103 protein-coding genes (2 of these 103 cut by a window edge) are annotated in these 115,343 nt (G+C 60.8%); 37 read left to right on the plus strand and 66 right to left on the minus strand.

All coding sequences use genetic code 11. From position 1 onward, the window contains the following. From PR017_RS16250 to PR017_RS16290, 9 genes are all read right to left on the minus strand, one after another. Nucleotides 1–1,047: the 5' portion of an adenine deaminase gene (locus PR017_RS16250; RefSeq protein ID WP_111215919.1), read on the minus strand. Its footprint begins 732 nt before the window's first position; 1,047 of the gene's 1,779 nt are visible here — the first part of the coding sequence; the start codon lies at nt 1,045–1,047; the stop codon falls past the left edge of the window. Then, nucleotides 1,044–1,967, minus strand: coding sequence for a nucleoside hydrolase (locus PR017_RS16255; RefSeq protein WP_111215922.1), 924 nt, complete (start codon nt 1,965–1,967; stop codon nt 1,044–1,046). Before PR017_RS16255 ends, PR017_RS16250 begins: the two co-directional genes overlap by 4 nt. Nucleotides 1,968–1,970: 3 nt before the next feature. Then, entirely contained in the window at nt 1,971–2,999 is a 1,029-nt protein-coding gene (locus PR017_RS16260; RefSeq protein ID WP_111215924.1) for an ABC transporter ATP-binding protein, read from the minus strand. Continuing rightward, nucleotides 2,992–3,771 carry an ABC transporter permease gene (locus PR017_RS16265; protein ID WP_111215926.1) on the minus strand — a complete coding sequence of 260 codons (780 nt, stop codon included), beginning with the start codon at nt 3,769–3,771 and terminating at the stop codon, nt 2,992–2,994. Before PR017_RS16265 ends, PR017_RS16260 begins: the two co-directional genes overlap by 8 nt. After that, complete coding sequence (locus tag PR017_RS16270) at nt 3,768–4,598, minus strand: ABC transporter permease (RefSeq protein WP_111215928.1); 831 nt, start codon at nt 4,596–4,598, stop codon at nt 3,768–3,770. Before PR017_RS16270 ends, PR017_RS16265 begins: the two co-directional genes overlap by 4 nt. Nucleotides 4,599–4,672: 74 nt before the next feature. Continuing rightward, a complete protein-coding gene (locus PR017_RS16275; RefSeq protein WP_111215932.1) occupies nt 4,673–5,695 on the minus strand; it encodes an ABC transporter substrate-binding protein in 1,023 nt (340 codons plus the stop codon). Further along, nucleotides 5,692–6,759, minus strand: a complete 1,068-nt coding sequence (locus tag PR017_RS16280) for a LacI family DNA-binding transcriptional regulator (protein WP_206423106.1) — start codon at nt 6,757–6,759, stop codon at nt 5,692–5,694. Before PR017_RS16280 ends, PR017_RS16275 begins: the two co-directional genes overlap by 4 nt. 160 nt (nt 6,760–6,919) lie before the next feature. After that, nucleotides 6,920–8,308: a M20/M25/M40 family metallo-hydrolase gene (locus tag PR017_RS16285; protein WP_111215935.1), complete on the minus strand. Its 1,389-nt coding sequence runs from the start codon at nt 8,306–8,308 to the stop codon at nt 6,920–6,922. A 119-nt stretch (nt 8,309–8,427) separates the two neighbouring features. Continuing rightward, nucleotides 8,428–8,859, minus strand: a complete 432-nt coding sequence (locus PR017_RS16290; RefSeq protein WP_111215937.1) for a MarR family winged helix-turn-helix transcriptional regulator — start codon at nt 8,857–8,859, stop codon at nt 8,428–8,430. 398 nt (nt 8,860–9,257) lie between these two features. On the opposite strand from PR017_RS16290, the gene polA reads away from it, so the two are divergent. Next, the gene (polA, locus tag PR017_RS16295) at nt 9,258–12,251 is read left to right on the plus strand and encodes a DNA polymerase I (protein WP_111216881.1); all 2,994 of its coding nucleotides are present in this window, start codon (nt 9,258–9,260) and stop codon (nt 12,249–12,251) included. A gap of 17 nt (nt 12,252–12,268) precedes the next feature. Here the strand turns inward: polA and phnN are convergent, their stop codons facing one another. The 14 genes from phnN to phnG all read right to left on the minus strand — a co-directional run bounded on the left by phnN (nt 12,269) and on the right by phnG (nt 24,575). Beyond that, entirely contained in the window at nt 12,269–12,871 is a 603-nt protein-coding gene (gene phnN, locus PR017_RS16300; RefSeq protein WP_240538818.1) for a phosphonate metabolism protein/1,5-bisphosphokinase (PRPP-forming) PhnN, read from the minus strand. Continuing rightward, complete coding sequence (locus PR017_RS16305; RefSeq protein WP_111215939.1) at nt 12,871–14,010, minus strand: alpha-D-ribose 1-methylphosphonate 5-triphosphate diphosphatase; 1,140 nt, start codon at nt 14,008–14,010, stop codon at nt 12,871–12,873. Before PR017_RS16305 ends, phnN begins: the two co-directional genes overlap by 1 nt. A gap of 13 nt (nt 14,011–14,023) precedes the next feature. Further along, entirely contained in the window at nt 14,024–14,719 is a 696-nt protein-coding gene (locus PR017_RS16310) for a DUF1045 domain-containing protein (protein ID WP_111215941.1), read from the minus strand. A gap of 122 nt (nt 14,720–14,841) precedes the next feature. Further along, nucleotides 14,842–16,185, minus strand: coding sequence for a phosphonate ABC transporter, permease protein PhnE (gene phnE / locus PR017_RS16315; RefSeq protein ID WP_111215943.1), 1,344 nt, complete (start codon nt 16,183–16,185; stop codon nt 14,842–14,844). A gap of 7 nt (nt 16,186–16,192) precedes the next feature. Beyond that, the gene (gene phnE, locus PR017_RS16320) at nt 16,193–17,158 is read right to left on the minus strand and encodes a phosphonate ABC transporter, permease protein PhnE (RefSeq protein ID WP_111216885.1); all 966 of its coding nucleotides are present in this window, start codon (nt 17,156–17,158) and stop codon (nt 16,193–16,195) included. Between the two features lie 80 nt (nt 17,159–17,238). Then, nucleotides 17,239–18,147, minus strand: coding sequence for a phosphonate ABC transporter substrate-binding protein (gene phnD, locus PR017_RS16325; protein WP_111215945.1), 909 nt, complete (start codon nt 18,145–18,147; stop codon nt 17,239–17,241). An 89-nt stretch (nt 18,148–18,236) separates the two neighbouring features. Beyond that, nucleotides 18,237–19,091, minus strand: coding sequence for a phosphonate ABC transporter ATP-binding protein (gene phnC, locus PR017_RS16330; protein ID WP_111215946.1), 855 nt, complete (start codon nt 19,089–19,091; stop codon nt 18,237–18,239). Between the two features lie 157 nt (nt 19,092–19,248). Beyond that, nucleotides 19,249–19,866, minus strand: a complete 618-nt coding sequence (locus PR017_RS16335; RefSeq protein WP_111215947.1) for a DapH/DapD/GlmU-related protein — start codon at nt 19,864–19,866, stop codon at nt 19,249–19,251. 78 nt (nt 19,867–19,944) lie between these two features. Continuing rightward, nucleotides 19,945–20,664, minus strand: a complete 720-nt coding sequence (gene phnL, locus PR017_RS16340) for a phosphonate C-P lyase system protein PhnL (protein WP_111215948.1) — start codon at nt 20,662–20,664, stop codon at nt 19,945–19,947. A gap of 12 nt (nt 20,665–20,676) precedes the next feature. Continuing rightward, nucleotides 20,677–21,453, minus strand: coding sequence for a phosphonate C-P lyase system protein PhnK (gene phnK / locus PR017_RS16345; protein WP_111215949.1), 777 nt, complete (start codon nt 21,451–21,453; stop codon nt 20,677–20,679). 49 nt (nt 21,454–21,502) lie between these two features. Continuing rightward, nucleotides 21,503–22,384, minus strand: coding sequence for an alpha-D-ribose 1-methylphosphonate 5-phosphate C-P-lyase PhnJ (locus tag PR017_RS16350; RefSeq protein WP_111215950.1), 882 nt, complete (start codon nt 22,382–22,384; stop codon nt 21,503–21,505). Then, nucleotides 22,381–23,490, minus strand: coding sequence for a carbon-phosphorus lyase complex subunit (locus PR017_RS16355; protein WP_111215951.1), 1,110 nt, complete (start codon nt 23,488–23,490; stop codon nt 22,381–22,383). The genes PR017_RS16350 and PR017_RS16355 overlap by 4 nt, the downstream gene beginning before the upstream one ends. 3 nt (nt 23,491–23,493) lie before the next feature. Beyond that, nucleotides 23,494–24,099, minus strand: coding sequence for a phosphonate C-P lyase system protein PhnH (gene phnH / locus PR017_RS16360; protein WP_111215952.1), 606 nt, complete (start codon nt 24,097–24,099; stop codon nt 23,494–23,496). Continuing rightward, the gene (phnG, locus tag PR017_RS16365; protein ID WP_111215953.1) at nt 24,096–24,575 is read right to left on the minus strand and encodes a phosphonate C-P lyase system protein PhnG; all 480 of its coding nucleotides are present in this window, start codon (nt 24,573–24,575) and stop codon (nt 24,096–24,098) included. The genes phnH and phnG overlap by 4 nt, the downstream gene beginning before the upstream one ends. Before the next feature lie 96 nt (nt 24,576–24,671). Here phnG and phnF point away from each other — a divergent pair, with 96 nt between their 5' ends. Further along, entirely contained in the window at nt 24,672–25,409 is a 738-nt protein-coding gene (gene phnF, locus PR017_RS16370) for a phosphonate metabolism transcriptional regulator PhnF (RefSeq protein WP_111215954.1), read from the plus strand. Nucleotides 25,410–25,475: 66 nt separating this feature from the next. On the opposite strand, the gene PR017_RS16375 is transcribed toward phnF, so the two are convergent. From PR017_RS16375 to mepA, 6 genes are all read right to left on the minus strand, one after another. After that, the gene (locus PR017_RS16375) at nt 25,476–26,111 is read right to left on the minus strand and encodes a 2,3-bisphosphoglycerate-dependent phosphoglycerate mutase (protein ID WP_111215955.1); all 636 of its coding nucleotides are present in this window, start codon (nt 26,109–26,111) and stop codon (nt 25,476–25,478) included. A 22-nt stretch (nt 26,112–26,133) separates the two neighbouring features. Then, complete coding sequence (dapB, locus tag PR017_RS16380; RefSeq protein WP_111215956.1) at nt 26,134–26,958, minus strand: 4-hydroxy-tetrahydrodipicolinate reductase; 825 nt, start codon at nt 26,956–26,958, stop codon at nt 26,134–26,136. Then, a complete protein-coding gene (locus tag PR017_RS16385) occupies nt 26,955–28,781 on the minus strand; it encodes an ABC transporter ATP-binding protein (protein ID WP_111215957.1) in 1,827 nt (608 codons plus the stop codon). Before PR017_RS16385 ends, dapB begins: the two co-directional genes overlap by 4 nt. A 90-nt stretch (nt 28,782–28,871) precedes the next feature. Beyond that, the gene (locus PR017_RS16390; protein ID WP_111215959.1) at nt 28,872–29,897 is read right to left on the minus strand and encodes a glucokinase; all 1,026 of its coding nucleotides are present in this window, start codon (nt 29,895–29,897) and stop codon (nt 28,872–28,874) included. Between the two features lie 38 nt (nt 29,898–29,935). Beyond that, entirely contained in the window at nt 29,936–30,310 is a 375-nt protein-coding gene (locus PR017_RS16395; protein WP_111215961.1) for a methylglyoxal synthase, read from the minus strand. Nucleotides 30,311–30,416: 106 nt separating this feature from the next. Next, entirely contained in the window at nt 30,417–31,421 is a 1,005-nt protein-coding gene (gene mepA, locus PR017_RS16400; protein WP_111215962.1) for a penicillin-insensitive murein endopeptidase, read from the minus strand. A 227-nt stretch (nt 31,422–31,648) separates the two neighbouring features. Here mepA and PR017_RS16405 point away from each other — a divergent pair, with 227 nt between their 5' ends. The 8 genes from PR017_RS16405 (at nt 31,649) to pncB (ending at nt 40,284) form a co-directional block, all read left to right on the plus strand. After that, a complete protein-coding gene (locus PR017_RS16405) occupies nt 31,649–33,487 on the plus strand; it encodes an extracellular solute-binding protein (protein WP_111215964.1) in 1,839 nt (612 codons plus the stop codon). 181 nt (nt 33,488–33,668) lie between these two features. Next, nucleotides 33,669–34,760, plus strand: coding sequence for a microcin C ABC transporter permease YejB (locus tag PR017_RS16410; protein WP_111215967.1), 1,092 nt, complete (start codon nt 33,669–33,671; stop codon nt 34,758–34,760). A gap of 1 nt (nt 34,761) precedes the next feature. Beyond that, the gene (locus PR017_RS16415; protein WP_111215969.1) at nt 34,762–35,910 is read left to right on the plus strand and encodes an ABC transporter permease; all 1,149 of its coding nucleotides are present in this window, start codon (nt 34,762–34,764) and stop codon (nt 35,908–35,910) included. A gap of 70 nt (nt 35,911–35,980) precedes the next feature. After that, on the plus strand, nt 35,981–36,274 hold the full coding sequence (locus tag PR017_RS16420; RefSeq protein WP_111215970.1) for a hypothetical protein: 294 nt from the start codon (nt 35,981–35,983) through the stop codon (nt 36,272–36,274). Next, complete coding sequence (locus tag PR017_RS28430) at nt 36,271–36,774, plus strand: type II toxin-antitoxin system VapC family toxin (protein WP_111215972.1); 504 nt, start codon at nt 36,271–36,273, stop codon at nt 36,772–36,774. Before PR017_RS16420 ends, PR017_RS28430 begins: the two co-directional genes overlap by 4 nt. Beyond that, the gene (locus PR017_RS16425; RefSeq protein WP_111215973.1) at nt 36,771–38,399 is read left to right on the plus strand and encodes an ABC transporter ATP-binding protein; all 1,629 of its coding nucleotides are present in this window, start codon (nt 36,771–36,773) and stop codon (nt 38,397–38,399) included. The genes PR017_RS28430 and PR017_RS16425 overlap by 4 nt, the downstream gene beginning before the upstream one ends. 105 nt (nt 38,400–38,504) lie before the next feature. Then, entirely contained in the window at nt 38,505–38,759 is a 255-nt protein-coding gene (locus PR017_RS16430) for a hypothetical protein (protein ID WP_133255535.1), read from the plus strand. Between the two features lie 220 nt (nt 38,760–38,979). Next, nucleotides 38,980–40,284 (plus strand): nicotinate phosphoribosyltransferase, encoded by a 1,305-nt coding sequence (gene pncB / locus PR017_RS16435; RefSeq protein ID WP_111215975.1) that lies wholly within the window; start codon nt 38,980–38,982, stop codon nt 40,282–40,284. A gap of 2 nt (nt 40,285–40,286) precedes the next feature. On the opposite strand, the gene PR017_RS16440 is transcribed toward pncB, so the two are convergent. After that, nucleotides 40,287–41,054 (minus strand): SDR family NAD(P)-dependent oxidoreductase, encoded by a 768-nt coding sequence (locus PR017_RS16440; RefSeq protein ID WP_111215977.1) that lies wholly within the window; start codon nt 41,052–41,054, stop codon nt 40,287–40,289. A gap of 393 nt (nt 41,055–41,447) precedes the next feature. Further along, entirely contained in the window at nt 41,448–41,624 is a 177-nt protein-coding gene (locus tag PR017_RS16445) for a hypothetical protein (RefSeq protein ID WP_154677451.1), read from the minus strand. 258 nt (nt 41,625–41,882) lie between these two features. On the opposite strand from PR017_RS16445, the gene treZ reads away from it, so the two are divergent. Then, nucleotides 41,883–43,664, plus strand: coding sequence for a malto-oligosyltrehalose trehalohydrolase (gene treZ / locus PR017_RS16450; RefSeq protein WP_111215978.1), 1,782 nt, complete (start codon nt 41,883–41,885; stop codon nt 43,662–43,664). Here treZ and PR017_RS16455 read toward each other — a convergent pair. The 5 genes from PR017_RS16455 to PR017_RS16475 form a co-directional block, all read right to left on the minus strand. Continuing rightward, nucleotides 43,661–46,780: an efflux RND transporter permease subunit gene (locus PR017_RS16455; RefSeq protein WP_111215980.1), complete on the minus strand. Its 3,120-nt coding sequence runs from the start codon at nt 46,778–46,780 to the stop codon at nt 43,661–43,663. The genes treZ and PR017_RS16455 overlap by 4 nt on opposite strands. Beyond that, nucleotides 46,777–49,893: an efflux RND transporter permease subunit gene (locus PR017_RS16460; RefSeq protein ID WP_111215982.1), complete on the minus strand. Its 3,117-nt coding sequence runs from the start codon at nt 49,891–49,893 to the stop codon at nt 46,777–46,779. Before PR017_RS16460 ends, PR017_RS16455 begins: the two co-directional genes overlap by 4 nt. After that, nucleotides 49,890–51,221, minus strand: coding sequence for an efflux RND transporter periplasmic adaptor subunit (locus PR017_RS16465; RefSeq protein ID WP_111215983.1), 1,332 nt, complete (start codon nt 51,219–51,221; stop codon nt 49,890–49,892). The genes PR017_RS16460 and PR017_RS16465 overlap by 4 nt, the downstream gene beginning before the upstream one ends. A 134-nt stretch (nt 51,222–51,355) precedes the next feature. Continuing rightward, nucleotides 51,356–52,111: a transporter substrate-binding domain-containing protein gene (locus PR017_RS16470; protein ID WP_111215985.1), complete on the minus strand. Its 756-nt coding sequence runs from the start codon at nt 52,109–52,111 to the stop codon at nt 51,356–51,358. An 18-nt stretch (nt 52,112–52,129) separates the two neighbouring features. After that, on the minus strand, nt 52,130–53,011 hold the full coding sequence (locus tag PR017_RS16475; RefSeq protein WP_111215986.1) for a hypothetical protein: 882 nt from the start codon (nt 53,009–53,011) through the stop codon (nt 52,130–52,132). A 176-nt stretch (nt 53,012–53,187) separates the two neighbouring features. Between PR017_RS16475 and PR017_RS16480 the strand changes: the two genes are divergently transcribed. Further along, nucleotides 53,188–53,445, plus strand: a complete 258-nt coding sequence (locus tag PR017_RS16480) for a DUF2171 domain-containing protein (protein ID WP_206423100.1) — start codon at nt 53,188–53,190, stop codon at nt 53,443–53,445. Nucleotides 53,446–53,519: 74 nt separating this feature from the next. On the opposite strand, the gene ggt is transcribed toward PR017_RS16480, so the two are convergent. From ggt to PR017_RS16510, 6 genes are all read right to left on the minus strand, one after another. Beyond that, nucleotides 53,520–55,109, minus strand: coding sequence for a gamma-glutamyltransferase (gene ggt / locus PR017_RS16485; protein WP_111215988.1), 1,590 nt, complete (start codon nt 55,107–55,109; stop codon nt 53,520–53,522). A gap of 72 nt (nt 55,110–55,181) precedes the next feature. Beyond that, a complete protein-coding gene (locus PR017_RS16490) occupies nt 55,182–56,561 on the minus strand; it encodes a dipeptidase (RefSeq protein ID WP_111215990.1) in 1,380 nt (459 codons plus the stop codon). Further along, complete coding sequence (locus PR017_RS16495) at nt 56,558–57,313, minus strand: SDR family NAD(P)-dependent oxidoreductase (RefSeq protein ID WP_111215991.1); 756 nt, start codon at nt 57,311–57,313, stop codon at nt 56,558–56,560. Before PR017_RS16495 ends, PR017_RS16490 begins: the two co-directional genes overlap by 4 nt. Next, nucleotides 57,310–58,326 carry a ketopantoate reductase family protein gene (locus PR017_RS16500; RefSeq protein ID WP_111215993.1) on the minus strand — a complete coding sequence of 339 codons (1,017 nt, stop codon included), beginning with the start codon at nt 58,324–58,326 and terminating at the stop codon, nt 57,310–57,312. The genes PR017_RS16495 and PR017_RS16500 overlap by 4 nt, the downstream gene beginning before the upstream one ends. Continuing rightward, nucleotides 58,323–59,024: a creatininase family protein gene (locus tag PR017_RS16505; RefSeq protein WP_111215995.1), complete on the minus strand. Its 702-nt coding sequence runs from the start codon at nt 59,022–59,024 to the stop codon at nt 58,323–58,325. Before PR017_RS16505 ends, PR017_RS16500 begins: the two co-directional genes overlap by 4 nt. Nucleotides 59,025–59,035: 11 nt before the next feature. Next, nucleotides 59,036–60,058: a GntR family transcriptional regulator gene (locus tag PR017_RS16510; protein WP_111215997.1), complete on the minus strand. Its 1,023-nt coding sequence runs from the start codon at nt 60,056–60,058 to the stop codon at nt 59,036–59,038. A 187-nt stretch (nt 60,059–60,245) separates the two neighbouring features. Between PR017_RS16510 and PR017_RS16515 the strand changes: the two genes are divergently transcribed. From PR017_RS16515 to PR017_RS16540, 6 genes are all read left to right on the plus strand, one after another. Beyond that, nucleotides 60,246–61,823: an ABC transporter substrate-binding protein gene (locus PR017_RS16515; RefSeq protein ID WP_111215999.1), complete on the plus strand. Its 1,578-nt coding sequence runs from the start codon at nt 60,246–60,248 to the stop codon at nt 61,821–61,823. Nucleotides 61,824–61,896: 73 nt separating this feature from the next. Further along, nucleotides 61,897–62,835: an ABC transporter permease gene (locus PR017_RS16520; RefSeq protein ID WP_111216000.1), complete on the plus strand. Its 939-nt coding sequence runs from the start codon at nt 61,897–61,899 to the stop codon at nt 62,833–62,835. Next, nucleotides 62,832–63,683, plus strand: coding sequence for an ABC transporter permease (locus PR017_RS16525; RefSeq protein WP_111216002.1), 852 nt, complete (start codon nt 62,832–62,834; stop codon nt 63,681–63,683). Before PR017_RS16520 ends, PR017_RS16525 begins: the two co-directional genes overlap by 4 nt. Further along, nucleotides 63,683–64,681 (plus strand): ABC transporter ATP-binding protein, encoded by a 999-nt coding sequence (locus tag PR017_RS16530; protein ID WP_111216889.1) that lies wholly within the window; start codon nt 63,683–63,685, stop codon nt 64,679–64,681. Before PR017_RS16525 ends, PR017_RS16530 begins: the two co-directional genes overlap by 1 nt. Then, nucleotides 64,678–65,694 carry an ABC transporter ATP-binding protein gene (locus PR017_RS16535; protein ID WP_111216004.1) on the plus strand — a complete coding sequence of 339 codons (1,017 nt, stop codon included), beginning with the start codon at nt 64,678–64,680 and terminating at the stop codon, nt 65,692–65,694. The genes PR017_RS16530 and PR017_RS16535 overlap by 4 nt, the downstream gene beginning before the upstream one ends. A 12-nt stretch (nt 65,695–65,706) precedes the next feature. Beyond that, the gene (locus tag PR017_RS16540; RefSeq protein WP_111216005.1) at nt 65,707–67,221 is read left to right on the plus strand and encodes a carboxypeptidase M32; all 1,515 of its coding nucleotides are present in this window, start codon (nt 65,707–65,709) and stop codon (nt 67,219–67,221) included. A gap of 20 nt (nt 67,222–67,241) precedes the next feature. On the opposite strand, the gene PR017_RS16545 is transcribed toward PR017_RS16540, so the two are convergent. Further along, nucleotides 67,242–67,793: a glutathione peroxidase gene (locus tag PR017_RS16545; RefSeq protein WP_111216891.1), complete on the minus strand. Its 552-nt coding sequence runs from the start codon at nt 67,791–67,793 to the stop codon at nt 67,242–67,244. A gap of 332 nt (nt 67,794–68,125) precedes the next feature. Between PR017_RS16545 and PR017_RS16550 the strand changes: the two genes are divergently transcribed. From PR017_RS16550 to PR017_RS16560, 3 genes are all read left to right on the plus strand, one after another. Beyond that, entirely contained in the window at nt 68,126–69,619 is a 1,494-nt protein-coding gene (locus PR017_RS16550; protein ID WP_111216893.1) for an MDR family MFS transporter, read from the plus strand. Nucleotides 69,620–69,646: 27 nt separating this feature from the next. Next, the gene (locus PR017_RS16555; protein WP_111216007.1) at nt 69,647–71,095 is read left to right on the plus strand and encodes a DHA2 family efflux MFS transporter permease subunit; all 1,449 of its coding nucleotides are present in this window, start codon (nt 69,647–69,649) and stop codon (nt 71,093–71,095) included. Nucleotides 71,096–71,237: 142 nt separating this feature from the next. Continuing rightward, a complete protein-coding gene (locus tag PR017_RS16560; RefSeq protein ID WP_111216008.1) occupies nt 71,238–71,561 on the plus strand; it encodes a hypothetical protein in 324 nt (107 codons plus the stop codon). 27 nt (nt 71,562–71,588) lie between these two features. Here PR017_RS16560 and PR017_RS16565 read toward each other — a convergent pair whose 3' ends face one another. The 7 genes from PR017_RS16565 to PR017_RS16595 all read right to left on the minus strand — a co-directional run bounded on the left by PR017_RS16565 (nt 71,589) and on the right by PR017_RS16595 (nt 78,839). After that, entirely contained in the window at nt 71,589–73,106 is a 1,518-nt protein-coding gene (locus PR017_RS16565; protein ID WP_111216010.1) for a sensor histidine kinase, read from the minus strand. A gap of 128 nt (nt 73,107–73,234) precedes the next feature. Then, nucleotides 73,235–73,486 (minus strand): hypothetical protein, encoded by a 252-nt coding sequence (locus PR017_RS16570; protein ID WP_111216011.1) that lies wholly within the window; start codon nt 73,484–73,486, stop codon nt 73,235–73,237. Nucleotides 73,487–73,680: 194 nt separating this feature from the next. Next, the gene (locus PR017_RS16575; RefSeq protein WP_111216013.1) at nt 73,681–75,018 is read right to left on the minus strand and encodes an NAD(P)-binding domain-containing protein; all 1,338 of its coding nucleotides are present in this window, start codon (nt 75,016–75,018) and stop codon (nt 73,681–73,683) included. Nucleotides 75,019–75,063: 45 nt separating this feature from the next. Beyond that, nucleotides 75,064–76,104, minus strand: coding sequence for a heme-dependent oxidative N-demethylase family protein (locus tag PR017_RS16580; protein WP_111216015.1), 1,041 nt, complete (start codon nt 76,102–76,104; stop codon nt 75,064–75,066). 21 nt (nt 76,105–76,125) lie between these two features. Next, on the minus strand, nt 76,126–77,091 hold the full coding sequence (locus tag PR017_RS16585) for a PDR/VanB family oxidoreductase (RefSeq protein ID WP_111216016.1): 966 nt from the start codon (nt 77,089–77,091) through the stop codon (nt 76,126–76,128). Then, nucleotides 77,088–77,693, minus strand: a complete 606-nt coding sequence (locus tag PR017_RS16590) for a dimethylamine monooxygenase subunit DmmA family protein (protein WP_111216018.1) — start codon at nt 77,691–77,693, stop codon at nt 77,088–77,090. The genes PR017_RS16585 and PR017_RS16590 overlap by 4 nt, the downstream gene beginning before the upstream one ends. Before the next feature lie 12 nt (nt 77,694–77,705). Next, complete coding sequence (locus PR017_RS16595; protein ID WP_111216020.1) at nt 77,706–78,839, minus strand: aminomethyl transferase family protein; 1,134 nt, start codon at nt 78,837–78,839, stop codon at nt 77,706–77,708. Nucleotides 78,840–79,062: 223 nt separating this feature from the next. Here PR017_RS16595 and PR017_RS16600 point away from each other — a divergent pair, with 223 nt between their 5' ends. The 4 genes from PR017_RS16600 to PR017_RS16615 all read left to right on the plus strand — a co-directional run bounded on the left by PR017_RS16600 (nt 79,063) and on the right by PR017_RS16615 (nt 84,422). Next, nucleotides 79,063–79,971 carry a LysR substrate-binding domain-containing protein gene (locus tag PR017_RS16600; RefSeq protein WP_111216895.1) on the plus strand — a complete coding sequence of 303 codons (909 nt, stop codon included), beginning with the start codon at nt 79,063–79,065 and terminating at the stop codon, nt 79,969–79,971. 135 nt (nt 79,972–80,106) lie between these two features. Beyond that, the gene (locus tag PR017_RS16605; protein ID WP_111216897.1) at nt 80,107–81,531 is read left to right on the plus strand and encodes an aldehyde dehydrogenase family protein; all 1,425 of its coding nucleotides are present in this window, start codon (nt 80,107–80,109) and stop codon (nt 81,529–81,531) included. Nucleotides 81,532–81,569: 38 nt separating this feature from the next. Continuing rightward, nucleotides 81,570–82,787, plus strand: a complete 1,218-nt coding sequence (locus PR017_RS16610; RefSeq protein ID WP_111216022.1) for a mandelate racemase/muconate lactonizing enzyme family protein — start codon at nt 81,570–81,572, stop codon at nt 82,785–82,787. 18 nt (nt 82,788–82,805) lie between these two features. Then, nucleotides 82,806–84,422, plus strand: coding sequence for a GMC family oxidoreductase (locus PR017_RS16615; protein ID WP_111216024.1), 1,617 nt, complete (start codon nt 82,806–82,808; stop codon nt 84,420–84,422). Here PR017_RS16615 and PR017_RS16620 read toward each other — a convergent pair. The 6 genes from PR017_RS16620 to PR017_RS16645 form a co-directional block, all read right to left on the minus strand. Beyond that, entirely contained in the window at nt 84,419–85,648 is a 1,230-nt protein-coding gene (locus PR017_RS16620) for an adenylate/guanylate cyclase domain-containing protein (RefSeq protein WP_111216899.1), read from the minus strand. The two genes, PR017_RS16615 and PR017_RS16620, sit on opposite strands and share 4 nt — an antisense overlap. Nucleotides 85,649–85,765: 117 nt before the next feature. Next, nucleotides 85,766–87,136: an amidase gene (locus PR017_RS16625; RefSeq protein ID WP_111216025.1), complete on the minus strand. Its 1,371-nt coding sequence runs from the start codon at nt 87,134–87,136 to the stop codon at nt 85,766–85,768. 65 nt (nt 87,137–87,201) lie between these two features. Continuing rightward, nucleotides 87,202–88,005, minus strand: a complete 804-nt coding sequence (locus PR017_RS16630; protein ID WP_111216027.1) for an SHOCT domain-containing protein — start codon at nt 88,003–88,005, stop codon at nt 87,202–87,204. A gap of 13 nt (nt 88,006–88,018) precedes the next feature. Next, nucleotides 88,019–89,080 (minus strand): LLM class flavin-dependent oxidoreductase, encoded by a 1,062-nt coding sequence (locus PR017_RS16635; RefSeq protein WP_111216029.1) that lies wholly within the window; start codon nt 89,078–89,080, stop codon nt 88,019–88,021. 156 nt (nt 89,081–89,236) lie between these two features. Beyond that, nucleotides 89,237–89,800, minus strand: coding sequence for an acyltransferase (locus PR017_RS16640; protein WP_111216030.1), 564 nt, complete (start codon nt 89,798–89,800; stop codon nt 89,237–89,239). 134 nt (nt 89,801–89,934) lie between these two features. After that, complete coding sequence (locus tag PR017_RS16645) at nt 89,935–90,900, minus strand: fatty acid desaturase (protein ID WP_240538820.1); 966 nt, start codon at nt 90,898–90,900, stop codon at nt 89,935–89,937. A 211-nt stretch (nt 90,901–91,111) separates the two neighbouring features. On the opposite strand from PR017_RS16645, the gene PR017_RS16650 reads away from it, so the two are divergent. The 7 genes from PR017_RS16650 (at nt 91,112) to PR017_RS16680 (ending at nt 98,079) form a co-directional block, all read left to right on the plus strand. Beyond that, nucleotides 91,112–91,945: a helix-turn-helix domain-containing protein gene (locus PR017_RS16650; RefSeq protein WP_111216903.1), complete on the plus strand. Its 834-nt coding sequence runs from the start codon at nt 91,112–91,114 to the stop codon at nt 91,943–91,945. 123 nt (nt 91,946–92,068) lie between these two features. Next, on the plus strand, nt 92,069–93,169 hold the full coding sequence (locus tag PR017_RS16655) for an ROK family protein (RefSeq protein WP_111216032.1): 1,101 nt from the start codon (nt 92,069–92,071) through the stop codon (nt 93,167–93,169). A gap of 72 nt (nt 93,170–93,241) precedes the next feature. Beyond that, nucleotides 93,242–94,201, plus strand: a complete 960-nt coding sequence (locus PR017_RS16660) for a cation diffusion facilitator family transporter (protein ID WP_111216034.1) — start codon at nt 93,242–93,244, stop codon at nt 94,199–94,201. Nucleotides 94,202–94,521: 320 nt separating this feature from the next. Next, nucleotides 94,522–94,797: a 30S ribosomal protein S21 gene (gene rpsU, locus PR017_RS16665; RefSeq protein WP_111216035.1), complete on the plus strand. Its 276-nt coding sequence runs from the start codon at nt 94,522–94,524 to the stop codon at nt 94,795–94,797. A gap of 335 nt (nt 94,798–95,132) precedes the next feature. Next, on the plus strand, nt 95,133–95,273 hold the full coding sequence (locus PR017_RS16670) for a hypothetical protein (RefSeq protein ID WP_164498221.1): 141 nt from the start codon (nt 95,133–95,135) through the stop codon (nt 95,271–95,273). 278 nt (nt 95,274–95,551) lie between these two features. Further along, nucleotides 95,552–96,163, plus strand: coding sequence for an NAD(P)H-dependent oxidoreductase (locus PR017_RS16675; protein ID WP_111216037.1), 612 nt, complete (start codon nt 95,552–95,554; stop codon nt 96,161–96,163). Beyond that, complete coding sequence (locus tag PR017_RS16680) at nt 96,160–98,079, plus strand: monovalent cation:proton antiporter-2 (CPA2) family protein (RefSeq protein ID WP_111216038.1); 1,920 nt, start codon at nt 96,160–96,162, stop codon at nt 98,077–98,079. Before PR017_RS16675 ends, PR017_RS16680 begins: the two co-directional genes overlap by 4 nt. A gap of 13 nt (nt 98,080–98,092) precedes the next feature. Here PR017_RS16680 and PR017_RS16685 read toward each other — a convergent pair whose 3' ends face one another. The 5 genes from PR017_RS16685 to PR017_RS16705 form a co-directional block, all read right to left on the minus strand. Continuing rightward, nucleotides 98,093–98,746, minus strand: a complete 654-nt coding sequence (locus PR017_RS16685; protein ID WP_111216040.1) for a methionine ABC transporter permease — start codon at nt 98,744–98,746, stop codon at nt 98,093–98,095. Continuing rightward, the gene (locus PR017_RS16690) at nt 98,727–99,806 is read right to left on the minus strand and encodes a methionine ABC transporter ATP-binding protein (RefSeq protein WP_111216041.1); all 1,080 of its coding nucleotides are present in this window, start codon (nt 99,804–99,806) and stop codon (nt 98,727–98,729) included. Before PR017_RS16690 ends, PR017_RS16685 begins: the two co-directional genes overlap by 20 nt. 82 nt (nt 99,807–99,888) lie before the next feature. After that, entirely contained in the window at nt 99,889–100,737 is an 849-nt protein-coding gene (locus PR017_RS16695; protein WP_111216043.1) for a MetQ/NlpA family lipoprotein, read from the minus strand. Between the two features lie 198 nt (nt 100,738–100,935). Then, the gene (locus PR017_RS16700; protein ID WP_111216045.1) at nt 100,936–102,294 is read right to left on the minus strand and encodes an FAD/NAD(P)-binding protein; all 1,359 of its coding nucleotides are present in this window, start codon (nt 102,292–102,294) and stop codon (nt 100,936–100,938) included. Nucleotides 102,295–102,480: 186 nt separating this feature from the next. Next, the gene (locus PR017_RS16705) at nt 102,481–103,392 is read right to left on the minus strand and encodes a glycosyltransferase family 92 protein (protein WP_111216047.1); all 912 of its coding nucleotides are present in this window, start codon (nt 103,390–103,392) and stop codon (nt 102,481–102,483) included. Between the two features lie 309 nt (nt 103,393–103,701). On the opposite strand from PR017_RS16705, the gene PR017_RS16710 reads away from it, so the two are divergent. From PR017_RS16710 to PR017_RS16725, 4 genes are read left to right on the plus strand one after another with little or no spacing between them, the layout of a single operon-like run. Beyond that, the gene (locus PR017_RS16710) at nt 103,702–104,388 is read left to right on the plus strand and encodes a glycosyltransferase (protein WP_161959271.1); all 687 of its coding nucleotides are present in this window, start codon (nt 103,702–103,704) and stop codon (nt 104,386–104,388) included. Between the two features lie 6 nt (nt 104,389–104,394). Next, complete coding sequence (locus PR017_RS16715; RefSeq protein ID WP_161959272.1) at nt 104,395–105,255, plus strand: 3-deoxy-manno-octulosonate cytidylyltransferase; 861 nt, start codon at nt 104,395–104,397, stop codon at nt 105,253–105,255. A 28-nt stretch (nt 105,256–105,283) separates the two neighbouring features. After that, nucleotides 105,284–106,051 (plus strand): membrane-anchored protein, encoded by a 768-nt coding sequence (locus PR017_RS16720; RefSeq protein ID WP_111216049.1) that lies wholly within the window; start codon nt 105,284–105,286, stop codon nt 106,049–106,051. Continuing rightward, complete coding sequence (locus PR017_RS16725) at nt 106,051–106,176, plus strand: hypothetical protein (RefSeq protein WP_275113003.1); 126 nt, start codon at nt 106,051–106,053, stop codon at nt 106,174–106,176. The genes PR017_RS16720 and PR017_RS16725 overlap by 1 nt, the downstream gene beginning before the upstream one ends. Before the next feature lie 99 nt (nt 106,177–106,275). On the opposite strand, the gene PR017_RS16730 is transcribed toward PR017_RS16725, so the two are convergent. Next, nucleotides 106,276–108,636: a trimethylamine N-oxide demethylase gene (locus PR017_RS16730; protein WP_111216050.1), complete on the minus strand. Its 2,361-nt coding sequence runs from the start codon at nt 108,634–108,636 to the stop codon at nt 106,276–106,278. A 257-nt stretch (nt 108,637–108,893) separates the two neighbouring features. On the opposite strand from PR017_RS16730, the gene PR017_RS16735 reads away from it, so the two are divergent. Then, the gene (locus PR017_RS16735) at nt 108,894–110,681 is read left to right on the plus strand and encodes a trimethylamine N-oxide permease (protein ID WP_111216052.1); all 1,788 of its coding nucleotides are present in this window, start codon (nt 108,894–108,896) and stop codon (nt 110,679–110,681) included. 186 nt (nt 110,682–110,867) lie between these two features. On the opposite strand, the gene PR017_RS16740 is transcribed toward PR017_RS16735, so the two are convergent. From PR017_RS16740 to PR017_RS16755, 4 genes are all read right to left on the minus strand, one after another. Next, complete coding sequence (locus tag PR017_RS16740; protein ID WP_206423103.1) at nt 110,868–111,110, minus strand: DUF982 domain-containing protein; 243 nt, start codon at nt 111,108–111,110, stop codon at nt 110,868–110,870. Between the two features lie 106 nt (nt 111,111–111,216). Next, nucleotides 111,217–112,224, minus strand: a complete 1,008-nt coding sequence (locus tag PR017_RS16745; protein WP_111216055.1) for a P1 family peptidase — start codon at nt 112,222–112,224, stop codon at nt 111,217–111,219. Between the two features lie 137 nt (nt 112,225–112,361). Beyond that, complete coding sequence (locus PR017_RS16750; RefSeq protein ID WP_111216056.1) at nt 112,362–112,556, minus strand: hypothetical protein; 195 nt, start codon at nt 112,554–112,556, stop codon at nt 112,362–112,364. Nucleotides 112,557–113,037: 481 nt separating this feature from the next. Further along, nucleotides 113,038–115,343 carry the 3' portion of an aminotransferase gene (locus PR017_RS16755; RefSeq protein WP_111216058.1) on the minus strand. The gene runs 649 nt beyond the window's last position, so only the last 2,306 of its 2,955 coding nucleotides appear in the window; its start codon lies off the right edge, out of view; its stop codon occupies nt 113,038–113,040.

The following is a 115,343-nucleotide window of genomic DNA, read 5'->3' on the forward strand; positions in this document are numbered from 1 at the left end:
AAACAGCACGATGTCGGCCCTCCGACCGGCGGCAATCAGTCCGAGGTCAGGCCGGTTCAAGCGCATAGCGGCATTCAGGGTCGCTGCGCGCAAAGCCCACTCTGGACGCAGGCCATCGCGCACCAGCCGCCGCACGACATCGTCAAGACCGCCATCCCGATAGAGTTCGTCGGGAAAGACATCGTCGGTGCACAGCGTGATGGTCTGCGGCATATGGCCGAGCTTTTTGATTTCGTCCACGAATTGCGTCAGCAGGTGATCATGCGAGCCGCGCAGTTCGATGGTCAGTCCGGCCGAGAGTTTTGCCAGAAAGTCGGCGCCGGAGGTCAACTCATGGTCCGATGTCACGCCAGCCGCCATAAAGGCGTTGAGATCGGCTCCCTCCAGACCCCGCGCGTGGCCTGCTACGATCTTGCCTGAAGCAAGGCCGGCGTTGACGATGCCGGTCATGCGCGGATCGCCATCGATGACCCCGCGCATATTCATCACTTCGGCAACGCCGCCGATCTCGGGCCAGGACAGGATCTCGGCAATCACAGCCGCATCGAAATCCGCGCCGGCCCGTTCCAGTCCCGGTGCCGAGGGAACGCTGGAAGGCGCAAGGGTGATCACTCGCAAAGGCAGGGACCGCGTGGCCTCCACAGCCCAGCGCACGGCGGGCAACCCGTGGACATTGCCGAACTCGTGTGGATCCCAGACGATCGTCGTAACGCCGCGCGGTATGACGCATTCCGCATAGGCCGCAGGCGTTATCATCGAGCTTTCGATGTGCATATGCGTGTCGATAAGCCCCGGCGACACGAATGCGCCGGCTGCATCGATGATTTCGCTGGCGTCAGTTCGGCTGCCGGCCGGATGCACGCTGGCAATCAGGGCTCCCGTCAGTCCGATATCGCAGTTGTCGATTTGCCCTGTGACCATGTTGACGAGTCGACCGCCGGTGATCATCACATCAAACGGTGTATCTCCCCGTGCTGCGGAACAGGCCCGCGCCCTGAGAGCCGGATCGTTGAGATCCGAAGGATCTCGAGAGACGGTATCGGTCATCGGCTGGCCTCGTCGACGAGGGCACGCATGACGATGACGCGAGCCCTGGCTGCATCGATCCCGGCGGCATAGTGCGCGTTGAAAATGCCATGCGAGGCGCGCGTTTCCACGACCGTCCGTCCCCGCGTGTGGCGTCCCTGCAACTCCACATCGATGCGCGCAGGCTGAAAGTCGGCGATGTCGGGCGCAACGAAGATGGCAGCGGCAGTCGGATCGTAAAGCGCCATGCCCGCACGACCGCGACTGGTTCCAATCGCCACGTATCCGCCCAGAAGATCGGCCAGCAACGCGGCTCTTTCGCCGGATGCCAGGCGGAGAGCATCGACGTCCTCCGAGGTGGTGATAACCTTGCGGCAGATATCAAGATCGACCATGCGCAGCGGCAGGCCGTGGGCAAGGACGATAGCGAGCGCCTCCGGATCGGCAAAGGCGTTGAATTCTGCCGATGCCGTATGATTGCCAGACGTGACGCCACCGCCCATCCAGACCAGTTCTGTCACGCGTGACGCAAGATCGGGCCGCGCCAGCGCCAGCGCCGCGATATTGCTGAGAGGCCCGAGCGCCAGGATCCGGCAGGGACCTTCGTTGGTCTCAAGCCAGTGGCAAAGCGCGGCAAAGGCATTGCCGGGAGGCAGCGGCTCTGCTGCCGGCAGCGTCCTTCCCAGCGTGGGAATTCCGCGTGAGCCAAGGACCGCCTCGGCTGTTTCCAACTCGCATAGGACCGGCATTGCCCGCCCGCTGTGGATTGGAAAGCGCCAGCCGAAAAATGCGGCCGCACTGGCTGCGTTGGCTTTCACCTGTTCGAGCGGGGCATTCCCCATCACAAGCGAGACACCGTCGATCTCAAGCCCCGAATGCGCCATCACCAGAATGGCGGCGATGTCGTCGAAGCCCATGTCGGTATCGATCCAGACCCCCATGTTTCACCCGAACCTTTCCAGCACCGCTGCTGCATCGACCGGCAGATCGAATGCGAGTTCGCTGCCCATCGGATGCGCAGCTAGAGCCGCTCCGACTTCGGCCTTGATGGGACCGAGCGGCGTATCGAGCAGGTATTCGCGTGTGTTGCCGGCAAACGACGTGCCCCGGACGATGCCTCGGAACGGACCGACGCCGAGCGTGACCGCACGCGGACGCCATGCAAGCCCCGCGGCGCCCGATGGCACGGGTTGCGACAGCGAGACGGCGCCACCTGCCGCTTTCATCCCGGTGCTCTCGGTGCGAAAGATGTTCTCGAAGCCGACAAAGTCGGCAACGAAGGCGGAGACCGGTCGATTATAGATGTCCTCCGGCGTGCCCATCTGTTCGATTGCGCCATTCCGCATGACCACGATCCGGTCGGCCAGTGCCAGCGCCTCGATCTGGTCATGGGTGACGAAAATCATCGTCACACCGGTTTCCTTCTGGACCCGCTGCAGTTCGGTGCGCATTTCCAGCCTGAGACGTGCATCGAGATTGGACAGCGGCTCGTCGAGCAGCAGCACTTTAGGCTCCATCACCATCGAGCGCGCCAACGCTACGCGCTGTTGCTGGCCGCCCGAGAGTTCGCCGGGCTTGCGGTGCGAAAAATCGCCAAGGCCCACCGACGTCAGGCCAGCGCCGACGCGTGCATCGAGGTCGCCGCCGCGCAGGCCCTTCAGGCGCAATCCGAAGGCGACGTTCTCGTAGACGGAAAGATGCGGGAAGAGGGCATAGGACTGGAAGACCAGGCCGACCGCCCGTTTATTGGCGGAAACACGGGTGATGTCGACACCGTCCAGGCTGATCTTGCCTGAGGAAGGCGTAAGCAGTCCGGCGATAGCGCGCATTGTCGTCGTCTTGCCGCAGCCGGACGGGCCGAGCAGCGCCACCAGTTCCCCCCGACCGATCATCAGGTCGAGATCCCTGACGGCAACGGTGCTGCCGTAGGCAAGCGTCAGCTTCTGGAGCGTGAGATAGGAGGCGTCAGACATAGCGGGAAAATCCTAGAAAGCGTTCGGCCAGAAAAACGATGCCGATCGACAGGAAGGCGAGCAACGCCGAAAGGGCGGCCACGGACGGATCGTAGGTCGTCTCCATGTAGCCGAGCATGTTGATCGGCAGGGTCTGGATTCCGGGGCCCGACAGAAACAGCGACACCGGCACCTGATTGAAGCTGGTAACGAACCCGAGGATAAACGCCGCCAGCACGCCGCCGCGTATATTCGGCAACACGACGCGGAAGAAGGCGCCCGTCCGCGAAGAGCCGAGCAGCACTGCGGCCTCCTCGATGTCAGAGCGCAGGTTGTCGAGGCTGGCCGAGACAACGCGTACGGCATAGGGCAGCACCAGCGCCGTATGGGCGCAAAACAGCGCGGCGGTAATGCTGAAGCCGAAGGGCACGACGAGATATCGCAGGATGGAGAGCCCGACGATGATACCGGGCACGATGATGGGCGCGGACACGACCGTGCGGATGGTCTCGGCAAATGGCAGCCTGTAGCGGGAGAGCGCATAGGCGGCCGGCACGCCCAGGATAAGTGCACAGAGGGTGCCGCCGACCGCAAGCAGCATGGACATGGCAAAGCTGGCGCGAAAGCTGTCGACGGTGAAGACTTTTTCCACCCAACGCAGCGACAGTCCCTGAGGCGGAAAAGCCAGTGTCTCGCCGGCTGAAAGCGAGGCGGCGACAATGATGACGAACGGCCCGATCAGGAAGACCAGCAGCAAAAACAGGGCGATCGGTGAAAACAGCCGGCGGCTCATATGCGGCTCCTTGCGGTCGCGACACGTTTCAGCAGCAGATTGGCGCCGAAGCTCATCAGGATGAGGATGAAGGCAATGACGCTCGCCGAGATGAAATCGCTGGAAACCGTGACCCGCTGGTAGAGCAGCGTTTCCAGCATCAGCACCTTGGAGCCACCAAGGATCGCAGGCGTGATGTAGGCCGTCAGCGAACCGGTGAAAACCAGTGTGCCGCCAATCACCAGCCCTTCGCGGGTGAGAGGCAGGATAACCCTCCAGAACACCTGCAGCCAGTTTGCACCGAGCACCCGCGCGGCGGCGATCGCGTCTTTCGGCATGTTTTCAAGCGCACTGATCAGCGACAGGATCATCAGGGGCAGGAACAATTGCAGCAAACCGAGAAAGACTGCGGTCTCGCTGAAGAGAATGCGGAACGGGGTGTCTATCACATGCAGCGCCATCAGCGCTTCGTTGACGATTCCTGTACGGCCGAGGATGACGATCCAGGCATAGGTGCGGGCAACCGGTGAAATCATCAACGGCAGCACGACAAGGCCAACCATGCGGCCCTTGTTCTTCGGCGGCAGGTTGACGATGGCAAATGCGCCGGCGTAACCGATGACCGCGGAAACGACTGTGACCTCAAGGCCCAGGCGTAGCGTGCGCAGGAAGACGGTACGATTGAGCGTCTCGGAGAAAAATGCCGTATAGGCACCGATCGACAAGGCCCCATCAGACGCATGAAACCCCTCCGCCAAGAGCAGGATAACCGGCACCAGGAAAACCACTGCTGCAAACAGTGCTGCCGGGAGCGCCAGCGCCAAGGCCTCGCCTCTATTCTGGAACATGCAGATCTTTCCCACAGGCGTCGTCGTCTAGATGATATCTGCGGTGCTGAATTTGGATATTCCGCGCCGGCGGCTTACTGTCCAACAGTCTCGTTCCATTCCTTCACCCAGGCCTCTCGCTCGTCGAGCGCCAGAGCGGAGGGGATGAGCTTGAGGCTCCTGGCGGTGTCTTCGCCAAAGGTCAGGTTGTTGGTGATGTCCGACGGCAGCTTGACCTCCTTGTTGGCAGGGCTGTCGACCAGCTTCTGGCCGAGAGCGGTCTGCACATCCGTCGAAAGCCAGAAATCCATGAACTGCAACGCAAGATCCCGGTTCTTCGAACCTTTGGTCAGGATCATGACATTCATGCCACCGGTCTGGCCCTCCTTGGGGTTGGCCCAGGCAACGGGGACATCGAGCTTGGTGAAACCGGCCCAGGAAAAGCGGCCGATCGGCGCTGCCCAGATTTCCTCCTGCTGCATCAGTTGCACCAGTTGCGAGGACTTTTCGTAGAAGGTGACGATGTCGTCCTTGTTTTCACCGATCGCGGCAATCGGCGCTTTGAGATCCGGCGTATTCTTGCCCATCGCTTCGCCCAGCATGTAGAGCGCCGGCGGTCCCTGGTTAGTCGTCACATTCGGGAAGGCGATATGACCCACATATTCGGGCTTCAGGAGATCGGCCCAGGATGAGATCTTCATTTTATCGGGGCGATAGGCGATGGACGTGGCGTAGAAGGTGTAGCCGATACTCATCCCGTCGCCGTTCGGGTCCTTGGCGATGTCGTAAAGCTTGTCGAAATTGGAAATCCTGGCCGTATCGATCTTGTCGGTGAGGCCCGCGCGGGACGCCTGTAGCGCATCGGCCATCGAGACGACTGCCATGTCTATCACCGGATGGGCCTTGTTCGCCTCCATTTTTGCCAGCCGCTCGACGCTGTTGCCGGTCTCCACGACCAGCGTGCAGCCGCATTTCGCTTCGAATGGATCGTAGACCAGCTTCTTGTAGTCGTCCTGGGCAAACGCATAGACGGAGATCGTCAGCGTCTTGTCCGCAGCGCCGGCAGTCAGCGGAACAAGGCAACAAACCGCGATGGACGTGCTCAGCAGCCATTTCATGGGACGGGATCTCCACCGGGTTCCTGCATTGCCGCTCCGGGGGGACCGGAGGACTGACGCGCTATAAGCCGCATCGGTACCCGTGAAACCGCCGCCGTGACGATGCGGCTGGCGTGCGGGATCTCTTCTGCCAAAGACTGTTCGCGGGCGCCCATTTCGATGACGTCGACGAGCGCGCCGACGGCAATCTTGGCGATAGCCGGCATGTCCATCCGCATCGTCGTTATGCCGGGGGTAACAACCGAGGACCAGATCAGGTCGTCGAACCCGGTAACGCTGACACTATCCGGCACGGGTATGCCTGCCTGCTGCAATTCTGTCAGGGCCCGCAGCGCAGCGAGATCCGAGATGGCAGCAAAGGCTGTGAACCCTTGTCTGACTTTTTCCGCAAGTCCCAGCATGCAGCCTGCGCCATGCTCGGCCTCGATTTTTTCGATCCACATGACGCCGGTGGTGACGCCCGCGTCGAACGCTGATTTCAGGCCGCCGATGCGGTCGTTCTGAACATTGGAGGCGGGGTTGTTGCCGAGCAGTATGATCTTGCGATGCCCGAGATCATACAGATGTTGCGCCACCTGCACGCCGCCCTGCCAGTGATCGGCAGAGACGGTGTTGCCCGGCGTCGATGGCGTATCGATGACGGCTACAGGACAGCCGATGTCCGCAATCCGAGTGCCGCGCCGGGGGACAATGATCATGCCATCCACGCCGCGCTCCAGCAGACGGTTAATAGCGTCGGTCTGGTGGCCGATATCGCCACGCGAATCGGCGATCAGCATCCCGTAGCCGGCAACCGAGGCAGCGTATTCCATAGCCTGTGCGATTTGCGGGAAGAGCGGATTGGCGATGTCGGGCAGGACAAGGCCAAGCACCGCGCTTCTGCCTGTCCGCAACGCCCGCCCTGCCTGGCTCGGCACATAACCGAGGGCCGCTGCGGTCGCCCGTATACGGTCGCCGAGTTCGGCGGATACCCGGCCTTTGCCAGAGAGAGCATTGGAGACGCTGGCGACGGAGACACCGAGCGATGCCGCGATGCGGCTGAGATTAGGTCCGGAACGGTTGATAGCCAATGACATCACAACAAATGGTTAATCGTTTAATCAATCGATATACCACTTGATCCTATTTGTCGAATCGAATTTTGGCCGTCCTGTCATTTATGATGATCGTGACGCCGGCAAGCAAGCGGCTTAGTGGCTGCCTCTTGCTTGCCGGCATCAATTGCTATGATGCGAGAGCGTCGAGGATCCGGATCCAGGAGCGTATGCCCTTGTGATAGGAGGCGAGCTCATACTTCTCGTTCGGCGAATGAATACGGTCGTCGTTCAGGCCGAACCCGACCAGCAGCGATTCCATGCCGAGCATTTTCTGGAAATCGCCGACGATGGGAATGGAGCCGCCCATGCCGATGACGACGGCAGGCTTCGGCCACTCGTCGGAGAGGGCTGCCTTAGCCTTGTTGAGCAGTGCCGATTCATAGGAGAGCTGGATGCCCGGAGAACCGCCGTGACCGTGAAACTCGACGGAGCAATCGGCCGGGATCTTCGACTTTACATAGGCGCGGAAGCTGTCGCGGATGGCCGCCGGGTTCTGGTCGCCGACTAGCCGGAAGGATATCTTGGCTGATGCCTTCGAGGCGATGACGGTCTTGAAGCCGTCGCCCGTATAACCACCTGTGATGCCGTTGACCTCGGCTGTCGGACGCGCCCAGGTCAGTTCCAGAGCGGAGCGCCCCTTTTCGCCTGATGGGATCGACAGTCCGATTTCGCCGAGCAGCTTTTCCGCCGAGGCGTCGAGCTTTTCCCAGCTTGCCTTGATATCGGCAGGCGTCTCGTTGACGCCGTCGTAGAAGCCCGGAAGCGTGACCCTGCCGGTTTCGTCATGCAGACCGGCGACGATGTCGGCGAGGATATGGATCGGATTTGCGGCAAGTCCGCCGAACATGCCGGAATGCAGATCGCGGTCTGCGGCCGTGACGACGATTTCATCGCCGACCAATCCACGGAGACCGGCAGCAATTGCCGGCGTTTCGGCATCCCACATGCCGGTATCACAGACGAGCGCATAGTCTGCCGTCAGTTCGGCGGCATTGGCCTCGAGGAAAGGTTTCAGCGATGGCGAGCCCGATTCCTCTTCGCCTTCGAAGAGTATGGTGATGCGGCAGGGGAGTGCGCCGTTGATGTCCTTGTACGCCCGGCAGGCTTCGACGAAAGTCATCAGCTGGCCCTTGTCGTCCGACGTGCCACGGCCGGTGATGACCTTGCGACCATCGCCGATCTCCTTGATGGCTGGCGAGAAAGGGTCGTTCTCCCAGAGCTCGATCGGGTCGACTGGCTGCACGTCGTAGTGACCGTAGAACAGCAGGTGCGGCGCATCGGCACTGGCGCCTGCGTGGTGCGCGACGACCATTGGATGGCCGGGAGTATCGCGAACCGAGGCTTCGAAGCCGATCGATACCAGATAGGCCGTCAGCCACTCTGCCGCCTTGCGGCATTCCGGCTTGAATGCAGGATCGGTGGAAATCGACTTGATCCTCAGCAGTTCGAACAGCTTGTCGAGGCTGGTGGGCAGGTTTTGGTCGGCGCGGTCGAGAATGGGGGATATGGCAGTCATGGATGGTCCTTCTTCCGATTTGGAAAGACGATAGACCAAAGCGGGGGGTGTTTCGAGCCGAAATCGGCTGTGCAGTCGCCCGTCGCGGTCGGCAGAATATGAAATAGCGGCGGTCGCCGCTAGAGGCGCTTCGCATTGTTGAGGACGCGCCGAATATATGCCAGCAACAACTCACGCTCGAAGACCCTGAAACCTTTGAAAAGATCCTCGTCTGCAGCAATGGCTGCGTCGAGCGCGTCTTGCTGCATGGCAGATCCCTTTTCCGTCAGGGAGACGAGCTGAGCCCGCTTGTCGGAAGGATGAGGCTTTCGTTTGATCAGTTGATCGCGCTCCATGCGCGAAAGCGTGTTTGCCATGGTGGCCTGTTCGATGTCGACGCGCTCCAGCAGTTGCTTCTGCGTCAGGCCATCCTCGGCCCACAATTCGACCAGGATCGGAAACTGTCCGGGAGAGAAGCCAATTCCTGCCGCCCGTTGGTGCAAGGAGCGATTGAAACTCTTTGCAAGCTGGCCGGCCAGATAGGCTGCAGAGTCTGTTAGACAGTATCCCATGACGTGTGCTTATGCGCAATTTCAAGCCGAAACAACGCGTAAATCGCCAGCGATAGGTCGTAGCCGAGCGGGTTGCAGAACTTCTGCTTCAATGGAAAAAGCCGCCATGGCCTGGAGGGAAACCATGGCGGCTAAAAATGGGGACAAAGGCCCGGAGAGGGGGGAGGCCTTTGTCCAAGTCTGATGCGGCAGGGGACATGCCGGCGACCAGACCCGCGACGTTTGTTAAGCGCCGGTGAGAGAGAAATGCTAACCCAAATGCGGCTTTTCAAGGGAACGGTCTCGTCGGGGCCGTTACAAATCGGTAACGTTTCGGTGACGCCGGGCGCTGCATCCCTTAGCGAAAAGCAGGCAACGCGGTCTGGACCTCGGGCATGCCGCAGGCTATCCATTCCGGCATGAAAAATGGTGATCATCTCTTCCTCGTCGATGGCTCGGGCTTCATTTTCCGCGCCTTCCACGCCATTCCGCCGCTCAACCGCAAATCCGATGGTTTGCCGGTGAATGCCGTGTCGGGATTTTGCAACATGCTGTGGAAGTTGCTGCGTGACGCGCGCAACACCGATGTCGGGGTAACACCCACCCATTTTGCCGTCATATTCGACTATTCCTCAAAGACGTTCCGCAACGATCTCTACCATCTTTACAAGGCCAACCGCTCGGCGCCGCCCGAGGACCTGGTGCCGCAGTTCGGTCTGATCCGCGAGGCGACCCGCGCCTTCAATCTTCCGTGCATCGAGACCGAGGGTTTCGAAGCCGACGATATCATTGCCACCTATGCGCGGCTGGCCGAAGCCACCGGCGCCGATGTCACCATCATCTCGTCCGACAAGGACCTGATGCAGTTGGTGACGCCGAACGTGCATATGTACGACGCGATGAAGGACAAGCAGATCGGCGTTCCCGATGTCGTCGAGAAATGGGGCGTCGCGCCGGAGAAGATGATCGATCTGCAGGCGCTGACCGGTGATTCCACTGACAATGTGCCGGGCATTCCCGGGATCGGTCCGAAGACCGCAGCCCAGCTTCTGGAAGAGTTCGGAGATCTCGAAACGCTGCTGTCGCGGGCCGGCGAGATCAAGCAGCAGAAACGCCGCGAAAGCATCATTGCCAATGCCGATCTCGCACGGCTGTCGCGCCAGTTGGTCAAGTTGCGCACCGACGTTCCGCTCGACGTACCGCTCGAGGACCTGACACTCGAGCCGCAGGATGGCCCGAAACTCATCGCCTTCCTGAAGGCCATGGAATTCACCTCGCTGACCCGCCGCGTCGCCGATGCAACAGGTGCGAATGCTGCTGGCATCGAGGCGGCGGTCGTCGCCGTCGAGCTGGTTGCCGAGGCTCACGGCCCCGACATGGACACGCTCGCCTCGGTCACCGAGGGAGAGCGCTCCGAAGAGGCGATCAAGTCGTCGCCGACCGATCCGCTGGCAGTCGAGGCGCCGCATCGGGGTGCAACGCCAACCGATCTTGCCAGAAGCCGCGCCGAAAGTTTCGCCGCCGCCAAACTCGATGCCTCTGCCTATGTCACCGTCCGCGACCTTGCAACGCTCTCAAACTGGATTGCCGCCTGCCGTGAGACCGGCCTGGTCGCCTTCGACACGGAGACCACCTCGATCGATGTCATGCAGGCGGATCTGGTCGGTTTCTCGCTTGCCTACGCCGATCCCGCCGATGCGTCGGGCCTCACCATCCACGCCGCTTATGTGCCGCTTGCCCACAAGACCGGCAGCGAGGATCTGTTCAGCGACGGCGTCAAGCTGGCGCCGGACCAGATACCCATGGACGATGCACTGGCCCTGCTGAAGGGACTGCTGGAGGACCCGTCCGTCCTCAAGGTGGCCCAGAACCTCAAATACGACTACCTGCTGATGAAGCGCTACGGCATCATCACCTGGGGGTTCGACGACACCATGCTGATGTCCTACGTGCTCGATGCCGGTGCCACGACCCATGGCATGGATACGCTGTCCGAGCGCTGGCTCGGGCACAAGCCCATCGCCTTCAAGGATGTCGCCGGCAGCGGCAAGTCGCTCGTCACCTTCGACCGTGTCGCCATCGACAAGGCCACGGCCTATGCCGCCGAGGATGCCGATGTGACGCTGCGGCTGTGGATGGTGCTGAAGCCGCGCCTCGCCGCGCAGAAACTGACCTCGGTCTATGAGCGCCTGGAGCGGCCGCTCGTGCCGGTGCTGGCCCGCATGGAAGAGCGCGGTATCACTGTCGATCGCCAGATCCTGTCACGGCTCTCCGGCGAACTCGCCCAGAAAGCGGCAGCCTTCGAGGACGAGATCTATGAACTGGCCGGCGAGCGCTTCAACATCGGCTCGCCCAAGCAACTCGGTGATATTTTATTCGGCAAGATGGGCCTTGCCGGGGGCGGCAAGACTAAGACCGGACAGTGGTCCACCTCGGCAAGCGTGCTCGAGGATCTGGCCGCCGAGGGTCTGCCGTTGCCGCGCAAGATTGTCGACTGGCGCCAGTTGACCAAGCTGAAGTCGACCTACACCGACGCACTGCCAGGCTACATCCACCCCTTGACCAAGCGCGTCCACACATCCTACTCGCTGGCCGCGACCACCACCGGCCGGCTGTCGTCGTCCGAGCCGAACCTGCAAAATATTCCGGTGCGCACCGCTGAAGGCCGCAAGATCCGCACGGCCTTCGTTTCGACACCCGGTCACAAGCTGCTGTCGGCCGATTACAGCCAGATCGAGCTGCGCGTGTTGGCCCATGTCGCCAATATTCCGCAGCTGACCCAGGCGTTTTCCGACGGCGTGGACATCCATGCGATGACGGCCTCGGAGATGTTCGGTGTGCCGGTCGAGGGCATGCCGTCGGACGTGCGCCGTCGCGCCAAGGCGATCAACTTCGGCATCATCTACGGCATCTCGGCTTTCGGCCTTGCCAACCAGCTATCAATCGAGCGCTCCGAGGCCGGTGAATACATCAAGCGCTACTTCGAGCGCTTCCCCGGCATCAAGGACTACATGGAGGCCACCAAGGCCTATGCCCGGGACAAGGGCTATGTCGAGACCATCTTCGGCCGCCGCATCCATTATCCGGAAATCCGCTCGTCCAATCCTTCGATGCGGGCTTTCAACGAACGCGCCGCCATCAATGCACCGATCCAGGGTTCGGCCGCAGACGTTATCAGGCGAGCGATGATCCAGATCGAGCCGGCATTGTCTGAAGCCGGGCTCGGCGAGCGCGTCCGCATGCTGCTGCAGGTCCATGACGAATTGATTTTCGAAGTAGAGGATGGCGATGTCGAGCGGACCCAGCCGGTCATCGTCTCCGTCATGGAAAATGCCGCCATGCCGGCCGTCGAGATGAGCGTGCCGCTCAAAGTCGATGCGCGCGCTGCCGACAACTGGGACGAGGCCCACTAGTAGAACCAGACCCGCCCTCAGCCGCGGAGTATCGCCTCGAGCGCATCGATCATCGCATGCGTCGCGGCATCCAGCGTGCCGCTGTTATCGATGGTGACGACATTGAAGTCGCCTTGCACGATCAGCGAGCCGCGCTCCAGGCGCTTCAGGATATCAGCACGGGTTTCACGTCCGCGCGTCTCCAGGCGCTCGGCCAGCACTTCAGGCCGGGCTGTGACGTTGATGATCGTCAGTCTCGGGAAGGCCGCCTTGAAGCGATCGAGTACCGATCGCGAGCCGTTGGCGATGACGATGTTGCCCTGTGCCAGTTCTTGGCGAACGGCGGCCGGGATCCCGTATTTCAGGCCATGTGCATCCCAGGATATGGCAAAACTGCCGGCCCTTTCCATCGCGTCGAACCCACCCTCGGAGACGCTGACATGGTCTTCGCCACCCGCGTCCTCGCCGCGCGTAATGACGCGCCTGGCAAAATGCACATCCGTCCGTCCGTCAAAATATTCTGCGGCGCGGCCGATCAGCGTGTCCTTGCCGGCGCCGCTTGGGCCGACCACCACCACCATCATGCCTGATGTGGCCGGCTCGGCATTGCCGGTCTCAGGATTGGCCTCAAGCCCGGCCATCAGGCGACCCTTCGTCCTTCGCGCCAAATCGCGCGTGTCACAGGCACGCCGGTATCGCGGCGCACGCGCACCAGATCGGCGCGCAATCCGACCGCGATGCGGCCCCGGTCGTCGAGGCTGACGGTGCGGGCTGGGGTTGCCGTCACCATCGCAATCGCCTTCGGCAGCGAGATCGACTCGACTTCGTCGGCAAGAATAAATGGAGCATGCAGCAGGCTGAACGGCACGTAATCCGACGACAGCACGTCGAGCACGCCGAGTTCCGCCAGGTCCCGTGCAGCGATATTGCCGGAATGCGACATGCCACGGACGATGTTCGGGGCCCCCATCAGTACGCTCATGCCGGCAGCATGCGAGGCCTTGGCGGCCTCCACGCTGGTCGGAAACTCCGCCAGGCGGACACCATAGGCAACGGCTTCATCGACGTGCTCTAGCGTCGCATCATCATGGCTGGCAATGGTGATGCCGCGCTCGTGGCAGATCTTGGTTATGGCTTCGCGGTGCGGCGTCGAATACTTGGCCGACTCCTCGAGGCGCTTGGCAATGAAGACCGCAAAAGCCTCGTCGGTCAGGCCACGCTTCTTCTGGTAGTAGAAGATGTACTTGTCCATCGTCTGGAACTGGCGCTGGCCCGGCGCGTGATCCATCAGCGACACGAGGCGAACGGCGTTGTCCTGCTGGAAATCAGCAAAATGCTCGAGAACGTTTTCCGAAGACACCTCGCAGCGCAGGTGGATCAGATGGTCGGCGCGCAGCCGGCCGTCGTTCTGTGCCGCCTCGATGGCATCGGCCATGTCGCGCATCTCGCCGTGGTCGAAGCCGTCATCCTCGTCGGAGCCCATGCGCAGGCAGTCGAACACGGTGGTGATGCCCGAGGTGACGATCTGCGCATCGTGCGCCTGGATGGCCGCCGTCTTGTTCCAGCGCACGCCGGGCCGCGGCGAGTAATGGGACTCCAGATGGTCGGTATGCAGCTCCACGAGGCCTGGCATCAGATAATCGCCCTCGAAATCCTCTCCGACAGCGGACACTCCCTCGGAGATCTCGGCGATCTTGCCGTCGCGGATGATCACGGTGCCCGACACGATCTGATCTTCGAGAATGATACGGGCATTGGAGAGGATGGTTTCCTGGGACATGTCAGACGGTCTTTCAGCTTGAAGCGTGGGCGAGGGGTAACCAGGCGCGGACGGTAAATGGCGCGCCGCGTGTCTCTTCGACGAAGACGGCGAGGCCGGAGATGGGAAGGGGGCGGCCAATATAATCGGCAAATTTATCGCCAAGCACGGTCCTGAACGCATCCTGGCGCTCGGACGATACCTGGCCGGTCAGGGTCATGTGGAAACGAAATTGCTCCATGACATAGGGATATCCCCAGCGAAGCAGATTGGCGCGGTGGGCGTCATCGAGTTGTTCAGGTTTGCGGCGGGCAATATCTGCCTCCGACAACGCGGCGCGGAAGGGCTCGAACGAGCGCACGACGTCGGCGGAGAACTCCTGCAGCGTCGGATACAGATCGCCCGGCACCAGCGCAAAGAAGCGCCCGAGCTGGCCGAGAACAAGCTCCGGCAGCGTGAACGCCGGCGTTTTCGCAGCAAATTCGGCAGCCACTTCCAGAAGATCGCGCTCGGTGACAGAGCTGGCAAGCTCGAAAGGCGCCTTTAGCGTGGCATGAAAACCGTAGCGACGAGGATCTTCCGTTATCGCCACCCGCTCGTCTGCGGTGATATCACCGGCATCTGCTGCCGGAAACGTCTCGCCGGTAAACGCATCGCGGCCAAGCCAGCGGCTGGCCGCCGTCGTCAGCGGATCGTCATGCGGCGGCGTGAAGTAGAGGGCGTAGCGCAAGTGGCCATCCTTGGGTCATGCGGGGAGCGCACAGTGACGTGATTTTTCCACCGACGGCAAGATGGCTCTGCGCTAAAAGATTTCCGTGACAGAATGATGATCAAACGCGCGGTATGCCGTCTTTATCGCTCGTTCCGGGTTCCCATGAGCCGCGTCCGCAGGGCGTTGGAAGCGGCATCGAAGATCATTACCACGGCTAGCGTCAGAAGCACCATATAGGCGACGTTTTCCCAGTTCTTGTTGGTACGCATCGCCTCCCAAAGCTTGAGGCCGATACCGCCGGCTCCGACCGCACCGATGATCGTTGCACCGCGGACATTCGATTCCCACTGGTAGAGCGTCTGGCTGACGATGATCGGCACGATCTGCGGCATCACGCCGTAGCGCTGCACCAGCATTTCGGATGCACCGGTCGACTGGATGCCTTCGCGTGGCTTGTCGTCGATGTTCTCCAGCGCTTCGGCGTAGATCTTGCCGAGCGTGCCGGTCTCGGTAAAGAAGATCGCCGCGCTGCCTGCCAGCGGCCCCGGTCCGAAGGCCCGCGTGAAAAACAGCGCCCAGATCAGCATGTCCATAGACCGCAGGAAGTCGAAAAAACGCTTGAATATGTGATTGACGATGCGGCTCGATGTGATGTTGCGCGCCGCCAGAAAAGCCAGCGGAAAGGAAACGATGGCGCCGAGCAGCGTGCCCAGAAATGCCATGACGATCGTCTGTAGCAGCTTCGTCAGCACATCGCCGTGCTGCCACTGGTTGTTGTTCCAGAAATCGTCGAATGCCAGCGACCAGTTGGACTGGCCCTTGACCAGCTGTGGCCCGCTGAAGAGCAGGGTTGCGACTTCGGAAGGTGATTTCTCGAAAAACTTCGAGCCCGTATCGAAGATGAAGTTCGGCCAGCCTAGAAAGCGCTTGCGGATCTTGACCCGGTCGTTGTCGATGCTGACGTCACCGGCAAAGCCGAGGTCGGCAAGCACGTTGTCGTCATAGGCGGTCATCCAGGCAGGCACAGGGCCAATCACCTTCGGCTGGCCGCTTACAAGCGATACTGCGACCCGCTCGCCGTTGGCAACGACTGTCACCTCCGCCTTGGTGATCTCGATCATCTTGGCCTTGCCGGCAACCTCTACCGTCGTGCTGCCGCCGGCGTTGGCTTTTACCCAATCCGGATGCGGATCGTCGCCGAGCGGCGAAAAGCGCGGATAATGCGGCGCCACCTGGTCTCCGGAGAGCCGAAACTCCGGCTGCACGTCGTAGCTGACCCACTGGCTGAGAAAGATGCCGACACGGTCCCAGTGAGCTTCGCCAAGGATCTTCGGCAGCTGGAAGAACCAGACGGAATAGAGGGCGTAGAGCAGCAGCCCGATCACCACCAGCAGGCCGCCGAAGCGCTTGTGGAGGGGTGGGTTGAAGGCTTGCGGAAAGCGCTCTTCGATGGATGCCGCATGGCTTGCGTCGGTCAGCGTCATGGGAGCCTCAGTGATGCAGCAGGAAGGCGTGTTCGCCAACAAGCCGCTTGCGCAGCCAGGCGGAGAACTGGTCGACGGCGAGAATGGTGACAAACAGTAGCAGGATCAACGCCATCGTCTTGGCGCCGAAGCCGCGCGAGATGGAGAGCTTCAGCTCCTCGCCGATGCCGCCGCCGCCAACGGCGCCGATGATCGTCGAGGCACGGACGTTAATCTCCACCCGGAGCAGGGTATAGGACATTAAGTTCGGCAGGACCTGCGGCAGGGTCGCAAAGCGTACCCGCTCGCTCCAGCTGGCACCGACCGAGCGGATGCCTTCATCGGCCCGCATGTCGGCGTTTTCGATTGTCTCATAGAACAGCTTGCCCAGCGCGCCAATCGAGTGAAGGCCGACGGCGATGATGGCCGAGACCGGCCCTATCGAGATGATTGCGGCAAACAGCCCGGCAATGACAATTTCCGGAAAGGCCCTGAGCACCTCCATGACGCGCTTGACGACAATCCGCAAAGGCTTCGACGGCGTCAGGTTGCGCGATGCGATGAACGACAGCGGCAGGGCAAAGATGAAGCCGATGATCGTCGACACCAGCGCCACGTTGATGGTGATGAGCATCAGTTCGAAATATTCGGGGATGTAGAAATCGCCGAAGACATAGACGCGACCGCGCGGGAAATTGAACTCCTCGCCACCCGTTCCCGGATCGTTGGGGCTGGCTATGTCGAAGAGGGCGCGCCAGACGTCGTTCCAGTCTTTCGGAACCAGCCAGCTGACGAAGTCGAAGAGATGCGGCAGGCGCTCGAAGAAGTGTCCGGCATTGCTGTCATTGGCAAATTGCATCGACGAGACGAAGGCCGCCAGCAGCACCAGAAGTCCGAAAATCGTGTAGACCCGCCGGCGCGCGACCTGCCTCGCCCAGCTGTCGCCGATCTGCTGCGCTGTTGGCGTCTGCGAATGGGTGTCGGCTAGGGTCATGAAACGCTGCTCGTCGGAAACGGAGTTCAGGCACGTCAAAAAGGCGGCCGGTGGGACCGGCCGCCTTCAGTGATCTCGGATCAGCCGCCGATAGCTGCTTTGCGGACTTCAACGATTGCATTGTAGAAGTCGGCCTTGACAGGAACGTAGCCCTTGAAGTCGCCGCCTTCGATGGCGTCGAAGCACTTCTTGTCCTTGGTCGGCAACTGCGTGAAGAAGTCGGCCAGCTTTGTCTGCCATTCAGTGCCGAGCTTGTTGGAAACGACCAGCGGGCCGTTCGGGATCAGCGGCGAACGCCAGACTTCGACCAGCTTGTTCGGGTCGACGGCACCCTTGTTGACTTCCTTGCGGAATGTCCCGGATGTGTAGCCATCCTTGAAGTTGCCGATGCCGGAGGAATCGTCGACTGCAACATCGACCTTTCCGTCATAGGCTGCGAGCAGGTTGTTCTCGTGGCCGCCGTTGAACTGGGTCGAGCCGAAGAACTTGTCGTTCGGAACGCCCGTGGTCTTCGGGATCTGTGTCAGCGGAACGAGATAGCCCGAGGTCGAATCAGGGTCTGCGTAGCCGAGCTTCTTGCCCTTGGCATCCATGATCGTCTTGATGCCGGAGGACTTCAGGGCCAGACCGATGGAGTAGTAGCCGGTCGCGCCGTCGGCCTGCTGCGTCGTCAGGATAGGGGTGACAGCCTTCGGATCCTTGATGAAGGTCGCGGCATAACCGGAGGCGCCGAGTTCTGCGAAATCGAGCGTGCCGCCCAGCAGGCCCTGGATAACGCCGTCATAATCGGCAGCCGGGAACAGCGAGACCTTTTCGAAACCGAAGGTTTCCTTGAGATGATCGGCAAGGCAGGCGTAGTTGCGCAGACGGTCGGCTTCGTTCTCGCCGCCGAGAATGCCGACGCGGAATTCCTTGAGGTCGGCTGCGGATGCAGCCTGGCCGACGAGCGAAAGGATCGCCGTGGCTGCAAGAAGTGTCTTCTTCAACATGGGTTTCGTCTCCTGATTAACCGGTGTCCCCGGATGTTCGGTCTGAATGGATGCACCCGTGACGTGGGCCTTCGATCCCGGTCTCTCCCTCAGAGACCGGCCAGTGCCAGCGGCGAGGCGCCGGCAGATTGCTGAGCCACGCTTGCAGCAGGCAAGCTGGCAGTATTGATGCTCGTCGACGTCATCGTCTCGTCGATGCCCGCGCCATCCCGATCGGTGCCGTAGATCGCATTGACCGCGTCGGCGGTCAGCGCGGAAGGCGGACCGTCGAAGACGACGCGGCCGGACGCCATGCCGATGATGCGTTCACAATAATTGCGGGCTGTATCCAGCGTATGCAGGTTGGTGATGACGGTAATACCGTCACGCTCGTTGATGTCGCGCAACGCATCCATGACGATCTTCGCATTCAGAGGATCGAGGGAAGCGATCGGCTCGTCGGCAAGCAGCATCTTCGGCTTCTGCATCAGCGCCCGGGCAATTGCCACACGCTGCTGCTGGCCGCCGGAAAGGGTGCCTGCCATCTGCATTGCCGTCTGCTCGATACCGAGGCGCTCCAGCGCCATGATGGCATCGATCCGTTCTTCGCGGGTGAAGATATTGAGCAGGCTGAGCGCCGTCGGCCGGTGGTTGAGCCGCCCGAGCATGACGTTGGTGAGCACATCGAGGCGGGGCACGAGATTGAACTGCTGGAAGATCATCGCGCAGTCTCGCTGCCAGTTGCGCAGGGCCTTGCCGCGAAATGCCGAAACCTCGGCGCCAGCGAAGTGGATGGAGCCCGACGAGGGAAGTGCGAGATGGTTTATCATGCGCAGCAGCGTCGATTTGCCAGCGCCCGATCGACCGATGATGCCGACCATTTGGCCCTGCGGGATGTCCAGCGTCACGGAATCGACAGCGATCTTGTTTCCGAAAGTGCGGGTTACATCCCTGAGTTCGAACATCTGGTCTCTCTTTTCGCGACGACACACGTCATGTGTGAAGCTTTCAAAAAAGGCGCGTTTGAACGCGCCTATCGGTTGAAATGCATACCGAAGGTTGATGAACCTCCGATGTCAGATTTGTGTAACTGCTGTCACAAATCCCGTCGCAAACGCCCCTTCAGCCACCGTAGCGGCTGAGGAAATCTGCGCCTGAAAGGGCACGGAAATCCTCCAGCGCCGTGCGCAGCCGGTTGTGGTCCCAATCCCACCAGGCCAGCGCATCCATCCGCTCGCCGACAGCCTTTGAAAATCGCTCGCGGATCAGTTTGGCGGGCACCCCACCGACGATTGTGTATGGCGCGACGTCTTTCGATACCACTGCTCCGGCGCCGATCACGGCACCGTTTCCGACCTTCACGCCGGGAAGCACAGTCGCGCCGTGGCCGATCCAGACGTCGTTGCCGATGATGACGCGGTTCTCACGGCGCCAGGCGAAGAAGTCGGTTTCCATGTCGGCATCCGGCCAGTAGTCCTTGGCGCGGTAGGTGAAATGGTGAAGCGTGGCCCGCCATGTCGGATGGTTGGTCGCGTTGATGCGCACGGCGGCGGCGATATTGACGAACTTGCCGATGGTCGTGCACCAGACTGCACCGTCCTGCATGATGTAGGAATAGTCGCCCATATCGACCTCATCGAGCCGGCAGCGCTCGGACACCTCGGTATAGCGTCCGAGGGTCGACTGGCTGACGCGCGCCGTCGGATCGATAGAGGGTTGCTCGCCAATTTTCCTGGTCATCTCAATGTCTCCGGGCGCAGTTTCACCTTCACGCCGCAGGTTCGCGGCGCCATAGGTTTCTCGTTGGATTTATAAAGTTCAGGCCTCGGCCGGAACGCGGGAGGTGCGTGGCGAGAACGCACTGACGTCGAGAATGCGGTCGGCGACCGCAGCCCGCACCTCATCGTCATGGAAGATACCGAGCAGGGCCACGCCGGCCTTCTTCTTGGCGGCGATCAGTTCCACGACGACAGCGCGGTTGCGCGCGTCGAGCGATGCCGTAGGCTCGTCGAGCAACAGGATCGCGTGATCGGTGATGAAGCCGCGGGCAATGTTGACGCGCTGCTGCTCGCCACCGGAAAACGTCGCCGGCGGCAGCTGCCATAGTTCCTCGGGCAGGTTGAGCCGCGATAGCAGTTCTGAGGCCCGTTCCCGGGCCACGATGTGGCTTTCGCCACGAGCCGTCAGCGGTTCCGCGACGACATCGATGGCAGCGACGCGTGGCACAGTGCGCAGGAACTGGCTGACATAGCCCATCGTGTGGCGGCGCACATCGATGACGGTGCGGGGATCGGCAGTCGCAAGGTCGACGATGCGGTCCTTGTGGACGACGAGGATCTGGCCACCATCGACGGCGTAGTTTCCATAGGTCATTTTCAGTAGCGAGCTCTTGCCGATACCCGATGGACCGCCGAGCACGACGCACTCCCCGGCGGCGACCGAGAATGAGACATTGGCGACAACTGGCAGGCGAATGCCGTCGCGCAGATGCATGACGAAGCTCTTGAACACTTCGGAGACGACGAGAGGGGTTGCCATGGCATTCTTTCCCTAGACTTGCAGGATCGATGAGACGAGCAGTTGCGTGTAGGGCTCCTGCGGGTCGTCCAGCACGCGGTCGGTCAGGCCGTGCTCGATGACATTGCCGTCCTTCATCACCATCATCCGGTGTGAGAGCAGCCGCGCGACGGCGAGATCGTGGGTGACGACGATGGCGGAGAGGCCGAGATCCTGGACAAGGCCGCGCACGAGATCGAGCAGGCGGGCCTGCACGGATACGTCGAGGCCACCTGTCGGCTCATCCATGAAGACGAGGCGGGGCGAGGTGACGAGATTGCGGGCAATCTGCAGGCGCTGGCGCATGCCGCCGGAAAAAGCACGCGGCTGGTCGTCGATGCGGTCGGCATTGATCTCGACGCGTCCGAGCCAGTCGATGGCGGTCGCGCGGATATTGCCGTAGTGGCGGTCACCGACGGCCATCAGACGCTCGCCGACGTTGGCGCCGGCCGAAACCGTCATGCGGAGACCATCGGCCGGGTTTTGGTGTACGAAGCCCCAGTCGGTGCGCATCAGGAAGCGCCGCTCTGCCTCGTTCATGTGGAAGAGCTCGCGATATTGCCCGTCGCGCATATGGTACTCGATGCTGCCTGTAGTCGGCATCAGCCGCGTCGACAGGCAGTTCAGCAGCGTCGTCTTGCCGGAACCGGATTCGCCGACGATCGCCAGAACTTCGCCCGGCCAGAGGTCGAAGGAGACATTCCGGCAGCCGATGCGACTCCCATAGAATTTCGAGATGTCCTTGACCCTGAGGAGTGGCGTCTCGGTCATGGCTTTACCTCCGCAGCGTCGCTTCTATGTGCAGGGAGAAGAGAGTGCCTCATTCCGCAGCCTCCTTGGCGGGTGCCAGCATCTCGCCGACATGCCCATGGGCCCGGCGATCCTCGCAATGGTCGGTGTCGGAGCAGACGAACATCCGCCCGCCCTTGTCGTCGAGGATGACTTCGTCAAGATAGACGTCTTCCGCGCCGCAGAGTGCGCAGGGCTTGTCGAAGCTCTGGATCTCGAAGGGATGATCCTCGAAGTCGAGGCTAACCACGTCGGTATAGGGCGGCACGGCGTAAATCCGTTTCTCGCGGCCGGCGCCGAATAGCTGCAAGGCTTCCGACTGGTGCATTTTCGGATTGTCGAACTTCGGCGTTGGCGACGGGTCCATGACATAGCGGCCCTGGACCTTGACCGGATAGGCATAGGTCGTGGCGATCCGGCCGTTTCGGGCGATGTCCTCGTAGAGCTTGACGTGCATCAGGCCGTATTCTTCCAGCGCATGCATCTTGCGCGTCTCGGTCTCACGCGGCTCCAGGAAGCGCAATGGCTCCGGCTGCGGCACCTGGTAGACCAGTACGTGATTGGGCCCGAGTTTCTCTTCGGGAATACGGTGGCGGGTCTGGATGATCGTCGCCTCGCTGGTGCGGGTGGTGACGGCAACATTGGCGACCTTCTGGAAGAAGGCCCGGATCGAGACGGCATTGGTTGTGTCGTCGGCGCCCTGATCGATGACCTTGAGAACGTCGTCGGGGCCGATGATAGACGCCGTCACCTGAACGCCGCCGGTGCCCCAGCCATAGGGCATCGGCATTTCGCGCGATGCGAACGGCACCTGGTAGCCGGGAATAGCGATCGCCTTGAGGATGGCGCGGCGGATCATCCGTTTGGTCTGTTCGTCGAGATAGGCGAAGTTGTATGTTGCGAGCGCGCTCATTCGGCAGCCTCCTGAAGGGGTTCCTGGCCGGCCTTGCGCGCCTTTTCGAAATCGCTGCGCATGCGGCGGACGAGGTCGAGCTCAGCCTGGAAGTCGACATAGTGCGGCAGCTTCAGATGCTCGACGAAGCCGGTGGCCTGGACATTGTCGGAATGCGAGATGACGAATTCCTCGTCCTGCGCCGGTGCGGTCACGTCCTCGCCGAGTTCCTCGGCCCTCAGCGCTCGGTCGACCAGCGACATGGCCATCGCCTTGCGCTCGCTCTGGCCGAACACCAGGCCGTAGCCGCGCGTAAACTGCGGCGGTGCCTTGGCCGAGCCCTTGAACTGGTTGACCATCTGGCATTCCGTCACCTGGATGGTGCCGAGCGAGACCGCGAAGCCGAGTTCCGGCACGTCGAGTTCGACCTCCACCTCGCCGATGCGGATTTCGCCGGTGAAGGGATGGTTGCGGCCATATCCGCGCTGGGTGGAATAGCCGAGGGCCAGGAGAAATCCCTCGTCGCCGCGTGCCAAGGCCTGCAGCCGCAGGTCGCGCGTCATCGGGAATTCCATCGGCTCGCGCGTCAGGTCGCCGGTCTCGTGGTCCTCCGGCATGTCGCCATCGGCCTCGATCAGGCCTTCTTCCGCAAGGATTTCCGATACGCGCATGACGCGGTCATCTTCGGCCGGGCGTTGCGCGCCCTGCTCGATTGCTTCGTCTCCCAGCAGCGATGGATCGAGCAGGCGATGGGTGTAGTCGAAGGTAGGCCCGAGCAACTGGCCGCCCGGCAGATCCTTGTAGGTCGCCGAAATACGCCGCTCTATCTTCATCGCGGCGGTATCGATCGGCTGTGAATAGCCAAAACGTGGCAGCGTCGTGCGGTAGGCGCGCAGGATGAAGATCGCCTCGATCATGTCACCGCGTGATTGGCGGATGGCCAGTGCCGCCAGGGTCCGGTCGTAGAGCGAGGCTTCGGCCATGACGCGGTCGACGGCGAGCGAAAGCTGCGCGACGATCTGGTCTATGCCGATGGCCGGCAGCGAGCGGTCACCGCGGCGGCGGTCGGCGAGCAGCCGGTGGGCATTGGCGATGGCGGCTTCGCCACCCTTGACGGCAACATACATCGGTCAGATCTCCGTTGCAGTGATTTTGGTCGTACGCGGCAGGCAGACGAAATGCTTGCCCGCTGTCAGGATGATATCGGCGCCGCGCGGGAAAATGGCGCGGTTGTCATTCCAGAGGCGAAGAAAGCTCTCGGGTAGTCCGATCGGCGCAATTGCCGTGATGTCCTTGATGCCTGGACCTGAAAGAGCGAGCGCCCTCCCTCCCTCCAGCGTCTTGACTTCCAGCACGATGGTCGCCGAGCGATCCGGATATTCCTGCGTGCCCGACGCGAACTGGCTGAACGACGACAGCATCGTACCGTCCTCAACGAACACGAAACGAGCTTCTAGCTTGTCGCCGAGGGACGCGCCCGTGTTGAAGGCCAACCAGGCGGGGAGCGCAGACCGTGCAAGGGATGCCGACAGCCAGACCGGCGTCTCGTGATCGCAAAGCGTCAGCGCAATCGCGCCTGCAGCAATACCAAGCGGAGTGGGTGGGGCAATCTCCGGGCCGATCGTCTGGATCGTGCCGGGGCGTGCCATGCCGTCCATGATAGCCTTGAAGACGCTCTGACTTTCGAAAACCGGGTCGGCAAAGCCGCCGCTGAAAGTATCGGGATTGACGCTCATTGATCTTCTCCGCGCACCATGGTGAAGAAATCGACGCGCGTTGCTGCAGTTTCCGCCGCCTTTTGGTGGTCGGCCGCTGCAATTCGCTCCGCAACAGGCGTCAGGATCGCCTGCTCGACGAAATCCCTCGTGTCGGGCTCTTGCCACAAGGCGTCGAAGATCGCTGCCAGCCGCGCCCGCTCCATGTCGGTGCCGAGCGCCTGCGCATGACCGACGGTGCCGGAGGCGAGCCTGAATGTTGCGCGTGTGACAGTGACTTCGCCGAGATTGAACATCGCGCCGCCGCCACCGATGCGACCGCGGACCATGACGAGCCCGGTTTCGGGCCCGCGCACGGCAGTTGCCATCGGCTTTTTGGCCAGTGTTTCCCAGACGGCTTCCAACTCTTCGCTTTCTGCCTTGGCCAGCAGGTCCGTGACGCGCTTGCGGGTGCGGAGTTCCCGGGCGGCCGCCTCGTGTCTTTGCGCCGAATTCATCTCTCGTCTCCAAATGTCTATTGATATAGACAACTATACAAGCTATTTGTAGCTTTAAGGGCGCGGGATGACAAGCGTGTGACGGGATGGGGAAGAATGGCAGTTCAGAAACAGGTGCAGCGGCAGACCGGAGTGGCTCTCTGGCGGCAGATTGCCGACCGCATCAGAGCGTCGATCAATCACGGAGACTTCGACGATTTCGGCATGGTGCCGGCGGAAACGGCGCTGGCACTGCAATTCGGTGTCAACCGCCACACGGTGCGGAGCGCGCTTGCGGCGCTGGCGCAGGAGGGTGTTGTGCGCGCCGTGCAGGGACGCGGTACGATGGTCGAGCGCAAGGAAAAGCTGAACTTCCCGATATCCCGCCGCACCCGTTTCTCGCAAGGGGTCGGCAATCAGGCAAAGGAAGCGCGCGGCGTGCTGATCGACGTGGCTGGTGAGACCGCAGGCGCCGATATTGCGGGCTGGCTGAAGATCAAGCCCGGAACCCCCGTCATTCGGCTGGAAACGCTGGGCACCGTGGACAAGCGGCCCGTATCGCGCTCGACAAGCTGGTTTCCTGCGGATCGTTTCGCCAACATGGGCGAAGCCTATCGCCGGACGGGCTCTGTCACCCGGTCATTCGCGGAAATGGGGCTGGAGGATTACGTCCGGGCGATCACCGAGATTACGGCCATGCATGCTGAAACGGCTGATGTCGCCGATCTCGAATTGTCGCCGGGCGCAATCGTCATGATGACGCGAGCCCTTAACACAGAACTCGGCGGCGCGCCGGTCCAGTATTCCATCACCCGCTTCGCAGCAGATCGTGTCCAGTTCACCATAGAAAACTGAGGTTCTGCAGCGTCGACTCGGGTTTTCAGGCATCCCCCGATGGGGACGCCTGGTTTTTAACTGACTTTAGTGAGCGGCAGACATATCGCCGAGAACTTCTTTCGACGCGACGGTCGAGTCGGCCTTCAGCTTGTAGACCATGGGCACCCCGGTCGCGAGGTTGAGCGCCAGGATCTGTTCCTTGCTCAGGCGATCGAGCACCATCACTAGCGAACGCAGCGAATTGCCGTGGGCAGCAACCAGCACCTTCTGGCCAGCCAGCACGCGCGGCAGGATTTCGGTGAGATAATAGGGCCAGACGCGTGCGCCGGTGTCACGAAGGCTTTCGCCACCGGGTGGCGGGATATCGTAGGAACGGCGCCAGATATGCACCTGCTCTTCGCCCCACTTGGCGCGCGCATCGTCCTTGTTGAGGCCGGAGAGATCGCCGTAGTCACGCTCGTTCAGAGCCTGGTCGCGGATCGTTTCCAGGCTGGGCTGGCCGACCTTGTCGAGGATGAGCTTCAGCGTGTGCTGGGCGCGGGTGAGGGCCGAGGTGAAGGCGACGTCGAAGGTGATGCCGTAATCGGCCAGCGCCTGTCCCCCAGCCGTGGCTTCCTCGATGCCGAGCGCCGTCAGATCGGGGTCTTTCCAGCCGGTGAAAAGGTTCTTCAGGTTCCAGTCGCTCTGGCCATGGCGAACGAGGACGAGGGTACCGCTCATATTTTATTCCTCCGTAACAGTATCAGCGTGAAGACAGCCCGAGCACGTCGAGCATGGAATAGAGGTCCGGTTTCCGGTCGCGCGCCCAGAGTGCCGCCTTGACGGCGCCGCGCGCAAAGATGGAGCGATCCCCGGCGGAATGCGACAGGGTGACCATTTCGCCTTCGCCGGCGAGGATGACGGAGTGGTCGCCGATGACCGAACCGCCGCGCAGCGTCGCAAAGCCGATACTGCCACTCGTCCGCGCTCCGGTATGCCCGTCGCGAACCCGGACGGAATTGTCGGCAAGATCAATCCCGCGCCCGTTGGCAGCAGCGTTGCCGAGCAATAGCGCCGTGCCGGAGGGAGCGTCGACCTTGTGCTTGTGGTGCATCTCGAGCACCTCGATATCCCACTCGTCTGCCGGCAAGGCCTGGGCCGCCTGTTGAACCAAAACACTGAGAAGATTGACGCCGAGGCTCATATTGCCGGACTTGACGATCCGGGCGTGACGCGCAGCAGCTGAAATCCTCGCCTCGTCGTCCAGAGAACAACCCGTGGTGCCGATGACGTGGACGATGCGTGCCTGAGCGGCGAGACCAGCATAGACGACCGTCGTTTCCGGCCTGGTGAAGTCGATGACGCCGTCGGCGTGCAGGAAGGCGGTGAGCGGATCGTCGGTCAGCGACACGCCGACCGGACCGAGCCCGGCGATCTCGCCGGCGTCCTTGCCGAGAAATGGAGACCCCTCGCGTCCGACGGCAGCATGCAGCGTTGCGCCTTCGGTGGCATGGATGATGCGGATCAGCGCCTGGCCCATTCGGCCTGACGCCCCCACCACAACCAGTTTCATGGCCTGTTCGCTCATAGGATCGACTTGCTCTGCGTCTTGCGGGTCCGTGTCCGCACCGGCGCTTTCACCGGCGCCTGAAGGTTGTTGAGGCGAGCGTAAAGGCCCTCCGGCGATTTTGCCAGTGTCTCGTGATTGCCTTCCTCGACGACGCGGCCCTGCTGCATGACCACGATTTTCGCTGCCCGCACGACAGTCGAAAGCCGGTGGGCGATCACCACCACGGTGCGCCCGCTCATCGCTTCATCCAGCGCCCTTTGGACAGCCGCCTCGGACTCGGTATCGAGTGCTGATGTAGCCTCGTCGAGCAGCAGGATCGGCGCATCGCGTACAAGGGCGCGGGCAATCGAAACGCGCTGGCGCTGGCCGCCGGACAGTGTCACGCCGTTTTCACCGACCGGCGTGTCGTAGCCCTGAGGCTGCGCCATGATGAAATCGTGGGCGTAGGCAAGCCGTGCCGCCTGTTCGACCTCGGCATCTGTCGATTCCGGCCGGCCATAGCGGATGTTGTCGCGGATGGTGCCCTCGAACAGGTAGGGCTGTTGGGAGACGTAGGCGAGGTGATGGCGCAGCGACTGCTTGGTGATGTGGCTGATATCCTGCCCATCGATGAGGATTTGTCCGGCCGCGGGGTCGTAGAAGCGCGGAATGAGATTGATGACCGTCGATTTGCCGGCCCCGGAGGGACCGACCAGCGCCGTCGTCTTGCCACCCTCGGCCACGAAGTTGACCCTGTCGAGTACGGGCTCGCCATTCGCATAACCGAACGTAACATCGCGAAACTCGATCCGCGCCTCGGTGATCACCAGTTCCTTGGCATCGGGCAGGTCCCGTTGGCGGGTCTCCATGTCGAGCAGTTCATAGATCATGCTTGCATTGACCACGGCACGCTCCATCTGCACCTGCAGCTTGGCCAGTCGGCGCGCCGGATCGTAGGCCATGAGCAGGGAGACGACGAAGGAGAAAAATGCGCCCGGAGGGACGTTGTAGTAGATCGCTCGATAGGCCGCATAGGCGAAGATGCTGCCTACCGCCACACCTGCAAAGGTCTCCGTCAGCGGCCCGTTGCGCTCTGACAGACGGGCAATGCGGTTCTGTCGATGTTCGGCCGTGGTGATGAGCTTCTGGATCTTGCGTTCCAGTTGCTCCTCCATGGTGAATGCCTTGACGATTGCAATCCCCTGGATCGTCTCCTGCATGGCGCCGAGCACGTGGCTGTTGAGGTTGACAGCCTCTCGCGTTGCCGACCGCAGCCGCTTGGACACGTAACGAAGAGCGTAGAGAAGCGGCGGTGCCATGACAAACACGGCAAGGCTGAGGATCGGGTCCTGGTAGACCATATTGGCGAGCAGGGCGACGAATGTCAGCAGGTCGCGCGCCGTCGACGTGATCGTCAGGTTCATGACGTCGCGGATGCCGGACACGTTCTGGCTGACCTGCGCCGCAACCTTTGCCGACCTCGCTTCGCTGAAATAACCGACCGAGAGCGTCATCAGGTGGGCGTAGATACGGCGCTGGTATCTGGCAATAATGTTATTGCCGATCTTGCTGAGAATCACCGACTGGAAATAGCCGGCGAAACCACGCACCAGGAACGCTGCAAAAATGCCGACGCAGACAAGCCAGACGATATCGGCATTGCGATCGACAAATGCCTGGTCGATGATGATCTTCATGATGAAGGCGATAAAGCCCGTGGATACAGCGACCAGGATCAGGCAGATGATCGCGATCGTGTAGCCTTTGATATGATCCCGTCCGTTTTCTGCGATCACCCGCTTGAGAACGCCGGTCACAGTCTCGCTGTTAACAACAACTTTTTTGGTCTCGGGCGATTTCAAAAATCGACTTCCTGTCTGAACCGGGCGAGCGGCTGATGCCCGCACTTCGGGCGGTTCTATAAAGCGTTCGGCCGGGTTTGGCTAGCGCACTCAGCGGCGCCAGCGGCGCCCTTCTGTCGAGAGGCCGAACTTCTGGGGCATGCGGGCATAGGAAGAAAGGCCCTCGAGGGCGGCCAGCGGATGGGTTACGACATAGGTGGGTATGGAGCGAAGCATGGCACTGTGCGGCGCCTTGTCCTCGAAGGCCGCACGGAATTCCGGCTTTTTCAGCGCCGGGATGATCTTCTGGGAAATGCCGCCCGACAGATAGACGCCACCGCGTGCCATGAACAGCAGCGCAATGTCGCCGGCCAGCCTGCCGAGATAGGTCACAAACAATGTCAGCGTCTCCACGGCCAGCCAATCGCTGCCAGCAAGCCCGTGGTTGGTGATATCGGCCGGTTCTTTCAGCGTCGGCTCGACGCCTTCGACGTGGCATAGTGCCCTGTAGAGGTTCTGCAGGCCGCGACCGCAGATGATCTGCTCGGCCGAAATGCGGCCTTCGATCGCCTCGAGATGCGGCCAGATCTGCAGGTCGCGCTTGCTGCGGGGCCCGATATCGATGTGGCCGCCTTCGCCAGGCGCCGGGATCCAGGAGTTCTTGGCGTGGATAAGGCCCGCGACACCGAGGCCGGTGCCCGGTCCAAGCACGGCGCGTGACGCAATCAACCCATCGCGGGCGGCGCCGATAGGCTCGCGGCCGTCATCCGCAAGGTTGGAGATGGCCAGCGCCTGGGCCTCGAAGTCGTTGATGATCAGCACGTCTTCCATGCCGAGATCGGTGATCATCGTCCGAGGGCGAACGATCCAGTCGGAATTCGTGAGCGGAATCTCGTCGCCATTGATCGGGCCGGCAACGGCGAGGATCGCCGAGCGCGGAACGACGGTGCTCTTCGATAAAACACCCTGGCGGATGGCATCGTCGATCGTCGCGTAGTCGGCGGCATGCATGATCGGAAACGGCTTCGCCTCGCTGTAAGCATCCACCTGGATGGAGAAACGAGCATTGGTGCCGCCGATATCGCCCATCAGAACGGGAAAGGGCAGGGGAACATCACTATGGTTGAGCTTAGGCATGGGCCCTATCCGTGGTCGGCCGCCGACAGGCGGATTGGTCAAAGGGTGGCTATCAGCCGTTCGGCGGTGGCTTCGTTCAGTGCCATCGGAATGTCGTAGACGATGGCAAGGCGCATCAGCGCTTTCACATCGACATCATGCGGCATCGGCGTCAACGGGTCGACGAAGAAAATCAGCGCATCCACCTCAGCCGTTGCGATCATGGCGCCGATCTGCTGGTCGCCGCCGAGCGGACCGCTTTTCAGGCGGATGACATCGAGGTCTGGACAGGCCGCCAGCACGCGCGCTCCAGTCGTGCCGGTGGCAAAGATCTGCCATCTTGCCAGCATCGATTCGAACCGCCGGGCGAAGTCTGCCATGGCCGTTTTTTTCTCGTCATGCGCAATCAGCGCGATGCGTTTAACTTCTGCCATGACATGCCTCCCGCCACGCCTTAAATCGATTTGCAGCTTTCCTATACCATGCCAGTGCTCATTGAAAGTCTTGGCGAAAGACGTTGTCCGCAGATTTTCCCGGTCGTCATTGTGCAGCCGGTAAGGCGTCCGGCTCGGCCACAGTGGGCGCCGTACTGCCGGGGGTGGCAGTGCGTGCGGAGGACACCGGCGCCGCCGCCAATGTCGCTTTGCAGGCGGCCGGCAGGTCTGCCACCATGATTTCGCGCGGCTTCGCCGGCACTGCATTGGGCTTCGGGACAGGCTTTGCCCACGGTGCCGGCGTGAACCACCAGGCAAGGCTCTTGTCGCAACCGTCCCCCGCCTTCACCGGTGCCTGCGCCGTGCAGCCGATTTCCCCGGCGGGGCAGCGCAATCGTATATGAAAATGCGCATCGTGGCCGTATTCCGGCCGCAGCTTGCCGAGTGCGCTTCGGTTGCCGGTCCAGGTCTCGCACATCTTCTTCTTGATCGCCGGGTTGACGAAGATGCGCTCGACCTCGGGGTAGCTTGCGGCGCGCATCAATAGCCGTGCACGGGCCTGCGTCCACAGGCCGGGCTCGACCGTCAGGAACTTGTCCTTGGCCAGCATGCTGGTGAAAGGCATGGTTTCGCGCTGGGCTGCTGTCAATGTCCGCTTCGGCATCGGCATCAGCCAGATATCGGCGTCCAGGCCGATCTGGTGCGAGGCGTGGCCGCTGAACATCGGTCCGCCGCGCGGCTGCGAGATATCGCCGACCAGAAGCCCGGGCCATCCGTCGAGCCTTGCCGCCTCCTGCGACAGCCGCTCGATCACGGAGATCGTCTCGGGCCTCCCCCAGCGTCGGTTGCGCGAAGGCCGCATTACCTGCCAGGTCGAACCATCCGTCGGCAGGGCGACTGCCCCGGCCAGGCAACCCTTCGCATAAAACCCGATTGACTGCGGCGGTCCCAGTGTTGGCAGCGCGACGGCGCCGAAGAGAGCCTTGGCACTGCCGGGCGTCGGAACTGCTGGCTCTGCGGCAGCGCCGCCGAGTGTAGCGGCAATGGCCATCGTTGCGACCATGACGGCGCTGCAGAAGGTACGAAGTGTCCGAGCCGGGCGAAAAGTCATGCAGGTCCTTGGGTCGGCCGATGCCGATGTGATTTGCGATTGAGCCTAGCGCGAAAAGCCCCCTTGGTGAATCGATCTTTGCAAAGGGTCATTCCCATGTCGGAAGCGCACCCCAGCAACGATCAGCAAGACTTGCGCGTATTGCTAACCAAACGAACTCTGTCAGCACCTATATTTCGCCCGTATTTTGCCTATCCTGCGGTCATCGCGAATCTTGGGGTATGTGAATGGCATTGTCGTTGTCGAAGACGGGTTCGGTTTTTTTATTGATTTCCTTGCTGGCGTTGCCGGTCGTCTCCCACGCCGAAGATGCCCAGTTCCGGATCGGCACCGCCATTCTCGGCGACCTGAAATACGCCCCGGGCTTCAAGCATTTCGACTACGTCAATCCCGATGCGCCCAAAGGCGGCGATCTGAAGCTGTCGGCCGAGGGCACCTTCGACACGTTCAACCCGCTGCTGAAGAAAGGCGAGACGGCCGCAGGGCTCTCGCTGGTCTTCGATACGCTGCTGAAACATTCCAGCGACGAAACTGGCTCAGCGTACGGCTTGCTGGCAGAAGGCGTCTCCTATCCGGACGATATGTCAAGCGCGACCTTCAGGCTGCGGGCCGAGGCGAAATGGGCCGACGGGACACCGGTAACGCCGGATGACGTGATTTTCAGCTTCGACAAGGCCAAAGAGTTGGACCCACTGAACATGAGCTACTACGCCCATGTCACGAAGGCTGAAAAAACCGGCGATCGCGACGTGACGTTTTCGTTCGATGAAAAGAATAATCGTGAACTGCCGCTGATCCTCGGGGAGTTTGCAATCGTCCCGAAACTGTGGTGGCAGGCAAACGGTGCCGATGGAAAGCCGCGGGACCTCTCACGAACGACGCTCGAACCGGTCATGGGGTCCGGGGCCTACAAGATTGCCGCATTTTCGCCGGGCTCGACGATCCGTTACGAGCTGCGTGACGATTATTGGGGCAAGAATCTCCCAGTCAACGTCGGCCAGGACAACTTCCGGACCATCACCTACACCTATTACGGCGACCGCGATGTCGAGTTCGAGGGTTTCCGCGCCGGCAATGTCGATTACTGGCAGGACAACCAGGCCAGCCGCTGGGCGACCAGCTACAATTTTCCAGCCGCCAAGGACGGCCGCGTCAAGCGGGAGGATCTCCCCAACCCGCTGCGCGCTGTCGGTATCATGCAGGCATTGGTGCCGAACATAAGGCGCGAGCAGTTCAAGAGCCGATATGTCCGCGAGGCGCTGAACTACGCCTATGACTTCGAAGAATTGAACCGCACGGTATTCTTCAACCAATACAAGCGGATAAACAGCTATTTCTTCGGCACGGAACTGGCATCTTCGGGGTTGCCGCAGGGCCGGGAGCTGCAAATCTTGGATGACGTCAGGGACAAGCTATCGCCCACAGTCTTCACCACGCCCTATACAAATCCGGGGAACGGCGACCCGCAGAAGTTTCGCGACAACCTTCGCCATGCCATCGAACTCTTCAAGCAGGGCGGATATGTCCTGAAGGGTAACCAGATGGTCGATGCCAAGACCGGCCGGCCCTTTGCATTCGAAATCTTGCTAGTTAGTCCGATGCTGGAAAAGGCTGTGCTGCCCTACGCGCAGAACCTGAAAAAGATCGGTATAGATGTCCGCGTCCGCACCGTCGACCCGTCGCAATACAGTAACCGCGTCCGAAGCTTCGACTACGACATGATCTGGAATGTCTGGGGCCAGACACTCAGTCCTGGCAACGAGCAAGGCGACTTCTGGGGCTCTGCCTCTGCCAATCGACAAGGTTCGCGAAACTACGCCGGCATCGCCGACCCCGCAATCGATGCGCTGATCAGGCAAGTCGTGCTTGCCAAGAACCGGGAAGAAAAAAATATCGCCACCAGAGCGCTCGACCGGACACTGCTGGCAGGCCACTATGTGATCCCGCTCTACTACGCGTCTACCGTTCACATAGCCTATTGGGACAAGTTCGACCGGCCCGCAAGCCTGCCGGAATACTCCCTAGGCTTTCCGGACGTCTGGTGGTCGAAGTCGGCCGCAAAATGAGCGGCTCTTGCATTGGCGGAGCGGCTGGGGTCCAAATGGCCCTGACCGAATCAGCAGGATTTATGCTTGGCGATGACGGGTTTCGACCGGCGGGGCGCCGGTCGCGAAGGGACGATGCCTTGATCGAGATAGCAGCGCAGGACAGTCAGAAAAACGCCGGCAGAACCGGAGTTGTGGGCTGATGGGCGCCTATATCCTGCGCCGGCTTCTGCTGATGATCCCGACCGTCATCGGCATCATGGCGATCTCCTTTACCGTCGTGCAATTTGCCCCCGGCGGACCCGTCGAGCAGGTCGTGGCTCAACTCACCGGACAGAGCGACAGCGCCTCCGACCGCCTCTCCGGCGGTGGCGACCAGATGGCGCAGCAATCCTTCGATGACGGCAATTCCCGCTATCGCGGCGCGCAGGGGCTTGATCCGGAACTGATCGCCAAATTGGAAAAGCAGTTCGGTTTCGACAAGCCGCCGCTCACCCGCTTCCTCGACATGATGTGGAACTACATCCGCTTCGATTTCGGCGAAAGTTTCTTCCGCAACACATCGGTGATCGACCTCATCATCGACAAGATGCCGGTGTCGATTTCTCTGGGCCTCTGGATCATGTTGTTTTCCTACACGATCTCTATCCCGCTCGGCATCCGCAAGGCGGTGAAAGACGGCTCCAGTTTCGACGTCTGGACCTCTGGCATCATCATCGTCGGTTATGCAGTCCCGAGCTTCCTGTTCGGCATCCTCTTGATCGTCGTATTTGCCGGCGGCTCGTTCTTCGACTGGTTTCCGCTGCGCGGCCTCGTCTCCGACAATTTCGCCGATCTTCCCTGGTGGCAGAAGCCGCTCGACTATTTCTGGCACCTGCTGTTGCCGTTGGTTTCGCTGTCGCTCGCTGCCTTTGCCACGACGACGCTGCTCACCAAGAATTCCTTCATCGAGGAAATCAAGAAGCAATATGTGACGACGGCGCGCGCAAAGGGTCTCACAGAACATCGCGTGCTCTATGGCCATGTCTTCCGCAACGCCATGCTGATCGTCATTGCCGGTTTTCCCGGCGCCTTTATCTCCGCCTTTTTCACCGGTTCGCTGCTCATCGAAAACATATTCTCGCTCGATGGCTTGGGCCGTCTCGGGTACCTCTCCGTCGTCAATCGCGACTATCCGATCGTCTTTGCGACGCTCTATATCTTTTCGCTGATGGGCCTGTTCGTCGGACTTATTTCCGATCTTCTCTACACCTGGATCGATCCCCGCATCGATTTCGATCGGAGGGATGTCTGAGATGGATACACCGATCTCCACTGCCGCAGCCATTCCCGTCAAGCCGCCGCGCAAGGGCCTGTTGTCGCCGCCGAACCTGCGCCGCTGGGAAAATTTCAAGGCAAACCGGCGCGGCTACTGGTCGTTCTGGCTGTTCCTGCTGTTGTTCGTTCTCAGCATGGGCGCTGAATTCCTTGCGAACGATCGCCCGATCGTCGCTTCCTACAAAGGCGAGATTCTATTTCCGATCTTCGTCAACTATCCGGAGGACAAGTTCGGCGGGTTCCTGGCCCAGACCGACTATCGCTCCTCCTTCATCACAGACGAAATCGAGGCACACGGCTGGATGCTCTGGCCGCCCATTCGCTATTCCTATCAGACGGTCAATTCCAACATACCGCGTTCGGCGCCGACGCCGCCCTTCTGGCTGATGAGCAAGGACGAGCGCTGCGCCGCCTATCCGCAGAAGGCTGCCGATCCCGATTGCCGGCTTGGCAACATGAACTGGCTCGGCACCGACGACCAGGCCCGCGACGTCATGGCGCGGATGATCTACGGCTTCCGTGTTTCCGTGTTGTTCGGCCTGGCGTTGACCATCTGCTCGGCAATTGTTGGGGTCACGGCTGGCGCCGTCCAGGGCTATTTCGGCGGCTGGACCGATCTGCTGCTGCAGCGTTTCATCGAGATCTGGTCGTCGATGCCGGTGCTCTACATCCTGCTGATCATTGCCGCCATCCTGCCGCCCGGCTTCTTCGTGCTGCTCGGCATCATGCTGCTGTTTTCCTGGGTCGGCTTCGTCGGCATCGTCAGGGCTGAATTCCTGCGCGCCCGCAATTTCGAATATGTCCGGGCCGCCCGCGCGCTCGGCGTCAACAACCGCACCATCATGGTCCGCCACCTGTTGCCGAACGCGATGGTGGCGACGTTGACCTTCCTGCCCTTTATTCTCTCCGGCTCGATCACGACGCTCACGTCACTCGATTTCCTCGGCTTCGGCATGCCGCCCGGTTCGCCGTCGCTCGGCGAAATGATCGCGCAGGGCAAATCCAACCTCCAGGCCCCGTGGCTCGGCCTGACGGCTTTCTTCACGATGTCGATCATGCTGTCATTGCTGATCTTCGTCGGCGAGGCCGTGCGCGATGCCTTCGATCCGAGGAAGACGTTCAGGTGAAGGCTTGGGCTCGCATTTGCACCAATGAAATTGTAGAGTTGGGTAACGCGCTGGATCGGATGATGTCGCCATGAACAAGATCGTGCTGGAACACTATCCTTTATCGAAACTGCCGGATGATATGCGGCGAGGATTGGACGAGTCCGCAACCGTTAAGGTCGTCATAGAGCAGGATGCAGATCAGTCAGAGACCGAGCGCTGGCCTGGATTCGCACATCTTCCAAAATTGGATATCGAACCGTCATCGATTGAACAAATTCTCGAAGATATCGAGAAATTTAGAAAGACGAATCCGTCGACAGTCTCCACTGCTGAAGCCGTTGCGAGAATACGAGAGCTACGCGACGAATGGGACGATGAATGACCCGGCCCGCTCGGGTATATCTCGACAAGAATATATTTATCGCGCTCGTGGAGCAGGAAGGACTCGTTCCCAGCTTGTTGCGGGCATTGATCAGGAGCAAGCCGGACACGCTCAAGCCTTATTTCGCGACCAGCGAATTGACGTTTTCTGAGCTCGTCGTGAGGCCGTATAGGGATCGTGATGAACGCTCAATCCTCACTTACAATGCTATGCTAGTCACAAGCAGTTGGCTGGAGGTCGGACCAGTCGATCGGTCGGTTTTACGTTACGCGGCTATCCTGAGGGCTGACCACAAGCATCTGAAACTTCCGGACGCCATACATATTTCGACTGCTATGGGCTGCGGTTGTTCGCATTTGCTGACCGCAGACTTGGGTATCCGAAGCGAATACGAACTATCCCATGACCAACATGGAACTCTCATAGGGCCGATTTCTACGTCAGTCCTACGCCCGGACGAACCCACCTTGACATCCCTCCTGCAAAGCCTGGCCTCATGACCGAACCGCTCCTGTCCGTCCGCAATCTCTCCGTCGCTTTCCATCAGGGCGGACGAACCACGACGGCCGTCGATGGCATATCCTTCGATATCCGGAAGGGCGAGGTGCTGGCGCTGGTCGGGGAATCGGGCTCCGGCAAGTCGGTCTCGGCCAATTCGATATTGCGGTTGCTGCCCTACCCGTCGGCCAGCCACCCCTCCGGAGAGATCCTGTTCAAGGGCGTGGATCTTCTGAAAGCCACGGACAACCAGCTGCGCTCTGTGCGTGGCAACGACATCACCATGATCTTCCAGGAGCCGATGACGTCGCTCAATCCGCTGCATTCGATCGAGAAGCAGATCGGCGAGGTTCTAGCACTTCACCAGGGTCTGACGGGGCAGGCAGCCCGCGTCCGCATTCTAGAATTGCTCGATCAGGTCGGCATTCGCGATGCCGAAAAGCGGCTGAAAGCCTACCCTCATGAGTTATCCGGTGGCCAGCGCCAGCGCGTGATGATCGCCATGGCGCTCGCCAATCGACCGGAACTACTGATCGCCGACGAGCCGACGACTGCGCTCGACGTCACCGTCCAGGCGCAGATTCTAAAGCTGCTGCGCGATCTCAAGGGGCAGCACGGCATGTCGATGCTGTTCATCACCCACGACCTCGGCATTGTCCGAAAGTTTGCCGATCGGGTCTGCGTGATGACCAACGGGCAGATCGTCGAAACCGGGAGTGTCGAAGATGTCTTCAGCCGCCCGCAGCATGACTATACGCGCCATCTTCTGGCAGCCGAGCCGCGCGGCGAGCCGCCTTTGGCAGATGCCAGCAAGCCGGTGGTCATGCAGGGGTCGGATATCCGGGTCTGGTTTCCGATCAAGTCAGGGCTGATGCGCAAGGTCGTCGATCACGTCAAGGCGGTGGATGGCATCGACCTGACCTTGCGCGCCGGCCAGACGCTGGGTGTTGTCGGCGAATCCGGTTCCGGCAAGACGACGCTCGGCCTGGCGCTGGCGCGGCTGATCTCCTCGAAGGGTCGTATCAGCTTCGTCGGTCGTGATATCGAGGCCTATTCCTTCACAGAGATGCGACCGCTGCGCAACCAGTTGCAGGTCGTCTTCCAGGATCCCTATGGCTCGCTCAGTCCGCGCATGTCGGTCGGCGACATCATCGCCGAGGGATTGAAGGTGCATGAGCGCGGCCTCAGCGCCGATGAACGGGATCAGCGCGTCTGCTGGGCGTTGGAGGAGGTCGGTCTCGACCCGCTAACCCGCTGGCGTTTCCCGCACGAGTTTTCCGGCGGACAGCGGCAACGCATCGCCATCGCCCGTGCGATGGTGCTGAAGCCCCGCTTCGTCATGCTGGACGAACCGACATCGGCACTCGACATGAGCGTCCAGGCCCAGGTGGTCGATCTCCTGCGCGATCTCCAGCGCAAGCACGACCTGGCTTACCTGTTCATCAGCCATGATCTGAAGGTGGTCAAGGCGCTGGCCAACGATCTCATCGTCATGCGCTTCGGCAAGGTGGTGGAGCAGGGCCCATCGGCGGATGTATTCCGCAATCCGCAGCACGAATATACACGTGCGCTACTCGCCGCTGCATTCGATATCGAGGCTGTGCCGACGCCAGCTTTGCAGCACTAGGTCCGGCCGATACTTGAGCGGGCGGAACCTTCGGCAGTAACGTCCGTTTTCAGTTGTTAGCGGCAGCGCAGGGCAACAGCGCTTCGTCAACTGAAGGAGGAGAGAATGACAAGCATTGATCCAAAAAACCGCTGGCAGGAGCCGGGGGGCTCAAGCGTGCCCGAAGGCGGGCTTCCCGCCACTAAGGCGCGGCAGGGCCGCGCCGGGCGCCGGGTCCTGACTGTTCTCGTCGCAGCTCTCGTCCTCTCCTTCATCGTATGGATCCCCGTCGAAATCTGGGGCAGCCACAAGGCGCAACAGGCATCTCCCACCACGACAACAGAAACTCAGCCCACTGCACCGGCTAAGCCGGCACCGTAGCCGCACGACGAGCTGGAAATTGCCACGAGTTGGTTGGTAAAAATGTCGGCAGCTCTGCTCGCGAAAAATCGGCAGGGCACTAATTCTTATCAATCTTTGTCCGGCGACTGGACTCTTCCGCATCATTTTTTGATAAGAATAGCCGCGATCCCCACCTGCTTTGCTTTAGGCCTGCAGCGGGGACGTGCAGAGCAGCATGCAGTGATACGGGACGAGCAGCATGACCAAGACGGATATCGCCAACCGCGTCTACAATCACGCCTGGAAACTCGATCCGATCATCCGTAGCTTGATCGATACCGACTTTTACAAGTTGCTGATGCTGCAGATGATCTGGAAGCTTTATCCGGATGTCGACGCCACGTTTTCGCTCATCAACCGTACCCGCACGGTGCGCCTCGCCGACGAGATCGATGAGAACGATCTGCGTGAGCAGCTCGATCATGCGCGCACCCTGCGCCTCTCCAAGAAGGAGATGATCTGGCTCGCTGGTAACTCGTTCTACGGTCGCGCGCAGATTTTCGAGCCCGAATTTCTGACCTGGCTCTCGCACTTTCAGCTCCCTGAGTATGAGCTGACGAAAAAGGACGGCCAGTATGTGCTGAATTTCCACGGTTCGTGGAAAGAGACGACGATGTGGGAAATCCCGGCACTCGCCATCATCAACGAACTGCGCTCGCGCGCAGCCATGAAGGCGCTCGGGCCCTTCACGCTCGATGTCCTCTACGCGCGCGCCAAGGCCAAGATGTGGGGCAAGGTCGAGCGGCTGCGCGAGTTGCCAAACCTGCGGATTTCCGACTTCGGGACGCGGCGGCGTCACAGCTTCCTGTGGCAGCGTTGGTGTGTCGAGGCATTGAAGGAAGGTGTGGGGCAGGCCTTTACCGGCACCAGCAACGTGCTTCTCGCTATGGACTCGGACCTGGAAGCCGTTGGCACAAACGCCCACGAATTGCCGATGGTAGCGGCAGCACTCGCGCAAACCGACCAGGAATTGGCCAATGCGCCTTACAAGGTGCTGCGCGACTGGAACCGGCTCTACGGCGGAAATCTTCTGATTGTCCTTCCCGATGCCTTCGGCACGGCTGCATTCCTCCGCGATGCCCCGGAATGGGTGGCCGACTGGACGGGCTTCCGCCCCGATAGCGCCCCTCCCATCGAAGGCGGCGAGAAGATTATTGCCTGGTGGGAGAAGATGGGCCGCGATCCCAGACAGAAGCTGCTGATTTTTTCCGACGGCATGGATGTCGATGCCATCATCGACACCTATCGCCATTTCGATGGACGGGCGCGCATGGGCTTTGGTTGGGGCACCAACCTCACAAACGACTTCGCCGGCTGCGCCCCGACAGAGATCCGCGGCCTTGCGCCCATTTCTGTCGTCTGCAAGGTGATCGAGGCCAATGGCCGCCCCGCCGTCAAACTCTCCGACAATCCGCAAAAGGCGACCGGCGAACCTTCCGAAGTCGAGAGATACCTGAAATTCTTCGGGACTGAGGAGAGGGTCGAGCAGCCGGTTCTCGTCTGAAGCTACATGGCTGTAAAGCCGTTGTCGACGAACAGATGGGCGCCATTGACGAAGTTGGAGTCGTCGCTCGCAAGGTATAGCGCTGCCCGCGCGACGTCCTCTGGCTCGCCGATGCGGCCCTGCTGGGCGGCGATCGCCGCATCCGAGACATCGACGCCGAGGGCCTGCAATTCTGCAACTTCCTTCAAGCCATGCGGCGTGCGGATGAAGCCGGGGCAAACAGCATTGCAGCGGATATTTCGGTCGCGAAACTCCACGGCGATCGCTCGTGCAAACATGTGCACAGCTCCCTTCGTGGTGTCGTAGAGCACCTCCATGGGCGTTGCTGCCACGGCAGAAATCGAGGAGGTGCAGACGATGGAGCCGCCGCCGGCTGCGAGCATCTGCGGCAGCACGGCTTTCGTCATCAGAAACATCGAGCGGACGTTGACGGCGTGCAGCCATTCCCAGTCATCGAGCGTCGTTTCCAGAAACGGTTTGATGACGATGGTGCCGGCGTGGTTGAAGAGGACTGTCGTCGGCCCAAAGGCTTTTTCAACGGCTGCGACGGCAGCGTCGACCTCTGCCTCCTGCGAGACGTCGGCGGTCCAGTGATCCGCGATGCCTCCCTGTCTCCGGATATCCGCGACCGTTGCGGCTGCCGCATCGCGATTGCGGTCTATGATCGCCACCTTGGCGCCCTCTGCAGCAAAAAGCCGGGAGGATGCACCGCCCATGCCGGTCGCGCCTCCCGAAATGATCGCAACCTTGTCCTTGAGCCTGCCCGCCATTCTTGCTCTCCAGTATCCGACATCATCCGAGATGACTACGATAGTGATCCTGCCTCGCTTGGCAATGCAATCGAACGCGGGAGATAGGGTATTCGCTACGATATCCGGGTGGCGCGTTGCAGCCCGATTAGAGCCAATCGCTAAGCGCATAACGCATAGCTGCCCTGCGATTTTCTGCCTAGGTTTTGAGCAAAAATATCGGTACAGTTATTTTATCGAAGTGATGCACCTCCTCCCGCAGAGCTTCGATGGTACGGAAAGCCTACTCCTCCTCCCAGGGTTTTCCGTAGGATCGACAACACTCCTCCTCCCAGTTGTCGATCGGTTCTTTTCGAAAGCCTGCCGCACCTCCTCCCGCGGCAGGCTTTTTCGTTCTGGAGCTATCGATTTTCGCTAGACCACTACCTTTTCAGGCAAAGAAATCGAAGACGTATCGAGCGGCTTCACGTCCGTCTTGGGATCTCCGGGATGTCCCAGAAATACGTAGCCAGCCGCGACGATGCAGGCCACGGCAAAAATCACTGCAACAAAGACCTTGAATCGGCCACGAACCATATTCCCACGAACCATGATGTACTCCTTGTAAGGTTATGCCCGTCAAACAGTTTGAGCGGCTAATCGGTTCCCGTTTGAGCAGCATTGTTTTCGTTCGCTTCTTTCAATTGCGCCTGCACGGATCCTAGTTCATGCCTGTCCTCCTGCCTGGGGACGTATTGCCGGCGCCCCGGCAAGCGGGCGGCCTGATGCCGGTTCCCCGGAACAAATTTCGCTCTCGGCCAGTTAGGCGACCACACCCACTTGATAAATCTATATGCCTTGAGAGAAAGTATGCCCGTGAGCCTCGCCCATTTCGGCCCCGTCTTCACCGCCAGCGGCATGCTTTTCCGCCTATGGGCGCCTCGCCAGGAGGCTGTGTCACTGCGAGTAGGCGACGTGGCGCCAGTCCCCATGGCTGCGGGCGTTGACGGCTGGTTCAGCGTCAACATAGATGGCGCAGGCGACGGCACAGCCTACAAGTTCGTTCTCGAGGATGGCCTGGAAGTACCTGACCCTGCATCCCGGTTCCAGCCTGACGGCCCGCATGGCCCCAGTGAGGTGGTCGATCCCAAGGCATATGTCTGGAGATCAACGGGTTGGGCGGGGTTGGCATGGGAGGAGGCGGTTGTCTACGAACTGCATGTCGGTACATTCACGCAGGAAGGCACGTTTCGAGCGGTCATTGGCCGGCTTGACCACCTGCAGTCCCTCGGAGTAACGGCGCTGCAGCTGATGCCGGTCAATGATTTTCCGGGCGAACGGGGCTGGGGCTATGACGGAGTGCTTCCCTATGCGCCGCACGGAAGCTACGGACGCCCGGAGGATTTGAAGGCGCTGATCGACGCCGCCCACGAGCGGGGCATCTGCGTTTTTCTCGACGTGATATACAATCACTTCGGCCCGGACGGAAACTACCTCCCGTCCTACGCGCCGCTGTTCACCGACAAACACAAATCGCCGTGGGGGCAGGGCATCAATTACGATGGCGAGGGATCGCAGTTCGTCCGCGAATTCGTCATCCAGAATGCGCTCTACTGGCTCCAGGAGTTTCGCGTCGACGGTCTCCGCTTCGATGCCGTTCACGCGATCGTCGACGACAGCCGCGAACATCTCCTGAAGGAAATGGCGCGCCGTATCCGCAGCGAAATCTCCGGTCGGCATATCCACCTCATTGTAGAGAACGAGGACAACAACAGCGCGCTGCTGTTTCGAAACAACTATGGCAAGCCGGAGCTCTATACCGCCCAGTGGAATGACGACATGCACCACGTGATGCACGTCGCGGCGTCAGGCGAGGATTTTGGCTATTATGCAGACTATGCCGACGATCCTGCCAAGATCGGACGTGGGCTTGCCGAAGGCTTCGTATTTCAAGGCGAGCACATGCCCTACCGTGGTGCGGCGCGAGGCCAGCCCAGCGGAGCGCTGCCGCCAACAGCCTTCATATCCTTCATCCAGAATCACGATCAGATCGGCAATCGTGCCTTCGGGGATCGCCTCAACGAGACAGCGCCGCCAGAGGCAATCGAAGCCATTGCCGCGATCTACCTCTTGGCGCCGCAGATCCCGATGTTGTTCATGGGCGAGGAATGGGACGCAAGGCAGCCCTTTCCGTATTTCTGCGACTTCAACGACGAACTGAACGAGATCGTCCGCAAGGGTCGAAGGGAGGAGCTTTCGCGGCTACCCGGCTTCAACGATGACGTTGCCGATGTGCCGGACCCGACGCGGCGCGAAACCTTTTTGTCGGCAAAGCTTGACTGGCAGGACGTGGCAAAAGAAGCTGGTGCCGCGCGACTGGCCCTCTATCGCGACCTCCTGGGGGTCAGGCGCCAGGAAATCATTCCCCGCCTTCCGAGTATTATCAGTGCCGGCGGCGCGCACAGCGTCGAGGGCAAGCTGGTAGCGGTCAACTGGTCTCTCGTCGATGGCACCTCGCTACGGCTGCTCGCAAACGTCGGTGCCGAGGAGTTGCCTCATGGAGAGGCATTGCAAGGCCGGGTCATCTGGAGCCAGGGCAGCTTTGCCGATGGTATCCTGGCGCGCTGGTCGGTCATCTGGTCGATAGGCTAGGCCTCGAAAGGCTCGCCATCCTTCACATCAACAGGCTTGGCGCGGCGCCGGAACGACCAGCGGTGGTGTAGCCTGGCGAGCATGATGTAGATGATCGGCGTGGTATAAAGCGTCAGGACCTGCGAGATCACGAGGCCACCGACGATGGTAATCCCGAGCGGGCGGCGCAGTTCGGAGCCCGGTCCGGTGGCGATGATCAACGGTAGCGCACCCATGATAGCAGCCAGCGTCGTCATCAGGATGGGCCTGAACCGCTGCAGGCAGGCCTGGAATATCGCTTCTTCCGATGACAGACCGCGCGTGCGCTCTGCTTCAAGGGCAAAATCCACCAGCATGATGCCGTTTTTCTTGACGATGCCGATCAACAGCACGATGCCGATAAAGGCAATGATGCTCAGCTCCGTTCCGCTGATCTCCAGCGCCAGCAAGGCTCCAAGCCCTGCCGATGGCAGCGTCGATATGATGGTCAGCGGATGCGCCAGGCTCTCGTACAAAACTCCCAGCACGATATAGACGGCGACCAACGCGGCCAAAAGCAGGAGCGGCTGGCCACCGGACGACTGCGCTGCGCTTGCAGCATCGCCGGCGAAGTCGGCATGCAGCGTGTCCGGAAGGTGCAGATCGGCGACGGCGCGTATCACGCTGTCGTTGGCGGCCTGCAGCGTGCCCCCGGGCGCAAGGTTGTAGGAAATGGTGACGGCCGGAAATTGTCCCTGATGGTTGACCACCAGTGGCGCCAGTGTCCGCTGCACCTTGGCAACGCTGCTGAGGGGTACCTGGGTGCCATCCGCAGCCGGTACGTAGAGATTGGTGATCGCTTCCGGATCAAGGGCATAGGTCGGATCGGCTTCCAGCACGACGCGATACTGGTTGCGCTGGGTATAGATCGTCGAGATCTGTCGCTGCGCAAAAGCATTGTTGAGAGCGCTGTCTATCGACTGGATGCTGACGCCAAGCCGTGCCGCTTCGTTGCGGTCGATGTTGACGGTCGCCTGAAGCCCGTTTGGTTGGCGGTCGGTGGCGACATCCGCAAGGGCTGGTTCTGCCTGCAGCGCCGCCAGTACCTTTGGCGCCCAGGCAACGAGTTCGTCGTAGTTGGAGTCCCAAAGGGTAAACTGGTACTGCGATTGTGACGACCGCGCGCCGACGCGAAGGTCACTGGGGGAGAAAAGGAAGGTGCTGAGCCCCGGCACCTTGGCCAGCTGCGTCCGTAGCCGGGCTATGACCTCGTCGGTCGAAACGCGCTCCGCAGCAGGTTTCAGAGAAATCAGCAATTGACCCCTGTTGATCGAGCTGGAAAAGCCGCCGCCACCAACCGATGATCCCACGCCGGAAACGGCCGGATCGGCGCTGGCAATCGCTGCCGCCTTCTGCTGCAACAGCACCATGGCGGGATAGGAGATATCCGTGGAGGCTTCTGTGCCGCCCTGAATGAAGCCGGTATCGTCCTGCGGAATAAAGCCCTTCGGCACTTTCACATACAGAAACACCGTGATGGCGACGCAGCCGAAAATGACGACAAGTGCCATCGCGCGGTGGTGCAGAACAGCCTTCAATGTCCGCCCGTAAAAGCCGATCAAGGCGTCCAGCGCCCTTTCGACTGTGCGGGCAAAGAAATTTGGCGGCGCTTCGTTGTCGTGAGTCCGCAGCCAGTGGCCACAGATCATCGGCGTTACGGTCAGGGAGACGACGGTCGAGACGACGATCGCAAAACCGAGCGTCAGCGAAAATGCCTGGAAGAACCGGCCGATTATCCCGCCGAGGAAAAACAGCGGTATGAAGGCCGCCAGCAGCGACAGGCTGATCGAGATGACTGTGAAGCCGATCTGTCGCGCGCCTTCCTTGGCTGCCTCCATCGGTCCCATGCCTTTTTCGAGGTTTGCGTAGATGTTTTCGATCATGACGATGGCGTCGTCGACCACGAAGCCGACGGAGACGACCAATGCCATCAGCGAGAGGTTGTCGATCGATAGCCCCCAGGCCCACATCAACGCAAAGGTACCTGCCAGCGACAACGGCACGGTCACCCCGGCGGCCAGGGTCGGCGTCGTCCGCTGCAGGAATACGAAGACCACCGCCATGACGAGACACACGGTTGCGAGCAGCGTCCACTGCATGTCGTCGACGCTGGCGTTGATGGTGGTTGTGCGGTCGGAAAGAATTGCGATGTTGATGCCGGCGGGAATGGCTTTCTGCAGTTCGGGGATCAGCGCCTTTACCGCATCGACGGTCGAGATGACGTTGGCGTCCGCTTGCCTTGTGATATTCAGCAGCACCGAAGGCTTGCCGTTATACCAGGCGTCGGAGCGGCTGTTGCGGACGCCGGGCTCGACGGTGGCTATATCGGACAAGCGAACCGACGTGCCGTCGCCGCTTCGGATGATGATGCGGCCGAAAGCCTCCGGCGTCTTCAACTGTGCATTCATGCTGATGGCGAAGGCTGCATCCTTGCCATCGATGGAGCCGATGGGTCCAAGCGTATTGGCATTGACGATGGCGGTGCGTACTGCATCGAGTGAAAGCCCGATGGCCGATAGCCGGTCGGGGTTCAGCCGGACACGCACCGCTGGCTGGTCGGCGCCGCTGGCGGTCACTTCACCGACGCCATCAACCTGTGAAATCTGCTGCACCACAACTGTGTCGGCAGCGTCGTAGACGGCACTCGGCGCCAGGTTATCCGAGGTCATTGCCAGGATGAGCACGGGCGCTGCGGCGGGGTTAACCTTGCGGAACGCCGGCAGTGTCGGCAAGTCAGACGGGAGGTCGATGGCGGCAGCGTTGAGTGCCGCCTGCACATCCTGCCCGGCGCCATCGATGCTGCGGGAAAGGTCGAACTGTATGGCAATGCTGGTCGAGCCGAGCGAACTCACAGACGTCAGTTCGGTGACGCCGGCAATCGTGCCGAGATGCCGCTCGAGCGGTGCTGCGACGCTGGCCGCCATGCTGGCAGGATCGGCGCCCGGCCGGCTGGCCGACACGATGATGGTGGGCAGATCGACGGCCGGAAGGCTGGCGACCGGCAGGAAGAAATAAGAGACGAAGCCGAGGATCATCAGCCCGATAGACAGGAGCACCGTGCCGACAGGCCGCTTGATGAACGGCTCGGAGATGTTCATGCCCGGCCTCCCGCTCCGCTAGCCTCTGGTGCCGGGGTGCCCGTCGGTCGGCCGACGAGGCGGCTGCGCAGCCGCTCGAAGGCGAGGTAGATCACTGGCGTGGTGTAGAGCGTCAACAACTGGCTGAGCACAAGTCCGCCGACGATACTGATACCGAGCGGGGTGCGCAATTCCGAACCAGTGCCGGTTGCCAGCGCCAGCGGCAACGCGCCGAAGAGAGCTGCCAGCGTCGTCATCATGATCGGCCGGAAACGCAGGATCGACGCTTGCAGGATCGCCTCGCGCGGTGGCAGCCCGCCGCTGCGCTCTGCCTCCAGCGCGAAGTCGATCATCATGATGGCGTTCTTCTTGACGATCCCCATCAAAAGCACGATGCCGATCAATGCGATCAGCGACAGGTCCTGGCCGAACAGCATCAGTGCCAGCAGCGCTCCGACGCCTGCCGACGGCAGGGTGGACAGGATGGTGATCGGGTGGATGGCACTTTCATAGAGCAGCCCAAGAACGATGTAGATGGTCACGACCGCCGCCAGGATGAGCCAGGGCTCACCGGCAAGCGATGACGAAAATTCCTCTGCATCCCCTGAATAAGCCCTCTGGATGCTGTTAGGCACGCCGATTTCGCTTTCGGCTGCCGTTACCGCGCTAACGGCATCGCTGAGCGACGCGCCAGGTGCCAGATCGAAGCTGAGTGTCACCGATGGAAACTGAGCGTCGTGACTGATGACCAGCGGCGCAGTGGTGAACGTCGCGGTCGAGAAGGCATTGAGTGGTACCTGGACATCGCCGGTGCCGGCCACATAGAGCTTGTCGAGCGATTTCGGGTCCGCCTGAAACTGAGGTGCCGCCTCTACGATGACGCGATACTGGTTCGACTGCCCGTAGATCGTGGCAATCTGGCGCTGTCCGAAGGCGTCATTCAGCGTGTCGCTGACCGCTTGCATCGAGACACCGAGGCGCGCCGCGGTTTCCCGGTCGACATCGACGAAGATGCGTCCGCCGCCCGTCTGAACTTCGGAGGAGACATCCACCAGGGTCGGCGCCATCTGCAACTGCGTCGCGAGTTTCTGCGCCCAGTCGACGACGACAGCGGTATCGGTGCCGGTCAAGGTGTACTGATAGGGCGCACGGCTGGAGCGGGTGCTGATACTGATGTCCCGCACGCTCTGGAAGGTCACATGGACGCCCGGCATTCCAGCGACCTCGTTGCGCAACCGGTCGATAATCTCTGTCGAGGACGCGGCGCGATCGCTGCGCTGCCGGAGCACAAGGCTGAGAGTACCAGTGTTTAGCGTCAGGTTGTTGGCGCTGGCCCCCACCACCGATACGATGCCGGTAACGTCCTTGTCACCACGAAGCCGCTCGCTTACCAGCGCCTGCGTCCGCTTCATGGATTCGAAGGACGTCGTCGGCTCCGTTTCGATGACTGCGGTAATGAGGCCAGTATCCTGCGGCGGCAGGAAACCCTTTGGAATGAAGATGTAGAGGCCAATGGTCGCAACCAGCGTCACTACGGTCAGAAGCAGCATCAACGGGCTGCGGTCGATGGCCCAGACGAGGCTTCGACGATAGCCGCCTATCAGGCGGTCCATCATTCTGTCAGCGCCGGCGAGCATGCCGCGGCGACCCTCTGCCGGCTTGCGCAGAATACGGGCGCACATCATCGGCGTCAGCGTCAGCGAGATGATTGCCGACACGACGACGGCAATTGTCAGCGTCAGCGCGAACTCTCGAAACATCCGCCCGACGATCCCGGTCATGAACAGCAGTGGAATGAAAACGGCGACCAGCGAGAACGTCAGAGAGATGATCGTAAAGCTGATTTCGCCCGCGCCCTTTAGTGCCGCATGCATCGGGTCATCACCCTCCTCGATGTGGCGGGCAATGTTTTCGATCATGACGATGGCGTCGTCGACGACGAAGCCGGTGCCGATCGTGAGCGCCATCAGCGACAGGTTATCGAGGCTGAATCCGGCAAACCACATGACGCCGAAAGTGGCGATCAGCGAGAGCGGCAGCGCCACCGCGGCGATGATGGTGGCGGTGATCGTACGCAGGAAGACGAAGACAACGAGGATGACCAGCCCGACGCTGAGCGCCAGCGTCCATTGCACGTCGTGGATCGAAGCGCGGATGGTTTCCGTCCGGTCATTGACGATATCGAGGGCAATGCCGGCCGGCAGCGCTTCCTTCAACTGCGGTAGCTGTTTGAGGACATCGCCGACTGTCTTGATGACGTTTGCGCCGGGTTGGCGCATGACATCGATGATGACCGCCGGCTTGCCCTGGTACCAGGCACCGACGCGCGTGTTCTCAAGTCCCTGCACCACATCGGCAACATCCTTCAGCAGGACGGGCGCGTCGTTGCGGTAGGCGACGATCACCGATTTGTAGGCCTCGGGATCGACGATCTGGTCGTTCGCGGCAAGCGTGAAGGACTGGTGCGTGCCGTCGAGCGCACCCTTGGCACCGGCAACGCTGGCAGCGACGATGGCGCTACGGATGTCCTCGAGCGCAAGCCCGTAGGAGGCGAGACGAGGTAGGTTTGCCTGGATGCGGATCGCCGGCTTGACGCCGCCCTGTATAGTGACATTGCCGACGCCGCTGACCTGGCTCAGCTTCTGGGCCATCATCGTATCGGCAAAATCGCTGAGATCGCGAATCGAATAGCTGGAGGAGCGCAGCGCCAGCGTGATGATCGGCGTGTCCGCCGGGTTCACCTTGGAATAGGTCGGCGGATACGGAAGGGTTTTCGGCAATGTCGATCCGGCAGCATTGATGGCGGCCTGGACGTCCTGCGCAGCACCGTCGATGTTGCGACCGAGGTCAAACTGCAGGGTGATCTGGCTGATGCCGAAGGCGCTCGACGAGGTCATCGAGGCAAGCGACGGGATCTGGCCGAGCGGACGCTCGAGCGGTGCCGTCACCAGCGACGCCATCGTATCCGGATCGGCGCCGGGAAGCTGCGTCGTCACCCGGATTGTCGGAAAGTCGACTTGCGGCAGCGGCGCCACAGGCAGCTGCGCATAGCCGAGCAATCCTCCCAGCAGTACGGCTACTGCCAGCAGGGATGTCGCTATCGGACGGTTGATGAAGAGCGAGGAGACGCTCATTGCGTCGCTGCCGGCGGGTTTGCCGGCGCCGCTCCATCGTTTACGGGCTTGTCGCCGCCGTCGCTATTGTGATGCCGGTGCGGCTTTCCATCGGCTCCGGTTGTCGCCGCCGGTTTATCTGCGGCCGGCTTCGAAGGATCGGAGACCTCGACCTTGGAGCCCGTCTGCAGCCTCGCAAACCCTGTCGTCACGACGACATCGCCGGCGGCGATACCGTCGGTAATCACGGCCTGGACATCGTCCTGCTGTCCGACCGTGATCGGTTTCATCAGCACAGTCTGGTCGGGATGGAGGAGATAAGCGAAGGTCCCGTTCGGACCGCGCTGGACGGCTGCGGTCGGCACAACGATCACGCCTTTCATCGTCTCGATCAGCAGGCGTGCGTTGACGAAAGCACCAGGCCAGAGCGCCAGCTTTTCATTGGGGAAATTGGCTTTGAGCTTAACCGTGCCGGTTGTCACGTCGACCTGGTTGTCGACGACGGCCAGCGTGCCGGTATCGACAACGGCCTGGTCGCCGCCTGCAAGGGCCTGGACGCTGAGAGTGCCTGCTGCGTTGGCGGCATTGACCTTGGCCAACTGCTGCTGTGGCACGGAAAAGACGACGGAGATTGGCCGGATCTGGGAAAGCGTCACGATACCGGTCGTGTCGGTCGAGCTGACGATGTTGCCGATGTCGACATTGCGGATACCGGTGCGTCCGTCGATCGGTGCCTTGATGGTCGTATAGTCGAGCGTCGCCTGCGCACTCTCGATGGCCGCTTGGTCGGATTGCACCTGCGCCTGGTACTGGGCAACCTGAAACTTTGCCGTATCGACCTGCTGCTGCGTGCCGGAGTTTGATTGCAGCAGCCGCTGGTAGCGCTCGAAGTCATTCTGGGCGCTTTGCAGCAGCGCCTGGCCCTGGGCTTTCTTGCCAACGGCCTGGTCCAGCGTGGCCTTGTAGACGGCATCGTCGATCCGGGCGATAACGTCGCCCTTCTTGATGTCCTGGCCTTCCTCGAAATGGATTTCTACCAGCTCGCCGCTGACCTGCGGCCGAACGGTGACGGTGTTCAGCGGCTTCACCGAGCCGACGCCGTCGATATAGACCGGCACATCCGTCGCCTTTGCCACCGCTGTCAGCACTGCCGTCGGGCCTGTCGATTGCACGGCGCCGCGTCGCCGCCCGCCACCGCGTGTTCCGCTTGCCTGCTGGGTGTTTGCAGCCTGACCTAAACCAAGCATGCGCTCGGCAGGTCCCAGCCAGCGGTCGCGAAGGGCGTAGGCTCCGATGCCGAGGGCGGCGACGATTACGACCGATATCAAGACCCGAGAAGTCCGAGCCATTTATTCACCTTCTTTCGCGATTCCAGATAAGAGCCGTCGGTCACGACCTTATCGTGCAGCGGGCGCAGAAGGAATTTGTAGCGGAATTAAATTTTGTCCACGTGGACGGGCAAAACAGTAGCACTCGCAGCAGTTTAAGGCGTGAAAATCGCCGGTGCGACTGGCTCATTGGCAAATCCGGCTGAATCGAGTGCGCGGCGGACAAGTCCCGATCGCTTGGCTTCCTCCATGAACTCGCTGACAATCGACAGAGCCATGGGTTTCTCGCGGCCGACAGCAATCGCAATGCCCGTTGACTGGAAGCCGCCATCGAGAATACGCGCACCGGGGAGCAGGGGCAGCAGCGTCTGGAAGGCATCCCGCGACAGCGCCAAAGCATCGGCATTGCCCGATCGCAGGTATTCGACGGCCTCCGCAATCGTCGAAACGGCAACAGGCGTCGTATGACAGAGGGTGCGCGCCGCACTGCGAATGGTCGTGGTATTCGCAATGCCGACAACCCGAACCCCGTCGTTATCAACTCCGGTTAAATCAAAGATGCCTGAGGCATGGCTGACGAGATAGGTGCTTTCCAGGATGTAATAGGCCGGCCCGAAAGCGACGCGCCTGCTTCGCTCATCATCAACCGGCATGAAGCTAACGTCGATCCTGCCGTCTTCGAGGGCTTGCGTACAGTCACCGGAGTTTGCAAATCCGGTGATCGCCAACGGGCTGTCCAGTTGCCGGGCGAGTTCGGTGACGAGATCCACCGTAACACCCTTATATATTCCGTGAGCCTCGTCGAGTGTCACGAACAGCGCCGACGGCGCAGGCGCTGCCACAACGCCGGTCCTGAGAGTGCCGGTGGGAAGAAGTTGACGCCGACCAGCATCGTCGGAACTGCTGTTCATTGTAGAGCCTTGCAAAACCTAGGACCTGATGACGCGCGATGGTGCCTGCTGGTCTTCCAGCGCCGCCTGCGCCGCCGCATCTATTACAGCAAATTTTTCGGCCTGGTAGTTCCAGTATTCGGCCACGAAGCTGCGCGACAGCCAGAAGCTGCTTTTGCCGGGCGCCCCGGCCCAGCCGACGCTTCCCATGCCGGCGGCCTGTTTCAGCAGGCGTTTGAGGTGCGCGTTGGAAATCATGAACTGCTGGTGGATATCGCGCATGGAAATGGGACCGATCAGGATCTTGTCGGTATCTCCCTCCATCGTCTGGATACGGGAGATCAGGTAGTCCATCACCACGCCACCGGAGTTGACCCAGTTGAAAAGCGCGAAACTCGGTCCGGGATTGCGAACGGCATCGCTGTTGATGATTTGCCTGGCGATCATCGGCTGCATTGCCGCGATAGCGTCCGGATTGGCCATCATCTGTTCGATCCGCGAGCCACCATCGAGGTTGTCGAGGATGAAGAGGTGCGTCTGCAGCCATCGGCCGAGATAGTCGACAGCGGTTGGCGTTGGTTCCAGCAGTCGTGTCCGCCGGTCTGCACGGTCGGGAACAGCGGCCAGAAACCGGTAGGCCAGCATTTCCTGGAGAAAGGCGACGGCCGTGTTGCGGCTCGCGATCTGGTGCTTCAGCACGAGATCGACATAACGCGCCGCATAGAGACCCGATCCGGGCTCGTCAGGGTATCCGTAATGGAGCGCAAACCCCGCATGGGCAAGAAGCCAGCGTTGCTGCGCAGCGAAAATAGAAGCGATGCGTGGATTTTCGCGGTAGATTGCAATAAGCTCGTCGGCACAGCGAAGGATTGCGGTCAGAAAATGCTGGTTAGCGCTAAGGTCTCTGGCTTTAAACGTCATGAATTTTGCCTAAGTAATAAAGTGCCGGTGTGCCGCAACCGGATGGGTGTGCCTATCGTCTCGTTGGTTCCCTGAGCTCCATCTGAATAAAGAGCTTCGAGATTCTCAGTTTATTTTTATCGTGTCGCATCCAAAAGCCTATCGATGCGTTTCAATTCTATTACAAGGAGAACGTTATGATAAATGCTTCAACAATAAAAGAACACGCCGAAGTTATTGGCGCCGATGGCGTCCACGTCGGCACCGTTGACCATGTCGTCGGCAGCCGTATCAAGCTGACCAAGAAGGACAGCGGCGAAGGTTCGCACAAACGTCATCACCACTTCATCGACCTCAGCCTTGTGGCAGAAGTCGAAGGCGAACGCGTCCGCCTGTCGGCAAACGCCGATGTTGCTGTGACATTCGAGGAAGAAGAAGGCGGCCAGCAGGCCTGATCCTTTAAAGCTTTACAATGGGAGCCCCGCGAAATGCGGGGCTTTTCTATGGTACCTACAACGCAAACTACAGATCAGCAGCCGAGCGCGATGCCATCCTTGCGATGGTCAGAACCACCGAGCAATATGCCTCGCTCATAGTCGATGAGGATTGCTTGCGCGCCGCCGATCGGCTCGTCGGCCCATTCCGTGACATGACCGCGTCGATCGAGATCGGCTTTGACCTCCGGCGAAATGGTCGGCTCTAGCGACAGGGTGCCACCGAAGTAAAAGCTGCGCGGCTGGTCGCTGGCCTGCTGCGGATCGAGATCTCGGTCAACAATCTGGCTCAGCAGATGCGCGTGCCCGCAGGCCTGATACTGGCCGCCCATCACGCCGAAACTCATGCGCGGCCGTCCGCTTTCCATCAGCATGCCCGGGATGATGGTATGGAAAGGTAATTTGTTAGGGCCGATTGCATTCGAGTGGCCCTCCGTCAGCACAAAACCGGCACCGCGATTTTGCAGCAATACGCCGCTGCGAGGGGCGTAGATGCCGCTGCCGAACGGAAAGAAGACGGAGTTGATCAGCGAAACCGCATTGCCATCGCGGTCTACCACCGAAACGTAGACGGTATCCTTGTGGGTCGGCCCTTCCCACGTGGAGGCAGCAGACGCACGATCGAGACTGATCTCGCGGCGCATCGCATCTACAGAACGATCCGACAGCAGTTCTTCGATATCGAATGTCAGGTGGTCAGGGTCGCTGATCAGTTGATCGCGACGGGCATAGCCTGCCTTGGTCGCTTCAGCGAGCAGGTGGATACGGTCGGCCTCCGTCAGCTTCGGATCGCGCAGGTCGAAGCCGTCGAGGATGCGGGCAATCAGCAGCGCTGCCAATCCCTGGCCATTGGGCGGGCATTCCAGCAGGTCGAGCCCACGGTACCGGCCCGAAATCGGCTTGGTCTCAAAAGCCTTGTAATTTGCAAAATCATTTTCTTCATGCAGTCCACCGAGCGATTGCAGCAGCGTGGCGATTTCCTCCGCCACGGCATCCCGGTAAAACCCGTCTCGACCGCTCTTGGCGATCGCCCGAAGGGTTGCGCCGAGCGCGGGATTGGTCATGCGCTCACCGGTTCGCGGCGCCCGGCCATTGCGCAGGAAATAAGCGGCTGAATCTGGAAATTTGGCAACGCGGCCTGCATAGCGCGTCCAGTCCAGTTCGACCCGGGGCGTGATGACATAGCCGCCTTCTGCTGCCGCGATGGCCGGCGCCAGCACACGATCCAACCCGAAAGCACCATACCGCTCGAGCAACTGACACCAGGCATCGACTGCGCCCGGAATGGTCACCGCATGCGGGCTGTCGTCGGGGATGCTTGTCAGGCCCTTTTCAAGCAGATGGCCAAGGTTTGCCTTCTGCGGCGACCGGCCGGATCCATTGAGGGCGACAGGTGTTCCACCCGCAGGGCAGTACAGGGCGAAGCAATCGCCACCGATGCCCGTCATCAGCGGATCGATGACCGATTGCAATGCGACAGCGGCAACGGCGGCATCGACGGCACTGCCCCCGGCACGCAGGATATCGACGGCAGCAAGGCTTGCCTGCGGGTGCGATGTCGCCGCCATGCCCCGGTCCGAAATTGCCACCGAACGGCCCGGCTTGAAGAAATCACGGGATTGCATGCTGTTTTCCTTATGCTTTACGGCAGTCTGCTGAAAATCATCGGCTATTGATGCGCGACAAGGGCGGCGCGATCAAGCCCCGCCGCTTCCAAGCCGTGTTAGAAGCATCGCCCAGGCGGTCAGCCCAATGCGGAAATTGGCAAGCCGGAAGAACTCGTTCGGCGCATGATAATCCTCGTCCGATGTCGAGAACGAGAAGAAAATCGCCTCCCGGTCCAGATGCTTGCGGAACGACGCGCCAATCGGGATCGTAGCGCCCATCGCGACGCGCAAGGGCTTCTGGCCCAGCAGTTCCTCGAGCACGCCCTCGGCCACCGCCAGTGCGGGCAATTCGGGATTAACGAAAAATGCTTCGCTCCCGTGCCCGTGCCGGTGAATGTCGAGGGTGAAACCCGGCGGTAGCCGTGCCTGCAGATGGCGCGATACCACCGATAGGATGTGATCCGGCTTCTGCCCGGCAATCAGCCGGCAGGTGATCTTGGCTGTGGCGGAAGAGGGAATGACGGTTTTCGTGCCCTGGCCCTGGTAGCCACCGGAAATTCCGTTGAACTCCAGCGTCGGCTCCAGCCATTGGCGGATCAGCAGATCCCTGCCGTCGGCGATCGGCGCCTGTCCCTGAACCCCGATGTCGCGATAGTATTCGCCGGCGTCGAAGTCTGCCGCTTCGATGGCGGCGATGATCGTCGGATCTGGCGGCGCCGTACCGTCGAGAAAGCCGTCGACGGCCACCCGCCCATCATCTCCGTGCAGGGACGCGAGCAGAATAGCCAGCGCCCGGATAGGATTAGGCGCGCTGCCTCCGTGCCTGCCGGAATGCAGATCCTTCGAGGCGCCGGTGACGGAGATATCCATAGCCACCAGACCCCGGCTGGCGACCGTCGTCGACGGCCGGTCGGGCCGCCACATCGCACCATCGGCCGAAATGACCAGATCACATTCGAGCCTTTCGCGGTAAGTCTGGAGTGTGGCTTCGAAATTCGGACTGCCGGACTCCTCCTCGCCCTCGATCAGCACCTTGAGATTGACCGGCAGGCGCCCCGCCGTCTTCATGAAGGCTTCCGCGACGAGGATCGGGATCAGTAGAGGCCCTTTGTCGTCGGAGACACCCCGCGCATACAGCCGACCGTCTCGTTCGGTCGGCTCGAAGGGCGGTGTCTGCCACTTTTCCAGCGGATCCGGCGGCTGCACGTCGTAATGGCCATAGACCAGAAATGTCGGGAGCGAGGGATCGCTGATCAGTTCTCCGTAGACTGCCGGATGGCCGCCGGTTTCGAGCAGTTCGACTGCGGTAAAGCCGGCCTGTGTCATGCGTCCGGCAACGAACCGGGCCGCCTCGGCGATACCGTCGGCATAGGCCGGATCGGTGCTGACGCTCGGGATACGGCAGAAGGCCTTCAGGTCTTCCAGCGCCTCGGCAAAATGCGCGCCGAGATAGCTCTCCATCTCGCTCATTTGCCACCATCCACGCTGATGACCTGTCCGGTGATCCAATTGGCAAAGTCCGAGGCGAAAAACATGACCGTCGCCGCGATGTCGTCCGGCGCGCCCAGCCGTTTGAGGGCGATGTTCTGCAGGAGCTTGGCCTGCCCCTCGTCGCCCATTGCATCCCATTGCCGTTCTGTCGTCGGATTGGAGCGGACGAAGCCGGGCGCCACATTGTTGACGGTGATACCCCATGCCCCGAGCTCGTGGGCAAGCTGTCGCGTCAGGCCGATCTGGCCGGCCTTGGCGCTGGCATAGGCCTGGATGCCGGTCAGCGATATGCCGAGACCGGCACCACTGGAGATGTTGACGATGCGCCCGTGGCTCTGCTTCTTCATACCGGGCGCCACCGCCTGTGCCATGAAAAAGGCCCCGGAGAGGTTCACATCGAAGATCGACTGCCAGTCCTGTTCGGAAATCTCCTCGATCGGGCGTCCGGTCTGGCCGCGCACGCCGCCGGCATTGTTGACGAGGATATCCACCGTCGCGCCGTCGGCTGCGATAGCGGCGATCAGTCGCTGGCAAGCGCTGCGGTCGCCGACATCGAGCCGATGGGTGATGACGGCGTCGCTGAGCGCAGCCGTCTCCGCAAGCCCGGCATCATTGACATCGCAGGCGTGGACGATGGCACCTCTGCTGGAAAAGGCCAGCGCGATGGTCCGGCCAAACCCATGGGCAGCACCCGTGACAACGACGGTTTTTCCGGCGAAATCGATATTCACGCCACAGTCTCCAGTTCGTCGAGGTTTTGCAGCGAAAGCGGACGCTTGCCGTCCTCGATCTCGTGGATCATCTCCACCAGCCGCGTGGCGATCGGGGTCGGGACGCCGAGCGAACGACCGACATCGACCACTGGCTGGACCTGCGCATCTACCTCGGTCTTGCGCTTGCGCACCGCCAGATCGCGCCAGATTCCGGAGTGGGACTTCAGCGAGGTGCGGTTATGCGCCACCATCTCGTCGAACGACCGTTCGGTATCGGCAGCGGTTGCCGTCGGGGAGAAAGCGGCGGGATCGAAGCCATTGAATGCCTCTGGCGTGATGTTGTTGGCGCTGGCGACGCGGCCGACTTCCAGCGCCAGCTTGGTCAGCACCGGACGGTAGCGTGGATTGGCCAGCACATCGACGATGCTGTCGTCGGTCAGCGCCGTGCCGAACAACAGCGCACCGTAGACCAGCTTGCCCCAAAGGAAGCCCCAGATATTGTCGGTAAGGATAGCCTTGGAATCGAATTCGTGCAGCAGACGGTGAATTGTTTCGATCCGCTCTGTCGTCTTGCCATCGAGTTCCCCGACCACGACCGCGCCGCGCCCGCTGTAGTGCACCACGCCCGGCGACAGGTAATCGGCACCGAAATTGACGAAGCAGCCGATCACCCGCTGGATGCCGACGACCGGCGCGATGACCTGTTCGTTGAGGCCGTTCTGCGCCGAAACGACGTAACCGTCGGAGGCGAGATGATCGACAAGCGCATGGCTTGCCGCCTCGGTGTGGTGAGCTTTGACGCAAAGATAGATGCGGTCATAGACGCCCTCCAGTTGCTCCGGCAGGTAGGCCTTTGCCTTGACGGTATCCTCCAAGATCGGCCCTTCGATCGTCAAGCCCCTGTCGTTGATAGCGGCCACATGGTCTGCGGCATTGTCGACGAAAATGACCTCATGGCCGGCGCGGATGAAAGCGGCGCCCAAGGTTCCCCCGATGGCACCGGCGCCCCAGATGACGATAGGCGTGCTCATGCCCAGCCTCCTTCGAGAAGCTGACGTGTTTCCGTCACCGCCACATCCCAGATCGCCTGCATTTCCTCATCCGGCCGCTCGTAGTAGCCGCCGAAGTTGCCATCGCCGAGCAGGGCCTTCACGCCCTCGGGGTTCATTGCCCGCATATGCGCGAGATCGACCATCGGCTTCTGCTGGGTCGGTTGGATGACGCCCGGCAGGCGCGTCCAGGGAAAATTCTCCATCCACGACGCATGCGAGGCGACGGTGTCGATCTCCTGCACCTTGGCAAAGGCCTTCGGTGCGTTCCACCAGTTGTGGAACTTGACCGATGTGTCGGGATTGTCGGCCGTCCATTCGACCGCCAGGCTGCCTGCCGGCTGGTTGCCGCCGTGGCCGTTGACGATGAGGATGCGCCGGAAACCCTGCAGCCTGAGGCCATCGAGGATATCGCGCACGATGCGGATATAGGTCTCCTGGCGCAGGCTGATCGTACCGGGATAGGCCAGAAAATAGGGCGTGATGCCGTAGGCAAGCACCGGAAACACTGGAATACCCAGCGGCTCGGCCGCATCAAGGGCAATTTTTTCCGCCAGGATCGAGTCGACCGACAGCGACAGATGAGCATGCTGCTCGGTGCTGCCAAGCGGCAGGATCGCCCGGTCGTCGGTCTTCAGGTAGGCTTCGATCTGCTGCCAGTTGGTGTCGGAGATCTTCATGGTTATTCCTCTTAGCTCTGAACGATCGGCGCCGGTTCGATGACGGGGGCTGGCGGGACTTCTGTCGGCGGCTGCGCGACGCCTGCGGCACGGATGATGGGCACGATGACCCGCTCGATATCGGCGGTATCGGGCGCATGGCGATATTCGATTGCCTGTGTGCCGACCGGCGCGCGGGCAACCACGCCCTCGGCGCCCGAGGCGTAGATCACGACGCTGGAGCGGCCCAGCAACTCATCGAGCCCCGTCGTTTCCAGTGTCGCCGCAGCGATTTCTCCGACATGGGGCGCAAAGCGCTGCACGCCGCTCTTCATGATCGGCAGGAAATCGGGAAAGCGAGAGACGACGGCAACCGATGCCAGCGAATCCAGCGCGGCGAGTGAGAGGCGCGTCTCCTCTGATGGCGTGAAGCTGATCGAAACCACCTTGGTGTTCGGCAGGAGGCCTGCGACTTCCCGATGTCGGTTGGCAAAGGTGATAGCGAGATCGGCAGAATTGGCGCGTGCCTTGGCGCCCGTCTCCCTCTCGATGGCAGAAATGGTGAGCGGCTCGACAGTCACGCCGCGCCCTAGCCGCGCTGCGATGAAACGTGCATAACTCGCCGTCGCCTCCGGAAAAAGCCCGACCATGACGATGCGCATCCGCGGGCCGATACTGTCTCGGTAGAAGATGCGCGAACTGATCATCGACACCAGTTCTGTCGCCCTGATGCCCAGCGAGTGGCTTTCGTCGATCAGCTGTTCGATCTGTCGATGCAGGTTGGCAGTATCGTTGCGGCCGGCAAGACGCGACTGGCGGCTTTCGGTGACAAAGGTGCCCGAGCCCGGTCGCGCATCGATCAGGCCGGCGATCTTCAGATCGGCGTACACCTGGCTCACCGTCATCGGTGCGACGCCGATTTTCTCGGCAAGCTCGCGCACGGACGGCAAGGTCTCGCCGGGCGTCAACTCGCCGCAGGCAATGCCATATTCGATGAGGCCGTGGAGTTGCGTCCTCAGCGGGACAGGCAACTCGCGATCGATGAAGAACTCCATGTCAAGGCACAATCTGGCTGTTATAGTGAACTATGACGATTATCCTGCTCCGGCGAAATTGCTGTGTCAACCGGCAGCGTTGCAATAGTTGAAACCTATAAGAAAGCGATTGACTCCGCAGAAAACGCATGAAATCGTTATAGCCTATAAGAACACTTCATGCGTTTATCAAAGCAAGGGGAATTCAATGAAAACGATCGCCAAGGCGGCCCTCGTCGCCGGACTTCTTCTGGGCACCAGCTTGTCGGCCTATGCCGTCGAGCGCGGCGGCACCTTGAATTATGGCCGCTACGCCGACAGCCTTTTCCTGGAACCCGTGCTCAACGATGCCAATGTAGATATCTGGGTCCTGTCCAACCTCTACGACACTTTGTTGCTGCCGACGGACGATGGCAAGGGCGTTCAGGCCGGTCTCGCATCCGCCTGGAAGCTTGCCGATGACGGCCTCAGCGTCACCCTGACGCTGCGCGACGGCATCAAGTTCTCCGATGGCACGCCGATCACCCCGCAGGACGTCGCCTGGTCGCTGAAGCGCGCTGCGAAGCCTGACAATGGCGAGTGGACCTTCATCGTCGGCTCCATCGGCGACGTGACGACGGAAGGCGACAAGACCGTCGTCGTCAAGCTGAAGAATACCGATCCGGCGATCCTGACGGCACTCACCGTCTTCAACACGGGCATCATGCCGCAGAAGGCATTCGAGGCAGCAGCCGGCACCACCGAAGCCGAGAAGGCCAAGGCATTTGCCGAGCATCCGATCGGTTCCGGTCCGTTCATGCTGAAGTCCTGGGATCGTGGTTCGACCATGAAACTGGTACGCAATCCCTATTACTGGGGCATGGGCGAAGACGGCAAGGCGCTGCCTTATCTTGATGGCATCAACTTCGAAGTCATCCCGGACGATACGACCCGCATCCTCAAACTCAACTCCGGCGAACTCGATGGCGCCGAGTTCATCCCCTATTCGCGCGTCGACGAACTGAAGTCCGCCGGCAACCTGAATATGGAGCTCTACCCGTCGACCCGTGTCCAGTACATCACGCTCAACACGCGGCCGCAACTGGACGGCAAGGACAATCCGCTGTCCAACGCCAAGGTGCGCGAGGCGATGAACTACGCCGCCAACAAGGAGGCGATCATCCAGATCGTTACCCATGGCGTCGGCAAGCCAATGACCTCCTACATGTCGTCAGCGACACCGCTGCACACCGGCGACAAACCGTTGTTCCCCTACGATATCGACAAGGCCAAGAGCCTGATGAAGGAAGCCGGCTTCGAAAAAGGCTTCTCGACCAGCCTGCTGGTTCTGGCCGGCAACCAGGATGAAATCGGCATCGCTACGGCGCTTCAGCAGATGTGGGGGCAGATCGGCATCAAGCTCGACCTCCAGCAGGTCGACAATGCCAGCCGCACGGCTCAGTACCGGGCCGGCACGTTCGCCATGCGCGAAGCAGCCTGGACGGATGATATCGCCGATCCGAACGAGATCACCTCCTATTTCGTCTACTCTCCGAATATCGGCGCGCTGCACACTGGCTGGAAGAGCGAAGAGGCCGACAAGCTGTTCGAGGCTTCGCAGAAGGAAATCGACGTGACCAAGCGTGCGGCCGACTATGCCCGCATACAGGCGATCTACAATGTCGAAGGTCCAATCGTACCTCTTTATGAAACGCCTTATCCGGTGGCGCTCAGCAAGAAGGTCCATGGCTTCCTGCAGATCCCCCTCGGCAACAACATCTTCACCAAGACCTGGCTCGATAAGTGAGATTGCGATTGTCGCAGACTGCCTCGGCAGTCTGCGACATCCCTGATGTCACCTGGAATACGAGGGCGGCGCTTTGCCACTGTTCAGTTATATAGTCCGTCGCATTCTACAGATGATCCCGACCGTCGTGTTCATTCTGATCGTGACCTTCGTGTTGATCCGCCTCTTGCCCGGTGATCCCGCCAGCGCCATGCTCGGCGACCGTGCCCGGGATGCCGATGTCCTGCGCATCAATGCCAGCCTCGGCCTCGACAAGCCGGTTGTCGTCCAGTTTTTCTATTTCGTCCGCCGCGTTTTCACCGGTGACCTCGGTGACTCCATTACGCTGAAGACGCCGGTCGTCGATCTGATCGCACAGCGAATGCCCGTCACGCTGATGCTGATCGGCATGGCTGCGGTCATTGCATTGCTGCTTGCCGTGCCGCTTGCCTTCGTCGCCGCGCTTCGCCGCGAGAAGACCGCCGATACCGTCATCCGCGGCACCTTCCAAGTCGGCCTCTCCATGCCGGTCTTCTATATAGGCATCCTGCTGCTGACGCTGTTTGCCGCAAACCTCAAATGGTTTCCGGTCGGCGGCTATGGCGACACGCTAAGTAGCAAGCTCTATCATCTTTTCCTGCCTGCCCTGACGCTGGCCCTGAGCTTCGCCGCCGTGCTGATGCGCAACCTGCGCACGGCGATAATCGGCGTCATCAATGCCGAGTATGTCGATTTTGCCCGCTCCAAGGGCCTACGCTCCCGCGTCATTCTCATCCGCCACGTGCTGCGGAACGCGCTGATTTCGACAATCACCCTGTTCGGCCTGCAGATTGGCTCGCTGCTTGGCGGCGGCGTCATCACCGAGACGGTGTTTGCGGTTCCGGGTGCGGGACGCCTGATGATCGACAGCATCTACGGCCGCGATTATCCGGTGTTGCAGGGCCTCACCATCGCGCTCGCCCTGCTGGTGTCGTTGACCTTCCTGGTGACCGATATTGTCCAGGCCTGGCTCGATCCGAGGGTGGCCCGATGAGTGCCGTCACCGCTGCCCCGCGCGCGAAGTGGCGATTGAAGCCCCGCGCATGGCCGAAGACGCTGGTTTTTGGCGGCCTGATCCTGCTGATCAGCCTGCTTCTCGCATTCTTCCCGTCGTGGTTCGCGCCCTACGATCCGATCGCCTTCGACTACAACGCGCTGCTGAAAGGTCCGAGCTGGGCTCATCCCTTCGGCACCGACAGTTTCGGCCGCGATGTGCTGTCGCGGGTTATCCATGCCTATACGATCGACATGCAGATCGCCGTCTTTGCCACCACCGGCCCCTTCATCTTCGGGACCCTCGTCGGCGCCTTCGTCGGCTATGCCGGCGGGATAACCGAGATCATCTTCGGACGCATCGTCGATGCTGTCCTCACCTTTCCGTTCCTGGTTCTCGTCATCGCCGTGGTCTCGGTGCTGGGGCCGGGGCTCGGCAATATGTATGTGGCGATCGGCGTCGTTGGATGGGTGTTCTATGCTCGAATCGTCGCTGCCGAGGTCAAGGTCCAGAAGCGCTTGGATTACGCCGATGCAGGACGGGTCATGGGCTATACGCCGACGCGCATCGTTTTCCGCCACTTGCTGCCGAACGCCATCACGCCGGCCATCGTCTACTGGATGACCGACATGGCGCTCGCTATCCTGCTCGGCTCCAGCCTCGGATATCTCGGCCTCGGTGCGCAGCCGCCGGCCTCCGAATGGGGCGTGCAGATCGCTGATGGCAAGAACTACATGACGACGGCCTGGTGGATCTCCGTTTTCCCCGGCATATCCATCGTGCTGACCGGGCTCGGATTCAGCCTTGCCGGCGATGGCGTTGCCGAACTTTTGAGGATACGCCGATGATGCAGGCAAGCGACAACAGCGGCCTGGTCGTCCGTGGATTGACCACCACCTTCGACACCGCGCGCGGCACTGCAATTGCCGCAGCCGATGTCGATTTCGATGTCGCTCCCGGCGAGGTCGTCGGTTTGGTCGGCGAATCCGGCTCAGGAAAGAGCGTGACTCTCCGCTCCGTCATGCGGCTGATCCGTGAGCCGGGCAAGGTGACGGGACGCGTCGAATGGGGCGGTCGCGACCTGATGGCCATGTCCGACGAAGATCTGCGGCAAGTTCGCGGCAGCGAAATCGCCATGATTTTCCAGGAGCCGATGACCGCGCTGAACCCCGTTTTGCCGGTCGGCCTGCAGATCGAGGAAAACCTGAGCGCTCATACCGGCCTCGACCGCCGCGCGCGTCGTGCCCGGGCGCTGGAGTTGATGACCATCGTCGGCATCCCCGATGCCGAACGGCGGCTGAACGAATATCCCCATCAGTTCTCCGGCGGCATGCGCCAGCGGGCGATGATTGCTATTGCGCTCGCCTGTTCGCCGAAGCTGCTCCTGGCCGATGAGCCGACGACGGCGCTTGATGTGACGATCCAGGACCAGATCCTGAAGCTGCTGCTCGACTTGCGCGACCGGTTGGCGATGAGCGTCGTGCTGGTCACCCACGACCTCGGCGTCGTGGCAGCCACTTGTGACCGGATGGCTGTCATGTATGCCGGACGGATCGTCGAAACCGGCACCGTCGTCGATGTGTTTGCCCAGCCGCGCCATCCCTATACCCGCGGCCTCCTCGGCTCCGTCCCACGTGGCCGGGCTGTGCGCACTATGCTGTCTTCCATCGATGGCACGCCGCCAAGCCTCACGGACCTGCCCGATGGCTGCGCCTTCCATCCGCGCTGCAGCTTCGCCACGGAACAATGTCGACGCGAGCGGCCGCCTTTGGCACCGGTCGCGCCCGGCAGAATGGCCGCCTGCTTCCACCATGACCGGGTCGCAGCCTCAGAGGCCATCCTATGAGCACGGCGACGCCGATCATTTCCATCGACGGAGTTACGAAGCGTTTTGCCGGCCCCCATTCGCTGGCACGCCGACTGGCAGGCAAGCCGGCGCTTGCCGTTCATGCGCTCAGCGCCGTCAACCTTGAAGTCTATCGCGGCGAGACGCTGGGCATCGTCGGCGAATCCGGCTGCGGAAAGTCTACGCTGGCGCGTTGCATGGTGCGCCTGCTCGATCCGGACGGCGGCGCTATCCGCTTCGAGGGCAAGGATATTGCTGACCTGAAACCGTCGGAACGGCGTGGCTTCAACCGCCGCGTCCAGATGATCTTCCAGGATCCCTACAGCTCCCTCAACCCGCGCATGACCGTCGCCCAGATCATCGGTGAGGCGCTTGGTGTTCACAAGATGCGGCCGAAGGCTCACATACCAGGCCGTATTGCCGAATTGCTCGAACTTGTGCGTCTGCCGCAGGACGCCGCCGGTCGTTATCCGCACGAATTCTCCGGCGGACAACGCCAGCGCATCGGCATTGCCCGCGCGCTCGCGGTCGAGCCCGAGGTCATCGTCGCCGACGAGCTGGTCTCGGCTCTCGACGTCTCCGTCCAGGCGCAGGTGGTCAACCTCTTGCTGCAGCTGCAGGAAAAGCTGCAGCTCACCGTGGTTTTCGTTGCCCACGACCTGAGGCTTGTGCGTCACATCTCGCATCGGGTCGCCGTCATGTACCTCGGTCAGGTCATGGAGGTGAGCCCGTCTGAGGCGCTGTTCACCTCACCTCGCCACCCCTATTCCAAGGCCTTGCTGGATGCGGCGCCCGAGCTCGACCCGACCCGCCGCACCCGCACGGCTGCCACCCGTGGCGAACTGCCGAGCCCGATGAACCTGCCGGTCGGCTGCCCCTTTGCCGGCCGCTGTCCCCATGTCTTTGAGCGCTGCCTCGTCGAGCGGCCCGTGCTGACGCCGCGCGGCAACGGCCAGCATGCCGCCTGCCACCTGACCGAGTTCGGGGCTTCCCAAACGCTATCCAACGCCTAGAGGCATTTTTCCATGAGCTTTGCTGTTTTCGAAACCGAGACTGCCCGGATCAACGACATTCTTTGCGCCGTGAACCTCCTCACCTGGGATTCCCGCACGATGATGCCGGCCGGTGGCGTGGAAGCGCGCGGCCAGCAGATCGCCACGCTGGTCGGACTTGCGCGCGATATGGCGACAGGCGACGGTCTGCAGCGCGCCATCGAGACGGCGCGCGCGGAGCTGAGAGGCGCCCCGTCCGATGACCTTCGCCTCATCGCCGTCGAGCAGGCGGCAGCCTCTATTGCCAAGCTGTCGCGCATTCCGGCAAAGCTTGTGGCTGCCTCGACGACTCTGAAGACGCAGGCCCAGGCCGCCTGGGTGAAGGCCCGCGCGGCCAATGATTTTGCAGGTTTTGCGCCCGTCCTCGAGCGCACCATGGAAATGCAGCGCGAGATCGTCGGCGCCCTTGGCTACGAGGAGCATCCGTATGACGCTCTCGTCGATACCTACGAGCCCGGCATGCGGTGGTCGAAACTGCAGGCGCTTTACGGCCAGCTTCAACAATCGCTGATACCGCTGCTGGCGCAGGCGAAAGAGGCGCGGGTGCGCAGCGAAATCCTGGATAGATCCTATCCTGTCGAGACGCAGCGCCAGTTTTCGAGCATGATGGCGACGCGGCTTGGCTACGACTTTGGTCGCGGCCGGCTTGATGACGCGGTGCATCCGTTCGAAATATCCTTCACCCGCTCCGATGTCCGCATCACCGGCCGTTTCCGTGAAACCTGGCTGCCGGGCGGCCTGTTTGCTGTCTGGCACGAGGCAGGCCACGGTCTCTACGAACAGGGCATCTCGGAGCAGTTTTCGCGATCGACCTTCACCACGGATTTCGTCAACCTCTACGCCGTCGGTGGCGCCAGCTTCGGCATGCATGAATCCCAGTCTCGGCTGTTGGAAAACCGTGTCGGCCGCTCACGCCGGTTCTGGGACCTCCACTTCCACGAACTCAAGGCCGTTTTCCCTGAGCAGCTGTCGGATGTCTCGGTCGATGATTTCTGGCGTGTGATCAATGCCGCCCGCCCGAGCCTCATCCGCGTCGAGGCCGACGAACTGACCTATGATTTCCACATCATGCTGCGCTCCGAGATCGAGGCAGGCCTGATTGTCGGCGATATGCGAGTCGCCGACCTGCCGGAAATCTGGCGCGACAAGGTAAAGTCCTATCTCGGTCTCGATGTCCCCACGGATACGCTCGGTGTGCTGCAGGACGTGCACTGGTCATCCGGCATGGTCGGCTCCTTTCCGACCTACACGGTTGGCAACATCATGTCTTCCCAGCTGTTTTCAACGGCGCGGAAGGATGCTGCAGTCGAAAAAGGCCTGGAGAGCGGTGACTACATGCCGCTGAAATCCTGGCTCCAGCACAATGTCCATCAACACGGGCGCTCGAAGAGCCCTGGCGATATCCTGATGGCGGCCACCGGCGCGGACCTCTCGGCAGATGCCTATATCGCAGACTTGAGCGCCAAAGTGGCCGAACTTACGGCCTGATCATCCAGCGGCGGCATGAATCAGGCGCTTTTCACCAGTTCTTCGTCGAGTACTGAGAGCAGGCGTGGATCGTCCGGCGTGACATCCGGCGCAAAACGCGCAACGACGGTACCATGGCGGCCGATCAGGAATTTCTCGAAATTCCAGAGGACGTCGCTGGCAGCGCCCGTGTCGACGCCGTAGCCCTTCAGCCTTTCGCGCATCGGGCCATCGCCGGTGGTCGGCACGGGGGAGGCTGTCAGCATCTTGTAGAGCGGGTGCTTGGCCGCGCCCTTGACTGAGATCTTGGAGAAAATCGGGAATTGCACGTCGTAGGTCGATTGGCAGAAGGTCATGATCTCGGCGTCCGAACCCGGCTCCTGCTCTTTGAAATCATTGGCAGGAAAGGCCGCAATGGTAAATCCGCGGTCGCGCTTCGCCTCATAGAGTTTTTCCAGCGCTTCGTATTGAACCGTCAGGCCACATTTCGAAGCGACGTTGACCACCAGCAAGACCTGTCCGCGGTAGTCGTTCAGTGTTGCAGCACGGCCGTCTGCTCGCTTGAGCGGGATATCGAACAGGGTTTCGGGCACTTGTCTCTCCATAAAAGGCTTCGTTCCGTCTTGCCCGCGATATGAGGGCGGCGACAGGGCGCTGTCAATCGCCGGCATCGATCTCCACGAGGTCCCTAGAGCGGTCGCCGGAAGCCGAAAATATGAAGTCTCCCTTGCTTTTGTCCGGCTTGCGATCTTGACTTCGAGACCAGGAAATATTCAATGCCCTACACGCTCTGGCAGGCCTATTGACGAGGAGATTCGCCTGCCTTCCCTCCTATTAATCTACCCAAAAATCCATTGTGAACGAGATGCCGTAGACAGGCCAACCGCCGTGTTCATCCGGACGTATTCGTGAGAAAGGAATGTCGATGACCGACTTCGTCGATCCATCGAAGCGCCCGCTGGTTGTCGGCGCCATCGTGCTTGCGACTTTCATGGTGGCGATCGAAGCGACCATCGTCGCCACCGCGATGCCGCGCATCGTCGGCGAGTTGGGCGGCTTCACTTATTACAGCTGGGTATTTTCGGCCTTCCTGCTCGCCCAGTCCACGACAACGATGATCTATGGCAAGCTGTCGGATATTTTCGGCCGCAAGCCGATCCTGATCGTTGGCATCCTGATCTTCCTCCTTGGCTCCGCGCTTGCCGGTTTCGCCTGGTCGATGACCTCGTTGATCGTCTTCCGGCTTGTCCAGGGTATCGGTGCCGGCGCCATCCAGCCCGTGACCACGACAGTTGTCGGCGATCTCTACAAGCTCGAGGAGCGTGCCAAGGTTCAGGGCGTGCTTGCCAGCGTCTGGGCGATCTCGGCTGTGGTCGGACCTCTTGCCGGCGGGCTCATTGTCGATCATCTCTCCTGGGCCTGGATCTTCTGGATCAACCTGCCGCTCGGCGTGCTGACAATTGCCGGGTTCGTGCTTTTCCTGAAGGAGAAGATCGAGCCTCGCGTGGTCCACATCGATTATCTCGGCACGGTGCTGTTTTCTGTTTCCATCGTTTCGTTGCTGTTTATCCTGACGGAAACCGATGCCAGCGCCGCCGTCCTCAGTGGCTTCGGCCTGCTGTTCCTTGTCTCTGGCGTGCTGTTCCTGCTCCAGGAAGGACGGGCGCCCGAGCCGTTGATTTCGATCGCCCTGTGGAGCCGGCGACTGATCGCCACCAGCAATGCCGCGACGCTGCTGGCCGGCATGGCGTTGATCGGGCTCACGACGGTGCTGCCGATCTACGTTCAGGGTGTGCTCGGCCGCTCATCATTGGAGGCAGGTTTCACGCTGACGATGCTGATCGTCGGTTGGCCCCTGGCGGTGGTGATGTCGCCAAAACTATTTCGCGCTTTCGGTATCCGCCGTACCTTGAGGGTCGGCAGCCTGCTGTTTCCGTTCGGGGCGATATTCCTGCTGTTCCTGACCCCCGAGAGCACCCCTATACCCGCCGGTGTCGGCGCTTTCTTCATGGGCTTCGGGATGGGGTTGATCAGCCTCACCAGCATCGTTCTGGTGCAGGACAGCGTCGACTGGTCGGAGCGCGGCAGCGCTACGGCCTCGATCCTGTTTTCGCGCAGCCTGGGCAACACGCTCGGCGCCACCGCGCTCGGCTCGATCCTCAATCTCGGCATTGCCCACTTCGGCAGCGGAGCGCTGGCCGAGAAGCTTCATGACGTCTTGAACCAGCCAACCGGCCTCTCCGATCTTTCTTCCAATCCTGCGATCAGGGCCGTTTTCAATTCTGCGCTGCACTGGAGTTTCTGGGGGGTTTTCGTGGTCGCTGCTTTGACATTTCTCACCACCTGGCTCATTCCGGTCAGCCATCGCGCCGGTGGCGCGGCGGCGAAGGTTGATGCGAAGGAAGCGATGTCACACTGATCGGCAAAGCCGGCCCGGAGTTGTTGAATGGCAGACGTATCGACGCGGCGAAAGACCGATCTCGCAGAAGCACCAAAAGCACGGTCGCTGCTGCTTGCACTGCTGGTCGCCGGCGCGTTCTTCATGGAAAACCTCGATGGCACGGTGATCGCGACGGCCCTGCCGCAGATGGCGACATCCTTCGGGGTGCGGCCCGTCGATCTCAATATCGGCATGAGCGCCTACCTGTTGACGCTCGGCATCTTCATTCCCATCAGCGGCTGGATCAGCGACCGGTTTGGCGCGCGGTTGGTGTTCTCATCCGCCGTGGTCGTCTTCACCCTGGCATCCGTTCTCTGCGGATTTGCAGAGGGCATCGGGACGTTCGTTGCCATGCGGGTACTCCAAGGTATCGGTGGCGCAATGATGGTGCCGGTGGGCCGGTTGCTCGTGCTCAACAACACGCCGAAAGAAAAGCTGATTTCGGCCATCGCGACGATTACCTGGCCTGCGCTGGTGGCCCCCGTGCTCGGCCCGCCGCTTGGCGGGTTCCTGACCGATCATGCCAGCTGGCGCTGGATATTCTTCCTCAATCTGCCGCTCGGCATCCTTGCCTTCGTCTTTGCCCTGATTCTGATCCCCAAGGGGCAGCATCAGGAGAAGCGGCCATTCGACTGGACCGGCTTCGTCGCCAGCGGTTTTGGCCTGGCGTCTGTGATGTATGGCCTGGAACTGATTGGTCGCGCAGACCCTGAATGGCTGTCTGCAGGCACTTATCTTGCGGTAGGACTCATTCTGCTGACCGTGGCAGTTGTCCATTTCCGCCGGAGCGCCCATCCGCTCATCGATTTTTCAGGCCTGAGCAAACCGACATTTGCGGTCGCGTTGTGGGGTGGTTCTCTGTTTCGCATGGCCATCGGCGCGGTTCCGTTTCTGCTGCCGCTGATGTTCCAGGTCGGCTTCGGGCTCGGCGCCTTCGAGGCGGGGATGATGACGCTTGCAGTCTTTGCCGGCAATCTCCTGATAAAACCTGCAACGACGCCGATCCTGCGACGATACGGCTTCCGCCGTGTGCTGCTGGTCAACGGCGTCCTCAATGCGCTCTTCATCGCCGCCTGCGCGCTGTTCTCGCCGACATCGTCTTTGGCGTTTATCATCCCTGTCCTGTTTATCGGCGGGATGTGCCGCTCGATGCATTTCTCGGCTCTCAACACAATCGCCTTTGCAGATATTCCAAAACCGCAGATGACTGGCGCCAACACACTGTTCAGCACCGCCTTCCAGCTGACGATGGGCATGGGCATTGCACTCGGTGCCATCGGCATTCGTATCGGTCAGGTCCTGGCGCCTCCAATGGGCCTGGCCCTGCCGGCCATCGAGTTCCGCCTTGCCTTCGTCCTGCTTGGTGTCGTCGCGCTGTTGACCACCGTCGACTGCTGGCGCCTCGCTCCCGATGCCGGGGCAAATGTTTCCCGGAAACCGGCGCCGGGCAAGTAACGATCGATTCTTGACCGGTCGGCGCTGTGGCACCGGAGATTGTCCATGATAATTGCCGCGCCGTCGCTCGGAACAAGCCTGCGGCAAGCTTGCAGGCGATAGGGTCCGCCATCGATCAGTTCACGCCGAAATCTCTGGACGCATGATGAAAAGCCACCACCGTCTGCTCGCCATCTTGAGCGTTGCCATCTCCTTGTCCGCCTGCGTCGACCATATCGGCAAACCCCTCCTGCTGCCGGTCGGTACCCCAGCGCAATTTCCCGGGGTGGTGCATGTCATGTGCGTTGGCGACGCGGACGCTGCCTACGACCGGCAGAAGGAGGAGTTCGCCTATCGCGCCCGCATGAACGGCCCAGGAGTGTTGCCAAGCGAGGTGCCCGCTCAGGAAAGCCAGGCGGAGGCTGCGGCACGCATGAAATATATGTCCTGCGTCTCAAGCCAGGGATACCGCGCCGTCTTCAACTAACGCCTGTGGCTGGTGGCGCGCTGCGGTTCACGAGAGTGGATTTGCAGGAAAGCGCATTGTGAATGCGGTTCCGCTCGCATTCTCATAGGAAAAAGTACCGTTGATTTGGGCAACGAAACCAGTAATCAGTCGGCTGCCCATGCCCTTGTGCGTCAGTTCCGTATCGATGCCGGGACCATCGTCGCGCACTGTCAGAACTGCCATACCGTCGCTTCCGCTTGTCAGCTCCACCATGAGATGCCCGTCGGAACGGCCAATAAAGGCGTATTTAAAGGCGTTCGAGACCACTTCGTTGATGATCATGCCGATAGGCAGAGCCTGGTCCCGGTCGACGGAGATCGAAGCAAGCCGCGTTTCGATCGTGACCGCCGCGTCATAGGAAGCCGCGATCTCCCCGACCAGTCGCTCCGTGTAGGGGGCGACATCGACGCGGTCGAACTGGTCTGTCTGGTAGATCTGCTCGTGAACCGCAATCATCGCTGCGATCCGCCGTTCCATGTCGCCACGCGCCTCCTTGGAGATCGGCTGAAGGCGAATCAGTGCCGACACGGCCTGCAGATTGTTCTTTACGCGGTGATGAATTTCTCGGAACAGAAACTGGTTGCGCTCCAGCAGCCGCTCAAGAACCGCGTTGCGTTCGGCAAAGGCATTTAGCAAGGCGACGATCCAGATGGCACTTGCGATGATCATCAGGATGATAGGCAGGCCGAAGATGAGTTGCGTGTCGAGACCAGACCAGAACATCTGCAACGTTTGCGCGGTATCAATACCCGCAGTGGCGATCAGCGGCCATCCATCGACATGCCAGTAACCGACGATCCGCGCCACGCCATCCACCGGCGAGGCGCCGCTGCGATAATAGCCCTGCGGGCTTTTGGGGAGATGGACCGTGAAAAGCGGCGTCTGGCTGAAGTCCATCGGCTTGTCGAAGGTTGGGTGGCGCGCCACGAGCCATCCGTCAGACCGGATGACGCCAACACTCGATTTAGGGCCGAGTTCCATCGAGTTCCAGAACTCGTCGAGCTTCTCGGTCGGGATGGCGATGCTGGCCACGCCGTGGAACTGCCCGTTGCGCTCGATACGTCTTGCGATGATGAAGACCTGCTTGCCACTCAGCCGTTCCTGCAGTTGCTCGGAGATGACCACTTCCCGGCCGGCTTTTAGCTGCTGGAAATAGTCGCGATCGGCCACGGTGATGCCCGTTGCCTGCCGCACGCTGGAAAGTCGCAGCGCGCCGTTTTGATCATAGACCGAATATTGAAATCCGGCGGGCAGATCGCCAACCGCCTGCGAGATGTCGGAAATTATGTTGGCGTTGGACTCTATAGGTTGTTCGTCGAGCTTTGCATCGATGCGCCTGAGCGCCTGGTCGCTAGCCTCGATCATCCATTGCAGGTGCGCGGCAACCACGTGGGCAGAGGATTGCGCCCGAGCTTCGCCTGCCGCTATCGTGGCCTTGTAGTTTTGCCAGATCATGAGGCCGGAAAGGCTCAGAACGGCAACGAGAAACAGGCTGACGAGTACGACGGCCGACTTTGACGTCAATCGAGCTATCCGTCGCTCAGGACCATCCACTCCGCGAAATCTCCCCACGCAAATCGCTTGCTGAAAAGTTCTAACACGCGACGCCGTAGGGCTGGAAGAGCAACTTAAGTTGAAACATGTTTGAAGTTCTAGCCGGCTCTGGCAACTGCGCGGTGCCGCCACGCCTTGGAAGAGACCAAGGTTACGAGGCGGAACACTGACCAGCGGCGAGCGCCTTTTCCAAGCGCGAATGCGGCGAAGGATATCATGGCAATGTACCAGCAAAGGATAATGGCGAACAGGTCGAAATGCTCGTTCAGGACGATGGCAATGCCCGCGAAACCGACGAACCCGCAGGCAAGGAAACCGAGACCAATGAATGGGATGTTTGACAAAGTCATAACAAGTACTCCTAAAGACTGCAAAGACATAACGTCTGCATCTTTAGGTAGTTCGATATGGTCTGCTTTCTTGGTAAGTAAAAAGTAAACGGGCGAGCGTCCAGACTTGCGTCTGTGGGTGTTAGAGCGCCACGAGAGAAGGGCCCACATTTGGGATATTGGCCCCTCCTGACAGCAGCGGATTTTTGGGGCACTTAGTTCCGCAGGTAGGCTTCGAGGCTATCGTCCATGGCCTCGATCCAGGGCGTGTGGTGCTTCGGCGCCATATTTCCGGTCATCAGCGACCGATAGCCGTTGTCACGGAAGCCCATGATGCTTTCCACCTTGTGATGCTCCCATTCCATGAAAGTCCGGTTGACGCCTTCGATATCGAAATCGGGGTAATCTGTGGCTCTCAGCAGGTCCTTGACGTAGTCGCCCTGGAACCAGATCATCTGCTCGGCGTCCTCGAGCCCTTCCTCGCGGGCACGCCATGTGTCGAAATGTGCTTTCATCCCGTCTGCGTCCGGCAAAGCGATGCGGCCGAGGATAACGTCGCGGGCGTACCAGGCCTGCGCGTCGAACATGTTGAACGTGTAGAACTGGTCCTGCATGCCGATGTAGAAGAGTTGCGGGTTCTTCTCGTAGACGATGCCATTGTAAAGATCGTCGGCCCACAGGCGGTTTGCAGTCTTCAGGCGCAGGCTGTCGGGCAGGAACGGAAAATGGTGAAGGTAGCCGGTGCAGAGGATCAGCGCGTCTACCACCTTCGTGGTGCCATCCTTGAAATGTGCCGTCTTGCCGTCCAGCTTCTGCAGCAAGGGCCTTTCCTCGAAGCGTTCCGGCCAGGTAAAGCCGATGGGTTTGCTGCGATAGCTGACGGTGACCGATTTGGCGCCGTATTTCCAGCACTGCGAGCCGATGTCCTCGGCCGAATAGCTGCGGCCGACGATGAGGATGTCCTTGTCCTTGAACTCCAGCGCATCGCGAAAGTCATGGGCATGCATGACGCGGCCGCCAAAGCTGGCAACCCCCTCGAAATAGGGAACGTAGGGTGTGGAGAAATGGCCTGACGCCACCACGACATAGTCGAAGACCTCGTCATACATCCGGTCGTTGACGCGGTCGTGGGCGGTCACCGTGAATTTTTTACTCGCCTCGTCGAAGGTCACCATCCGCACGGGCGTGCTGAAACGCACCCAGTCGCGAACGCCGGCCTTCTCTACGCGCCCCTTGATATAGTCCCAGAGCACGGCGCGTGGCGGGTATGAGGTGATAGGCTTGCCGAAGTGTTCCTCGAAGGAATAATCGGCAAACTCCAGGCATTCCTTCGGGCCGTTCGACCATAGATAGCGGTACATGCTGCCGTGCACCGGTTCGCCATATTCGTCGAGCCCGGTGCGCCAGGTGTAGTTCCACAAGCCGCCCCAATCCGCCTGCTTCTCGAAGCAGACGACTTCGGGGATTTCTGCGCCTTTCGCTGCGGCCGACTGGAACGCTCTCAGTTGCGCCAGTCCCGATGGTCCGGCGCCGATCACGGCAACTCTCGTCATGTCAGTTCCCTCGTTTTTATTGATATGCTTGCTACGATCGGCCGGTCAGTCCGGAAAAATGCCCGGGCTGGTCGGCGCTCCGTCATCGTAGGTACTGAGCCAGTCGATCATGATCGGGCGATTGCGCGTCAGGCCCTTGTAGTCGACGATCTCGGGCGGCAGGCTCGCCAGCACACGCGGCAGGCGGCGTGCCCATTTAGGCACGGTGACCAGTTCATCGAGGCTGATGAGATAGCAGCGGATCACGAACAGGATGGCGTTGGAGCGCGGCAGGCGCCAGAGGCTCTGCAGCTCGACGCGAAGATGCATTTTCCGGCCGACGTTTTCCGGCGTGACCGTCAAGCGGTCAGGGCCCCATTTGTGGTAATTCTCCGGGCTGGTGTCGAGGCGCGGGTTGACCGTCATCGTCCAGTTCAGCCGTCGCGTCGGCTTGCCCTGCTGCAGGTTCAGGAGGAACTTCAGCGCCCGCTCGAAGACGCCGATCTGGTGGGCCAGCGGCACCGGGCCATGCCATTCCATGAAGTTCATGCCGATGTCGAAATCGAGCGACCAGTCGGCCTGCGTCGTGACCATGCCGGCATCCATCCAGAGATTGCCGTCGCGCTGGTCGACGATGCAGAAATCGCCCTGCGCCTGGCGGGTGATGTATTCCATCGGCTGATAGGGGAGGCTCGAGGCATCGCCGAAGGTGAAGCTGTCATCGATGCCGAGCGGCCGGTTTATCCAGCGCCATTTGTCACCGTCTTTCGTGAGCGAGAAATGCTCCGGATAATCGGCGGCCTGGTGCTCCATGATCAGTTCGAGCGTATCCCACTGGGCCGTCATCATGTGTGGCAGTGCCTGGCACCGCAGCGGATCCTCCTTCAGCACCAGCGCCCGGTCATGCATCTCGGCGACGTAATGTTCGTCGACGTCGATCAGGTTTTCAAAGACGCTGTTGGCCAGCCCTCGCACGTGCGGTTCCATGTTGACCGCGTACATGTAGGCATCCCGGTCGAAGGGAAATGGAAAGCGGCGAATGTTTTCCGGGCTATTGCGGAAGGTGAAATCGTCCCGGAATGTTTCCTGCCTGAACTTTATGGTCATCCGTCCGATCCTTCCTCGAGGCTAAAGTTGAAGCACCAGTTGCTGGCCCTTGAAGCGCGACACGCAGATCATGATTTTCCGCCCCTCGGCCTTTTCTGCGTCCGAGAGGTAGACGTCGTTGTGCTCGAGTTCGCCATCGCCGGAGAGGACCACTGTTTCGCACTGCCCACAGGCTCCGCCGCGGCACATGTACGGCGCCTCACAGCCGGCAGCCTCCACCGCCTCGAGGATGCTCTGATGCTCACCGACCGAGATCGCCCGATCTGCCTTTGCCAGCATCACCTGGAACGGCAGGCCGGCAGGAGGTGCAAGAAAGCGTTCCGCTTGCAGGTTTTCCTTCGGCCAGCCGGCCTCCAGCGCCGTCAGCAGCACACCGTCGATCATGCCGGAGGGTCCGCAGACATAGAGATGCGTGCCGAGAGGCTGGTTATCGACGATCGTCTCCACCGGAATGAGTCTTTTCTCGTCGTCGAAGTAGAGTTTGACCTTGCGCGGTCCGTAGCGTTCAAGCAGTTGCTGCCAGAAGGCACCGTGTTCGCGAGAGCGCATGGCATAGTGCAGTTCGAAGGCGGCGTTATCGCGCGTAAACTGCTCCATCATCGCCAGAAACGGCGTGATGCCGATGCCGCCGGCAAACAGGATATGCTTGCGGCCGCGATGATCGACGGGAAAGAGGTTGACCGGCTGGCTGATCGTGAGCTGGTCGCCTACACGAAGCCTGTCGTGGAGAAACGCCGAGCCGCCGCGCGAATTGGCTACCCGCAGCACGCTGATTTCATACCCCGATGTATCGTCCGGTGACGACATCAGCGAATAGGGATTGCGCCGCAGCTGCTCGCCGTCGTTCATCGAGACGACAATATGCGAACCGCCCGAAAACACCGGCAAAGGCGCGCCGTCGGGCCGCTCCAGCCGGAAGGTTTTGACCGCTGCCGCCACTTGGGTCACAGCCGTCACTTGGACGGTCATCTCTGTGTTGATGCTCACAGGAAAATCTCCTCCGGCTCCGGCGCAGTGCCCGGCTCTTCGGCATCGACGTTGACACCCTGGAAAGCGCCGAGCCGTCGCGAATAATGGTCGCGAACGAGAAGCTTCAAGCCGCAGTGCGAGCAGACGAAGGGCGTCGTGGTGACGTTGTCGGTCACGCCCTTGCAATGGACGCACTGCACGCGCCGGGCCAGCGATCCCTGGTGCTCCGTCCTCAGCGAGTTGAAGTCGACGCCAAAATCGAGCGCGACCTGGATCACCTGGCCAATAAAGCCTTCCGTCCCGGCGATGTAGATCCGCATCCCCATGGTCGCATTGTCGAGGCAGACGCGAAGACGCCCCAGCAGCGGCTGCAGGCCGGCGGCCGTCCAGGTGATGTCGGCGCCGAGTGCTGCGAGATCGGCGACGTGGCTCTGGCCAGCCGAGCCACCCGGCAGATAAAGAATTTCGGCCCTTGTTAGAAACGCGCCGCCATCGGTCCCGGCGCGCTCGAGAAGAGCCAGCGCGCCTTCGCCCTCGAGCACAAAGAGGTGGCGCTTCGCATGGGGGTCGATGTCGAGCCCCTTATATTCCGGTCTGCTCTTGATCCCTGCAACCAGCATCGGGCTCGCCCCTCAATCTTTCGCCGTCCGCTTCTTTTTATCCGGATCGTCGAAGGTGATGGTGTGGGCAATCGCCGGCGCATTGACAGTCTTGCCCTTGACTTCGAGCCTCACGCCTTGCGACGCGTAAGGCACTTCGACGCGCATGATCGCCATGGATCGGTTGGTCAGCTTGGAATAGCTGGGGCAGGTTATGACCCCGACCTTGCGACCGTCGGCCCAGACCTCGTCGCCGAGATCGGTCGGGCCATCTGCATCGACCAGCAGGCCGAAAATCTTGAACCTCTCCTTGCCCTTGAGACGCGCATGCTCCTCGGCGCCTCGAAAGCCGACCTTGCCGGGGCTGACGGTAAAATCGAGCCCCAGCTCCCACAGGCTGTCGCCCGGCTGCTCGTTGTCGAACGGATACATCTGCGAATTGTCGTAGGGGAAGAACAGCAGGTAGCTTTCGACACGCAGCATGTCGAGAACGCTGAAGCAGCAGGGGATGATACCCATCTCCTTGCCCTCGTCGACGATCCGGTCCCAGATCATCCCGGCATCCTGTCCGCGAACGAAAAGCTCATAGCCCCGTTCGCCGGTATAGCCGGTGCGAGAGATCATCACGGGCGCCCCGAACAGCGTCGTCTGCATGTGGTGAAAGTATTTGAGCTCGCGGATGCCCGGCACATATTTCGACAGGTAGTCGACGGCAAGCGGCCCCTGCAGCGACAGGTCGTGGAGATCGTCGTCGAACAGCACAGCGCAATTGCGGCCTGCGGCCTGTTTCGTGATCTCCTCGTGACCGGTTCCCGAGCCGTGCACCAGCATCCAGGAGTTCGGGCCAGTGCGATAGACGATACAGTCGTCTGTGAAATGGCCGCGATCGTTGAGCATGCAGGCATAGACCGAGCGGCCCGGATAGATTTTGCTCATGTCGCGGGTGGTGATGTATTCCAGCACCGCAATCGCGTGCGGACCGACGAGGTGGACCTTCTTCAGTCCCGACACATCCATGAGGCCTGCCTTTGTGCGGATGGCGATGTGTTCCTCGTAGATATCCTTGTCGTAGGTCCATGCGGTTCCCATGCCGCTCCAGTCCTCGAGCTTGGATCCGAGCGCCCGATGCCGGTCCGCGAGCGCAGAAAATCGCCAACTCAAAGCCATGCCAGTCCCCTTCTATATTTCACTATGTGGAAATAATTATTCCTGATTATATGTGTGTGGACGCGAACGGCAAGGGTAATCTGGGCACCCCGCGAGACAATGTTGGAGCTGTCGTGGGAAACCACCTGCTGGCGGATTGCTGTCGCGCTCAGGCGATCTCAACTTTTTTGGCTGGCATAAAGTGCTATTGAAGGTCGATCGCGGATTGGATGGGAACGAGCGTATGCGCAAACTGCCGGCATTGTCCGCCATGAAGGTGTTCGAGGTCGTCGGCCAGACGCGCAGTTTCACCAAAGCGGCCGCAAGGCTCAATCTCACCCAGAGTGCCGTCAGCCGCCAGGTGCGAAACCTGGAGGACCAACTCGGCGAACCGCTCCTCATCCGGCGCCACCATGATCTGGAACTGACGCCGGCGGGCGTTGCACTGTTTTCCACCCTGCAACATGCCTTTCACAGCGTCGAACTGGCTGTGCGCGGCATCGTCGACAAGAGCGCCCGCAATCGTCTGCGCATCAACGTGCCACCGACCTTCGCCAAGCGCTGGTTGATGCCGCGGATGGGACGGTTGCGCGCGGCACTTCCGGACGTGGGGATCAGCATCGGCACGGAACTGCGCGACAGCCTTGCCGAGCGCAGCCTGCTCGACTGCGCGATCCGCTTCGGCGACGGGGAGTGGCCGATGCTGAATGCCCATCTTCTGATGACCGAACGCCATATCGCCGTCTGCGCACCGACATTGCTGGGCGGACGGCGCGACACGTCTCCCATGGACTTCTCCGACCTCACCTTTCTGCACGTCCTCGCCTCCGCAGACCGGCGCTACATGACCTGGCAGCACTGGCTGGATGCCGCAGGCCTTGCGGATATCGACACGAGCGGCGGCCTCGAATTCGATCTGCTGGATCTGGTGATCGAAGCCGCCTGCAATGGCCTCGGCGTCGCCGTGGTCGATCGCTTCATGGTCGACGAATACCTTGCAGACGGCAGGCTCGTGCAATTGTCCGATGTCGAGATCGAGGGCCATGAATCCTATTGGCTTGTCGAAAGGGCAGGCGTCGCCGGAGGCAACCATCTCAAGGCCTTCAGGCAGTGGCTGTTCGACGAACTTTCGCTGACTGGCGCCGGGCTCTGACTGTTGCCGTTGGAAGCATTCCATTTTGGAATGCTTTGCCCGACAATAACACGCTTGCGCGCGTCCTAACCTCCCGGTCGAATGGCGAGGATGGCGTCGACCTCCGACGCTTTGTCGCGATATCGGGGACGGAAGATGCAGCACTACCGCAATTTCATCGGCGGCCAATTTTGCGAGCCGACGACGGCCTCGCGGATCGAGGTCCGCAATCCTGCCGATGGCGCAGTTTTTGCAGCGGTAGCCGGAGCCGACGAAGCGACTGTCATCGATGCCGTCGCACAGGCCGCGGCGGCACAAAAGCTGTGGCGGGCCCTGCCGGCGATCCAGCGCGGCGACGCCCTGCGACGTCTGGCCGATGTGATCGAAAAACACGCAGGCCGGATCGGCGAAGCCCTGGCACGCGAATCCGGCAAAAGTCTTGCCGACGCAACCGGCGAGGCGATCTACGGAGCCGAGCTAATGCGCTACCACGCCGAGTGGGCGCGCCGCGTCGAAGGCGAGATCATCGAGAGCGATACGCCCAACGAGACCCTGCTGCTGAAGCGTGAGCCGATCGGTGTCGTCGCCTGCCTCATCCCGTTCAATTTTCCGATCTACACGCTGGTGCGCAAGATAGCGCCCGCGCTGATCACCGGAAACGCCGTGGTTGTTCGCCCCAGCAACACCACGCCGACCTCCGCCTTTGCGTTTGCCGACGCGATACTTGACGCCGACCTGCCGCCCGGCCTGGTCAACATCATGGCCATGAGCCATGACGTCTGCCGGACGCTCTGCACCCAGCCTGCCGTCGGCATGATCACACTGACCGGCAGCGTCGCTGCTGGCCAGGCGGTGCTCGATTTCTGCAAGACCAATATCGCCAAACCGTCTCTGGAGCTCGGTGGCAAGACACCTGTCATCGTCGAACCTGATGCCGATCTCGACGCTGTGGCAGCGGCAATCATCGCCGCCAAGACCGCCCATTGCGGCCAGATCTGCACTGCGGCCGAGCGGCTCTATATCCATGCGTCGGTGCACGACGCACTTCTTGAAAAGCTGCGCGTGGGCTTTGCGGCCCGCAGCTTCGGCAATCGCGCCGTCGATGCCGGCTCAATGGGGCCGCTGGCGATAGCCGCCGCCCGGGAAAAACTACATGCAATGGTCGAACGGGCGCAGGCGGAGGGCGCAAAGCTGGAGACGGGTGGCGTGATGCCGGAAGGCCCCGGTTTCTTTTATCCCCCGACGCTACTGTCCGGATGCACCCAGCAAATGGAAATCGTCCGCGACGAGGTTTTCGGCCCTGTCTTGGCAGTGCTCCGATATGAGACCTTCGAAGAGGCGCTGGCGTTGGCCAGCGATCACCAGTTCGGACTTTCATCAGTACTGTTCACCGAGAATTACCGCAAGGTGATGCAAGCTGCAGGCGAGATCGAAGCCGGCGAACTTTATATCAATCGTTTCCCGGCCGATCCCTATCAGGGCTACCATGCCGGCTGGAAGAAGTCCGGCCTCGGCGGCGACGACGGCAAGCACGGCATGCTCGAATTCACCCAGACCCGACTCGTCATCCTGAAGCACTGACGCTGCACCGTCCCGTTGGGATCGTTGAGGAAACCGCCATGAAGATCGCTTCGCTCAAGACCCATATCGTTGCCGTACCGCCGCCCCATGTCGGCGGCATGTACTGGATTTTCGTCCGACTCGAGACGGCGTGCGGCATCGAGGGCGTCGGCGAGATCTACGCGACGTCCTTCCACCCCTCGGCCTTGGTCCCGCTGATCGACGACGTCTTCCAGCGCTATCTGCTGGATCACGATCCCCACCGGATCGAGCGCTTTTGGCGGGCGGCCTATTCCAGCGGCTTCACCCAGCGGCCGGACCCGACGATGATGGGCATCGTCTCGGGTCTGGAAATCGCCTGCTGGGATATCATCGGCAAGGCGGCGGGTCGCCCGGTGTCCGATCTCCTGGGCGGCACGGTCAACGAGAAGCTGCGGGCCTATACCTATCTCTATCCGAAGAACGCCGCCGGCGAGTTCGATTTCAACGACCCCGACCTTGCTGCCGAATGCGCCCTGGAGATGGTCGACCAAGGCTTCACGGCTGTCAAATTCGATCCGGCCGGTCCCTACACCAATTATTCGGGCCATCAGTTGTCCATGGGCGTCATGGCTCGTTGCGAGACTTTTTGCGCAAGGATCCGCGAAGCCGTCGGCGACAGCGCCGACATCCTGTTTGGAACCCATGGCCAGATGGTGCCATCCTCGGCCATCCGCCTTGCCCGGCGGCTGGAGAAATACGATCCGCTATGGTTCGAGGAGCCGGTGCCGCCCGGCCAGGAGGCCGCGATGGCGGAAGTTGCCCGCGCCACGTCGATCCCGATTTCGACCGGCGAGCGCTTGACCACGAAGTATGAGTTTCAGCGCGTCCTGCAACTGGGTGCGGCCTCTATCCTGCAGATGAACGTGGCACGCGTCGGTGGATTGCTGGAAGCCAAGAAGATCGCCGGCATGGCAGAGGCCTATTACGCACAGGTCGCTCCGCATCTTTACAACGGTCCCGTCGGCGCCGCCGCCAGTATCCAGCTATCCGCGGCCACCCCGAATTTTCTCATTCACGAGGCGATCATGGATTTTGGCGGCTTCCATACCGAGGTTCTGAAGACCAAGCTGATTTTCGATGAAGGCTATCTCATTCCGTCGCGCGAGCCGGGGCTCGGCATCGAGCTGGATCTCGATGTCGTCGAACGCCATTCGCCTTACACCGGCGACCGCCTGCATTTGCAGATGGCTGCGGAACCCGCCGATATCAAAGCGTTTGCCCCCGCCCGCGGTTGATCACGATAGAGACAAACCATGATCTACGACTTCGTCATCGTCGGCGCGGGTTCGGCCGGCTGCATCCTCGCCAGTCGCCTCAGCGAAAACGGAAAATATAGCGTGCTGCTCATCGAGGCAGGCGGTAAGGATGATTCCTTCTGGTTCAAGATCCCCGTCGGCTACGCCAAGAGCTTCTACAATCCCGATGTCAACTGGATGTATTCGACGGAACCGGAGCCCGAACTGAATGGACGCCGGATCTATGTCCCGCGCGGCAAGGTGCAAGGCGGCTCCGGCTCGATCAACGCCATGATCTTCGTGCGTGGCGCTGCAGCCGATTTCGACGACTGGCAGGCGGCAGGCAATCCCGGCTGGGGCGCCAGCGACGTGCTCCCCTATTTCCGCAAGCTGGAAACCCACGCACAGGGGGCGTCCCGATGGCATGGAGGCGAAGGACCGATCCACGTCACGCCGATGCGCGGAATGACCCACGGGATCAGCGATGCCTTTCTCAAGGCCTGCGGCGAAGTGAATTTGCCCGCTAACCCGGATTTCAACGGCGCTTCGATCGAAGGCGCCGGTGTCTACGACATCAACACCCGCAACGGCCAGCGCTCCCACTCCAGCGCTGAATATCTGCGTCCCGCCCTGAGGCGACCGAACCTGACGATCGAGCGCCATGCCTTTGCCCAGCGGCTGCTCTTCGATGTCGATGGAAAGGTCGACGGCGTCGAAGTGCTACAGAAGGGTGTGCCTCGACGTTTCATGGCCAACCGGGAGGTGATCCTTGCGGCCGGCGCCATCGATAGCCCGAAGCTTTTGCAGATGTCGGGCGTTGGCGACGCCGCTTCCTTGACGCAACTCGGAATTCCGATGCGGCATCATCTGCCGGGGGTCGGAGCAAACCTGCAGGACCATCTCTGCGCCAGCTTCTACTATCGCGCCAACCGCCCGACGCTGAACGGTATCTTCGGCAGCAAATTCGGCCAGGCGGCACTCGGTCTGCGCTATGTTCTGACGCGCAAAGGCCCCTTCGCCATGAGCGTCAATCAGGCGGGCGGCTTCTTTCGTGGCAGTCCGCACGAGGAGAAGCCAAACATCCAGCTCTATTTCAATCCGCTTTCTTATCGGATTCCGGCCAATTCCAGGTCTGGGCTCATGCCGGAGCCCTACCCAGGCTTCTTGATCGCCTTCAATGCCTGCCGCCCCACCAGCCGGGGAAAGGTGCAGATCGCTTCCGACGATCCGTCCAGAGCGCCTCTGATCAAGCCGAACTACCTGTCGACGGAGCGCGACGTCGCCGAAGTCCTGCAGGGCAGCCGCCTTGTGCGTCGCATAGCCTCGGCGCCGTCATTTTCAGAGATCACCGACACGGAAGTCTCGCCTTCTGCTGCGGTCGAAAGCGATGCGGATCTGCTCGCCTATTTCCGCGCCAACAGCGGCTCGATCTATCATCCATGTGGCACTTGCGCGATGGGGCCGGATAGCGGCGGATCGGTGGTCGATGCGCGCCTGCGGGTGCACGGTCTCCGGGGCCTGCGGGTTGTCGATGCCTCGATTTTTCCGACGATCACCGCCGGCAACATCAATGCGCCGACGATGATGGTGGCGGAAAAAGGCGGCGCCATGATTCTTGAGGATATCCGAGGCTAGAAGCAGGCCGTCGAGAAGGCGAACACGTCGATGGGATCGCCCAGACCGCGCAGCGGATAGGAGCCGAGGTTCTCCAGCACGCCAGAGCAGCCGGCCATCTCCACGAAGGCGCGCGACAACAGGACCGGGCGTTTGATTTCCTTGGTCAGGCTTTCCAACCGCGAGGCAACGTTGACGGCCGGCCCGATGACGGTGAAATCGAGACGCCGTTTGGAGCCGATATTGCCATACATGACATCGCCGACATGGACGCCAATGCCGTAGCCGAGGGCTTCATAGCCGCGTGCCATATTGTGGACGTTGAGCGCCGTCATGGCGGATTGCGCTTCCGCAATAGCCCGCATGAGGTTGCGGCAGGCATCGGGGTTGCTCAGCGGAAAGATTGCCAGCAGCCCGTCACCCATGAATTTGAGGATTTCGCCACCAAACTTCTCGATAGGCTCTGACATGGCGTCGAAATAGCCGTTGAGCAGTTCTATGACATCGTCGCGGGGCCAGATATCGGAGAGTTTCGTGAAATCCCTGAGATCGCAGATCATGATCGCCGCACCGACGGTGACGCCGCTGCCCCGCGTTGTGGCACCCGCCAAGATTTGTTCGCTGGCATGCGGGCCGACATAGGTCTCGAGCAGCGTCCGCGCCAGGCGATTTTTCAGCCGGATTTCGCTCACCAGCGCCAGCACCGGTATAAGACCCTTCAGGACAGCGATGTCGGCCTCGCTGAAGCCGCCGGGCTCCTTGGTCGCAAAACTCGCGACGTGACGTTTCCCGTGGGTGTGGTCGATGGGCCAGGCCACGTACTCCGTATATCCCTCCAGCTTCAGATCGTCGTAGATCGGATGCCAGACGCCCTTGTCGTCCTTGCCTTCCAGCAGTTGGCGCGCCTGGTCGGCACCTTCATTGATGGCATACATCGGACTGCCCAGATATTGAGTGGTCAATTCGACGCCGTAGTCGAAAGTCCGGATTTCCGCTTCCGTCATGCCGGTCTGCCAGAGGATGCGGGCGCCCAGCCATTGCGGATTGCGGGTGCTGAAATGCAGCGTTGCGCGCGCCACCGGAACACCCTCCGCCACCAGCCGATCGCACATCTCGACGAAGATATTGTCGATATAAGGTTGCGTCCGCGTCTCCATAATCAGCCATTCGCATATTTTTCCATGCGCGGGCGAAGGGTGGTCGGCCGGCGAGTTCGGATCGAGGCCAGCGTTTTGCGGCGATGACATGGCGGCACTCCATTGGGTCATGGGCTTGAATGCCCACATGCAGCAAAGCCGCATCGATTTATTGTCCAGTGTGGGCTTTGCACATTCAATTGAAAAGCCGGCTGAGCGGAAGCGGCCTTAGCTTTCTTCGCGCACAAGGGCTTCTGCCGCAAGGCCGACGCCTAACAGGTGATCGTCTGCACGCGGCATGCCCGAGAGAAGCAGCCCCACAGGCATGCCGGCATCGCCCGTACCGCAGGGGATGGAAAGGCCGCAGCCATCCAGAAAATTGCCGATCAGCGTATTGCGCAACGTCTTGCCGTTCGTCTGAAAAAACAGATCGTCGTCGTTGAGAACAGATGCGATGGGTGGCGCAACATGCGGAAGCGTCGGGAAAACGAGGATATCCTTGGGTCCGACCAGAGCCGTCATTGCGGCAATCAGCCTTTCGCGGGCACTGAGCAGGTCGATATAGCCGGTCATGCTGATATTGGCACCGAGGCGGGCGCGCGCAACGACGCGGCGGTCCATCCGGTCGGCGTCGGGTCCCGCCAGTCGGTGACGGTGCAGTGCGAAGGCCTCCGCAGTGACCAGCGGGCCATGCTGCTGCTGCAGATCGAAAATCTCGGAAAAGATCGGGAAAGCCTGGCGCCTGACGACGGCGCCCGCCTTGACCAGCCGCGCCAGTGCGGCCTCGAACGCCGCCAGAACTCCATCCTCAATGCCGTCGAAGACGACTGTTTCCGGAACGATCAACACCAGCCCGTCGATCGACCCGCGCGTGATCGCGGGTGCTGTCAGACCGCGCATCGCTGCATCGATCCAGACTGCGTCCTGGACTGTGCGGCAGAGAGGGCCGAGCGAATCCAGGCTCGTTGCCAAGGGAAAGACGCCCTTCATCGAATAGCGCCCGCGTGTCGCCTTGTAGCCGACGATGCCGTTGAAAGCGGCCGGAATACGGATGGAGCCGCCAGTGTCGGTGCCTATCGCAACGGGCACGAGCCCTGCTGCGACAGCCACTGCGGAACCGGATGACGAACCTCCGGGCAGCCGCGGAACGTCTCTCGATGCAGGGTTGTAGGGAGTGCCGTAATGCGGATTGATGCCGAGGCCGGAAAAGGCAAACTCGCTCATGTTGACGCGGCCGACACTGACCATACCGGCTGCGGCAAGTGCCGTGACGACATCGGCGTCATTATTCTCGGGGGAAGCATCTTTCAACACGACTGAGCCAGCTGTGGTTGCAAGGCCTTCGACGGCAAACAGATCCTTCCAGGCAATAGGTACGCCGTCGAGCAGGCCGAGCGAGCGACCTTCGCGGATGCGACGCGAGGCGGCGGCGGCCTCTGCCTTGGCCCGGGCCTCGCTCAGGCTGACAAAGATCGCCTGGTCCGGATAGGTGCGGATCGCATCGAATGTCTGCTCGACGAGTGCCTGCGGGTCAAGCACGCCGGATTGCAGCAGCGCTGATAACTGGGACACGGATTTTCCGGCAATGGCATCGCTCATGATCTAACTCCAGTCTGTGCTCGCCGAATGGGGGGCAAATTGCAGCTGTCAAACTAGAGGGCTTTTCACAGGCGGTCGAGCAGTTCGCTTTTCTTGGCGTGGAATTCCTCGTCACCCAGAATGCCTTTGGCATGAAGCGCTGCAAGGCGCTCGATCTTGGTGAAAATGTCGTGCTCCGGAGAACCCGAAGGCGCATCGCCGGGTTGCTGCGGGGCCGGATCGGCTGACGGTGCTGGTTCAGAAGCCGATTTCGAGACGCCTGCTTCAATCTCTCCGCCCGCGTGGACTTCCTGTAGTTCCTTGACGCTCACGAGCCCGTGTTGGGAGGTAAACGAAAGGGACTGGTCGTGGCCCTGCTGCTGGGAAAAGCCGGTAATCCGGTGATCGCCGGTGTCGTAGATCGTCACCTGACCGTCCTTGCGGATCGCAAGCCGGTTGGTTGCGGGAAAGATTGCGTAACGCATATCGTTCTGCGACCCGGTCGAGCCGGCGGCGCCAAGCCCATCAGGCCACCAGTGTCCGACGCCCGCCGACGACTGATTGCCTGCGTGGCCCGGGTGTGTCTGGCCCTGTTGCGAAACGTGCGCGACGTCGGGTTGTTGAAGCCTGCCGTCACGGCTGAGTTCGGCAAGGTCGCGGCAGACATCGGCCACTTGGGCCTTGAGGCTGTTGTTGAACATGTCGCCGATCATCGTCATGCCACCCGCAGACCATTGCCCCATGCCGCCGAGTTCCGGATGGTTGAACTGTGCCTGATAGCCTCCGCCAGACACAACTGCAGCCAACAGATGGTCGGCTGCGCCTCGGCTGATGCCATGGCGCCCGGCAATGTCGGTCAGAGCGCGGTTTCCCTCTTCGGTCAGCTTCATCGACACGCGTCTCCTAAAGCGATGCTGCGGAGGCGTATCTCTGCTCGCGAAAAGCGCCGGCGCTGCCGCTGCCAGCGAGCGGCTCGGCAGCCAGACCCTTGCCGGCATCGGCAATTATCTCGTAGGAGCGCAGGCGCGCCTTATGGTCGAAGACATCCGAGACGATCATCAGTTCCTCCGCACCGGTCTCGGCCACCAGCTTCTGGAGGCCCGCGCGGACGGTTTCGGGAGAGCCGACGATCGACCTGCATAGCATCTGCATAGCCTGCGCTTTCTCCCTCGGCGACCAGTAGGTCTCGATATCGTCGATCGGCGGTTGGCTGAGACCACGCGTTCCGCGAAACATGTTTGTGAACGACATCTGTTGCGTTGTTGCCAGACGCTTTGCCTCGGCATCCGTCTCGGCACCGATGATGTTCACGCCCACCATGGCATGCGGCGTTGCAAGCTGTTCCGATGGTTTGAAGCGGGTGCGATAGATCTGCAGGGCCTGCATCAGCATGTCAGGTGCAAAATGCGATGCGAAGGCATAGGGAAGGCCGAATTCTGCAGCGAGCATCGCGCCGAAATTGCTTGAGCCGAGAATCCACAGCGGAACGTTGGTGCCCGCCGCCGGTACCGCCTGTATCCGCTGGTTATCACCGGCTGGCGCAAGAAAGGCTTGTAGCTCGAGCACATCCTGCGGGAAGTTTTCGGACGCTTCGTTGGTGCGTCGCAAGGCGCGCAGTGTCATCTGGTCAGTGCCGGGTGCGCGCCCGAGGCCGAGGTCGATGCGGCCTGGAAACAGCCGGGCAAGCGTGCCGAATTGTTCGGCGATGACGTAGGGCGAGTGATTGGGAAGCATGATGCCCCCGGCGCCGACCCGGATGGTCTTGCTGCCAGCAGCGATATGGCCAACTACGACGGACGTGGCCGCACTGGCGATACCGATCATGTTGTGGTGCTCGGCAACCCAGAAGCGCTGATAGCCCCAGATCTCGGCATGCGCTGCGAGATCGCGCGCGTTGTCGAGAGCCCCGCGGGCATCTGTGTCCTCGGTGACGCGGACAAGATCGAGAATGGACAAGGCGGTCATGGCGCTGCTCCTGGTTTGAGACGCAATCCGGCGATCGTTAGCTGATCGCAAGGCAGGCTTGCTATATCACATATGGAGGCGACACGGGCTCGAGACAAGGCGCCGGATTTAGGCAATTGGCCACGCATCGTAAAATTTAGTCGGCGGAGTTGTGGCTTACTTGCGGCTGATGAGAGAGACGTTTTGTGCCGGTCGTTCGCCGCCCCGCATCTTCAATAGCTTGGCCGGAACGCCGCCGTAGACGCCAAATGGCAATGTCTTGCCTTTGACCACTGCATTGGCGCCGATCACGCAACCCTTGGCGATATGAGCTCCGGCGAGAATCTTGGCGCCCGCGCCGATCCATACGTCGTCTTCGATGATGACGGCCTTGTTGGTATTGCCTTGCGTCCTGATCGGTCGCGTCGGATCGTCGAAATTATGCTCGAAAGATGTAATCAGCACCTGCGCGGCAATTCTCACATCATGGCCGATATGCACTCCACCATGGCCAAGAACGATTGTGTAGTCGTTAAAGGAGACATTGTTGCCGATCTCGATGCTGCCGTGCTGGGCATCGAGGATCACTCCGTCCCTGATAGCACTATGGGTGCCGACTGAAACCGCACCGTGTTTCCAAATAATTTTCGCAGTCCATGGCAACCGGATGTCAGCCGCCAGAAAAAGCGAACCGCGCGAGAACAGCGCCTTGAGCCTGTAGAAGAATGCCAAATTGCGCATGCGAAACCCTCTAAACTTCCCGACAGGTTTGCACTAGGGCAAGATTATGTCGGCCTTTCGGCTCGGGGGTTTCCGAAGGTTGACCACGGAGCGTGCGGTGCAGATGGTGATAGGGTTGGCGGTGCGCAAGCCTGCTATGGGATCGAGAGGCTGGGATCGGCCGCAGTTACGCTTGGCCAAGTGGCAAGCGAACGTCGCTGTTCGGCGGATGCAAGCGAGGAAGACCCGTTCGGCGTATTAACGAGGTGTGCCGTGGGATGCAGCACAGGCTCCTTGCGCCTGACGCCGAAGGCTTTCAGCACCTCAAGGTAGCTGGAATACACATAGCCGTCGTTCATCTGCCGCCATTCCTCGCGCCGTTCGCGGTAGAGGCTCGGCAATCTATACCATGCCGCAGTTGGCTGCTTATGGTGCACCAGATGCAGGTTATTGTTGAGGAACAGCAGTCCGAGAACGGATTTTTCGATGATCACGGTCCGGCCGTCCGGATGTTCCGACCACTGGTGCTCGCAAAAGGAGCGGATGGCGAGGATCGACAGCGAGGCGTAGGCCAGCAGCCCATAGAGCCAAAGCGGCATGCCGAACCGGAAATGAACGATCATCAGAACCGGTACCAGGCCTGCCAGATGCAGCACCCAGGCGAGACGCTGCGCCCTGCTGCCTGCCGAGAGGAGTTTGATTTCCGTCAGAGCAAAGCCGATCACCCCGATCGCCGGTCCGATCAGCACTCTGCCAAGCAGGGCATTGTTGGCATGGAGCATGCTCTTCAGCCAGGTGGGAAACCGTTTCCACTCAGTCATCCCCCGATAATAGCTCTCCGGATCGTCGTAGGGGTCCGTCAGTCGCTCGTCTGCATGGTGTCGCAGGTGCAGGTTCTTGTAGCGCCTGAAGGGATAGAACATCGCGATCGGAAGGAAAACCAGGGCCTCGTTGATCCGCGCATTGCGCGTCGGGTGACCGTGAAGTGCTTCATGCTGAAGTGACGAATGAAATGTCGCCATGACGGGAATAATGAGGACCGCTATCCACGGAAATGACTGGTACATCATGCCAGCAGCAAACCATATGAGGTAGCAGCCTGCAATCATGCCGAGTGTCAACCACTCGATCCTAAGTCGCCGGTTTCGCCGCTTTGAACGTTCACCAGTTCTCAATTTTATGATCATGCCCTTGATCTCGCTGCGATTCGTTGCCCCCGTATCAGCTTCCGCGAAAGTTGCATTTTGTGCAATGCGATAATGGTGACGATCCGTTGACATTGCGCACGGAATTGCCATTATGGTGATAATTGTCACCAAACGGAACGATATGATGGACAAACGCAAGCTGGCAGTCCTGTTTCAGCAGCGTCTCCGGTTGCTTTTCGACCGCTCTCGCGAGAGCCAATCCGCGTTCGCGGACAATGTCGGCATCGACCGGTCGGCGTTGTCGCAGTTGCTGTCGGGAAAGACCGCCCGGCTCCCACGGGTGGAAACACTTCTGAGCATCGCCGAGCGCCATCAGGTTTCGCTGGACTGGCTGCTCGGCATCTCGCAGGATGAAGGCCTGGTGGGTGCGCTTCTGCCGAGCCTCGAAATCGAGACCAGCGACGACGAAGGGGCGGGGCTCCTGATTAAATGGCATGCCGAGGCCACTGGCTCGAAAATCCGCTATGTGCCAGCTCGCATTCCCGATCTCCTGCGCACGCCCGAAGTTATCGCCTACGAGGCGTCGGAGGCGCACCAGAGCGCCGCGACGCAGGTGGCGGGAACGGCGTTCCGGCTGGATTACAATCGCGAGCCCGGCACCGACATGGAGTCCTGCATGCCGCTCCAGACGCTGGAGGCTTTTGCCGCTGGGCAAGGCATCTGGCAGGGGCTTCCGAAGGCTGCGCGTCAGGGGCAATTGCTGCACATGGCAGGCCTCATCGACGACCTCTATCCGTCATTCCGTCTTTTCCTGTTCGACGGTCGGGCCCGATTTTCGGTTCCCTACACAGTCTTCGGCTCGCTGCGGGCAGCGGTATTCGTCGGGCGGATGTATCTCGTCCTGCACAATGTCGATTCGGTCCGCATGATGCAGCGGCATTTTGACGATCTTGTCCGCGACACCAGGATCCATGCCCATGAAGTTGCCGCCTATATCCGCCTGCTAAAGGTGGTCTGAGCGAGTGCGTCGCGGCACCGGAGTGGGCAGGAACATCCGCGTCTCTCTTGCGTTGTCCTCGCTCTGGTCGGACGGGTCTCTGCGGTTGTATGGAGCCGATGTCTGACCCCGGATTGGAGCCCCATGGAAAAGAAGCAGAACGACGCGAGCCGCGACAACGCAACCCTGATCACCCACGGGTCGGCAAGCCTGCCCTCGGTAACAATCGACGACTATAATCTCGAGCTGCGCGACAAGAACGGCTTTATCGGCGACCGGGCGAGCAAGTCCGCCTTCCAGGCAAAGCTCGACGACTGGCGCCAGCGCATCCGTAACGGTGGGGATGACCCCCTCGGCGATGTCGCGACGAAAGACATGTCGAAGAAGCAGATCGACGCATTGCTGACCGGAGATAATAAGGAAGCGGCTGCGCTGGTCATGGGCGCCGTCGAGGACTTTGCCGGCGAACTGGGCCATGTGCTCGGGAAGTTCTTGAAGCAAGATAGCTGGAAGGGTACCGAGCGCATCGTCGTCGGCGGCGGACTTAAGGAGAGCGGCTTCGGCGAACTGGCGATTGCCCGCGCCATGGTCCTGCTGAAGAGCGAGGGTTTCAAGGTCGAGCTCACGCCGATCGCCCATCACCCTGACGAAGCTGGTCTGATAGGCGCTGCGCACCTGATGCCGGGATGGATGCTCGAAGGCTATGATGCGATCCTCGCGGTCGATATCGGCGGCACCAATATCCGGGCCGGTATCGTGGAAATGCGTCTCAAGGAGCACCCGGACCTATCCAGGGCCAGTGTCTGGAAATTTGATCTCTGGAGGCACGCCGACGAGGCGCCGAAGCGCAGTGCCACTGTGGAGAGGTTGGCCGGCATGCTGGAAAGCCTGATCAGGAAAGCTGAAAAAGCCAAGCTGACCCTGGCGCCCGTGATCGGCATCGCGTGCCCGGGGGTTATCGAAAGCGACGGCTCCATTGCTCGTGGGGGACAAAACCTCCCCGGCGGCAACTGGGAAAGCGAAAAATTCAATCTTGGCGAAGCCCTGACCAAGGCTATCCCGCAGATCGGCAGCCACGATACTCTGGTGGTCATCCACAACGACGCCGTCGTGCAGGGACTCTCCCAAACGCCTTTCATGCAGAATACAAAAAAATGGGGCGTGGTGACCATTGGCACAGGGCTCGGAAACGCGCGCTTCACCAACAAGGCACCGAAGGAAAATTCTGACAAAAGCAAGACTTGACGTTAGAGAGACGCCAGGGAACCACCACAACGTAGCACCATTTCTCGAAATTGGCTTAGAGAGACATCCTCGATGGCGCATGACAATCATCACCACGACCACTCCCATGATCACGCGCACGACAGCCACTCTCACGCATCCGGCCTCGGCCACAGCCATGCACCGGCAAACTTCGGCAAGGCATTTGCAGTCGGCGTCGGACTGAATATCGCCTTCGTGCTGGTCGAGGTTATCTACGGCATCGCCAGCAATTCCGTGTCGCTGCTGGCCGATGCCGGCCACAATCTTTCCGATGCGCTCGGGCTCGGCGTCGCCTGGGCTGCGGTTATCCTTGCCAAGCGCAGTCCAACCCAACGTTTCACATTCGGGCTCGGCGGCAGCTCCATCCTTGCCGCACTTTTCAACGCTGTCTTCCTGCTGGTTGTGGTCGGTGGTCTCAGCTGGGAGGCGATCGGACGCATATTCGAGCCGCAGCCGGTCGCCGGAAAGACGGTGATGATCGTCGCCGCCTGCGGCATCGCGATTAACGGCTTCTGCGCCTGGTTGTTCTCCTCCGGGGGAGGCGATCTGAATGTCCGTGGGGCCTTCATGCATATGGCAGCGGATGCACTTGTGTCGCTCGGCGTCGTGATCGGCGGACTGCTGATCCTCCTGACCGGCTGGCACTGGATAGACCCTGTCATGAGCGTGGCGATCAATGTCGTCATTATCGTCGGCACCTGGAGCCTGCTTACCGGATCGATCACCATGACATTGAATGCCGTGCCCGCGGGTATCGACATGGTCGAGGTCCGGACATTCCTCGGCACGCTGCCCGGCGTCGCTTCGGTACACGACCTGCATGTCTGGTCGTTGAGCACGACCGACACGGCGCTCACCTGTCATCTCGTCACGCCTGCCGGCCATCCCGGCGACGAGGTGCTTGAAGAGGCGGCCCGGGGGCTGCAGCGTCGCTTCGGCATTGGCCACGCGACGTTCCAGCCCGAACTTGACCGTTGCTCCCTTGAAAACACGCCGCATCAGCACATTTAAACGCGCCTGAAGGTTGCCATGACCGTCCCATCAAATGGCCTCGATTGGCGGATTAATGCAAAAAATCGACGTCGCCGCTTTTTTCTATGGCGAAAACGCCATGATATGATAGGACGCCGTTGGCAAAGCGATCGCGTCAGTATATGACGCGTCGTCGCCGACCTTTACATTCAAAGGGCCGGCCGAGAATTGCGACAGCGCAGCGGCCTTGCGAAATCGGGAATATTTCCTTTCGCATGTCGATCTGCTGCCGAATGCGAATAAACAAGCGCAGGTCACGCGCCAGCAGCGACCGCGAATGTCAACAAAAGGATAGAAGTTTGCAAGTTCTAGTTAGAGACAACAACGTCGATCAGGCCCTCCGCGTCCTCAAGAAGAGAATGCAGCGCGAAGGTCTCTTCCGGGAAATCAAGGCCCGCATGGCTTACGAAAAGCCATCGGAAAAGCGCGCTCGCGAAAAGGCTGAAGGTATCGCCCGTCACCGCAAGCTCGCCCGCAAGAAGCTGCAGCGCGAAGGCCTGATCCCAGGTCCTAAGAAGGCTGTCTACACACGCGGCGGCGAAGCCGGCGCCGGCGCTGGCGCCAACAAGGCTTAATCGCCTGACGATTGGATTTCGGCCCGAGGGAACGGCATGCACTCCTGTGCGGCTATTCCTCGAGCAGGAATCCGGTCACTGACGTCCTTCTTCCTTTTGCATATAAAATTGAGACGCTTGTCGTGCGCGCGACAAGCGTTTTTCTGCGTTTCGCTTGCCTTCGCTGCTATGAGATAGTACGTCTTTTCCATGGAGGAGGCGCCTCGGACAAGTGGTGTTGCTGTCGAAAAATCACCATCGGCCTCGGCCGCGTGAGCGATCGCAGTGTCAGAGGTTTTCGACCCGCCAGACTATCTTTCCGATAGGTCACCCAGGCACAACAGACGGAGATGACGATGGCTAAAGGTCAGATGAAGAGCAACCGCGAAACCCGCAAGCCCAAGAAGGACAAGGCGGACGTCAAGTCGGCCACGCTTATCGGCTCGCAGGTCAAGCAGGCGGAAAGCAGCCTGAAGCTCGGCAAGAAAGACAAGTAAATCCCGACAATACGAAGTCAAGATACAGCGTCGGCCTGCGATCCGTGAGATAGGCAGGCCGCAGCCACGCTGATAGCAAACCCGATATACTGCCGGACTTCACGGCTCCCTCTCACTGATCCTGTATTGTCGCAAGATAATCTGGGACACCGGCTATCAGCACTGGAAAATCTCCGGTTCGTGGCCCAAAGTCGCGCATCGCGAAGCCTGCTCCCAGGCATCCCCTGGCTTATTGGCAGGGCAACGCTCCCTTTCTCGCACTTGCCCACCGAGGTTCCATGGTCCGCGTGCTCGTCCTGTTTGCTCATCCCGGCCAGCGCCATTCGAAGATCAACGTCGCAATGGCGAAGACCGCGCGGTCCATTGAAGGCATCACCTTCGTAGATCTCTATGCTGAATACCCAACCTTCAATATCGATATAGACCTGGAACAGACGCGGCTGCTGGAGCATGATGTTCTGGTTCTGCAGTTCCCGATCTACTGGTATTCGACGCCGTCTCTTCTGAAGGAATGGCAGGATCTGGTGCTGGAATACGGTTTTGCCTATGGGCACGACGGAGATCGACTGAAGGGCAAGCGCTTCATGGTGGCCGCAACGGCCGGCGGGGATGAGCAAGCCTATCATCCGCAGGGACGCAATCATTTCGGCTTCCGCACTCTCCTGTCTCCACTCGAGCAGACGGCGAACCTTTGCCAGATGGAGTTCGTCGCACCCTTTGTGCTGTTTTCGGCGGGTAAAGGTGCTTCTGGCGGGCGAGGGGTGCAACACGTGGCGGACTACCGCGCGTTGCTGGAATCGCTGCGCGACGATCGGTTCGACTACGAGGCGGCGCGCCATGTCGATGTGCTGCACCATGATACTCTTCCCATTCGAGGTGGCGCGCAATGAGCGGATTTGTCTTCCAGGCTTTCGTCTATCTTCTCGCCGCCGTCGTTTCGGTGCTGGTCGCCAAGCGCCTCGGCCTCGGTTCGGTGCTGGGTTACCTCATTGCTGGTGTGCTCATCGGCCCGGTCTTTCACCTGATTGGCAACGAGACGAAGGATCTGCAGCATTTTGCGGAGTTCGGCGTCGTCATGATGTTGTTCCTTGTCGGGCTCGAGCTGCAGCCGCGCGCGCTCTGGGAAATGCGGGCAAAGCTGGTCGGCCTCGGCGGTCTTCAGGTTGTCGGCACTGCGGCGATCGTCACAGCGATTGGCATGGCGTTTGGTCAGGTGTGGAGCGTAGCACTCACTGTGGGCTTGATTTTCTCCCTTTCGTCGACCGCAATCGTATTGCAGACGCTCGGGGAAAAGGGCCTTCTGAAATCTGACGGTGGCCAGGCAAGCTTTTCCGTCCTGCTGTTCCAGGATATCGCCGTCATCCCGATGCTGGCATTCATTCCGCTACTGGCCCTGCCGGAACTCAGTCATCATGCGCAGGAAGTGGCTGCAGCCTCCGGCAACCATGAAAGCGTCAGTCTGCTCGCCGGACTCCCGGCATGGCAGGTGGCGATCATCACCTTGGCCGCCGTTGCCTTTGTCGTCGTCGCCGGCCACTACCTTTCTCGGCCCATCTTCAGGATCATCGCCGCCGCAAAGCTGCGCGAGATTTTCACGGCGGCAGCCTTGCTGCTGGTCATCGCCATTGCCCTGTTGATGTCTGTCGTCGGCCTGTCGCCGGCGCTCGGCACCTTCCTGGCCGGCGTGGTGCTGGCCAACAGCGAATTCCGGCACGAGCTGGAGAGCGACATCGAGCCCTTCAAGGGCCTGCTGCTCGGCCTTTTCTTCATCACCGTCGGGGCCAGTATCGATTTTGCGTTGCTATGGGCACACCTCGGCGTCGTCCTGGGCCTGACGGTGGCGCTGATGGCAGTCAAGGTCGGCGTGCTCTATGGCCTGGCGCAGTCCTTCAAGCTGCGCGGCTCCGACAAATGGCTGTTCGCGCTCGGCTTGGCGCAGGCGGGCGAGTTCGGCTTCGTCCTCCTGTCCTTCACCGTACAGAATGCCGTTCTTCCACCGGATGTCGCTGCGGTCCTGCTGCTGGTGGTCGCCCTGTCCATGATGCTGACACCGGCCCTCTTCATCATGCTCGATAAGGTCATCCTGCCACGCTACAACAGGCAGCAGGCGGAAGAAGCTGACGAGATCACCGAGCCGGGTTCGGTCATCATTGCCGGCGTCGGGCGTTTTGGCCAGATCATCAATCGGCTGCTGCTGGCCAATGGCTACAAGACCGTGGTTCTCGACCACCGGGCCGATGTCGTCGAAGGCGTGCGCAAGTTCGGTGTGCGGTCGTTTTTCGGAGATGCCGGGCGTCCGGATCTGCTGCACGCAGCAGGTCTGTCGAGCGCCAAGCTGCTGATCGTCGCGATCGACGATGTCGAGCGGACCATAGAGATCGTCAAGCATGCGCGCCGGGAAAATCCGCAGCTGCACATCATTGCCCGCGCCTTCGACCGTGGACACGTCTACCGTCTCTACCAGGCCGGTGCGAACGACATTGTGCGGGAAATGTTCGACAGTTCGGTGCGGGCCGGCGGTTACGCCCTGTCGGCGCTCGGCATGCACGCCTACGAAGTCGAGAAGAGCAAGGCTGTCTTCGTCAAGCAGGACCGATGGGGCCTTCGCCAGCTGGCGCCCCTGTGGAGAGAGGATATCGAGGTCTTCAACAACCCCGAATACATCGCCCGGTCAAAGGAGATCGGCGAAATCCTCGATGCCGCCATGCTCGGCGACCGAAGCGCCCTGCACGACAGGACGGAGCGCGGCTGGATGCCGCCCGGCGCGCGTGCGCGGCCGGACGAAGAAGGTTCACCCGCCGCCTAGCGACGCGCTGATCTCAGCGGTGGTCGAGTTTGGCGACCAGCCGGTCGCCGAACCACTGCATGGCGCAGACGATGACGATCAGCACGGCAACCACGGCGACCATCACACTGGTCTCGAACCGCTGGTAGCCGTAGCGGATGGCAAGGTCTCCAAGCCCGCCGGCACCGATCGCACCGGCCATGGCCGACGCGCCGATCAGCGTAACCAGCGTCACCGTGAAGCCAGCAACCAGGCCCGGCATCGCTTCCGGCACCAGCACCTCGCGGACGATTGTCCAGCGGTTTCCGCCCATCGCCCGCACGGCGTCGATCAGTCCGTGATCGACCTCGCGTAGCGATACTTCCGCAATGCGTGCGTAATACGGGATAGCCGCGATGGCGAGCGGCACGATGGCAGCCGTCGTTCCGAGCGCCGTACCGACGATCAGCCGTGTCAGAGGTATCAATGCCACCAGCAGGATAATGAAAGGCACGGACCGGAAGCCGTTGATGATGGCGCCGAGAATGCTGTTGATCCAGCGATGTTCGGCGATGCCGCCTTTCCCCGTCGTCACCAGCGCCAGCCCGAGCGGCAGGCCGACGATGAGGGAAATCAGCCCCGAGGCGACAGTCATGACTATCGTCTCCCAGATGGAGCGGCCGAGCAGTTCAAGCATGATCGGTGTCATAGCCAAGCACCTCCACCCGCGCCGAGCGGGCTTTTAGAAATTGTTGCACGTCGCCGGCCAGCGCCGGATTTTCGGTTGGCACGGCAATGAAGAACCGTGCCACCGGCTGGTTCTGGATATGGTCTATCCCGCCATGCACCAGCCGGTAGGAGTTCGGCAGTGCCGTCGACAGGTCGTTGAAGACGGCTCCCTGCGCTGCGGGTCCGGCAACATCGACGCTGATGATCGCTTCCGTCCCCGATGTCGGAGAAAGGCGCTGCAGGATATGATCCGGCAGCTGCGGGCGAATGCCTTCGAGCAGGCTCTGGGTGATCGGCTGCTGCGGATCCGAGAAGACAGACCAGACACGGCCCTCCTCGACGATCCGGCCGGCATCGATGACGGCCACGCGGTCGGCAACTGAGCGGACGACCTCCATCTCGTGAGTGACCAGCAGGATTGTCAGGCCGAGCTTCTGATTGATGTCCTTGAGCAGCGCCAGTATGGCCCGCGTGGTTTCCGGATCGAGCGCCGAGGTGGCCTCGTCGGAGAGAAGCAGTGCCGGTCGTGCTGCCAGCGCCCGGGCGATCCCGACCCGCTGCTTCTGGCCGCCGGAGAGCTCCGAGGGATAGGCCTTCGCCTTGTCTGCCAGGCCGACGAGATCCAGAAGTTCACCGGCGCGCTTCAGACGCTCCCCCCTGCCGATGCCTTCGATCTTCAGCGGCAGTGCGACGTTTTCCTCGACGGTCTTTGCAGAAAGCAGGTTGAAATGCTGGAAGATCATGCCGATCCGCCGGCGCATCGGCTGCAGATCCTGCTCCGCCAGTCCGGTGATGTCGCGGCCTTCGATCTCGATCCCTCCGCTGTCGGCTCGCTCCAGTCCATTGAGGCAACGGATGAGCGTCGATTTGCCGGCGCCGCTGCGACCGATGATGCCGAGGATCTCTCCGCGATGGACGGTGAGCGAAATGCCGTCCAGCGCCGGCGTGGTGCCAAAGCGACGGGCGACGTCTGTCAGCCGGACAACCTCCTCTGTGGTTGCTAGCGACTGCGCCTCAGCCGCGGTCGGAATATCGTTCATTGTCTTTTCCTTCATGCCTTCACGTCAAGGCGGCCCGGAATGATCCGGGCCGCCTTGGTCGATAGCTGATGTCGCGCAGATATCAATAGGCGCTGATGCCGGTGCCCTTGTAGACCTTGTCGAACTCGGCCTTGACGTCAGGGTTCTGGTAGGATGCGACCAGCGTCTTCACCCATTCCTGGTTCTCGTTGCCCTGCTTGACGGCGATGAAATTGCGGTAGGGGTTGTCGGAGACAGGCTCCTGGGTAATGCGGTCATCGGCCGACAGGCCGCTCTTCAGCGCCCAGTCGGTATTAACGACAGCCGCATCTAGATCGTCGATCGAGCGGCCGACGATGCCGGCATCGAGCTCCTTGATCTCGATTTTCTTGGGGTTCTCGGACACGTCGGCGACGGTTGCCAGAATCCCGGTGCCGTCCTTGAGCTTGATCAGGCCGGCGGTCTGCAGCACGCGCAGGGCGCGGCCCTCGTTCGACGGATCGTTCGGCACGCCGATCACGGCGCCATTCGGTATCTCGCCGACCGACTTGTATTTCTTGGTGTAGAGACCGATCGGCCAGACGCCGGTAAAGCCGACGCGGACGATGTGGTAGCCGTGCGTCTTGATCTGGTTGTCGAGGTAGGGCTGGTGCTGGAAGGCATTGGCATCGATCTCGCCACGCTCCAGCGCCTCGTTCGGCTGGGTGTAGTCGTTAAAGGCTACCGTCTCGATCTTCAGGCCCTTCTTGGCTGCCTCGGCGGTCACCACACGCCAGACGTCCTCGTCCTCGCCACTCATGATACCGACCTTGATCGACTTGTCTGCAGCCAGGCTCGACTGCGGCAAGGCCGCAAAGCCAATGATGGCTGCCGCCGACGCGATCATCGCGGCAAGGCCAGCGCGACGCGACAGGCTGGAGGTCAAAAGATTGAATTTGAATGTCTTGGTCATTGTTTCGTCCCGTCAAAATCGCGGGGCTTTCCGCCCCTTCACGCGGAGACAATCGCAAATGGGAGATCCCTATGCCAAGCACGATCATCTGTTGTTGGCGCAAGGACAGGAAAACCTGTGTTGCCGTTGAGCGATCGACGCCGCATTTATTTCAGCGCTACCACCACCACCACCGCCGTTGGCGCGCCGATCTGAAGACTACCCCTCAACACCGGCGATGGACCTTGCCACGTCCCGTGCCTGCATGCGGATATCGGGCACCGCCGTGATCTCCCAGAATTGCCCTGCTGTCAGCGCGCCGATTGCAAACAGCCCGTCCTGTGGACGACCGCTGGCATCGAGCACTTGCGAATGTCGGTCAACGACGATCCCAAGCCCTAGTTCATCTGCGGCAATCATGCCTTTCTCCAGCATTTCGCGCAGCAGCGGCGAATGGGCAACGCCGGCCCGCTCCATGCCCGTGCAGTTAACGATCCAGTCTGCGCGCAAGCAGGCCTCTTCCTGGCGGCCGCGTGGCCGGTAGTGAATGTCCAGTCCGACCTCCGTCTGGCGGATCGCCTGCAGAAACCCTGCATGCGCCGTTACCGTCCCGTCTTTCACCAATCCATCGAACTCCCTGAACACCGCAGGCGCGATACGGTGGCGGTGAATATTCCACCAGGCAAGTGCGTGGCGTAGAAACCGCGCCCGCTGGTCTTTGTCCAGCCTCTGCCAGAGCGACTGGGTCTGCGAGCGCAGGCCGTCCATCACGTCGCGCCAGTCCGTTCCATCGCGCACCTGCCGTCGCAGCGCGTGCAGGACGACACTCATCGCCATCGTGTCTGTCGGAAGGTCCGGTTTCGCCGGAGAATGATGCCCGGCGCGGTGCGAATGCGGCAGCAACCCGCGCCGCGAAAGCAGATGGATCGGTCCACGATGCCCATGCGCCCTGAGCGCAAGCACCTGGTCGACCATGGTGAGGCCCGAGCCGAGAATGCACATCTCGTCCGAAGGCGCGACCTTCGAAAGCCAGCCCAGCCGCCATGGGTTGCGCACGATCCTGGGTTTTGCGGCAGCATCGAGGCTGCCCGATCCAAGCGGCAGCTCCGCATTTCCGACGCCGAGACAGAGGACGACGTTGCGTGCGGTCATTTCCGTATGGTTGTCGAGATGGAAGATCACGCCTGAGGTCTCGCACTCGACGCAGGCCCTTGCCTTCGCCTTGATGAAATCGACGCCGGCACGGTTCGGTCTGTCGCGCAATAATGCAGCCAGCCGATCGCGCAGATAACGCCCGTAATCCCCACGCGAGGCGAAGTCGTGGGTATCGACCAGCCGGTTCTCGGCGCGCAGCCATACGACGAAATCGTCCGGTTCGTCCGGGAACACGCTCATGCGACCCGCCGGCACATTCAGGCGGTGTAGATAGAATTCCGTTCTGTAAGCAGTCCCGCGCCCGAACCCCGGATCGTCTCCTACCACGGCGACACGTGCCGATGATGGCAGCAGCCTGAGCAGATTGATCGTCACGGCTATAGCCGAAAACCCCGAGCCAACGACAGCGACATCATACGCCATATAGGCCCTCTTTCGTGTTCCCGCGCACACCGGCCACCATCGCAAACACCGCGATATCTGGCGCCGCTCAGTGAGCAAGTTACCGGAATTGCTCGCAAAAAATTGCCAATTTCAGCCCGGCTCAGTTCTTCGTCTGAACGAACGCTACAGGAAATCAACCTCGAGGCCAAGACGCCGACGCCGGTACTAGCTCAATGCAATGCTATGTCGCGCCACGAAATCGACCATTGCCCGGTCTTCGACGGCGTCTTTTTCGATCGCCTCGACGACACCGAAGACCTTGCGCTCGTATTTCGTCCGCTCCGCATCATAGGACCATCCGCGCGTTACCTTGGCCTGAAGTTCGGCGCGTGATTTGCTATAGTAGTGGTTGAGCTGCAGGAAGCGATTGGAATAGAAGGCCGGCGATTTGCGGCCGGAGCGGGTGAATTGCTGGCCCGCATCGTTGACGGTGAGCTCTCCATGCTGGCGCGTCCGGAATTGGTGGACGCTGACTTCGACCACTTCGCAGGGATCGACGATGCATTTGAAGTTGGAAACGTTTTCCTGCCGTGTCAGCGGATCTGCACCGCGCATCGTGTAGTTGGAAAGCAGCGGTCCCTCCGGCTTTACGGCATGACCCGATGTCCCGAACATATGCCAGGGCAGGGAGACATTCGGAAAGCCGCCGGCGCCTTCCAGGGCCTGCTCGATGGTTGACCCCTGTTTGGGCAACAGGAATTCATCGACGTCGATGAATGCCATGCGGCTGTATCGGCTACCGAAGTTGAGAATAGCGTGAGCAAAGGCAATCGCCTGGCCATTCAATAACTGGCCACTCGCCGCGTCCGATATGCGTGCGATCCACGGAACGATCGTCAGGGCATCGGTTGGAAGGAGATCCAACAGAAGCGCCTGCGTGCCATCCGTAGAACCGTCGTCATAGATATAGAAATGGCGCACGCCAACGGCACGGTGGAAGCGGACCCACTCTTCGATATAGGCTGCCTCGTTCTTGACGCAGGCCATGATCGCAATGCCGTTTCTGTCCGGAAACGGCACCGGCGGTAAGATCGTGAGCCTTCGTGTTAGCGGCTTTGCCGACTTGAACCAACCCATCTAGCCCTCTTTTATGCGACTGGGGCTGCCGAATCGCAGCGCGGTCGTGACAGCATATCCGCCTGCCGGGCTCTTGGGGCAAGTCGCGCTGCTGATGATGCTTCCTAACAAAATAGCGTCGCAATTCTGTCGACAAATGCGATCAGCGTCCTATTTCGCGTCGGAGCTGCAACTTGACTTTCGAAAGCGGGAGTTACAAGCATCAGGCCGTAGTTTTGATAACAGCGCCCACGTGACAACATCTGTTGTTTCGGGCAGGTGAAGGCTTTTCGGCTCGGCACCTGACACATGGACGATAGCGGAGAGATCATGATCGACAATTTAGCGCGTATTTTCGTCGGCTTCGATTCCAAGGAAGTCGTAGCCTACCACGTTCTCACGCAGAGCATCATCGAACATTCATCCATTCCGGTGGCGTTCTCGCCGATCGTGCTCAGCAATCTCGGCGATCTCTTTACCCGCGAACGCAATGCCCTGCAGTCGACCGAGTTTTCCTTCTCGCGCTTTCTGGTGCCGCATCTCTGCAACTATGAAGGCTGGAGCATCTTCATGGATTGCGACATGCTGGCGCGCACCGACATAGCCGAGCTTTGGAACCTGCGCGACGACCGCTATGCGGCGATGTGCGTCAAGCACGATTACCAGCCTAAGGTTGAAACCAAGTTTCTTGGCCAGACCCAGACCAAGTATCAGAAGAAAAACTGGTCCAGCCTGATCATGTTCAACAACGCCAAATGCCGCGCGCTGACGAAGGAATTCGTCAACACAGCGACCGGCCTCGAACTGCACCAGTTCAAATGGCTGGAAAGCGATGACCAGATCGGCGAACTGCCGGTAACCTGGAATTATCTGGTCAACGAATACGATCACCGCCCTGATGCGAAGATCGTCCACTTCACCGACGGCGGTCCCTATTTCGACGAATACCGCAACGACGATTACTCGGAAGAATGGTTCGCGATGCGCGACCGCGTCCTTTCCGTTCAGCAGAAATAAGCATTCGTGGAACCCGTTTCAGGCCATGAACAGGCGCCTGGCAGTTCCCTGCCAGCAGCCGGCTCTCTTTCAGGCATCAGCGAAGTCAAGGATTGGCAAGCGATTTTCGCGGCCTTCTCGCATGTCGTGCTGGTCGCCAACAGCGATACGGTCGATATCGCCGGGCTTCAGAAGCAATATCCGCCCAGCACCCTCTTCGTGTTTTTCAACAAGGTCTACAAGGTGCTGGACGCACCCTTTCACGGCAATGCGCTTTTGATATCGCGTGGCAGCGCCAAGGGCGCCAACATCGTATATCGGCGCGAAGTCGGCGAGGTCGTCAAGTTTTTCCCTCAGGAGCGTTTCCTCGGCATCATGAACATTCGGCTTAACGCCGAGGAAAAATTGAACACCGCCGCCGAATTTGAAAACACGCCCACCGGCCATCTCGATCTGAGCGGCTTCTGCAACGATTTCTATCCGGAAGACAAGGTGCCTACCAGCGGCTTTGCCATTGCCCTTTGGCTGAGCGACCTGAAGCTGCCGGGCACAATTGTCCTTGCCGGATTTTCCGCGCGTCGCAGCCAGCAATGGAAGGTGGTTTCCGTCCACGACTGGAGTTTCGAGCAAGTCTTCCTGCGACTTTTTGCGCGCATGGGGAAAATCTCTGTCCATGGCGGCGTCTCGCGAAATGCCTACGCAGCCTTGGCAAAGCGTTTCCCGGACATTCCGTCGTCGGAAATTTCGATGGCGATTGCCGATGTCTTGTCCGAGCGCCTCGGCAATGCCAATGCCGAGATCGACAAGCTCATATCCCTCACCAATGTCATCCGCGACATCGACAATTTTTTCCGTCGTCTGCGGCCGCGCCTTCTAAAGCGGCGCTGAGACGGTATCCTTCCCGAAAAAGATGGCTATGCCTGGCTCATTTTCCGACCTCAAAAAACTTCTCTACCGGAACATCAAATACCGGCTGACACGCCCGTTGCCGCCGACAGTTACACCGCGCTTCCAAGGCCCCGTGCTTGTCGTCGGCTCTGCGCCGGTGTCCCATAAACCGGCCGATTTCGACGACAGGTTTCGTGTCGTGACGATCAACGGTTCGCAGGCGGTGACCGAGGCCTGGGGCATCGAGGAGCCGGATGTTACCTTCGTGCAATTCAACCAGATCGAGGGCACCAACACCAATGCTGTAGAGGTCCGTCGCGTGCTCAACGGCAAGCGGACAGGAAACTTGTTCGTCCTGCTCTGGCGCAAGGATGAGCGCGAAAGGCTCGAGAGGGGCTTGCAGGCCTTCAATTACAAACCGCGCACGCTGACGATCGTCGATCGGTACGAGCGAATGGCTCTGCTGGACAGGGTTGTCGGCCGCAAGAGCTGCGAGATGGATACGGATTCCAAGTGTTCCAATGGTATCAACGCGGTGCTCTTTGCCCTATATAACGGCGCCAAGGCAGTGATCATCACCGGTATCAATCCGAACTCGGGCGGACATGCCTACAACCAGGTGAATTTGTCGCGTCAGCATGTTCGAATGGATCAGGAGATTCTTGTGAGACTGATGCAACAGGGTTATCCCGTTTTTACCGCTGACCCGTCGGTGTCGGAGTCGATCGGCCTGCCGCTGTGGCAGGGCATTGAAAATGTCCAGCATGCAGCATTGTCTGGCGAGCGGAGCAATTGATGAACCCTTTTAAACCCGTCGTTGCGCTCTGTCGTCATATTGAGCAGCGCTTTGTGCCATGGCCGTTGCTGCTCATTATCGTACTTACGATTGCCGCCTTGTTGTTCGGCTATCTCGCGCCCTGAGGGAGCGCTCGCATCCTATGTCGCGACCGCCCTTAATTTTGGCGTAAAAGCGGATGACGTCGCCGGCTCCTGGCTCTGATCTGCCCACAAACGCGCTCCTCACGAGCGTGGCTTCAGCTTCTGCGGATCGTAATGGGCAAACGGCACGATGACAGCCGGAAGGCGCTTCTGCTGGCCATCTAGCTTGCCGATCTCCACCTCGGTCCCGATCCCGGCGTGCACCACGTCCATCCGCGCCAGGGCAATGGTCTTCTTCAATAGCGGCGAGCGTGTCGCGCTGGTGACGACACCCACCTGCGCCCGCCCGATATGCACGGTATCTCCATGGCCAACCGTCTCGTTGGCGTCGATATCGAGGCCGACCAGCCGGTAGCGGGGATTTTCCTTGCGGGCAAGCAGTGCGGTGCGGCCGATGAAATCCTCCGTCTTCGACTTCAGCGGCACGGTAAAACCGATGCCGGCTTCAAAGGGATCGGTCTGGTCTGAGAATTCGTAATGCGCGAAGATCAGTCCGGCTTCGATGCGCACCATGTCGAGCGCCTCGAGCCCCATTGGCTTGATGCCATGCTTCTGACCGGCTTCCCAGACGGCATCGAACACGGCGATGGCATCCTTCGGATGACAAAAGATTTCGTAGCCGAGTTCGCCGGTATAGCCGGTTCGTGACACCACTACCGGTGCGCCTTCGAAATGACCGATGCGGCCGATCGCGAAACGGAACCAGTCGAGCTCGGAGAGCGCCGGCTGCGTCGGCGCGGTCCAGACGACTTCCGCAACGATGTCCCTGCTTCTCGGCCCCTGCACGGCGATATTGTGCATCTGGTCGGTGGACGAGCGCACCCAGGCTTTGAAGCCCATCTTTTCCGCCTGCTCGCGCAGCCAGACACCGGAGAAATCGTCGCCGCCGATAAAGCGGAAATTGTTCTCTGCCAGTCGGAAGACGGTGCCGTCGTCAATCATCCCGCCGTTTTCGTAGCACATGGCGGTGTAGACGACCTGACCAGAAGACAGCTTTCTGATGTCGCGGGTCATGCAATATTGCAGCAGGGCCTCGGCATCAGGCCCGGTGATCTCGAATTTTCGCAGTGGCGACAGGTCGATCACCACAGCCCGTTCGCGGCAGGCCCAGTATTCCTCGATCGGTCCGTCGTTGTTGAAGCGGTTGGGTAGCCAATAGCCGCGATATTCGGCGTAATTGCGCGTCATCGCCGAAAGGCGGGGATGGAAGGCAGTTTCCTGGGTCATTTCCGGCTCTGCATCGGGAGTCATTCTGGTCGCCACGGCTCGAGAGAATTTTCGGTCAGCGGAGTAGGTACGAACATGGATGTCTGTGGGGTCCCAGCCGTTGGCGGCATCGATATCGTCGGGACATGACGAGGAGACGCAAACGAGATCGGTCAGTGCCCGCATCAGCACATAGTCGCCCGGCCGCGACCAGGGTTCGTCGAGGTAGAGCTGGTTCTGGTGGTCAATGTTGGTGTTGTAGAAATAGTTGATTGCCTCCCAGCCTTTGCGGGGAGCAATGCCAAAGGGCGACAATGCGTCATTGAAATTGTCGGTGCAATTGGCATGGCCGGGATAGCCCATGTCGTCGTAGTAGCGGGAATTGCAGGCCGTGGCGAAGGCATCGTGCCTTCCAACGGTATCCTGGACGATTTCGACAAGCGGTTCGAAGTCTCGGTCGAAACATTTCGAGGGCAGGCCGGGTGTCGGATAGCTGCGGCTGAGCAGCGTCCTCGTCACCGTGGCGTCTATCGCCCGGTCGAGCCCCTTGTCCACCTTGCGGGCTGCAAACGCCTGGAAGTCGGTACATTGGCGGCCGGCGACATCGATAATCTGGATGAATTCGCCAGCGCGGACAAAATAGGCAGATGCCGATGCCGCCGCGATGCGCAGGTCCTGCAGCGGATCGGCCATAGGCTCCGGCAGCGTCTCCTCGTAGCTGCGCGACAGGCGTGCGCGCTGTACCATGACAGAGATTGCCGTCGATGTGTCCTGCCGATCGAAATCCATGGGAGCGCCGGGTGCGGCGACGACCAGCAATCCATCCATTGTCATGGTCAGTGCGGCCGAAGACCCTGGTGCAGAGCCGCCACCGAAGACCGTCAGCGCAGCGGCCTTGCTGAGGTCTGCGCCGCGTCGCCTCAGCGCTGCGAGCGTTCGGCTGGCGCTATCGCCAGCTTCGGAGAGGATATCCTGTAGGCCTGATGCAGTCCGCGAAAACGCCACGCCAAGGCCCGCCGCATTGAACTGGCCTGCCCCGTCGATGAATGTGATCTCGCAGAGCTGGCCGCCTTCGGTATCGGTGACGACAACTGTGTCGCCAGCGCTGACCTTGATCACGGTCGAGCCGCGCCCCTTCACCCGGTAGCGCTCGCCGCCGGGCCCAAGTGCGGGCATTCCGGGTCTGATGATCCGGCTGGCGCGGGGCGGCGGCAATACGCTGGCGGACTGGGGCATTCGAACCTCCGGCGAGCATCGGCCGCCTGATCTGCATATTCTTATATATCCAAATTTTGGGATGGAACACAAAGAGAGACTTGACCCTCATGAAAAAAAATTCACTATGAGCAATAAGTGACGCGACCGCTTGAGACTGGGATCGATCAGGAGATGCTGTAAAAGCGCCCTGCCGAACAAAAGCGCCGCCACGATCCAACAAAAAGACAAGGGAACGCGCATACCGCGCGACGCAAAAACTGGTCGAGGAGACTGCTATGGTAGCTTTCGTTGAAACCGAAGGGTCCGAAGCCGCGTCAAGCGGCGGGCTGATCCGATCCCTGGATTGGAAGGGCGCCTTCTGGGTTGCCGCCGGCGTCCCGCCGCTTGTGCTGTTCTCTATCGGCGGCATTGCCGGCACAACTGGAAAGCTGGCCTTCGTCGTCTGGATCATCTCCATGGTGATGGGCTTCCTGCAATCCTTCACCTATGCCGAAATCGCCGGCATGTTCGCCAACAAGTCCGGCGGCGCATCCGTCTATGGCGCCACCGCCTGGCTGCGTTATTCGAAGTTCATCGCGCCGCTATCCGTCTGGTGCAACTGGTTTGCCTGGTCGCCGGTCCTGTCGCTCGGCTGCGCCATTGCTGCGGGCTACATCCTCAATGCGCTCTTCCCGATCCCGGGCGCCGATTCGCAACTTGTCGTCTCCTGGATCGCCGCCCATGCCGGCAGCATCACGGCCGATAGCCCGAGGGTTGCCGAATGGCTGGCGACCAATACCGGCAAGACCCAGGCAGACGCGATCTCCGCGCTGATGTCCGCCGATGGCATCGCTGCCTATACGCCATGGATCAGAAGCTGGTCGCTGGTGACTTTCAACATTCCGTTCCTCGCCAAGGCCAGCCTCAACGCCACCTTCGTCATCGGCGGCATTCTGATGCTGATCATCTTCGCCATCCAGCACCGCGGAATTCTTGGCACTGCCAGCGTCCAGAAGTGGTTGGCCATCATCGTTCTCGTCCCGCTGCTGATCATCGGCCTCTACCCGATCTTCAGCGGGCAGATCGACACGCTCAACGTCACCGGCCTGCTGCCGCCGACGGCTGCCTATTCCGGCGTCGATGGCACCTGGAGCAATGGCGGCTGGACACTCTTCCTTGGCGGCCTCTATATCGCCGCCTGGTCGACCTACGGCTTTGAGACCGCCGTCTGCTACACGCGCGAACTGAAAAATCCGAAGACCGATACGTTCAAGGCGATCTTCTACTCCGGCCTGCTCTGCTGCCTGTTCTTCTTCCTTATTCCATTCACCTTCCAGGCCGTGCTCGGCCAGACCGGCATGCTGGCACCGGGGATCGTCGATGGAACGGGCGTCGGCGAGGCGCTTGGCGGGCTGGTGCATGGCGGCAAGATCGTCACGCAGTTGCTGGTTATCCTGATGATCATGGCGCTCTTCCTGGCCATCATGACAGCAATGGCCGGCTCCTCGCGCACGCTCTATCAAGGCTCGAAGGACGGCTGGCTGCCGAAGTATCTCGATCACGTCAACGAGCACGGCGCACCGACACGTGCCATGTGGACGGATTTTGCTTTCAACCTGTTCCTGCTGGCGATCGCCTCTGACACCGCCGGGTACTTCTTCGTACTGGCGGTATCCAACGTCGGTTACATCATCTTCAATTTTCTCAATCTCAATGCTGGCTGGATCCACCGTATGGACAGCGGCCATATCGAGCGCCCCTGGAAGGCGCCGACCTGGCTGATCGGCCTCAACACGATACTGGCCTTCGTCAACGCGCTATTTCTCGGCGCCGGCGCCAAGGTCTGGGGCTATTCCAATGCGCTCTGGGTCGGCTTCATCTTTGCAGCCCTGATCCTGCCGGTGTTTGCCTACCGCCATTTCGTCAGGGACGGGGGAAAATTCCCGGAAGGCGCAATGGAGGATCTCGGTCTCGTCGGCCAGGATCTCGGTGTGAAGAAAGCCGGTATCCTGCCATACGTGGCGCTGGCGGCAGGGCTTGCGGTTGTCCTCGCCGCAAATGTCATCTTCCAGCTTCCGGCCTGAGCCTTGCAGACGACACGCGGCCTATGCCGCGTGTCTGAACCATCCGCATGCCGCCATGTGACCTTATTCCTGGCGATGCGGTGCACGGATTAAGGAATGAGACGGATGCGCCGGTCAGGCTATTTAATGTATTCCCGACTGGACGTTTCGGTGACGTTGTCTATCGCTTTCCGGATTGATTGCCCGTCAGTAGTCGACGAAAATATCTGCATCCTTGGCCGCAGCAATGAAGGCTTCGCGTGACGCGCTGGTCGGCTTATCGTTGTCGAGCACTGCAAGACAGATGTTGATAGCCATGCGATGGGTATCTCCCTGTGGGCCTGGCCAGCAGGAATAGAGGCAGTCTACGGCATCGAGCGCGCTTCCAACGTGCCTGAATTCACCAGCTTTAGGAACCTCGACGGTCACCATGACTTCCCAGATTTTCATATCCATACACTACAACGAATGAGCGATAGAAATGGTTGCATACAATTAAAAATAGAATTAGAAAATCTGAAAATTCGACATACGTAATATATTCTCGTCTCAAGCATCAGTGAATCACGGGCCCGAACCGGTCACGCCAGGCAGGCTGTGCGCCGGCGAAGGGCAGGGCAGTTGCCTGATAGACGCCACGTGCAATCGCGCGTGCCATCACCGTCGTCGAGAGCTGGCAGAGTTCGAGAAAGTCGATCATCCCTGCCATCGGCCGGGCGCCGGTCGATGCTGCAAAGACTGTGTCGCCGTCGAATGGCAGATGGGCCGGCAACAGGGCACGAGCCAGTCCGTCCTGCGCCATGATCGACAGCCGGTGTGCCTCCGCCTTGGTGACGATGGCATCCGTGACGACGACGCCGATGGTGGTTGCCGTGATATTGACCCCCTTCAACCGCATTGCCCGGTCTGCCGTGGAAATGGCGGGAGGCATGCCAAGACCTCCGAATTCGGTGTTCTCCTCGAATGGCGCGGCCCAGAAATGCGGACCGTCTCCGATGGTGGGCGTGCCCAGCGCATTCACTGCGACCAGCGCGGCAATTCGGTGTCCGCCGCTTGTGACAGCACTCGCCGAGCCAAGGCCGCCCTTGACCGTTGCCGTTGTGGCCCCAGTGCCGGCGCCGACGCTTCCGAGGGCAAATTCGCCCTTGGTCGCTGCGACGAATGCCTGATAGCCCATGTCGCGATAGGGGGAATGCAGGCCCCAGTCCTTGTCTCCTCCGTTCAGCAGATCCATCAGGATCGCCTGCGGCACGATCGGCACGCGGGTGGTGCCGACCTGCAATCCGCGTCCAATTTCGCGAAGCCCTGCCTGCACGCCGCCCGCTGCATCCAGCCCGAATGCAGAGCCGCCTGACAGCACGAGCGCATCCACTGTGCCCACCGACATCGAGGGGTCGAGCAGCGCCGTATCCCGCCCGCCGGGCGCGCCGCCCATCACCGTGCCGGAAGCAACGGCCGGTGCGTCGAAGACGATGACGGTGACACCGGACCCGAGCTTTAGGTCGGTGCAGTGGCCGACGGAAACACCCTCTATGTCAGTCAGCAGATTGCGGGAAACGGTCACGGGAATATCCTGTCGCTATGGTCTTGTGGCGATAGGATCGCAAGGCATTGGAAAAGACAAGACCGGCACAGCTTCCGCTGAACCGGTCTTGCTTGGCAGGTTTTGAGCGTTAATGCCGGCTTGGCCCGCAACTGAGCCTAGACGTGGATGGGCTTTGCAGGGCTGCGTGCCAGGAGGTCGCGAATGGCGAGCCTGACTTCGTCAGCGCTGCCGAAGCGACGCTCATCCAGATCATGGACATGGTATTTCACGGCAATGAACCGCAATTGATCTTCGTCAGGGACGACGATACCGACAGGCACGCCTGCATATTCGATAACTTGCTTCTTCATGCGATACTCCCACCGCGCTATGCACGGTTATGGAAAAATGACGATGTTGTTCCGAAAGGGACGAACGTCACATTCGACAGCGCGGGCCGGAGCGGAAGCCCGAGCAGTCTTGGTCCAGCACAAGCTCCCAAGGCGGGCATGCGATAAGTGTGTCTTTTCTCATGTCACTTCCCTTGCGTTGGCGTTGCACTTTTGAGGTCTCCCGCAATGGCCGGAGACCGGACGATGGAGCCAGATATATCTACTCGATTGGTAGACTATAGCCCGGTTTCCATCGCAAACATATTCCGGTCGATGTCAAAATTTTGCCTGTCGTCGAAATATCGTTCCAGCTGCCGAGCATATCTGCGAAAGATAATCCGTTCTTCCTAAGATGCCTGAAGCCGGGATTCGCTTCTTCTCCGACGACCCAGAGATAGGAATTCGGGATCAGCAGGACAATCCCCCAACGGTTGAAAATCAGCCGGGTCGCCAAATGACCCTAATGGTTAACGGCCCAACCCAGGCTCTCCGAAGCTTCGATGAGCGCCTTTTCCAGGGCTTGCAGGAAAAACTCGGCGCTCTCCCTGCTGATACAAAGTGGCGGCTTGATCTTCAACACGTTGAGGTGATCGCCGGTCGGCTGCACGATGACGCCGAGTTCCAGCAGCCTATCGCAAAGTACTGCCGCCTCCATGGTTGCAGGCGCAAGCGAATCACGGTCAGTGATCAGTTCCAGGCCTAGATAGAGCCCCATGCCATGTACCGCCCCGATCAGGGGAAAGCGCTCGATCATCGACACCATCCGGGCCTTCAGATGTTCACCGACAACTCGAGCATTGTTCTGCAGCGCCTCGTCCTCCAGGATGTCGAGCACCGTCATGCCGACGATCGAACTAACCGGACTTCCACCTGTCGAGGAGAAGAAATAGCCTTGCCGTTCCAGCGCATCGGCAATCGGCCTGCTGGTGATGACAGCACCGAGAGGGTGGCCGTTGCCCATGCCCTTGGCAATCGTAATGATATCGGGGACCACGCCCTGCTGTTCGAACCCCCAGAAAAAATCCCCGAGCCGGCCATAGCCGATCTGCACCTCGTCGGCGATGCAGACGCCGCCAGCGTCGCGCACGAGCGCATAGATCTGGCTGAGGTAGCCGTCGGGCAGCACGATTCCGCCGGCATTGCCGCAGAGTGATTCTGCAATAACGCCAGCCAGGCCCTCGCCACTTTCACGGACGGCATCGATCAATGGCCTCGTTGCTTCGACATAGGCGTTGCCGGCGTCCGGTCCGCGAAACTGCCCGCGAAAGCTGTTCGGCGCCGGGGCTGCATGCACCCAGTCTGGCCGCGTTGTCAGGGCCTGCGGGTTATCGGCAAGCGAAGTCGAGACCGCGTCGCTGGCGACCGACCAGCCATGATAGCCCTCCTTCAGGCAGAGCATGTTGCGGGCGCCGGTATAGGCCCAGGCAAGCCGCAAAGCGAGGTCGTTCGCTTCCGAACCGCTGTTGACCAGGAACACGCAGTCGAGGCCCTTCGGCGCAAGTGCGGCCAGCCGCTCCGAGAAATCCGCGATTGCCGCATAGTGAAAACGCGAGTTGGTATTAAGCAGCGACCATTGCCGGCCAATCGCCGCGTTGAGACGCGGATGGGCATGACCGAGGATCGTGACGTTGTTGATCATGTCGAGATAGGTGCGTCCTTCGACATCGAAGAGATATTCGCGCCAGCCGCGCTCGATCTGCGGCGGGTTTGAGTAATAGTGTTTCTGTGAGGCCGCCAGATGGCTCATCCGACAGGCCAGCTTTTCGGCGCCGCTTCCCTTGGGGGCTTCAACCCCAGGCCCGAGCAACGCAGACGGTGACGGGCAAAGCGCCGACCAGGCCGGGGCCGCATGGCGGGCACACAGCAGCGGCGGCACCAGCGCCGGACTGCGGCAAAGCTGCACCCGCAACCCGCCGACCGAGCCCTCGTTGCCGGCTATCGTTCCGAGCGCATAGCCGGCAGCAATCTCGGCATTGTCTTCCAGGCTGCAGGCGATGCCGTCGAGGTGCAGGCAGACATCCAGTCCTACCAGCACCAGATGCTGGTTGTCGTTGATGATGCTGCCGGCAAAGGGTGCGTTGACGATGGTGCCGGCGGGCAGGCAGACGTCGCAGTGCAGGGCAAAATTCTTTGGCGGCTGCAGGGCAAGTGGCTCTGTCAGCGACAGGCGGAACTCTCCGTACCGCGTCGCTGCCAATCCCGTCTCGCTGGCTGCCTTCGCCAGCAGTCGCCAATCGATATCAGGCTCCAGCCAATTGCCATCGTCCAGCAGCGGGCTCGTTGTCGACAGGTTGAGCGAAAGAATATCCGCGGTGTCAATGCTTTCAAGCAGCGGCATCCACGCCGAGGTGTCGATCGGCGGCGGATCGATGCCGACTGCCCTCAGAATGGCAGCGTCCATGAAATCGGCATTGGTGGACGTCGCGACCTCGAAGATCTCGCGCTCGAGGACGATGTTGTCACGGACATAACTATTGTCGGGATCGATCGCCAGCTGCTGCTCGCTGCTCGCCACAAGGATCACGGCGCGCGCGACGATCAGCGGCCACAGAGCTTGCAACTCGACCCCACTTAGCGGCATCACGGCATGGTAGGCCGCAACCGTCGGCAGGATAAACAGGGGATCGCCATCCGCATGATGCAGAAGCGAGGCGCATGTCACGGCGAGGTCGCCGACCACCCAGCCCTTGATGATGTCGCCGAAGTCGATCACGCCATCGGGAATGAGATTGCCATAACCATCCGGCCGCGCCACCACATTGTCGC

Origin of the sequence: Rhizobium tumorigenes, assembly GCF_003240565.2 — a bacterium.
GTDB lineage: Bacteria > Pseudomonadota > Alphaproteobacteria > Rhizobiales > Rhizobiaceae > Rhizobium > Rhizobium tumorigenes.

Excerpts from the sequence above, each read along its gene's own strand:
- PR017_RS16255 (WP_111215922.1), bottom strand. The coding sequence starts at position 1,967 with ATGGGGGTCTGGATCGATACCGACATGGGCTTCGACGACATCGCCGCC.
- PR017_RS16260 (WP_111215924.1), bottom strand. The coding sequence starts at position 2,999 with ATGTCTGACGCCTCCTATCTCACGCTCCAGAAGCTGACGCTTGCCTAC.
- PR017_RS16265 (WP_111215926.1), bottom strand. The coding sequence starts at position 3,771 with ATGAGCCGCCGGCTGTTTTCACCGATCGCCCTGTTTTTGCTGCTGGTC.
- PR017_RS16270 (WP_111215928.1), bottom strand. The coding sequence starts at position 4,598 with ATGTTCCAGAATAGAGGCGAGGCCTTGGCGCTGGCGCTCCCGGCAGCA.
- PR017_RS16275 (WP_111215932.1), bottom strand. The coding sequence starts at position 5,695 with ATGAAATGGCTGCTGAGCACGTCCATCGCGGTTTGTTGCCTTGTTCCG.
- PR017_RS16285 (WP_111215935.1), bottom strand. The coding sequence starts at position 8,308 with ATGACTGCCATATCCCCCATTCTCGACCGCGCCGACCAAAACCTGCCC.
- PR017_RS16290 (WP_111215937.1), bottom strand. The coding sequence starts at position 8,859 with ATGGGATACTGTCTAACAGACTCTGCAGCCTATCTGGCCGGCCAGCTT.
- polA (WP_111216881.1), top strand. The coding sequence starts at position 9,258 with ATGAAAAATGGTGATCATCTCTTCCTCGTCGATGGCTCGGGCTTCATT.
- phnN (WP_240538818.1), bottom strand. The coding sequence starts at position 12,871 with ATGGCCGGGCTTGAGGCCAATCCTGAGACCGGCAATGCCGAGCCGGCC.
- PR017_RS16305 (WP_111215939.1), bottom strand. The coding sequence starts at position 14,010 with ATGTCCCAGGAAACCATCCTCTCCAATGCCCGTATCATTCTCGAAGAT.
- phnE (WP_111215943.1), bottom strand. The coding sequence starts at position 16,185 with ATGACGCTGACCGACGCAAGCCATGCGGCATCCATCGAAGAGCGCTTT.
- phnE (WP_111216885.1), bottom strand. The coding sequence starts at position 17,158 with ATGACCCTAGCCGACACCCATTCGCAGACGCCAACAGCGCAGCAGATC.
- phnD (WP_111215945.1), bottom strand. The coding sequence starts at position 18,147 with ATGTTGAAGAAGACACTTCTTGCAGCCACGGCGATCCTTTCGCTCGTC.
- phnC (WP_111215946.1), bottom strand. The coding sequence starts at position 19,091 with ATGTTCGAACTCAGGGATGTAACCCGCACTTTCGGAAACAAGATCGCT.
- PR017_RS16335 (WP_111215947.1), bottom strand. The coding sequence starts at position 19,866 with ATGACCAGGAAAATTGGCGAGCAACCCTCTATCGATCCGACGGCGCGC.
- phnL (WP_111215948.1), bottom strand. The coding sequence starts at position 20,664 with ATGGCAACCCCTCTCGTCGTCTCCGAAGTGTTCAAGAGCTTCGTCATG.
- phnK (WP_111215949.1), bottom strand. The coding sequence starts at position 21,453 with ATGACCGAGACGCCACTCCTCAGGGTCAAGGACATCTCGAAATTCTAT.
- PR017_RS16350 (WP_111215950.1), bottom strand. The coding sequence starts at position 22,384 with ATGAGCGCGCTCGCAACATACAACTTCGCCTATCTCGACGAACAGACC.
- PR017_RS16355 (WP_111215951.1), bottom strand. The coding sequence starts at position 23,490 with ATGTATGTTGCCGTCAAGGGTGGCGAAGCCGCCATCGCCAATGCCCAC.
- phnH (WP_111215952.1), bottom strand. The coding sequence starts at position 24,099 with ATGAGCGTCAATCCCGATACTTTCAGCGGCGGCTTTGCCGACCCGGTT.
- phnG (WP_111215953.1), bottom strand. The coding sequence starts at position 24,575 with ATGAATTCGGCGCAAAGACACGAGGCGGCCGCCCGGGAACTCCGCACC.
- phnF (WP_111215954.1), top strand. The coding sequence starts at position 24,672 with ATGGCAGTTCAGAAACAGGTGCAGCGGCAGACCGGAGTGGCTCTCTGG.
- PR017_RS16375 (WP_111215955.1), bottom strand. The coding sequence starts at position 26,111 with ATGAGCGGTACCCTCGTCCTCGTTCGCCATGGCCAGAGCGACTGGAAC.
- dapB (WP_111215956.1), bottom strand. The coding sequence starts at position 26,958 with ATGAGCGAACAGGCCATGAAACTGGTTGTGGTGGGGGCGTCAGGCCGA.
- PR017_RS16390 (WP_111215959.1), bottom strand. The coding sequence starts at position 29,897 with ATGCCTAAGCTCAACCATAGTGATGTTCCCCTGCCCTTTCCCGTTCTG.
- PR017_RS16395 (WP_111215961.1), bottom strand. The coding sequence starts at position 30,310 with ATGGCAGAAGTTAAACGCATCGCGCTGATTGCGCATGACGAGAAAAAA.
- mepA (WP_111215962.1), bottom strand. The coding sequence starts at position 31,421 with ATGACTTTTCGCCCGGCTCGGACACTTCGTACCTTCTGCAGCGCCGTC.
- PR017_RS16405 (WP_111215964.1), top strand. The coding sequence starts at position 31,649 with ATGGCATTGTCGTTGTCGAAGACGGGTTCGGTTTTTTTATTGATTTCC.
- PR017_RS16410 (WP_111215967.1), top strand. The coding sequence starts at position 33,669 with ATGGGCGCCTATATCCTGCGCCGGCTTCTGCTGATGATCCCGACCGTC.
- PR017_RS16415 (WP_111215969.1), top strand. The coding sequence starts at position 34,762 with ATGGATACACCGATCTCCACTGCCGCAGCCATTCCCGTCAAGCCGCCG.
- PR017_RS16420 (WP_111215970.1), top strand. The coding sequence starts at position 35,981 with ATGAACAAGATCGTGCTGGAACACTATCCTTTATCGAAACTGCCGGAT.
- PR017_RS28430 (WP_111215972.1), top strand. The coding sequence starts at position 36,271 with ATGACCCGGCCCGCTCGGGTATATCTCGACAAGAATATATTTATCGCG.
- PR017_RS16425 (WP_111215973.1), top strand. The coding sequence starts at position 36,771 with ATGACCGAACCGCTCCTGTCCGTCCGCAATCTCTCCGTCGCTTTCCAT.
- PR017_RS16430 (WP_133255535.1), top strand. The coding sequence starts at position 38,505 with ATGACAAGCATTGATCCAAAAAACCGCTGGCAGGAGCCGGGGGGCTCA.
- pncB (WP_111215975.1), top strand. The coding sequence starts at position 38,980 with ATGACCAAGACGGATATCGCCAACCGCGTCTACAATCACGCCTGGAAA.
- PR017_RS16440 (WP_111215977.1), bottom strand. The coding sequence starts at position 41,054 with ATGGCGGGCAGGCTCAAGGACAAGGTTGCGATCATTTCGGGAGGCGCG.
- PR017_RS16445 (WP_154677451.1), bottom strand. The coding sequence starts at position 41,624 with ATGGTTCGTGGGAATATGGTTCGTGGCCGATTCAAGGTCTTTGTTGCA.
- treZ (WP_111215978.1), top strand. The coding sequence starts at position 41,883 with ATGCCCGTGAGCCTCGCCCATTTCGGCCCCGTCTTCACCGCCAGCGGC.
- PR017_RS16455 (WP_111215980.1), bottom strand. The coding sequence starts at position 46,780 with ATGAACATCTCCGAGCCGTTCATCAAGCGGCCTGTCGGCACGGTGCTC.
- PR017_RS16460 (WP_111215982.1), bottom strand. The coding sequence starts at position 49,893 with ATGAGCGTCTCCTCGCTCTTCATCAACCGTCCGATAGCGACATCCCTG.
- PR017_RS16465 (WP_111215983.1), bottom strand. The coding sequence starts at position 51,221 with ATGGCTCGGACTTCTCGGGTCTTGATATCGGTCGTAATCGTCGCCGCC.
- PR017_RS16470 (WP_111215985.1), bottom strand. The coding sequence starts at position 52,111 with ATGAACAGCAGTTCCGACGATGCTGGTCGGCGTCAACTTCTTCCCACC.
- PR017_RS16475 (WP_111215986.1), bottom strand. The coding sequence starts at position 53,011 with ATGACGTTTAAAGCCAGAGACCTTAGCGCTAACCAGCATTTTCTGACC.
- PR017_RS16480 (WP_206423100.1), top strand. The coding sequence starts at position 53,188 with ATGATAAATGCTTCAACAATAAAAGAACACGCCGAAGTTATTGGCGCC.
- ggt (WP_111215988.1), bottom strand. The coding sequence starts at position 55,109 with ATGCAATCCCGTGATTTCTTCAAGCCGGGCCGTTCGGTGGCAATTTCG.
- PR017_RS16490 (WP_111215990.1), bottom strand. The coding sequence starts at position 56,561 with ATGAGCGAGATGGAGAGCTATCTCGGCGCGCATTTTGCCGAGGCGCTG.
- PR017_RS16500 (WP_111215993.1), bottom strand. The coding sequence starts at position 58,326 with ATGAGCACGCCTATCGTCATCTGGGGCGCCGGTGCCATCGGGGGAACC.
- PR017_RS16505 (WP_111215995.1), bottom strand. The coding sequence starts at position 59,024 with ATGAAGATCTCCGACACCAACTGGCAGCAGATCGAAGCCTACCTGAAG.
- PR017_RS16510 (WP_111215997.1), bottom strand. The coding sequence starts at position 60,058 with ATGGAGTTCTTCATCGATCGCGAGTTGCCTGTCCCGCTGAGGACGCAA.
- PR017_RS16515 (WP_111215999.1), top strand. The coding sequence starts at position 60,246 with ATGAAAACGATCGCCAAGGCGGCCCTCGTCGCCGGACTTCTTCTGGGC.
- PR017_RS16525 (WP_111216002.1), top strand. The coding sequence starts at position 62,832 with ATGAGTGCCGTCACCGCTGCCCCGCGCGCGAAGTGGCGATTGAAGCCC.
- PR017_RS16530 (WP_111216889.1), top strand. The coding sequence starts at position 63,683 with ATGCAGGCAAGCGACAACAGCGGCCTGGTCGTCCGTGGATTGACCACC.
- PR017_RS16535 (WP_111216004.1), top strand. The coding sequence starts at position 64,678 with ATGAGCACGGCGACGCCGATCATTTCCATCGACGGAGTTACGAAGCGT.
- PR017_RS16540 (WP_111216005.1), top strand. The coding sequence starts at position 65,707 with ATGAGCTTTGCTGTTTTCGAAACCGAGACTGCCCGGATCAACGACATT.
- PR017_RS16550 (WP_111216893.1), top strand. The coding sequence starts at position 68,126 with ATGACCGACTTCGTCGATCCATCGAAGCGCCCGCTGGTTGTCGGCGCC.
- PR017_RS16555 (WP_111216007.1), top strand. The coding sequence starts at position 69,647 with ATGGCAGACGTATCGACGCGGCGAAAGACCGATCTCGCAGAAGCACCA.
- PR017_RS16560 (WP_111216008.1), top strand. The coding sequence starts at position 71,238 with ATGATGAAAAGCCACCACCGTCTGCTCGCCATCTTGAGCGTTGCCATC.
- PR017_RS16570 (WP_111216011.1), bottom strand. The coding sequence starts at position 73,486 with ATGACTTTGTCAAACATCCCATTCATTGGTCTCGGTTTCCTTGCCTGC.
- PR017_RS16575 (WP_111216013.1), bottom strand. The coding sequence starts at position 75,018 with ATGACGAGAGTTGCCGTGATCGGCGCCGGACCATCGGGACTGGCGCAA.
- PR017_RS16580 (WP_111216015.1), bottom strand. The coding sequence starts at position 76,104 with ATGACCATAAAGTTCAGGCAGGAAACATTCCGGGACGATTTCACCTTC.
- PR017_RS16590 (WP_111216018.1), bottom strand. The coding sequence starts at position 77,693 with ATGCTGGTTGCAGGGATCAAGAGCAGACCGGAATATAAGGGGCTCGAC.
- PR017_RS16595 (WP_111216020.1), bottom strand. The coding sequence starts at position 78,839 with ATGGCTTTGAGTTGGCGATTTTCTGCGCTCGCGGACCGGCATCGGGCG.
- PR017_RS16600 (WP_111216895.1), top strand. The coding sequence starts at position 79,063 with ATGCGCAAACTGCCGGCATTGTCCGCCATGAAGGTGTTCGAGGTCGTC.
- PR017_RS16605 (WP_111216897.1), top strand. The coding sequence starts at position 80,107 with ATGCAGCACTACCGCAATTTCATCGGCGGCCAATTTTGCGAGCCGACG.
- PR017_RS16610 (WP_111216022.1), top strand. The coding sequence starts at position 81,570 with ATGAAGATCGCTTCGCTCAAGACCCATATCGTTGCCGTACCGCCGCCC.
- PR017_RS16615 (WP_111216024.1), top strand. The coding sequence starts at position 82,806 with ATGATCTACGACTTCGTCATCGTCGGCGCGGGTTCGGCCGGCTGCATC.
- PR017_RS16620 (WP_111216899.1), bottom strand. The coding sequence starts at position 85,648 with ATGTCATCGCCGCAAAACGCTGGCCTCGATCCGAACTCGCCGGCCGAC.
- PR017_RS16625 (WP_111216025.1), bottom strand. The coding sequence starts at position 87,136 with ATGAGCGATGCCATTGCCGGAAAATCCGTGTCCCAGTTATCAGCGCTG.
- PR017_RS16630 (WP_111216027.1), bottom strand. The coding sequence starts at position 88,005 with ATGAAGCTGACCGAAGAGGGAAACCGCGCTCTGACCGACATTGCCGGG.
- PR017_RS16635 (WP_111216029.1), bottom strand. The coding sequence starts at position 89,080 with ATGACCGCCTTGTCCATTCTCGATCTTGTCCGCGTCACCGAGGACACA.
- PR017_RS16640 (WP_111216030.1), bottom strand. The coding sequence starts at position 89,800 with ATGCGCAATTTGGCATTCTTCTACAGGCTCAAGGCGCTGTTCTCGCGC.
- PR017_RS16650 (WP_111216903.1), top strand. The coding sequence starts at position 91,112 with ATGGACAAACGCAAGCTGGCAGTCCTGTTTCAGCAGCGTCTCCGGTTG.
- PR017_RS16655 (WP_111216032.1), top strand. The coding sequence starts at position 92,069 with ATGGAAAAGAAGCAGAACGACGCGAGCCGCGACAACGCAACCCTGATC.
- PR017_RS16660 (WP_111216034.1), top strand. The coding sequence starts at position 93,242 with ATGGCGCATGACAATCATCACCACGACCACTCCCATGATCACGCGCAC.
- PR017_RS16670 (WP_164498221.1), top strand. The coding sequence starts at position 95,133 with ATGGCTAAAGGTCAGATGAAGAGCAACCGCGAAACCCGCAAGCCCAAG.
- PR017_RS16675 (WP_111216037.1), top strand. The coding sequence starts at position 95,552 with ATGGTCCGCGTGCTCGTCCTGTTTGCTCATCCCGGCCAGCGCCATTCG.
- PR017_RS16680 (WP_111216038.1), top strand. The coding sequence starts at position 96,160 with ATGAGCGGATTTGTCTTCCAGGCTTTCGTCTATCTTCTCGCCGCCGTC.
- PR017_RS16685 (WP_111216040.1), bottom strand. The coding sequence starts at position 98,746 with ATGACACCGATCATGCTTGAACTGCTCGGCCGCTCCATCTGGGAGACG.
- PR017_RS16690 (WP_111216041.1), bottom strand. The coding sequence starts at position 99,806 with ATGAACGATATTCCGACCGCGGCTGAGGCGCAGTCGCTAGCAACCACA.
- PR017_RS16695 (WP_111216043.1), bottom strand. The coding sequence starts at position 100,737 with ATGACCAAGACATTCAAATTCAATCTTTTGACCTCCAGCCTGTCGCGT.
- PR017_RS16700 (WP_111216045.1), bottom strand. The coding sequence starts at position 102,294 with ATGGCGTATGATGTCGCTGTCGTTGGCTCGGGGTTTTCGGCTATAGCC.
- PR017_RS16705 (WP_111216047.1), bottom strand. The coding sequence starts at position 103,392 with ATGGGTTGGTTCAAGTCGGCAAAGCCGCTAACACGAAGGCTCACGATC.
- PR017_RS16710 (WP_161959271.1), top strand. The coding sequence starts at position 103,702 with ATGATCGACAATTTAGCGCGTATTTTCGTCGGCTTCGATTCCAAGGAA.
- PR017_RS16720 (WP_111216049.1), top strand. The coding sequence starts at position 105,284 with ATGCCTGGCTCATTTTCCGACCTCAAAAAACTTCTCTACCGGAACATC.
- PR017_RS16725 (WP_275113003.1), top strand. The coding sequence starts at position 106,051 with ATGAACCCTTTTAAACCCGTCGTTGCGCTCTGTCGTCATATTGAGCAG.
- PR017_RS16730 (WP_111216050.1), bottom strand. The coding sequence starts at position 108,636 with ATGCCCCAGTCCGCCAGCGTATTGCCGCCGCCCCGCGCCAGCCGGATC.
- PR017_RS16735 (WP_111216052.1), top strand. The coding sequence starts at position 108,894 with ATGGTAGCTTTCGTTGAAACCGAAGGGTCCGAAGCCGCGTCAAGCGGC.
- PR017_RS16740 (WP_206423103.1), bottom strand. The coding sequence starts at position 111,110 with ATGAAAATCTGGGAAGTCATGGTGACCGTCGAGGTTCCTAAAGCTGGT.
- PR017_RS16750 (WP_111216056.1), bottom strand. The coding sequence starts at position 112,556 with ATGAAGAAGCAAGTTATCGAATATGCAGGCGTGCCTGTCGGTATCGTC.